The organism is Enterobacter cloacae complex sp. P13B, from assembly GCF_014895915.1.
Taxonomy (GTDB): Bacteria; Pseudomonadota; Gammaproteobacteria; order Enterobacterales; family Enterobacteriaceae; genus Enterobacter; species Enterobacter bugandensis.
The window spans coordinates 55,598-162,671 of sequence record NZ_JADBQN010000016.1; the positions used below are offsets into that span (position 1 = coordinate 55,598).

Annotated in this window: 97 protein-coding genes, 1 tRNA gene and 1 riboswitch (1 of these 99 only partly in view); of the genes, 53 read left to right on the top strand and 45 right to left on the bottom strand. The window is 57.1% G+C overall.

Annotated elements, in window-relative coordinates; genetic code table 11:
- Both IM273_RS08710 and plsY read right to left on the bottom strand, forming a co-directional pair.
- Nucleotides 1-1,317: the 5' portion of an MFS transporter gene (locus IM273_RS08710; protein ID WP_059358372.1), read on the bottom strand. The gene continues 150 nt to the left of window position 1, outside the view; only the first 1,317 of its 1,467 coding nucleotides appear in the window; its start codon is at nucleotides 1,315-1,317; the stop codon falls past the left edge of the window.
- 92 nt (nucleotides 1,318-1,409) lie between these two features.
- Nucleotides 1,410-2,024 (bottom strand): glycerol-3-phosphate 1-O-acyltransferase PlsY, encoded by a 615-nt coding sequence (gene plsY, locus IM273_RS08715; RefSeq protein ID WP_014833311.1) that lies wholly within the window; start codon nucleotides 2,022-2,024, stop codon nucleotides 1,410-1,412.
- Nucleotides 2,025-2,131: 107 nt separating this feature from the next.
- Here plsY and folB point away from each other — a divergent pair, with 107 nt between their 5' ends.
- Together folB and bacA are read left to right on the top strand one after the other, a co-directional pair.
- Nucleotides 2,132-2,500, top strand: a complete 369-nt coding sequence (folB, locus tag IM273_RS08720; protein ID WP_028014460.1) for a bifunctional dihydroneopterin aldolase/7,8-dihydroneopterin epimerase — start codon at nucleotides 2,132-2,134, stop codon at nucleotides 2,498-2,500.
- A gap of 108 nt (nucleotides 2,501-2,608) precedes the next feature.
- Complete coding sequence (gene bacA, locus IM273_RS08725) at nucleotides 2,609-3,430, top strand: undecaprenyl-diphosphate phosphatase (RefSeq protein ID WP_028014459.1); 822 nt, start codon at nucleotides 2,609-2,611, stop codon at nucleotides 3,428-3,430.
- 13 nt (nucleotides 3,431-3,443) lie between these two features.
- Here the strand turns inward: bacA and IM273_RS08730 are convergent, their stop codons facing one another.
- Together IM273_RS08730 and IM273_RS08735 are read right to left on the bottom strand one after the other, a co-directional pair.
- Nucleotides 3,444-4,685, bottom strand: a complete 1,242-nt coding sequence (locus IM273_RS08730; RefSeq protein WP_047364610.1) for a multifunctional CCA addition/repair protein — start codon at nucleotides 4,683-4,685, stop codon at nucleotides 3,444-3,446.
- A gap of 60 nt (nucleotides 4,686-4,745) precedes the next feature.
- Entirely contained in the window at nucleotides 4,746-5,366 is a 621-nt protein-coding gene (locus IM273_RS08735) for a TIGR04211 family SH3 domain-containing protein (RefSeq protein WP_028014457.1), read from the bottom strand.
- Between the two features lie 229 nt (nucleotides 5,367-5,595).
- Here IM273_RS08735 and IM273_RS08740 point away from each other — a divergent pair, with 229 nt between their 5' ends.
- Genes IM273_RS08740 through hldE form a run of 3 tightly spaced genes read left to right on the top strand, consistent with a single transcriptional unit; the run spans nucleotide 5,596 to nucleotide 11,245 of the window.
- On the top strand, nucleotides 5,596-6,897 hold the full coding sequence (locus IM273_RS08740) for an inorganic triphosphatase (RefSeq protein ID WP_193050836.1): 1,302 nt from the start codon (nucleotides 5,596-5,598) through the stop codon (nucleotides 6,895-6,897).
- A gap of 21 nt (nucleotides 6,898-6,918) precedes the next feature.
- On the top strand, nucleotides 6,919-9,774 hold the full coding sequence (gene glnE / locus IM273_RS08745) for a bifunctional [glutamate--ammonia ligase]-adenylyl-L-tyrosine phosphorylase/[glutamate--ammonia-ligase] adenylyltransferase (RefSeq protein WP_193050834.1): 2,856 nt from the start codon (nucleotides 6,919-6,921) through the stop codon (nucleotides 9,772-9,774).
- 40 nt (nucleotides 9,775-9,814) lie between these two features.
- Nucleotides 9,815-11,245 carry a bifunctional D-glycero-beta-D-manno-heptose-7-phosphate kinase/D-glycero-beta-D-manno-heptose 1-phosphate adenylyltransferase HldE gene (gene hldE / locus IM273_RS08750; RefSeq protein ID WP_193050832.1) on the top strand — a complete coding sequence of 477 codons (1,431 nt, stop codon included), beginning with the start codon at nucleotides 9,815-9,817 and terminating at the stop codon, nucleotides 11,243-11,245.
- 63 nt (nucleotides 11,246-11,308) lie between these two features.
- Here the strand turns inward: hldE and ubiK are convergent, their stop codons facing one another.
- On the bottom strand, nucleotides 11,309-11,605 hold the full coding sequence (gene ubiK, locus IM273_RS08755; protein WP_014071796.1) for a ubiquinone biosynthesis accessory factor UbiK: 297 nt from the start codon (nucleotides 11,603-11,605) through the stop codon (nucleotides 11,309-11,311).
- A gap of 121 nt (nucleotides 11,606-11,726) precedes the next feature.
- Nucleotides 11,727-11,877: riboswitch (FMN riboswitch) on the top strand.
- 106 nt (nucleotides 11,878-11,983) lie between these two features.
- Between ubiK and ribB the strand changes: the two genes are divergently transcribed.
- A complete protein-coding gene (ribB, locus tag IM273_RS08760; RefSeq protein WP_028017147.1) occupies nucleotides 11,984-12,637 on the top strand; it encodes a 3,4-dihydroxy-2-butanone-4-phosphate synthase in 654 nt (217 codons plus the stop codon).
- A 45-nt stretch (nucleotides 12,638-12,682) separates the two neighbouring features.
- On the opposite strand, the gene IM273_RS08765 is transcribed toward ribB, so the two are convergent.
- The 5 genes from IM273_RS08765 to zupT all read right to left on the bottom strand — a co-directional run bounded on the left by IM273_RS08765 (nucleotide 12,683) and on the right by zupT (nucleotide 18,678).
- A complete protein-coding gene (locus IM273_RS08765; RefSeq protein WP_193050830.1) occupies nucleotides 12,683-13,744 on the bottom strand; it encodes a fimbrial protein in 1,062 nt (353 codons plus the stop codon).
- Nucleotides 13,728-14,489 (bottom strand): molecular chaperone, encoded by a 762-nt coding sequence (locus IM273_RS08770; protein WP_048959459.1) that lies wholly within the window; start codon nucleotides 14,487-14,489, stop codon nucleotides 13,728-13,730. Before IM273_RS08770 ends, IM273_RS08765 begins: the two co-directional genes overlap by 17 nt.
- A 9-nt stretch (nucleotides 14,490-14,498) precedes the next feature.
- A complete protein-coding gene (locus IM273_RS08775; RefSeq protein WP_192971924.1) occupies nucleotides 14,499-16,937 on the bottom strand; it encodes a fimbria/pilus outer membrane usher protein in 2,439 nt (812 codons plus the stop codon).
- Nucleotides 16,938-17,010: 73 nt separating this feature from the next.
- Entirely contained in the window at nucleotides 17,011-17,571 is a 561-nt protein-coding gene (locus IM273_RS08780; protein WP_045261131.1) for a fimbrial protein, read from the bottom strand.
- 333 nt (nucleotides 17,572-17,904) lie between these two features.
- Nucleotides 17,905-18,678 carry a zinc transporter ZupT gene (gene zupT, locus IM273_RS08785; RefSeq protein WP_028014448.1) on the bottom strand — a complete coding sequence of 258 codons (774 nt, stop codon included), beginning with the start codon at nucleotides 18,676-18,678 and terminating at the stop codon, nucleotides 17,905-17,907.
- A gap of 130 nt (nucleotides 18,679-18,808) precedes the next feature.
- On the opposite strand from zupT, the gene ygiD reads away from it, so the two are divergent.
- Complete coding sequence (gene ygiD, locus IM273_RS08790; RefSeq protein WP_193050829.1) at nucleotides 18,809-19,597, top strand: 4,5-DOPA dioxygenase extradiol; 789 nt, start codon at nucleotides 18,809-18,811, stop codon at nucleotides 19,595-19,597.
- A gap of 38 nt (nucleotides 19,598-19,635) precedes the next feature.
- Here the strand turns inward: ygiD and IM273_RS08795 are convergent, their stop codons facing one another.
- The 3 genes from IM273_RS08795 to tolC form a co-directional block, all read right to left on the bottom strand.
- Entirely contained in the window at nucleotides 19,636-20,796 is a 1,161-nt protein-coding gene (locus tag IM273_RS08795; protein WP_193050828.1) for a glutathionylspermidine synthase family protein, read from the bottom strand.
- A gap of 2 nt (nucleotides 20,797-20,798) precedes the next feature.
- The gene (locus IM273_RS08800; RefSeq protein ID WP_049000611.1) at nucleotides 20,799-21,464 is read right to left on the bottom strand and encodes a DUF1190 family protein; all 666 of its coding nucleotides are present in this window, start codon (nucleotides 21,462-21,464) and stop codon (nucleotides 20,799-20,801) included.
- 161 nt (nucleotides 21,465-21,625) lie between these two features.
- Entirely contained in the window at nucleotides 21,626-23,104 is a 1,479-nt protein-coding gene (tolC, locus tag IM273_RS08805; RefSeq protein ID WP_028014444.1) for an outer membrane channel protein TolC, read from the bottom strand.
- Between the two features lie 204 nt (nucleotides 23,105-23,308).
- On the opposite strand from tolC, the gene nudF reads away from it, so the two are divergent.
- The 5 genes from nudF to parE are packed head-to-tail and all read left to right on the top strand — an operon-like array spanning nucleotide 23,309 to nucleotide 27,717.
- On the top strand, nucleotides 23,309-23,941 hold the full coding sequence (gene nudF, locus IM273_RS08810; protein ID WP_193050827.1) for an ADP-ribose diphosphatase: 633 nt from the start codon (nucleotides 23,309-23,311) through the stop codon (nucleotides 23,939-23,941).
- On the top strand, nucleotides 23,938-24,360 hold the full coding sequence (locus tag IM273_RS08815; protein WP_003862516.1) for a DUF1249 family protein: 423 nt from the start codon (nucleotides 23,938-23,940) through the stop codon (nucleotides 24,358-24,360). The genes nudF and IM273_RS08815 overlap by 4 nt, the downstream gene beginning before the upstream one ends.
- Nucleotides 24,361-24,387: 27 nt before the next feature.
- Entirely contained in the window at nucleotides 24,388-25,215 is an 828-nt protein-coding gene (gene cpdA / locus IM273_RS08820; RefSeq protein ID WP_028014441.1) for a 3',5'-cyclic-AMP phosphodiesterase, read from the top strand.
- A complete protein-coding gene (yqiA, locus tag IM273_RS08825) occupies nucleotides 25,215-25,796 on the top strand; it encodes an esterase YqiA (RefSeq protein ID WP_041908103.1) in 582 nt (193 codons plus the stop codon). Before cpdA ends, yqiA begins: the two co-directional genes overlap by 1 nt.
- A gap of 28 nt (nucleotides 25,797-25,824) precedes the next feature.
- Entirely contained in the window at nucleotides 25,825-27,717 is a 1,893-nt protein-coding gene (gene parE / locus IM273_RS08830) for a DNA topoisomerase IV subunit B (protein WP_028014439.1), read from the top strand.
- Nucleotides 27,718-27,800: 83 nt separating this feature from the next.
- Here parE and IM273_RS08835 read toward each other — a convergent pair whose 3' ends face one another.
- Nucleotides 27,801-29,939, bottom strand: coding sequence for a TonB-dependent siderophore receptor (locus IM273_RS08835; RefSeq protein WP_047367385.1), 2,139 nt, complete (start codon nucleotides 29,937-29,939; stop codon nucleotides 27,801-27,803).
- Nucleotides 29,940-30,323: 384 nt separating this feature from the next.
- Between IM273_RS08835 and IM273_RS08840 the strand changes: the two genes are divergently transcribed.
- The 5 genes from IM273_RS08840 to IM273_RS08860 are packed head-to-tail and all read left to right on the top strand — an operon-like array spanning nucleotide 30,324 to nucleotide 34,985.
- Nucleotides 30,324-31,130 carry an ABC transporter ATP-binding protein gene (locus IM273_RS08840; protein WP_193050826.1) on the top strand — a complete coding sequence of 269 codons (807 nt, stop codon included), beginning with the start codon at nucleotides 30,324-30,326 and terminating at the stop codon, nucleotides 31,128-31,130.
- Between the two features lie 2 nt (nucleotides 31,131-31,132).
- Nucleotides 31,133-32,116: an iron ABC transporter permease gene (locus tag IM273_RS08845; protein ID WP_048959956.1), complete on the top strand. Its 984-nt coding sequence runs from the start codon at nucleotides 31,133-31,135 to the stop codon at nucleotides 32,114-32,116.
- Nucleotides 32,113-33,153: an iron ABC transporter permease gene (locus IM273_RS08850; RefSeq protein WP_193050825.1), complete on the top strand. Its 1,041-nt coding sequence runs from the start codon at nucleotides 32,113-32,115 to the stop codon at nucleotides 33,151-33,153. Before IM273_RS08845 ends, IM273_RS08850 begins: the two co-directional genes overlap by 4 nt.
- A gap of 9 nt (nucleotides 33,154-33,162) precedes the next feature.
- On the top strand, nucleotides 33,163-34,113 hold the full coding sequence (locus tag IM273_RS08855; protein ID WP_048959954.1) for an iron-siderophore ABC transporter substrate-binding protein: 951 nt from the start codon (nucleotides 33,163-33,165) through the stop codon (nucleotides 34,111-34,113).
- Complete coding sequence (locus IM273_RS08860) at nucleotides 34,110-34,985, top strand: MurR/RpiR family transcriptional regulator (protein WP_028014433.1); 876 nt, start codon at nucleotides 34,110-34,112, stop codon at nucleotides 34,983-34,985. Before IM273_RS08855 ends, IM273_RS08860 begins: the two co-directional genes overlap by 4 nt.
- A 40-nt stretch (nucleotides 34,986-35,025) precedes the next feature.
- Here IM273_RS08860 and IM273_RS08865 read toward each other — a convergent pair whose 3' ends face one another.
- Complete coding sequence (locus IM273_RS08865; RefSeq protein ID WP_193050823.1) at nucleotides 35,026-35,865, bottom strand: AraC family transcriptional regulator; 840 nt, start codon at nucleotides 35,863-35,865, stop codon at nucleotides 35,026-35,028.
- A gap of 166 nt (nucleotides 35,866-36,031) precedes the next feature.
- Here IM273_RS08865 and IM273_RS08870 point away from each other — a divergent pair, with 166 nt between their 5' ends.
- The 3 genes from IM273_RS08870 to IM273_RS08880 are packed head-to-tail and all read left to right on the top strand — an operon-like array spanning nucleotide 36,032 to nucleotide 40,349.
- Complete coding sequence (locus IM273_RS08870) at nucleotides 36,032-37,846, top strand: DUF2264 domain-containing protein (protein ID WP_193050821.1); 1,815 nt, start codon at nucleotides 36,032-36,034, stop codon at nucleotides 37,844-37,846.
- A gap of 32 nt (nucleotides 37,847-37,878) precedes the next feature.
- On the top strand, nucleotides 37,879-39,144 hold the full coding sequence (locus tag IM273_RS08875) for an oligosaccharide MFS transporter (protein WP_048959951.1): 1,266 nt from the start codon (nucleotides 37,879-37,881) through the stop codon (nucleotides 39,142-39,144).
- A 17-nt stretch (nucleotides 39,145-39,161) separates the two neighbouring features.
- Nucleotides 39,162-40,349 carry a glycoside hydrolase family 88 protein gene (locus tag IM273_RS08880; RefSeq protein ID WP_193050819.1) on the top strand — a complete coding sequence of 396 codons (1,188 nt, stop codon included), beginning with the start codon at nucleotides 39,162-39,164 and terminating at the stop codon, nucleotides 40,347-40,349.
- 32 nt (nucleotides 40,350-40,381) lie between these two features.
- Here the strand turns inward: IM273_RS08880 and lysM are convergent, their stop codons facing one another.
- The 5 genes from lysM to qseB form a co-directional block, all read right to left on the bottom strand.
- Nucleotides 40,382-40,822: a peptidoglycan-binding protein LysM gene (gene lysM / locus IM273_RS08885; RefSeq protein WP_028014428.1), complete on the bottom strand. Its 441-nt coding sequence runs from the start codon at nucleotides 40,820-40,822 to the stop codon at nucleotides 40,382-40,384.
- 85 nt (nucleotides 40,823-40,907) lie between these two features.
- Nucleotides 40,908-41,222, bottom strand: coding sequence for a putative quinol monooxygenase (locus tag IM273_RS08890; RefSeq protein WP_008502984.1), 315 nt, complete (start codon nucleotides 41,220-41,222; stop codon nucleotides 40,908-40,910).
- Between the two features lie 31 nt (nucleotides 41,223-41,253).
- Nucleotides 41,254-41,835 (bottom strand): NAD(P)H-dependent oxidoreductase, encoded by a 582-nt coding sequence (locus IM273_RS08895; protein ID WP_024906501.1) that lies wholly within the window; start codon nucleotides 41,833-41,835, stop codon nucleotides 41,254-41,256.
- 105 nt (nucleotides 41,836-41,940) lie between these two features.
- Nucleotides 41,941-43,278 (bottom strand): quorum sensing histidine kinase QseC, encoded by a 1,338-nt coding sequence (qseC, locus tag IM273_RS08900; protein WP_041908123.1) that lies wholly within the window; start codon nucleotides 43,276-43,278, stop codon nucleotides 41,941-41,943.
- Nucleotides 43,275-43,934 carry a quorum sensing response regulator transcription factor QseB gene (gene qseB, locus IM273_RS08905; RefSeq protein ID WP_047364588.1) on the bottom strand — a complete coding sequence of 220 codons (660 nt, stop codon included), beginning with the start codon at nucleotides 43,932-43,934 and terminating at the stop codon, nucleotides 43,275-43,277. The genes qseC and qseB overlap by 4 nt, the downstream gene beginning before the upstream one ends.
- A gap of 139 nt (nucleotides 43,935-44,073) precedes the next feature.
- Here qseB and IM273_RS08910 point away from each other — a divergent pair, with 139 nt between their 5' ends.
- The 5 genes from IM273_RS08910 to IM273_RS08930 all read left to right on the top strand — a co-directional run bounded on the left by IM273_RS08910 (nucleotide 44,074) and on the right by IM273_RS08930 (nucleotide 51,527).
- Nucleotides 44,074-44,475 (top strand): YgiW/YdeI family stress tolerance OB fold protein, encoded by a 402-nt coding sequence (locus IM273_RS08910; RefSeq protein WP_023309189.1) that lies wholly within the window; start codon nucleotides 44,074-44,076, stop codon nucleotides 44,473-44,475.
- 118 nt (nucleotides 44,476-44,593) lie between these two features.
- On the top strand, nucleotides 44,594-46,852 hold the full coding sequence (gene parC / locus IM273_RS08915) for a DNA topoisomerase IV subunit A (protein ID WP_193050817.1): 2,259 nt from the start codon (nucleotides 44,594-44,596) through the stop codon (nucleotides 46,850-46,852).
- Nucleotides 46,853-47,015: 163 nt separating this feature from the next.
- The gene (gene plsC, locus IM273_RS08920) at nucleotides 47,016-47,753 is read left to right on the top strand and encodes a 1-acylglycerol-3-phosphate O-acyltransferase (protein ID WP_028014424.1); all 738 of its coding nucleotides are present in this window, start codon (nucleotides 47,016-47,018) and stop codon (nucleotides 47,751-47,753) included.
- 58 nt (nucleotides 47,754-47,811) lie between these two features.
- Nucleotides 47,812-49,224 carry a cell division protein FtsP gene (ftsP, locus tag IM273_RS08925; RefSeq protein ID WP_028014423.1) on the top strand — a complete coding sequence of 471 codons (1,413 nt, stop codon included), beginning with the start codon at nucleotides 47,812-47,814 and terminating at the stop codon, nucleotides 49,222-49,224.
- A 131-nt stretch (nucleotides 49,225-49,355) separates the two neighbouring features.
- Nucleotides 49,356-51,527 carry a YgiQ family radical SAM protein gene (locus IM273_RS08930; RefSeq protein ID WP_048959528.1) on the top strand — a complete coding sequence of 724 codons (2,172 nt, stop codon included), beginning with the start codon at nucleotides 49,356-49,358 and terminating at the stop codon, nucleotides 51,525-51,527.
- A 73-nt stretch (nucleotides 51,528-51,600) separates the two neighbouring features.
- Here the strand turns inward: IM273_RS08930 and dkgA are convergent, their stop codons facing one another.
- Nucleotides 51,601-52,428 (bottom strand): 2,5-didehydrogluconate reductase DkgA, encoded by an 828-nt coding sequence (gene dkgA / locus IM273_RS08935; RefSeq protein ID WP_021242117.1) that lies wholly within the window; start codon nucleotides 52,426-52,428, stop codon nucleotides 51,601-51,603.
- 105 nt (nucleotides 52,429-52,533) lie between these two features.
- Nucleotides 52,534-53,697, bottom strand: a complete 1,164-nt coding sequence (gene yqhD / locus IM273_RS08940; RefSeq protein ID WP_041908132.1) for an alcohol dehydrogenase — start codon at nucleotides 53,695-53,697, stop codon at nucleotides 52,534-52,536.
- A gap of 195 nt (nucleotides 53,698-53,892) precedes the next feature.
- On the opposite strand from yqhD, the gene IM273_RS08945 reads away from it, so the two are divergent.
- A complete protein-coding gene (locus IM273_RS08945) occupies nucleotides 53,893-54,792 on the top strand; it encodes an AraC family transcriptional regulator (protein ID WP_059358334.1) in 900 nt (299 codons plus the stop codon).
- 45 nt (nucleotides 54,793-54,837) lie between these two features.
- Here IM273_RS08945 and yghB read toward each other — a convergent pair whose 3' ends face one another.
- Complete coding sequence (gene yghB, locus IM273_RS08950) at nucleotides 54,838-55,497, bottom strand: DedA family general envelope maintenance protein YghB (protein ID WP_028014419.1); 660 nt, start codon at nucleotides 55,495-55,497, stop codon at nucleotides 54,838-54,840.
- Between the two features lie 143 nt (nucleotides 55,498-55,640).
- Complete coding sequence (gene metC / locus IM273_RS08955; protein ID WP_193050816.1) at nucleotides 55,641-56,828, bottom strand: cystathionine beta-lyase; 1,188 nt, start codon at nucleotides 56,826-56,828, stop codon at nucleotides 55,641-55,643.
- A gap of 251 nt (nucleotides 56,829-57,079) precedes the next feature.
- On the opposite strand from metC, the gene exbB reads away from it, so the two are divergent.
- Nucleotides 57,080-57,811, top strand: a complete 732-nt coding sequence (exbB, locus tag IM273_RS08960; RefSeq protein WP_028014417.1) for a tol-pal system-associated acyl-CoA thioesterase — start codon at nucleotides 57,080-57,082, stop codon at nucleotides 57,809-57,811.
- Nucleotides 57,812-57,815: 4 nt separating this feature from the next.
- Nucleotides 57,816-58,241: a TonB system transport protein ExbD gene (gene exbD, locus IM273_RS08965; protein ID WP_032643392.1), complete on the top strand. Its 426-nt coding sequence runs from the start codon at nucleotides 57,816-57,818 to the stop codon at nucleotides 58,239-58,241.
- A gap of 42 nt (nucleotides 58,242-58,283) precedes the next feature.
- Here exbD and IM273_RS08970 read toward each other — a convergent pair whose 3' ends face one another.
- Together IM273_RS08970 and IM273_RS08975 are read right to left on the bottom strand one after the other, a co-directional pair.
- Nucleotides 58,284-58,748: a cytoplasmic protein gene (locus IM273_RS08970; RefSeq protein WP_370551841.1), complete on the bottom strand. Its 465-nt coding sequence runs from the start codon at nucleotides 58,746-58,748 to the stop codon at nucleotides 58,284-58,286.
- A complete protein-coding gene (locus tag IM273_RS08975) occupies nucleotides 58,744-59,148 on the bottom strand; it encodes a hypothetical protein (RefSeq protein ID WP_193050812.1) in 405 nt (134 codons plus the stop codon). Before IM273_RS08975 ends, IM273_RS08970 begins: the two co-directional genes overlap by 5 nt.
- Nucleotides 59,149-59,251: 103 nt before the next feature.
- On the opposite strand from IM273_RS08975, the gene IM273_RS08980 reads away from it, so the two are divergent.
- On the top strand, nucleotides 59,252-59,755 hold the full coding sequence (locus IM273_RS08980) for an ESA_00282 family adhesion-associated protein (protein WP_041908140.1): 504 nt from the start codon (nucleotides 59,252-59,254) through the stop codon (nucleotides 59,753-59,755).
- Between the two features lie 81 nt (nucleotides 59,756-59,836).
- The gene (locus IM273_RS08985; protein ID WP_003862473.1) at nucleotides 59,837-60,325 is read left to right on the top strand and encodes a TIGR00645 family protein; all 489 of its coding nucleotides are present in this window, start codon (nucleotides 59,837-59,839) and stop codon (nucleotides 60,323-60,325) included.
- Between the two features lie 76 nt (nucleotides 60,326-60,401).
- Here IM273_RS08985 and IM273_RS08990 read toward each other — a convergent pair whose 3' ends face one another.
- On the bottom strand, nucleotides 60,402-61,442 hold the full coding sequence (locus IM273_RS08990; protein WP_193050810.1) for an aldo/keto reductase: 1,041 nt from the start codon (nucleotides 61,440-61,442) through the stop codon (nucleotides 60,402-60,404).
- A 220-nt stretch (nucleotides 61,443-61,662) separates the two neighbouring features.
- On the opposite strand from IM273_RS08990, the gene IM273_RS08995 reads away from it, so the two are divergent.
- Nucleotides 61,663-63,210: a methyl-accepting chemotaxis protein gene (locus tag IM273_RS08995; protein ID WP_193050808.1), complete on the top strand. Its 1,548-nt coding sequence runs from the start codon at nucleotides 61,663-61,665 to the stop codon at nucleotides 63,208-63,210.
- A gap of 49 nt (nucleotides 63,211-63,259) precedes the next feature.
- Here IM273_RS08995 and IM273_RS09000 read toward each other — a convergent pair whose 3' ends face one another.
- Both IM273_RS09000 and yghU read right to left on the bottom strand, forming a co-directional pair.
- Entirely contained in the window at nucleotides 63,260-63,592 is a 333-nt protein-coding gene (locus IM273_RS09000) for a glycine zipper domain-containing protein (RefSeq protein ID WP_041908148.1), read from the bottom strand.
- A gap of 158 nt (nucleotides 63,593-63,750) precedes the next feature.
- Nucleotides 63,751-64,617: a glutathione-dependent disulfide-bond oxidoreductase gene (gene yghU / locus IM273_RS09005; RefSeq protein WP_028014407.1), complete on the bottom strand. Its 867-nt coding sequence runs from the start codon at nucleotides 64,615-64,617 to the stop codon at nucleotides 63,751-63,753.
- A 245-nt stretch (nucleotides 64,618-64,862) separates the two neighbouring features.
- Here yghU and IM273_RS09010 point away from each other — a divergent pair, with 245 nt between their 5' ends.
- The 6 genes from IM273_RS09010 (at nucleotide 64,863) to gss (ending at nucleotide 72,214) form a co-directional block, all read left to right on the top strand.
- Nucleotides 64,863-66,452 (top strand): ABC transporter substrate-binding protein, encoded by a 1,590-nt coding sequence (locus tag IM273_RS09010; RefSeq protein WP_193050806.1) that lies wholly within the window; start codon nucleotides 64,863-64,865, stop codon nucleotides 66,450-66,452.
- Between the two features lie 44 nt (nucleotides 66,453-66,496).
- Nucleotides 66,497-67,450 carry an ABC transporter permease gene (locus tag IM273_RS09015; RefSeq protein ID WP_028014405.1) on the top strand — a complete coding sequence of 318 codons (954 nt, stop codon included), beginning with the start codon at nucleotides 66,497-66,499 and terminating at the stop codon, nucleotides 67,448-67,450.
- A gap of 4 nt (nucleotides 67,451-67,454) precedes the next feature.
- Nucleotides 67,455-68,300 carry an ABC transporter permease gene (locus tag IM273_RS09020; protein WP_028014404.1) on the top strand — a complete coding sequence of 282 codons (846 nt, stop codon included), beginning with the start codon at nucleotides 67,455-67,457 and terminating at the stop codon, nucleotides 68,298-68,300.
- Nucleotides 68,293-69,267: an ABC transporter ATP-binding protein gene (locus IM273_RS09025; protein WP_047367402.1), complete on the top strand. Its 975-nt coding sequence runs from the start codon at nucleotides 68,293-68,295 to the stop codon at nucleotides 69,265-69,267. The genes IM273_RS09020 and IM273_RS09025 overlap by 8 nt, the downstream gene beginning before the upstream one ends.
- Nucleotides 69,264-70,235 (top strand): ABC transporter ATP-binding protein, encoded by a 972-nt coding sequence (locus IM273_RS09030; protein WP_193050804.1) that lies wholly within the window; start codon nucleotides 69,264-69,266, stop codon nucleotides 70,233-70,235. Before IM273_RS09025 ends, IM273_RS09030 begins: the two co-directional genes overlap by 4 nt.
- A 116-nt stretch (nucleotides 70,236-70,351) precedes the next feature.
- The gene (gene gss, locus IM273_RS09035) at nucleotides 70,352-72,214 is read left to right on the top strand and encodes a bifunctional glutathionylspermidine amidase/synthase (RefSeq protein ID WP_193050802.1); all 1,863 of its coding nucleotides are present in this window, start codon (nucleotides 70,352-70,354) and stop codon (nucleotides 72,212-72,214) included.
- Nucleotides 72,215-72,268: 54 nt separating this feature from the next.
- Here gss and pgaD read toward each other — a convergent pair whose 3' ends face one another.
- From pgaD to IM273_RS09060, 5 genes are all read right to left on the bottom strand, one after another.
- Nucleotides 72,269-72,703 (bottom strand): poly-beta-1,6-N-acetyl-D-glucosamine biosynthesis protein PgaD, encoded by a 435-nt coding sequence (gene pgaD, locus IM273_RS09040; protein ID WP_045260787.1) that lies wholly within the window; start codon nucleotides 72,701-72,703, stop codon nucleotides 72,269-72,271.
- On the bottom strand, nucleotides 72,700-74,031 hold the full coding sequence (gene pgaC, locus IM273_RS09045; RefSeq protein WP_028014399.1) for a poly-beta-1,6-N-acetyl-D-glucosamine synthase: 1,332 nt from the start codon (nucleotides 74,029-74,031) through the stop codon (nucleotides 72,700-72,702). Before pgaC ends, pgaD begins: the two co-directional genes overlap by 4 nt.
- Complete coding sequence (gene pgaB, locus IM273_RS09050) at nucleotides 74,024-75,961, bottom strand: poly-beta-1,6-N-acetyl-D-glucosamine N-deacetylase PgaB (RefSeq protein WP_193050800.1); 1,938 nt, start codon at nucleotides 75,959-75,961, stop codon at nucleotides 74,024-74,026. The genes pgaC and pgaB overlap by 8 nt, the downstream gene beginning before the upstream one ends.
- 8 nt (nucleotides 75,962-75,969) lie before the next feature.
- Entirely contained in the window at nucleotides 75,970-78,408 is a 2,439-nt protein-coding gene (pgaA, locus tag IM273_RS09055) for a poly-beta-1,6 N-acetyl-D-glucosamine export porin PgaA (protein ID WP_193050798.1), read from the bottom strand.
- 130 nt (nucleotides 78,409-78,538) lie between these two features.
- Nucleotides 78,539-78,802, bottom strand: coding sequence for a hypothetical protein (locus IM273_RS09060; protein ID WP_193050796.1), 264 nt, complete (start codon nucleotides 78,800-78,802; stop codon nucleotides 78,539-78,541).
- Nucleotides 78,803-79,081: 279 nt separating this feature from the next.
- On the opposite strand from IM273_RS09060, the gene IM273_RS09065 reads away from it, so the two are divergent.
- A complete protein-coding gene (locus tag IM273_RS09065) occupies nucleotides 79,082-79,609 on the top strand; it encodes a helix-turn-helix domain-containing protein (protein WP_045260784.1) in 528 nt (175 codons plus the stop codon).
- Nucleotides 79,610-79,670: 61 nt separating this feature from the next.
- Here IM273_RS09065 and IM273_RS09070 read toward each other — a convergent pair whose 3' ends face one another.
- Together IM273_RS09070 and IM273_RS09075 are read right to left on the bottom strand one after the other, a co-directional pair.
- Entirely contained in the window at nucleotides 79,671-82,688 is a 3,018-nt protein-coding gene (locus IM273_RS09070; RefSeq protein ID WP_193050794.1) for an autotransporter domain-containing protein, read from the bottom strand.
- A 114-nt stretch (nucleotides 82,689-82,802) separates the two neighbouring features.
- Nucleotides 82,803-83,117 (bottom strand): lipoprotein, encoded by a 315-nt coding sequence (locus IM273_RS09075; protein ID WP_028014394.1) that lies wholly within the window; start codon nucleotides 83,115-83,117, stop codon nucleotides 82,803-82,805.
- Between the two features lie 175 nt (nucleotides 83,118-83,292).
- On the opposite strand from IM273_RS09075, the gene IM273_RS09080 reads away from it, so the two are divergent.
- The 3 genes from IM273_RS09080 (at nucleotide 83,293) to IM273_RS09090 (ending at nucleotide 86,434) form a co-directional block, all read left to right on the top strand.
- The gene (locus IM273_RS09080; RefSeq protein WP_126326448.1) at nucleotides 83,293-83,925 is read left to right on the top strand and encodes a response regulator transcription factor; all 633 of its coding nucleotides are present in this window, start codon (nucleotides 83,293-83,295) and stop codon (nucleotides 83,923-83,925) included.
- A complete protein-coding gene (locus tag IM273_RS09085) occupies nucleotides 83,922-85,709 on the top strand; it encodes a hybrid sensor histidine kinase/response regulator (protein WP_126326447.1) in 1,788 nt (595 codons plus the stop codon). Before IM273_RS09080 ends, IM273_RS09085 begins: the two co-directional genes overlap by 4 nt.
- 398 nt (nucleotides 85,710-86,107) lie before the next feature.
- A complete protein-coding gene (locus tag IM273_RS09090) occupies nucleotides 86,108-86,434 on the top strand; it encodes a hypothetical protein (protein WP_045630641.1) in 327 nt (108 codons plus the stop codon).
- On the opposite strand, the gene IM273_RS09095 is transcribed toward IM273_RS09090, so the two are convergent.
- From IM273_RS09095 to IM273_RS09105, 3 genes are all read right to left on the bottom strand, one after another.
- Nucleotides 86,412-87,230: a DUF4225 domain-containing protein gene (locus IM273_RS09095; protein WP_155026355.1), complete on the bottom strand. Its 819-nt coding sequence runs from the start codon at nucleotides 87,228-87,230 to the stop codon at nucleotides 86,412-86,414. The two genes, IM273_RS09090 and IM273_RS09095, sit on opposite strands and share 23 nt — an antisense overlap.
- A 520-nt stretch (nucleotides 87,231-87,750) precedes the next feature.
- Nucleotides 87,751-87,826 (bottom strand) — tRNA-Phe (locus IM273_RS09100).
- Between the two features lie 95 nt (nucleotides 87,827-87,921).
- A complete protein-coding gene (locus IM273_RS09105; RefSeq protein WP_028014391.1) occupies nucleotides 87,922-88,635 on the bottom strand; it encodes a DUF554 domain-containing protein in 714 nt (237 codons plus the stop codon).
- Nucleotides 88,636-88,816: 181 nt separating this feature from the next.
- Here IM273_RS09105 and IM273_RS09110 point away from each other — a divergent pair, with 181 nt between their 5' ends.
- Entirely contained in the window at nucleotides 88,817-90,955 is a 2,139-nt protein-coding gene (locus IM273_RS09110) for an ornithine decarboxylase (RefSeq protein WP_193050792.1), read from the top strand.
- A gap of 44 nt (nucleotides 90,956-90,999) precedes the next feature.
- Here the strand turns inward: IM273_RS09110 and IM273_RS09115 are convergent, their stop codons facing one another.
- Nucleotides 91,000-91,692 carry a response regulator gene (locus IM273_RS09115; protein ID WP_047367414.1) on the bottom strand — a complete coding sequence of 231 codons (693 nt, stop codon included), beginning with the start codon at nucleotides 91,690-91,692 and terminating at the stop codon, nucleotides 91,000-91,002.
- Complete coding sequence (locus tag IM273_RS09120; protein WP_041908310.1) at nucleotides 91,682-93,307, bottom strand: sensor histidine kinase; 1,626 nt, start codon at nucleotides 93,305-93,307, stop codon at nucleotides 91,682-91,684. Before IM273_RS09120 ends, IM273_RS09115 begins: the two co-directional genes overlap by 11 nt.
- A gap of 345 nt (nucleotides 93,308-93,652) precedes the next feature.
- Between IM273_RS09120 and IM273_RS09125 the strand changes: the two genes are divergently transcribed.
- From IM273_RS09125 to citG, 8 genes are read left to right on the top strand one after another with little or no spacing between them, the layout of a single operon-like run.
- On the top strand, nucleotides 93,653-95,014 hold the full coding sequence (locus IM273_RS09125; protein ID WP_193050790.1) for a 2-hydroxycarboxylate transporter family protein: 1,362 nt from the start codon (nucleotides 93,653-93,655) through the stop codon (nucleotides 95,012-95,014).
- A 17-nt stretch (nucleotides 95,015-95,031) separates the two neighbouring features.
- A complete protein-coding gene (locus IM273_RS09130) occupies nucleotides 95,032-95,895 on the top strand; it encodes a fumarylacetoacetate hydrolase family protein (protein ID WP_045630636.1) in 864 nt (287 codons plus the stop codon).
- Between the two features lie 10 nt (nucleotides 95,896-95,905).
- Nucleotides 95,906-96,928 (top strand): [citrate (pro-3S)-lyase] ligase, encoded by a 1,023-nt coding sequence (gene citC / locus IM273_RS09135; RefSeq protein WP_028014385.1) that lies wholly within the window; start codon nucleotides 95,906-95,908, stop codon nucleotides 96,926-96,928.
- A 16-nt stretch (nucleotides 96,929-96,944) separates the two neighbouring features.
- Nucleotides 96,945-97,238: a citrate lyase acyl carrier protein gene (citD, locus tag IM273_RS09140; RefSeq protein WP_193050788.1), complete on the top strand. Its 294-nt coding sequence runs from the start codon at nucleotides 96,945-96,947 to the stop codon at nucleotides 97,236-97,238.
- Entirely contained in the window at nucleotides 97,235-98,110 is an 876-nt protein-coding gene (citE, locus tag IM273_RS09145) for a citrate (pro-3S)-lyase subunit beta (RefSeq protein WP_028014383.1), read from the top strand. The genes citD and citE overlap by 4 nt, the downstream gene beginning before the upstream one ends.
- A gap of 10 nt (nucleotides 98,111-98,120) precedes the next feature.
- On the top strand, nucleotides 98,121-99,644 hold the full coding sequence (gene citF / locus IM273_RS09150) for a citrate lyase subunit alpha (RefSeq protein WP_193050786.1): 1,524 nt from the start codon (nucleotides 98,121-98,123) through the stop codon (nucleotides 99,642-99,644).
- On the top strand, nucleotides 99,641-100,180 hold the full coding sequence (citX, locus tag IM273_RS09155) for a citrate lyase holo-[acyl-carrier protein] synthase (protein WP_193050784.1): 540 nt from the start codon (nucleotides 99,641-99,643) through the stop codon (nucleotides 100,178-100,180). The genes citF and citX overlap by 4 nt, the downstream gene beginning before the upstream one ends.
- Nucleotides 100,158-100,961 carry a triphosphoribosyl-dephospho-CoA synthase CitG gene (gene citG, locus IM273_RS09160; RefSeq protein ID WP_193050783.1) on the top strand — a complete coding sequence of 268 codons (804 nt, stop codon included), beginning with the start codon at nucleotides 100,158-100,160 and terminating at the stop codon, nucleotides 100,959-100,961. The genes citX and citG overlap by 23 nt, the downstream gene beginning before the upstream one ends.
- A 79-nt stretch (nucleotides 100,962-101,040) precedes the next feature.
- Here citG and IM273_RS09165 read toward each other — a convergent pair whose 3' ends face one another.
- The 4 genes from IM273_RS09165 to mutY form a co-directional block, all read right to left on the bottom strand.
- Nucleotides 101,041-102,297 (bottom strand): nucleoside permease, encoded by a 1,257-nt coding sequence (locus tag IM273_RS09165; protein ID WP_041908317.1) that lies wholly within the window; start codon nucleotides 102,295-102,297, stop codon nucleotides 101,041-101,043.
- A 268-nt stretch (nucleotides 102,298-102,565) separates the two neighbouring features.
- Entirely contained in the window at nucleotides 102,566-103,642 is a 1,077-nt protein-coding gene (mltC, locus tag IM273_RS09170) for a membrane-bound lytic murein transglycosylase MltC (protein ID WP_045260773.1), read from the bottom strand.
- A 56-nt stretch (nucleotides 103,643-103,698) separates the two neighbouring features.
- On the bottom strand, nucleotides 103,699-103,971 hold the full coding sequence (locus IM273_RS09175) for an oxidative damage protection protein (RefSeq protein WP_023309138.1): 273 nt from the start codon (nucleotides 103,969-103,971) through the stop codon (nucleotides 103,699-103,701).
- 26 nt (nucleotides 103,972-103,997) lie between these two features.
- Nucleotides 103,998-105,050, bottom strand: a complete 1,053-nt coding sequence (mutY, locus tag IM273_RS09180; protein ID WP_193050781.1) for an A/G-specific adenine glycosylase — start codon at nucleotides 105,048-105,050, stop codon at nucleotides 103,998-104,000.
- Nucleotides 105,051-105,194: 144 nt separating this feature from the next.
- Here mutY and trmB point away from each other — a divergent pair, with 144 nt between their 5' ends.
- From trmB to IM273_RS09195, 3 genes are read left to right on the top strand one after another with little or no spacing between them, the layout of a single operon-like run.
- Complete coding sequence (gene trmB / locus IM273_RS09185) at nucleotides 105,195-105,914, top strand: tRNA (guanosine(46)-N7)-methyltransferase TrmB (RefSeq protein ID WP_028014376.1); 720 nt, start codon at nucleotides 105,195-105,197, stop codon at nucleotides 105,912-105,914.
- Entirely contained in the window at nucleotides 105,914-106,240 is a 327-nt protein-coding gene (locus tag IM273_RS09190; RefSeq protein ID WP_028014375.1) for a YggL family protein, read from the top strand. Before trmB ends, IM273_RS09190 begins: the two co-directional genes overlap by 1 nt.
- A gap of 57 nt (nucleotides 106,241-106,297) precedes the next feature.
- Complete coding sequence (locus IM273_RS09195) at nucleotides 106,298-107,014, top strand: DUF2884 domain-containing protein (RefSeq protein ID WP_193050779.1); 717 nt, start codon at nucleotides 106,298-106,300, stop codon at nucleotides 107,012-107,014.
- Nucleotides 107,015-107,074 lie beyond the last annotated feature (60 nt).

The window sequence follows — 107,074 nt, forward strand, 5'->3', positions numbered from 1 at the left end:
CAGCGTGGAGCTGCTGCGCATCAGCGTCTGGTTGAGACCCACGCCCACGCCGCGCAGCGAGGTCGGGTAGCTCAGCGAGGCGAACGTCATGGTATGCGCGCCCGGGCCAAATCCCTGACCGAACAGGAAAAGCGCCAGCATCGCCACGGCAAGCACCCCTTCAGAGGCACCGTCCGGTCGACCAATCAGCGCCAGCCCCAGCAGCGCCACAAGCTGACAGGCGTAACCCGCCAGCGACATCCGCCACGCGCCGAAGCGCGGCACGTAGCGCACCGCTAGTAATCCGCCGATAAACGCAAACAGCAGGTTCAGCGCCAGCGAGATCACAATAGTGGTCAGCATAGACTGCACGAAGAAGCTTGAAATAATCACCGGCAGGCCAAAGGCCACGGCGTTATAGGCGAACGAGGAGACGACGGACAGCAGCGTGGCGAGCGTGGTACGCCGCAGATAGATGCCGCGGAACAGGTTCAGATAGTTCGACCATTTGGCTTTATTCACGACAGGCGCAGGCTGGCTGAGCGCATCCTGAGGGACGTGGGCGTTAATATTGTACGACTGCCGCAAAATGGACGCCGCCTCTTTCAGGTTGCCCTGATTCGCCGCCCAGACCGGCGATTCGCTCATATAGCGGCTGCGGATGGCGATGATCACCAGCGCGGGTACCGCGCCAAAGCCGAGAATCAAACGCCAGAGCCAGTCGCTGTGGCTTTCCGGGAGCACGGCGTAGAAAAAGAGAACCAGAAGGTAAGAGATGCTGATCGCCGCATACCAGGTAGGGCACCACATCGCGACGCTGGAGGCCTTATTGCCCGGCCCTTTCAGCCTGGCAAACTCGCTCAGGAACGCCATCGCCACGGGAAGGTCGATCCCCACGCCAAGGCCCATCACAAAGCGCGCGCCCGCCAGCACATATTCATTCGGGGCTAGCGCGCAGGCGATAGCGGCGACGACAAAGAATACCATGTCGGCCATAAAGACGCGGTAGCGCCCGATTTTATCCGTGAGGTAACCGCCGAGCAGCGCCCCGACAATGGCACCAAAGGTAATCGCCGAGGCCACCATGCCGGTACCGGCGGGCGTCAGGTTAAATTCGCGGGTAATGTCTTTAATGCCGAACGCCAGCGCGCCCAGATCGTAGGCATCGAGGAAAATCCCGCCCAGAGCGATACCTACCACGATCCGGGTGTTGGCCCGGCCCTGTGAGCCATCGTTAACGAGACGTGAAACGTCCGATGCACTGCGCACCCACTGAATGTCGCCATCAGGGGGAATTCCTGCCGTTGAAAGGGGAGTTGTGTCTGTGATTTCTGCCATTTTCTTTTTGTGTGGTTGTGTTGTGTCTCTAACAGTTACCACAGGCAGAAGGTGACAAAAATCACATTTGGTTATAAGGCATAACTAACCGCCTACTCGGGATCTTTTTTCTTTCGCTTGAGCTTCGTCCAGATCTTCGTTTCCTGGCGTCGCCACAAGCGCTGGATATTGTCGTGATGACGCAGCAGGATCAGGCAGGAGAGCATCGACACCGGGAAGGTGAATTGGGGTTTAAACCACCAGACGTAAAACGGGGCGATCAGCGCGCTGACGATGGCACCCAGCGACGAATAGCCGCTCAGCAGAATGGTCAGCAGCCAGGTCCCGGCCATGACGCCGGTTAAGTCCCATCCGATGGGCGCGATGGCACCAAAGGCGGTCGCCACCCCTTTGCCGCCTTTAAAGCCGAAGAATACGGGCCAGATATGGCCGACGCAGGCGGCGATGGCGATGAGCCCCAGCCAGAACGGCGTGACGCCCAGCGCATAGGCGCCCCAGACGGGTAGCATCCCCTTCAGAACATCAAAAATCAAAACCGCTACGGCTGCTCCCTTGCCGCCAATTCGAAGCACGTTGGTCGCTCCCGGATTCCCGGAACCACTTTCACGCGGGTCAGGTAACCCGGCAATGCGGCAGACCAGAATGGCGCTGGAGATTGAGCCGCAAAGATAGGCGAGGAGGATCATTCCAGGCGCGATTGCACTCATAACGCTGTTCCGTTTTGAAAATGTATCTGTATTCTCAGCATCTGTGGATAATACGCATAATTCGCCGGAAGTGGTATCCGGTTTAGCCAAAAAGCAGGCAGGTCGTGATGGATATTGTATTTATAGAGCAACTTTCGGTAATCACCACAATTGGTGTTTACGACTGGGAACAGACCATCGAGCAGAAACTGGTGTTCGATATCGAAATGGGATGGGATAACCGCAAATCGGCAAAAAGCGATGACGTGAATGACTGTCTGAGCTATGCCGACATCAGCGAAGCGGTGATCGGCCACGTGGAAGGACAGCGTTTTGCGCTGGTGGAACGGGTGGCGGAAGAGGTGGCGGATCTGCTGCTGACCAAATTCAATTCACCGTGGGTACGCATTAAGCTGAGCAAGCCGGGCGCGGTGGCGCGCGCCGCCAACGTGGGCGTGATCATTGAGCGTGGCACAAATCTGAAAGGAAAGATTTAACGTCATAATTGCTAAACCATTTTAGGTTATATCGGTCTTAAGGCTGTATCTTTCACGGTAGCCGTTAGGGGCGACCGTTTTTTTATATCTTTTTTTAGGGGTTTATAGATGAGCGATATGCACTCGCTGCTGGTGGCGGCAATTCTGGGTGTGGTCGAAGGATTGACGGAGTTTTTGCCGGTTTCCAGTACGGGCCATATGATTATCGTTGGCCATTTGCTGGGCTTCGAAGGCGATACCGCAAAGACGTTTGAGGTGGTAATTCAGCTGGGCTCGATTCTGGCGGTGGTGGTGATGTTCTGGCGTCGCCTGTTTGGCCTGATCGGCATCCACTTTGGCCGTCTGCCGCAGCGTGAAGGAGAGGGCAAAGGCCGCCTGACGCTGATTCACATCCTGCTCGGGATGATCCCGGCGGTGGTATTGGGGCTGGTATTCCACGACACCATTAAATCGCTGTTTAACCCGATTAACGTCATGTACGCGCTGGTGGTGGGCGGTTTCCTGCTGATTGCCGCGGAAGTGCTGAAGCCAAAAGTCCCGCGTGCGGAAGGCCTGGACGATATGACCTATCGTCAGGCGTTTATCATTGGCTGCTTCCAGTGTCTGGCGCTGTGGCCGGGCTTCTCCCGTTCAGGTGCGACCATTTCAGGCGGGATGCTGATGGGCGTGAGCCGCTACGCGGCGTCCGAGTTCTCGTTCCTGCTGGCGGTGCCGATGATGATGGGCGCCACCGCGCTGGACCTTTACAAAAGCATTGGCTTCCTGACCACAGGCGATATTCCGATGTTTGCCGTGGGCTTTATCACCGCCTTTATCGTGGCGCTGATTGCCATCAAAACCTTCCTGCAGCTGATTAAGCGTATCTCGTTTATTCCGTTCGCGATCTACCGCTTTATCGTCGCGGCTGCGGTGTACGTGGTCTTCTTCTGATAACCGATTGCCCTCACTCTTTCGGCTGAGGGCAACGCTTTTCCTTCCACGCGGTAACCGCGTCAATCCGCCGTTTGGTTAGCTCCTCGCGAATCTCCGGGCCTTTAAATCCTGCCTCAACCACGTCTTTCGTTGGCACCGCTTTTGCGACTTCCCACGCTTCGCGCAGCAAACGCCCCTGGGGATAATCGGACGCTTCAAACCCGGTGCGGCCGCGCACGTCCGCTTCGCTGGTGAGCGCAATCTGCTCCACGCGCTGCGGCTTGCGCCAGGCGTCGATATTATCGAACAGCTTCACGATGGTGGCGGGCTTCAGGATCGGGAAGGTATGGATCAGGTCGTGGAACTCGGCGACCAGCTTTGCCAGATCGCGGATGTCATTCGGCACGCGCAGACGCTGGCAGAGCCCGTCAACCAGCTTTACCCCCGCCGGACCGTGCCCGTGATGGCGCGGCCAGAACTCTTTCGGCGTTAAGCCTTTGCCGAGATCGTGGCACAAGGTGGAAAAACGTACGTCCACCTCAGGGCTGAGCATGGCGGCCATGCCCAGCGTCATCAGCGTGTGTACGCCGGTATCAATTTCGGGATGCCATTTCGCCGGTGCGGGCACGCCAAACAGCGCGTCGATTTCCGGGAACAGCACCTTCAGCGCGCCGCAGTCGCGCAGAACCTGGAAAAAGACCTGCGGGTTGCGGGTGGTGAGGGCATTTTCCGTCTCTTTCCAGACGCGCTCCGGCGTCAGGTGTTCCAGCTCGCCCGCCTCGGTCATGGCCGTCATCAACGCCATCGTCTCATCCGCAATACGGAAGCTCAGATGCGCGTAACGCGCGGCAAAACGCGCCACGCGCAGCACGCGGAGCGGATCTTCAGAAAATGCCGGGGAGACGTGACGCAAAAGACGATCGCGCAGGTCGTCCTGCCCGCCGTAGGCGTCGATGATATGGCCGTTTTCGTCCTGGGCCAGGGCGTTAATGGTGAGATCGCGGCGCAGCAGATCCTGCTCCAGCGTCACATCCGGCGCGGCGTAGCAGGTGAAGCCCGTATAACCGGAACCGGATTTCCGTTCGGTACGCGCCAGGGCGTACTCTTCCCGGCTTTTCGGATGCAGGAACACGGGAAAATCGCGGCCTACCTGCTGGTAGCCCGCGTCGAGCATCTCTTCCGGGGTGGCGCCCACCACCACCCAGTCTTTATCTTTGACCGGCAGACCTAATAACGCATCACGTACCGCACCACCGACCAGATAACTCTTCACGCCCAACTCTCCCGTTTTCTCTTTTCCAGAATGATACGTAAGTCTGGCAGAGAAGACGAATTAGTTCATCCAGCGATCTTTACGCTTACGGCTTGGGATCAGATGTGGCAGAACCAGACCCAGCACCAGACCAACGCCCAGCACGCCGCCGCCATACATAAACCACTGCATGATGATGGTGCGCTGTTTGTCATCAAGCTGCAGGTTCGCGGCGTTCACTTTTTTCTGCGCGACGATCAGCTCGTTTTTCAGCTTCTGGTTCTCTTCTTTCAGACCGTTGATCACGCCGTCGCTCTGCGCCACTTTCTGCTGCATTTCAGCGGTGCGCTGGTTCCAGGTCCCGTCGATGTTGTTCAGCTTGTCGGTCAGGGTCTTCACCTGATTTTCCAGATCCGGCACGCGGGTGCGCAGGCTTGGCACGGTGCTCAGCTCTTTCATTGGGATCCAGGAGGTACGGCCGGAACTGTCGCGAACCTGACCGTAATTGGTCTCCGCGTTGGTCTGCAACAGGGTGACTTCCTCGCCGGCATTCACCGTGCCCACGAGGCGATAATTATCTCCGGGGCCACTGCGCACCCAGGTGTTAAGTTCGTCAGAAACGTAACGCTTCTCTTCAGCGTGCACTGCGGTTGCGGCGCTAAAAGCGAGTAAAGTAAGTCCAATCAGGCGTAATTTAAGCATCATTAGTCGTTATTTTCATAAAAAGTGGAACGATAGTAGTGGCAACAGTGTCTCTACGCAAAGCATTCATCAGCAATCAGAATCATCTGTGTCACGACTCTACACATTTACGCCCGACAAATTGCTCATTGCATGGCAATTTGGCGCAAAATACTATGTACTGACAAATAAATGGCGAGGAAGTTCGCCCTCATTGACGCGTCTGTGACGCCCGCAAAAGTACAAGGCTATGGCTCAGGAAATCGAATTAAAATTTATCGTCGAAAAAGACAGCGTTGACGCGCTCCGTCAGCATCTGAATACGCTCTCCGGCGAGCACCATGAACCCGTACCGTTGCTCAACATCTACTACGAAACGCCGGACAACTGGCTGCGCAACCACGATATGGGGCTGCGCATCCGCGGCGCGAACGGACGCTACGAGATGACGATGAAAATCGCCGGCCGCGTGGTCGGCGGTTTGCATCAGCGCCCGGAATACAATATCGACATCAGTAAGCCAGAACTTGAGCTGGAACGTTTCCCGGCGGAAGTCTGGCCGGAAGGCGAACTGCCCACCACGCTGGCTGGGCAGGTGCAGCCGCTGTTCAGCACCGATTTCGCTCGCGAGAAATGGCTGGTGACGGAAGGCAAAAGCCGCATTGAAATCGCGCTGGATTTAGGCGAGGTGAAGGCGGGTGAGTTCCAGGAACCGATCTGCGAGCTGGAGCTGGAACTTCTGGAAGGGGATGCGAGCGACGTGCTGAAGCTGGCGCGCAAGCTGGTAAGCCAGCCGGGTTTACGTCAGGGCAGCTTGAGCAAAGCGGCGCGGGGCTACCACCTGGCTGCCGGAAATGCGCCACGCGTGCTGAGAGAGACTCCGATTTTGCGTGTCGTCCCGAAAGCCAGCATTGAGCAGGGCATGGAAGCGGCGCTGGAGCTGGCGCTCTCCCAATGGCAGTACCATGAAGAACTGTGGGCGCGTAACGTCAAAAATGCCAAAAAACAGGTGCTGGCCGCTATCGGACTGGTGCGTCATACCCTGACGCTGTTTGGCGGTATCGTACCGCGTAAAGCTAGCGCTCACTTACGCGATCTGCTGACCCAGACCGAAACGCTGCTGCTTTCCGACGTGTCGGCGCAAACCGCGCTTTATAGCCCGCAAAATGCCGCGGCAAAACTGGCGCTGACCGAGTTTCTGGTGACGCGCGGCTGGCGCGTCTTCCTCGATGCAAAAGCGCAGACCAAAATCGCGGACAACTTTAAACGCTTCGCGGATATCCATCTTTCCCGCCACGCCGCCGAGCTGAGAACCACCTTCGCGCATCCGCTGGGCGACCAGTATGCCGACCAGCTTCCCCGCCTGGCGCGTAATATCGACAGCATGTTGCTTCTGTCGGGAGCGTACGAGGGCGTGAAGGCGCAGGCCTGGCTGGAGAACTGGCAGGGGCTTAAGCATGCCATTGAGACCCGTCAGCAGATTGAGATCGAGCATTTCCGCAACGAAGCCATTTCGCAGGATCCATACTGGCTGCACAGCGGAAAACGTTAATTCTGGCAAGGAACCCCTGATATGCCGCTTTCTTCGCAGTTACAGCAGCACTGGCAAACCGTTTGCGAACGTCTGCCCGAGTCGTTACCCGCGTCATCGTTAAGCGAGCAGGCGAAAAGCGTGCTCACGTTCAGTGATTTTGTGCAGGAGAGCGTCAGCGCCAATCCTGACTGGCTGGCAGAGCTGGAAAGCGCGCCGCCGCAGGCTGACGAGTGGCGGCACTATGCTGGCTGGCTGCAAACCGCGCTGGCAGAGGTGGCGGATGAAGCCACGCTGATGCGCGTTCTGCGTCAGTTCCGCCGCCGGGTGATGGTGCGCATTGCCTGGGCGCAGGCGCTGGAGCTGGTGAGTGAAGAGAGCACCTTGCAGCAGTTGAGCGAGCTGGCGCAGACGCTGATTGTCGCCGCGCGGGACTGGCTCTACGCCGCCTGCTGTAAAGAGTGGGGCACGCCGTGCAGCGAAGAAGGGGTTCCGCAGCCGCTGTTGATTCTGGGGATGGGCAAGCTGGGCGGCTGCGAGCTGAACTTCTCCTCGGATATCGACCTGATCTTTGCCTGGCCGGAGAATGGCGCCACGCGAGGCGGTCGTCGCGAGCTGGATAACGCCCAGTTCTTTACCCGACTCGGGCAGCGTCTGATTAAGGCGCTGGACCAGCCTACGCAGGACGGCTTTGTTTACCGCGTGGACATGCGCCTGCGCCCGTTTGGCGACAGCGGCCCGCTGGTACTGAGCTTCGCCGCGCTGGAAGATTATTACCAAGAGCAGGGGCGCGACTGGGAGCGTTACGCGATGGTCAAAGCGCGGATCATGGGCGACAGCGACGACGCCTACGCCAACGAGTTGCGCGCCATGCTGCGCCCGTTCGTGTTCCGCCGTTACATCGACTTTAGCGTGATCCAGTCCCTGCGCAATATGAAAGGGATGATCGCCCGCGAGGTGCGCCGTCGCGGCCTGAAGGACAACATCAAGCTTGGCGCGGGCGGCATCCGCGAAATCGAATTTATCGTTCAGGTCTTCCAGCTGATCCGCGGCGGGCGCGAGCCGTCGCTGCAGTCCCGCTCGCTGCTGCCGACGCTGAGCGCCATTGAGCAACTGCATTTGCTGCCGGACGGCGACGCGCAAACCCTGCGCGAGGCCTATCTGTTCCTGCGCCGTCTGGAAAACCTGCTGCAAAGCATTAACGACGAACAGACCCAGACCCTGCCGGGGGATGACCTTAACCGGGCGCGCCTGGCCTGGGGCATGCGGGCGGAAGACTGGTCAACGTTGACCGAACGGCTGGATGCCCATATGGCAGGCGTTCGCCGCATCTTTAACGATCTTATTGGTGACGACGAAAGTGAATCGCCGGACGATGCGCTCTCCGAGCACTGGCGCGAGCTGTGGCAGGACGCGCTCCAGGAAGATGACACCACGCCGGTGCTGGCGCACTTAAGCGACGACGCCCGCCATCGCGTGGTGGCCTTGATTGCCGATTTTCGTCTCGAACTGAACAAGCGCGCCATTGGCCCGCGCGGTCGGCAGGTGCTGGATCATCTGATGCCGCATCTGCTGAGCGACGTCTGCTCCCGCGAGGATGCGCCGGTGCCGCTGTCGCGCATGATGCCGCTGCTGAGCGGGATTATCACGCGTACCACCTACCTGGAACTGCTGAGCGAGTTTCCCGGCGCGCTGAAGCACCTGATTTCCCTCTGCGCCGCCTCGCCGATGGTGGCCAACAAGCTGGCGCGATACCCACTGCTGCTGGACGAACTGCTCGACCCGAACACGCTCTATCAGCCGACGGCGATGGACGCCTACCGCGACGAGCTGCGCCAGTATCTGCTGCGCGTGCCGGAAGAGGACGAAGAGCAGCAGCTCGAGGCGCTGCGTCAGTTTAAGCAGGCGCAGATGCTGCGCGTGGCGGCAGCGGATATCGCCGGTACGCTGCCGGTAATGAAAGTGAGCGATCACTTAACCTGGCTGGCGGAGGCGATCATCGACGCGGTAGTCCACCAGGCGTGGGTGCAGATGGTGGCCCGCTACGGCCAGCCGAAGCATCTTGCTGACCGCGAGGGGCGAGGGTTTGCCGTGGTTGGTTACGGCAAGCTGGGCGGCTGGGAGCTGGGCTACAGCTCCGATCTGGATCTGATTTTCCTGCACGACTGCCCGGTTGACGTGATGACTGACGGCGAACGTGAGATTGACGGGCGGCAGTTCTACCTGCGCCTGGCCCAGCGCATCATGCACCTGTTCAGCACCCGCACTTCGTCGGGCATTCTGTACGAGGTGGACGCGCGTCTGCGCCCGTCCGGCGCGGCAGGCATGCTGGTCACCTCGACGGACGCTTTTGCTGACTATCAGAAGAACGAAGCCTGGACGTGGGAACATCAGGCGCTGTTGCGTGCCCGCGTGGTGTACGGCGATCCGCAGCTCAAAACGCAGTTCGATGCGATCCGCAAGTCAGTCATGACGACCCCGCGTGAGGGCAGCATCCTGCAAACTGAAGTGCGTGAAATGCGTGAGAAAATGCGCGCGCATTTGGGTAATAAACATCGCGATCGCTTTGATATCAAAGCCGATGAGGGCGGGATTACCGATATTGAGTTCATCACTCAGTACCTGGTGCTACTGCATGCCCACGACAAGCCGAAGTTAACCCGCTGGTCCGATAACGTGCGCATTCTGGAACTGCTTGCGCAAAACGACATCATGGACGAGCAGGAGGCGCAGGCCTTAACCCGCGCCTACACCACGCTGCGCGATGAGCTTCATCACCTGGCATTGCAGGAACAGCCGGGCCATGTGGCGCTGGACTGTTTTACCGCAGAGCGCGCCCAGGTGACGGCAAGCTGGCAGAAATGGCTGGTGGAGCCGTGCGTAACAAAACAAGTGTGATATTATCGCGCGCAAATTGTGAATCTTTCTGGAGTCAGGAATGAAAGTAACACTGCCAGAGTTTGAACGTGCTGGAGTAATGGTTGTCGGGGATGTGATGCTGGATCGCTACTGGTATGGGCCGACCAGCCGCATCTCTCCTGAAGCGCCGGTACCGGTGGTTAAGGTCGACACCATTGAAGAGCGTCCCGGCGGCGCGGCAAACGTGGCGATGAACATAGCCTCGCTGGGCGCGCACTCGCGTCTGGTGGGCCTGACCGGTATCGACGATGCGGCGCGTGCGCTGAGCAAGTCGCTGGCGGACGTGAACGTGAAGTGCGACTTCGTTTCTGTTCCGACACACCCAACCATCACCAAGCTGCGCGTGCTGTCGCGTAACCAGCAGCTGATCCGCCTCGATTTTGAAGAAGGGTTCGAAGGCGTTGATCCTGAGCCGCTGCACGAGCGCATTAACCAGGCGCTGGGCAACATCGGCGCGCTGGTGCTGTCTGACTACGCCAAAGGCGCGCTGGCGAGCGTGCAAACGATGATTCAACTGGCGCGTAAAGCCAGCGTACCGGTGCTGATCGACCCGAAAGGCACCGATTTTGAGCGCTATCGCGGCGCAACCCTGCTGACGCCAAACCTTTCTGAGTTCGAAGCGGTGGCGGGCAAGTGCAAAACGGAAGAAGAACTGGTTGAGCGCGGCATGAAGATCATTGCTGACTTCGAGCTGTCCGCGCTGCTGGTCACCCGCTCCGAGCAGGGGATGACGCTGCTGCAGCCGGGCAAGGCGCCGCTGCATATGCCAACCCAGGCGCAGGAAGTGTACGACGTGACCGGTGCCGGTGATACGGTGATCGGCGTGCTGGCGGCAACGCTGGCGGCGGGTAACTCCCTGGAAGAGGCGTGCTACTTCGCGAACGCCGCGGCGGGCGTGGTCGTCGGTAAATTGGGTACTTCAACCGTTTCGCCCATCGAGCTGGAAAACGCGGTGCGCGGGCGTGCGGATACCGGTTTTGGCGTGATGACCGAAGACGAGCTGAAGGTGGCCGTTGCCGCCGCGCGCAAACGTGGTGAAAAAGTGGTGATGACCAACGGCGTGTTTGACATCCTGCACGCGGGCCACGTGTCGTATCTGGCGAATGCGCGCAAGCTGGGCGATCGCCTCATTGTGGCAGTGAACAGCGATGCGTCGACCAAACGCCTAAAGGGCGAAACGCGCCCGGTGAACCCGCTCGAGCAACGTATGATTGTGCTGGGCGCGCTGGAAGCGGTGGATTGGGTGGTGTCGTTTGAAGAAGATACCCCGCAGCGCCTGATTGCCGGGATCCTGCCAGACCTGCTGGTGAAGGGCGGCGATTACAAGCCAGAGCAAATCGCAGGTAGCGAAGAGGTCTGGGCCAACGGCGGTGAGGTGATGGTGCTCAATTTTGAGGACGGGTGTTCAACCACCAACATCATCAAGAAGATCCAGAAAGACAATCAGTAAAAAAACGGGCCAGTTGGCCCGTTTTTTCACCCTCTACCTGTGGGAGAGGGCATCAGGCCGCACTTATTCCTGGTCGTCCACCGGTGGAATGGCCGGTGCCGGCTTCACTTCTTCCGGCGCATTGCGGTTTTCCAGCTCGGTCAAACGCTGTTCCAGCAGCGCCAGCTTCTCGCGGGTGCGCAGCAGAACCTGAGTCTGCACGTCAAACTCTTCGCGGCTGACTAAATCAAGGCGAACCAACTGCGCCTGCAGCGTCTGGCGGATTTTCTTCTCAACGTCATCACCAAATTCACGAATGCCCTTTGGCATGGACTCATGAACCTGACGCGCGATCTGCTCAATTTTTTTCGGGTCAATCATAATGGCTTCCCTTGATAAGTCGGTGTTGATGAACATTGTAGCGCGTCATGACCCAGGATAAAGCAGATTTGTTTGAAGCTTATGCATTGCCCAGGTTAATCAATAGCGTTATAGTTATCTCGCTTATTCTCAGGGCGGGGCGAAATTCCCCACCGGCGGTAAATCAGCTTAACGCTGAAAGCCCGCGAGCGCTTTGGGTGAATTCTCAAAGGTCAGCAGATCCGGTGTAATTCCGGGGCCGACGGTTAGAGTCCGGATGGGAGAGAGTAACGATCCAGTCGGGCATGGGCCCGCTCACGTTATCTTTTTGCCGCTTATACGGCGCTCCTAAGACTGCCCTGATTCTGGTAACCATAATGTTAATGAGGTTTTTTTACCATGAATCAGACGCTACTTTCCTCTTTTGGCACTTCAACTCAACGTGTTGAACATGCACTGGATGCACTGCGCGAAGGCCGCGGTGTGATGGTGCTTGACGATGAAAACCGTGAAAACGAAGGCGACATGATTTTTGCCGCCGAAAACATGACCGTTGAACAGATGGCGCTGACCATCCGTCACGGCAGCGGCATCGTATGCCTGTGTATTACCGAAGATCGTCGTAAGCAGCTTGAGCTGCCGATGATGGTTGAGAACAACACCAGCGCCTTTGGTACCGGCTTTACCGTGACCATTGAAGCGGCACATGGCGTGACTACCGGTGTATCGGCGGCTGACCGCCTGACCACCGTGCGTGCCGCCATTGCTGATGATGCGAAACCCTCCGATCTGCATCGTCCAGGCCACGTCTTCCCGCTGCGCGCGCAGGCGGGCGGCGTGCTGACCCGTGGCGGTCACACCGAAGCAACGATCGACCTGGTGACCCTGGCGGGCTTCAAGCCTGCGGGCGTGCTGTGTGAACTGACCAACGATGACGGCACCATGGCCCGCGCGCCAGAGTGCATCACCTTTGCGCGTCTGCACAACATGCCGGTTGTCACAATTGAAGATCTGGTTGAGTACCGCCAGGCGCACGAGCGCAAAGCCAGCTGAGACAGCTGATGTGAAAAAGCCGGGGAAACCCGGCTTTTTTGTTTTTTAGTGGTAGTTGATTTTAAACAGCACCACGGTTTCAAACGGTCCGGACTGGATCGCTTTTCCCTCATCCCAAGACAGCTCTGCCGTGTACTTTTGCTCATACTGCAACGTACTTCCGGTGAAGTCGGCATACTCCTGGTAGTGGTTGAAGGTAAACGGATCCGTACCGTTCAGAATACGCAGCTTTAGCCCATTCCCAATCAACAGCGCCGTATCGTCAGTGCTGAGTTTTTCGGTCGTGTAGAATGACGAGTCCATTTTGAATCCATCAGAGCACTGCGCGTCCTGCACCTTGGTGGTTTTGACCGTAAATTCGCGAACGCGCGTTTTCTGATTCACGATGTCGCGAGCGCTGAAGGTACCAAAATCGATCTCCTGGTTTTCAGGGTAAATGCTGAATGTTGCCCCGCAGTCCAGAACGGTAATGTTTTGCAAGCCGTTGATGTGATACTTCAGGTTTTTCGCGTCGGCCATCTGGTTGACCCCGCCTTTACCGTCAAACTGCACCACGATGTAATCCCCGAGCGAACTCACGTAGCCGTGAGGCGGAATCGCCTTAATTTTGACGAACAGGCGAAGTCGGGCAACAAAGGTGCGTGTCGTATGGATGTCATCCGGGTTACCGGAGCAGATCAGGTTTTCCCAGCCCATCTGCCGGATCTGGGCCGGGGTATAGATGAGGATGTTCTTGTTATCAAGACACTGGCGGGTGTCCACGCCATTCGGCTGGCCCGTGGCATCGTAATCCACCCCTTCGTAGGTTACGCCAAGCTCATAGTAAGGGTCCGTTGCGGCAGGATAAGGGTTAACCCAGGCGAATACGTCTTCCGGCTCAAAGCCGCCGGTGACGTTGTGATCGCAGGTAACCGGGATTTTAATGTCATCTGATTCCCAGATTTTCTGCCCCACCTGCGCGTTGCTGGGGATAGCAAAGGGCGAGATGGTTTTTGTCTCTTCAACCGGCCCGCCTGAAGCACCAAGATAGCAGTCCAGCGCCAGCGCTTCTCTTACGGGCAGAGCGGATATCAGCAGCAGGAACAGCAGATTAGCGAGCTTGCGCATCTTTATCGACCTTATGCTCGCTGAGCGTACATTTCGCCGTACCTGAACATTGCGCGTCGACCTTTTTCAGCGCACCGTAATCATCGATGTAGCCAATGCTGTAGTAGTTGCCGTGATAGTCACCGGTAGAGGTTGTCGCCGTCGCAAACGGGGCGATCATCAGGCTGTCAAAACCGGGCAGCATGGTTTTCGCATTTTTGCTCAGCCACGCCAGCGTGATGTAATAAGGTGTAGGGTTATGCACGGTGAGCCCTTTCGCGTTTGCGGTGACTTCCATACGCATTTCTGCCTGATCGCCTGCCTTTTTGGCGATCGCTTTGGGACGCCAGAACAGTTTGATCCTGCTCTGCATCGCGACCTGCATTACGCTGCGTTCCTCGCTCGCGCTGGAACTTTTCGGCGGCACCTCGCGCAGGTTGAAATAAAACAGTGATTCCCGGTCTTTCGGCAACCGGGCGGTCGCGGCTTGCTTCACAATCCGGACCTGAGACGAGGCGCCCGCTTCAAGACGTTGGATCGGCGGAAGCGCCATAAAATGGCTGTCCTCCTTGCGTCCGTTTTCATCTTCTATCCAGGAGAGCGCCAGATAAGGCAACGTTTTGCTCTGATTATCAATCTTGAGGCTGCTGGCCTTATCGCTTTCCGGAAACACAATGCGGGTGCGGTCCAGGTTAACGGCAGCGTGAGTGGTAAATGCGGTGCCGATTAACATCAGGCACAGGCTGGTAAAAGAGGTGAGTTTCATCATGGTTTCTTACTGACATGGCAGTATCAACTGCATACTGTTTTCAAGGTGTGAAGGCAGCGAGAAGCGACACTGCTGATTGTCACCCCACGTTACCCGGAATTGTTGTTCAGGCTCTACCGCACCCAGCCAGACGTGGCCTTCGTCGGCGACCATGCCGATTTGCTGGTCACTTTCCAGTAGATGAACAATCGCGCCCAGCGGCGGGGTGCCGGCTGGCGTACGTAGAATGCCGGCAATATCGTTGCCTGCGCGCGTCGCAATCTGGCGATAGCCAATCGCCCCCTCGGTCCAGGTGGTGGTCGTAATGCGGTTGTCCACATCGACGCCGTCAGGCAGGTTATCCAGATTGACCTGTACGCTGGCGGGAGAGTAACTGGAAACCGACGGTAAAACGCCGATACCAAAGCGGTTGGTTTCATCCCGTGACATGTTCAGCGGAATGTTGCCGACGCCGTCGGTACTGACCATCACGCGCGGTTCGTTTCCGTAGCTGCGACGGTGCAGCGCTGCGCCTTTGGCCGTTGAGGTAAACGAGCCATTCCAGCTGGCGCTCAGGGAGTTATATTCATCAGCTTTATAACTTCCGGAGATATTCAGATCGCCAAACGGTGAATAATGCTGATAGTTACCGCTCATCTGTGCGCCCGCGTCCGCGTGTTCACTCTCCGTCCCCGCGGAGACGCCCCAGGTATTATTGCGATCGGACGTGTCGTACCAGGAGACATTTTGGCTCAGGCTATCGCTGTTGTGCAGATCGTAGCTGAGACGATGATCCGGATCGATCGGTACGCTCAGGGAAAGATAAAACTGCGTATCGTCGTCTTCATCTTCGTAATGCGTTTTGCTCCAGGAGAGGGTGACGCCGAGGTTTTTCCAGCGTCCCAGATCAAAGTTATAGCCTGCGGTAATGCTTCCCGTCGTGGACGGGGCTTCATTCCACCAGGTCTGACGCAGTACGTTGACGTAGAGGTTGAGCGATAACGGGCTGATGTACTGGCTGGCCGTTACGCTCAACGTCTGCTTTTCTGTCTGACGATCGTTGTCGTCATAATCAAGGAAGCGGGCATAGCTCAGGAACTTCCGATCGGAGTAGCGGTAGCTGGCAAGCGTAAGCTGGCTGCCGGTGGTATCGAAACGCTTACTGTAGTTAAAACGATAGCTGTAACCCGTCTGGCTATCCTGGAAGGGGAGCTGGCTGGTGGCCTGCGTGACGTCAAAAGAGAGGGCACCCAGATGCGCCATATTTTGCCCGATCCCGGCGGCAACGGAACGGTAATGATCCCCGTCGGCAAGCGTCCCGCCATAGAGCGAGGTGTTTGACAGCATTCCCCATGAGAATTCACCGCTCATAAAACCGGTGTCTTCGACGTCATGAGAGGCGTCTTTACGCGCTTTACCCGCCGCCAGCTTGTAGCGAACCTGCCCTTTACGCGTTAAAAAAGGCACCGATTCCGCCGAGACCTGGAAGGTGCTGACGCGCCCGTCTTCCTCCGTCACTTTTACGTCCAGCGTCCCCTGAACGGACTGGTTAAGATCCTGAATAACAAAGGGGCCAGGCGGAACTTTGCTTTGATAAATTACGCGATCGGCCAGGCTGACGGTGACGGTCGCGTTGGTTTGCGCGATACCGGTAATTTGTGGCGCATAGCCACGCAGCGACCAGGGGAGCATGCGCTCATCGCTGATCAGGGAGGCGCCGGTATAGGTAAAAGCGTCAAAGATTGAGGACTGGAAGTCCGTTTCACCCAGCGTCAGCTTAGCACCAAGCGAAGGAAGAGGGCGGAACATGTAGACGCGCGAAAAGCGTCCGTCATGATCCGAACCTGCATCGGTATGCGTTTGGCTGTACTGATAATCACTGCGCAGGCGCCATGCGCCCATATTCGCGCCCGCCGTGCCATAGGTGTTGGCGTTGTTGGTGCTGCTGCCGTCGCTGGGCTGATAGTGGCTGGCGAACAGGTTGTAATCCAGAATCACGCCCGGTACGCCATTGTCCCACGTTGCGGGTGGCATCCAGTCGGCGGCGCGGTACTGCAACCATGCCTGGGGTACGGTGACCTTCAGCGTCTGGGTCGCTTGTTCAAAATTAAAGGTGATATCCGGTCTGGAGGAAAAGTCGACGCATCCCTCTTTTTCGGGTAAGGCGTCGCGGACTTCCTCTTTCAGGGCAAACGTATCCGCCAGTTCAGGAGGAATACACACCTGTACCGTGTTATTTACTTCTTTCCAGCTAAGCTGCCAGCCGTTAGCCAGCGGTGTGTCGTTAATTGATACGGTAACAAAATAGCTACCAGGGGTAACCGCTATTTCATTTTTAAAAAGGGAGAGGTCAACGCTGCTCCGCTGGTCTTTATCAATGGCATTGATATTAAACTCGGTGGCAGAGGCAATCTTCGTCATTAACAGGGACGCAATGATGATTTTAGATTGTAATTTATATGTCATCATCCTGTTACCAAAATAATATCACATACCGGCTGGCAAATAATGCCAGCCGGTTTTATCGTGATGCATTGCCTTATTTGTACATCAGCACATAGTTGGCAGTCGCTTCAACCTGACCCGCTGTGGCAGTTTTACCCTGAGCAACTTCCATTAATGCTTTGAAGTGCAGAGTCTGAGTGGTGGAACCCGCCAGCAGATCGACCGTTTGAGCCGAACCCAGGGTGATGTTGGCTTCGTTGTTGTCCAGCAGACGAACACCGACGTTCTGAGCACCGCTTGCATAGGTGTTGCTCATCAGGCTGGTGTCAGTAGCGTCAGTTGCTGCGCTGGTGAAGGTCACGTCAACTTTGGTTACTGGCGTATCCGTTTCGTCCGCCGGATCGTCAAGCTGGCAGTTCTCCAGATTGATATCAACCGGAACAGCGGTAGACTTTTTGTTGGCATTGATAACGGCAGTGGTGACTTCACCCAAGTCCACTTCTTTATCAACGCTGTCTGGTGCAATGCTGCACGGTGCATCAATGACCACACCTTTGAATTTGATTTTGCCGGAACCCTGGTCATCAGCAAAAGCAGAACCCGAAACGATGGCAGCCATCGCAACCGCTAACAATACTTTTTTACCCATATACATGAAAATATCCTTTTTCAATTGAATTCATAATCTGAATATTAATTTTCAGAATACTCGCAAAGTATAACGGGTTGAGGGGGGCTTTTACGATTAATGAGGCTTAAAGATATTTTTAGAGGAGGTTAATATATAATTTATTACTATCGTAACCGGTTAATATTTCATGCAGTAGCGGTTTTTTAAGCGCAATTTAATTGGGAAATATTGCGCTTAAAAATATCCATAAAAACTCTTGATTTTCCAATTGTAAATACAGAGCCGCAGACAGTGTAAAATGCAACGGCTGCGCTGGGGCGCATCAAAGAATTGCCCTCATCGATGAGGGCATCCGTGTCAGCCTATACCTGCCGTTTGCAGCAGCACCAGGCTTAACCCCATCACCGACATGCCGCATAGCACGCCGTAGCTGGGATTATTGTTAGGATCGATCTCTTTCGCCAGCGGCATCAGCTCATCTACGGAGAGCGCAACCATAATCCCGGCCACGGCAGCCATAATCGCCGCCATCACGACAGGGGAGACGAGGCTTCCAAGGATCAGCCACGCCAGCACGCCGCCGAGAATTTCGGCCATCCCGGAAATCCCCGCCCAGAAGACGGCAGTACGTTTTGAACCCGTTGCGGCATAAACCGGCCCGGCCACGGCAAGTCCTTCAGGAATATTGTGTAAGGCTACCGCCAGCGCGACACCAAATCCCATTTCCAGATTGCTGCTGGCCGTGACATACGTGGCGACACCTTCCGGGAAGTTGTGCAGGCTGATACCCAGCGTCAGCAGGATCGCCGTGCGCTTGATGTTGCCGGGGATTGGAGTAACGCTTTTTTGCATCAAATCCTGAGGGTGGGCATGGGGCAGCATACGGTCGAGCGCAAAATAGCCCAGCAGACCAACGATGAACATGCCGTAGCCCAGAACCGGAGACATTCCCTCGGTGTGAAGGGCTGCTGGCAGCATCTCCATCAGCGAGATAAGCAGCATGATCCCAGCGGCGAAGCCCAGCGAGAACGCCAGAAGACGATTAGACGGTTTTTGCCCGAGCACGCCGAGGAACGCACCGATAAAGGTCGCGGCACCCGCAAGCACGGTCAAAATTAAGGGTACTGACATGCACTCTCCTTAAGCGATATCTTACGTTCAAATTTCCTGATGATGATCTTCACGGTTATCTGCGTTTATCTTCACCTGAATGCGCGTAATGTAGAACCATCAAATTGACACCTTCTCTAAGGATACCACCATGTCTTCTTCTCGTATGCCTGCACTGTTTTTAGGCCACGGCAGCCCAATGAACGTTCTGGAAGACAACGTTTATACCCGCGCCTGGCGTCATCTGGGGGAGACATTGCCGCGTCCGAAGGCGATTGTGGTGGTGTCTGCGCACTGGTTTACCCGTGGTACCGGCGTGACGGCCATGGAAACGCCTAAAACCATTCATGATTTCGGCGGCTTCCCGCAGGCGCTGTATGATACGCATTATCCGGCTCCCGGCTCGCCTGCGCTGGCACAGCGGCTGGTAGAGTTGCTCGCACCTGTTCCAGTGGCGCTGGATAAAGAAGCCTGGGGCTTTGACCACGGCTCGTGGGGCGTGCTGATTAAGATGTACCCTGATGCAGATATTCCGATGGTGCAGTTAAGCATCGACAGCACTAAACCGGCGGCCTGGCATCTGGAAATGGGCCGCAAACTGGCGACCCTGCGTGATGAGGGCATCATGCTGGTGGCAAGCGGCAACGTGGTGCATAACCTGCGTACGGCGCGCTGGCACGGTGAGAACACGCCATACCCGTGGGCGAGCGCTTTTAACGCCTACGTCAAAGCGAACCTGACCTGGCAAGGCCCGGTTGAGAAGCATCCGTTAGTGAACTATCTGGATCACGAAGGCGGTTCGCTCTCTAACCCGACGCCGGAGCACTTCCTGCCGCTGCTGTATGTGTTAGGTGCATGGGACGGTCAGGAGCCGGTTACCATTCCGGTTGACGGCATTGAAATGGGCAGTTTGAGTATGCTGTCGGTGCAGGTGGGGTAAAAAACATGCCCGGTAAGCGTAGCGCCACCGGGCAAGTTTTATTCAATAAAAATATGCGGATAGAACCGTGACAGATCCTGCGTAATCAACGCGCGATCTTCGCGGATGCCGATCCCGGCAGGTTGATCGTTAATAAGCCAGCTGCCGATCAGCGTATAGCTGTCGCCAAATTTCGGCAGTTGATAAAACTCCTGGACGATCATCCCTTCTTCACCGTATGGACCTTCAACCGCTTCCAGCGTTTTACCGTTTTCGATAATGGAGACGTTCGCGCCTTCGCGGGAAAAGATAGGCTTAACGACGTATTTCTCCATCGGTGGGAACTCATCTTCGGCAAAGTAAGCTGGCAACAGGTTAGGGTGGTTCGGGAACATCTCCCACAGCATCGGCAGCAGGGCTTTATTGGAGATAATGCTCTTCCACGCCGGTTCCAGCCAGCGCACGCCCGCGTCTTCCAGCTTGGTGGAGAACATTTCACGCAGCATGTATTCCCACGGATAGAGCTTGAACAGGTTGCTGATCACCTGATCCTGCATATCCGTAAACTGACCTTTTTCCCCCAGGCCGATATCCTCGATATAGAGGAATTCAGTCGCCACTTCCGCTTCGGCCGCGCAGTCCTGCAGATACTGAACCGTGCCCCTGTCTTCTTCCGTGTCGCGACAGCAGGCAAGATGCAGCAGATTGAAGCCAAACTGCTCCCGCAGTTCGGCGAAACGCTCAATCAGCTTTTCCTGCAGGCTGTTGAACTGGTCGCTACCTTCCGGCAGGTTTCCGGCGTTCATCTGATCTTCCAGCCAAATCCACTGGAAGAATGCCGCTTCGTAAAGAGAGGTCGGCGTATCCGCGTTGTTTTCTAAAAGCTTCGGCTCACCTACGCCATCCCACGCCAGATCGAGGCGAGAGTAAAGCGAAGGCTGATTCGTTTTCCACGACTGACGGACGAAACTCCAGGTATGCTTCGGAATACGGAATTTAGTCATCAGCTCGTCGCTGTCGATGACTTTATCCACCACCTTCAGGCACATCTGGTGCAGCTCGGCCGTCACCTCTTCCAGTTTTTCCACCTGGTCGAGCGTCAGTTTGTAGTAAGCATCTTCACACCAGTACGGCTCGCCGTACATGGTGTGGAAGTTAAAACCGTATTCAGTAGCTTTTTCGCGCCAGTCCGGGCGCTCGGTAATACCGACTCGTTCCATGATCAGCCGCCCATTGAGCGAGTGGAAGTGCCTGTTGCACTACGCTGCATGCTGGTCTGTTTCGCCACAGACTCACCGAACCCACCGCGGGTGATGGTGCTGGTGGTCGCAGGCTTCGGCGCCATCGCGGTTTTCGGGACGGTCACGGTGCGGCCCGGGGTCGCTGCGCCATAGCCTTTGCCGCTGGCATCGGTATATTGACCATAAGCCGGGCTGGCCGGGTTTTTCGAGCTAAACAGCGGTTGCTGCTGATAGCCCGCACCGCCGCCCATCAGGCGGCCCATCATGTAACCTGCCATTAATGGCATCCAGAAGCTGCCGCTGGACTGCGCCTGCGCCTGATTTTCCGGCGCAGTACCTGCCTGAGCTGGCGTCTGCTGACACTGTCCTTCACCAAATTCCGCCACGCAGTCTTCGCGTGAGGCGTATTTCGGCGCGGTGCGTTCCGCTTCTTTCAGGGCGTTGGTGTAGGCGGTTTTACATTCTGCTGTCTGGCCGGTTGCGGCGGAGCAATCGTCCGCGTTTTGATACAGCGAAACCGTTTCGTCGTTTTTCTCACAGCCTGCCAGCATAAAGACCGCGGTTACTGCCAGCGCAACAGGGGTGAGATGGCGTGCGTTCCAGCTTTTGCGGAACGACGCGTGGTTAATCGTTTTTGTCCGTTTCATGTTTGTCTTCCAGGACCCAGTGGTAATAACGCTCAGGATAGTGGATGAGTGGTTGAAAATGAAGCGAAGAGGGGCGGAATCAGGGGGATCTTTACGTTGGCTTACGTTCGGGTGTGATTCAGCTGCGCCCTCTCCCGGTGAGAGAGGGCGTGATAACACTCTTAGTTACGGAACGGGTTAGAACCGCTGCTTGCTGGTGCCGTGCTACGCGCGGCCGCTGGCTGTGCGGCAGGGGCGCTGCCGTTAGCGTTGAAGTTATCAACGGCGGCAACCTGCTCCGGGTTTTCCGGCGCAACGCTGTCCGGAGAGGTAGAGACCGGTTTGCCCAGCGCGCTGTTCAGCATCTGCAGGTCTTGCTCGTTCAGCGTACCCAGAGCCTGCTTAATGTTCAGCTGGTTGATCAGGTACTGATAACGCGCGCTGGAGAGCTGCTGTTTCGCGTTGTACAGCGTGGTGGTCGCGTCCAGCACGTCAACGATGGTGCGGGTACCAACGGAGTAACCCGCTTCCATCGCGTCCAGGGAGCTCTGTGCAGACACCACGGCCTGTTTATAGGCGTTGATGCTACTGATAGACGCGTTCACGTTGTTGAAGGACGAACGCACGGTCTGCACCACGTTGCGGTGCGCGCTTTCCAGCTGCTCGCTCGCGCCAACAAAGTTGTACTGCGCCTGTTTCACCTGAGAGTTTACCTGACCGCCCTGGTACAGCGGCAGGGAGAAGCTCAGGCCCACTTTGTTCTGACCCATATTGCTGTCGTCATACTGGGCAGAATTGGTTTTAGAGCCGCTGTAGGTCGTGTCAGAAACGCCGGTGGACGCGCTCAGGCTCAGGGTTGGCAGATGGCCGTCCTGCGCCTGACGAATTTGCTCGCGGGCTAGGTCCTGGCTCAGACGCGCCTGCAGCAACGTCAGGTTGCGGTTTTCCGCCTCTTTCAGCAGGGCGTTAACGGCCTGCGGCTTATCCGTTTTGAAGCTGTCGACGTTCAGGGAAGCCAGCTCAGGATAGTAATTCCCGGTCACCTGGCGCAGGGATTCCAGCGCGTTGTCGAGGTTATTACGCGCGGTTACTTCGTTGGCCAGCACGGTGTCGTACTGTGAACGGGCGTTCTGCACGTCGGTGATCGCCACCAGACCCACATTGAAGCGCTGGGTGGTTTGATCTAACTGGCGGTAGATCGCCTGTTTCTGCGCTTCGGTGTAGGAGAGCGCGTCAATGGCGCTCAGCACGTTGAAGTACGCGGTGGCAGTATTCAGGATCAGCGTTTGCTGGTCGGTCTGATAGGTCACATCCTGGATGCCCGCGCTCTTTTCCTGCAGGGTCAGGGCGCGCCATTTGGACATATCAAACAGCGTCTGTGTTAATTGCAGTGAGGCGCTGGTAGCATTGGAGTTAACGCCGTTAGCGTCGCGGAAACCGTTGCTGTAGGTATAATCTGCACCTAAACCTAACTGCGGCAGCAGTGGGCTACGCGCTTCGTTAATCTTTTCAAACGCAGCATCACGATCGGCCGCTGATTTACGTAAATCAGGGTTGCCCAGACGTGCCTGCTGGTAGACCTGTAACAGGTTTTCCGCCTGGCTCATTGCACTGAAGCCCGTCAGGCTCAGGCCGATAAGGATGGGGAGCAATTTCTTCATTTGCATTCCTTGTTGTGAAGCAGTATTAGCGCTGATCTAATTAAAAAATAATTGCCGATTCTAACAGAATCATCCACACCAAAAGGTTGGCGTTACGTGCCATCTGGCGGTAATTTGCACCAATCTACCATATAGCCTTACAAACGGCAGCCAAACAGCCTTGAAATTCATAATTTCATCACCATTGCTACCAGGACTCGACTCATGCAAAAACCAGAAAAGTTGCCCGTGACATTCGCCAAAAACGATGTAGAAATTATTGCACGAGAAACGCTTTATAGCGGTTTTTTTTCGATGGATCTTTACCGTTTCAGGCATCGCCTGTTCAACGGTGAAATGAGCGGCGAAATCAGACGTGAAATTTTTGAGCGCGGGCATGCGGCTGTCTTGCTACCCTTTGACCCAGTGCGTGACGAAGTCGTGCTGGTGGAGCAGATCCGCATTGCCGCGTATGACACCAGTGAAAGCCCGTGGTTGCTGGAGATGGTGGCAGGGATGATCGAAGAGGGCGAGTCGGTTGAAGACGTCGCCCGTCGCGAGGCGCTGGAAGAGGCCGGGCTGGTGGTAGGCCGCACAAAACCGGTGTTGAGCTATCTGGCGAGTCCGGGTGGCACCAGCGAACGCTTATCCATTTTGGTGGGCGAAGTGGACGCCACGACCGCAGAAGGTATTCACGGTCTGGCTGATGAAAACGAAGATATTCGGGTTCATGTGGTGAGCCGGGAACAGGCTTATCAGTGGGTAGAAGAGGGGAAAATCGACAACGCAGCGTCTGTCATCGCCCTGCAATGGCTGCAGCTGCATTATCAGACATTACGAAACGAGTGGAAAAAATGAAGCGCTATACGCCTGACTTCCCAGAAATGATGCGCCTGTGCGAAACCAATTTCGCACAGCTGCGCCGCCTGCTGCCGAGAAACGACGCACCCGGCGAAACGGTAAGCTATCAGGTGAGCAACGCGCAGTATCGGTTAACGATAACAGAATCAACGCGCTACACTACGCTGGTGGAAATAGAACAAACAGCGCCCAGCATCAGCTACTGGAGCCTGCCGTCGATGACGGTGCGTCTCTATCATGACGCGATGGTCGCTGAAGTGTGTTCAAGTCAGCAGATCTTTCGCTTCAAGGCGCGGTATGATTATCCGAATAAAAAGTTGCATCAACGCGACGAAAAGCATCAAATTAACCAGTTTTTAGCCGACTGGCTAAGATATTGTTTAGCACATGGAGCAATGGCGATTCCGGTTTGTTAGCGTCATAAACCTACCTAAGGACACCATTTGGAAAGCCTGTTGAACCTGACTGTTGCTGGTGGGGCGCCAGTCAGGATATTACAAATCACCGATACCCACCTTTTTGCCGAAAAGCATGAAACTTTGCTGGGGGTTAATACCTGGGAGAGTTATCAGGCGGTACTGAGCGCCATTCACGCTGAACATCGCGACTGCGACCTGATTGTCGCAACGGGCGATCTGGCGCAGGACCAGTCCTCCGCGGCCTACCAGCATTTTGCTGAAGGCATCGCGAGCTTTAGCGTGCCTTGCGTCTGGCTGCCCGGAAACCACGATTTCCAGCCCGCAATGTACAGCTCCCTTCAGGATGCGGGGATTTCTCCGGCGAAGTGCGTATTTGCGGGTGAACAGTGGCAGATCCTGCTGCTGGACAGCCAGGTATTTGGCGTCCCGCACGGTGAATTAAGCGAGTTTCAACTCGACTGGCTGGAGACCAAACTGGCTGCCGAACCTGAACGTCATACGCTGCTGTTGCTCCATCATCATCCGCTGCCGGCGGGCTGCAGCTGGCTGGATCAGCACAGCCTGCGTAACTCCGCGGCGCTGGATAGCGTGCTGGCGAAATACCCGCGCGTGAAACACCTGCTGTGCGGACACATCCATCAGGAACAGGATCTCGACTGGAACGGACGCCGCATGCTGGCGACGCCGTCAACCTGTGTGCAGTTTAAGCCGCACTGCGCCAACTTTACGCTGGATACCATCGCGCCAGGCTGGCGCTGGCTGGAACTGCATGCCGACGGCACGCTGACCACGGAAGTCTGCCGTCTGGCAGGCGCAGAGTTCCGCCCGGATACCGCTTCAGAAGGCTACTGATGTCTACGCTCCTTTATCTGCACGGATTCAACAGCTCGCCGCGCTCCGCAAAAGCGACGCAGTTTCGCCAGTGGCTGAGCGAGCATCACCCCCACGTTGAGATGATTATCCCGCAGCTGCCGCCGTACCCGGCGGAGGCGGCGGAAATGCTCGAATCGATCGTGCTTGAACACGGCGGTGAATCCTTTGGCGTAGTCGGCTCATCGCTGGGCGGGTACTATGCCACCTGGCTCTCACAATGCTTTATGCTGCCCGCCGTTGTGGTTAATCCGGCGGTACGGCCATTTGAGCTGCTGAGGGACTTTCTTGGCGAAAACGAGAACCCCTACACCGGGCAGCAATATGTGCTAGAGTCACGCCATATTTACGATCTCAAAGTTATGCAGGTCGACCCGCTTGAAGCGCCGGATCTCATCTGGCTGCTGCAGCAGACGGGTGATGAAGTGCTGGATTACCGCCAGGCAGTGGCGTATTACGCCTCCTGCCGCCAGACTATAGAAGAGGGCGGAAACCATGCTTTCACGGGCTTTGAGGATCATTTCACCCAGATTGTCGATTTTCTTGGACTGCACAGCCACTGACAATCAATGCGAATTGCTAGTTTAAATCATGACGCAAACCTATAACGCTGATGCCATTGAGGTACTCACCGGGCTTGAGCCGGTTCGCCGCCGCCCGGGGATGTATACCGATACGACGCGCCCGAACCATCTGGGCCAGGAAGTTATTGATAACAGTGTGGACGAAGCGCTGGCGGGCCATGCCAAACGCGTTGACGTCATCCTGCACGCCGATCAGTCGCTGGAGGTCATCGACGACGGTCGCGGCATGCCGGTGGACATCCACCCGGAAGAGGGCGTGCCTGCCGTTGAGCTGATTCTCTGCCGTCTGCACGCGGGCGGTAAGTTCTCCAACAAGAACTATCAGTTCTCCGGTGGTCTGCACGGCGTGGGGATTTCCGTGGTGAACGCCCTGTCCAAACGCGTGGAAGTGAACGTCCGTCGCGACGGTCAGGTGTACAACATCGCGTTTGAAAACGGTGAGAAGGTGCAGGATCTGCAGGTTGTCGGCACGTGCGCTAAACGCAACACCGGCACGAGCGTCCACTTCTGGCCTGACGAAAGCTTCTTCGACAGCCCGCGCTTTTCCGTTTCTCGCCTGACGCACCTGCTGAAAGCCAAAGCGGTACTGTGCCCGGGCGTGGAAATTACCTTTAAAGATCACGTCAACAACACCGAGCAGACCTGGTGCTACGCCGATGGCCTGAACGACTACCTGTGCGAAGCGGTAAACGGCCTGCCAACGCTGCCGGAAAAACCGTTTGTCGGTAACTTTAGCGGTGATACCGAAGCGGTGGACTGGGCGTTGCTGTGGCTGCCGGAAGGCGGCGAGCTGCTGACCGAAAGCTACGTCAACCTGATCCCAACCATGCTCGGCGGTACCCACGTCAACGGCCTGCGTCAGGGACTGCTGGACGCGATGCGTGAGTTCTGCGAATACCGCAACATTCTGCCGCGCGGCGTGAAGCTCTCGGCGGAAGATATCTGGGACCGCTGCGCCTACGTGCTCTCCGTGAAGATGCAGGATCCGCAGTTTGCCGGTCAGACTAAAGAACGTCTGTCATCGCGCCAGTGCGCGGCGTTCGTCTCCGGCGTGGTGAAAGATGCGTTTACCCTGTGGCTGAACCAGAACGTTCAGGCGGCTGAGATGCTGGCTGAAATGGCGATCTCCAGCGCCCAGCGTCGTCTGCGTGCCGCGAAGAAAGTGGTGCGTAAAAAGCTGACCAGCGGCCCTGCGCTGCCGGGCAAGCTGGCGGACTGCACCGCGCAGGATCTCAACCGCACCGAGCTGTTCCTCGTGGAAGGGGATTCGGCGGGTGGGTCGGCCAAACAGGCGCGCGATCGTGAATATCAGGCGATCATGCCACTCAAGGGTAAGATCCTGAACACCTGGGAAGTCTCTTCAGACGAAGTGCTGGCCTCGCAGGAAGTGCACGACATCTCCGTTGCGATCGGCATCGATCCGGACAGCGAGGATCTGAGCCAGCTGCGCTACGGCAAGATCTGCATTCTCGCGGATGCGGACTCCGATGGTCTGCACATCGCCACGCTGCTGTGCGCGCTGTTTGTGAAGCACTTCCGCACGCTGGTGAAAAACGGTCACGTCCACGTGGCGCTGCCGCCGCTCTACCGTATCGACCTCGGCAAAGAGGTGTACTACGCGCTGACGGAAGAAGAGAAGGCGGGCGTGCTGGAGCAGCTTAAGCGTAAGAAGGGCAAACCAAATGTGCAGCGCTTTAAAGGGCTGGGCGAAATGAACCCGATGCAGCTGCGCGAAACGACGCTGGATCCGAACACGCGCCGCCTGGTGCAGCTGACGATCAGCGACGAAGACGAACAGCAAACCAACGCCGTGATGGATATGCTCCTCGCCAAGAAACGTTCGGAAGACCGACGTAACTGGCTGCAGGAGAAAGGGGATATGGCGGATATTGAGGCCTGATGCCCTCACCCTAACCCTCTCCCACAGGGAGAGGGAATGGATCGTAGGCCCGGTAAGCATTAGCGCCACCGGGCTTTTTTACATCAAAACTCCATCTTCACCGTAAACTGCACTTCGCGCGGGTCGCCAATCTGGTTGCCCAGGTTGTTGGTCGCAATCGACGACGTGTAGTAGGTCTTATCAAACAGGTTCTTCACGTTCACCTGCAGCGTCACCGGATACTGCAGCTTCATCTTATACGCCGCAAACGCATCAGCCACGAAATAGCCCGGCAGATAATAATCCGCACCGTTGGTCGCCGAGCGGCGGCTTACGCCGTGCCCACCGCCGCCGAGCGTCAGGGTATTCCCGGCAAACGCATTGTGAATGTCGTACGTCAGGAAGAGTGAGCCGGTGTGGCGCGGCACGTTCGGCAGCGGTTTACCCGCGTAATCCGGGTCTTCAAGCACCTTCGCGTCGGTATAGCCGTAGCTGGCGATAATATTGGTGTTCTCGGTCAGTGACCCGGCAAGATCCACCTCCACGCCCTGAGAGCGCACGCGGCCCGCGGTTTTGGCGATGGTTTCGCCCCCAATGCTTTCGGTGTACAGCACGTTGCGCTTGTGAATATCAAACAGCGCGATATTGGCGGTAATGCCGTCGAATAGATCGAACTTTGCCCCTACTTCGTACGCGTTTGAGGTTTCCGGCGGCAGGTCGCCAATGTAGCTCGCAATGGACGACTGCGGCATAAACGTCTGCGAATAGTTGGCAAACAGCGAGACTGCTGGCGTCAGTTTGTAAACCAGCCCCAGCTTCGGCGTCCACTGCTCGTCGCGGCTGTCGGTATTGACGTTAAACGGACGACCTTTGCCCGCGTACTGGGTGTAATACTGGTAGCGCAGCCCGGCGACGGCGATCCATTTATCCGTCAGGTACAGGGCATCCTGGGCGTAGGCCGAGTAGCTCTCCTGCTTGAGCGTCTGGTCGCTGTCAGCGGCGGAGACGGTTGTACACTCGTCGAGTTTGCCATAAACCGGATTATAGATATTGAAACCTTTGACGTTCTTACAGCGCATCATGTCCGTGCGCAGCAGATCGTAATTTTCATACGACACGCCGGTGAGGATCTCATTATAAAAGCCCGCGATATCCACGTTGCCCTGCAGATCCGCACGGGTGCTGTGCATGCGCTGGGTCGAGCCCTGGGTTGCATCCACCCGGCGGGTCAGGGTGCCGGTTTTTGAATCGTAGGCCATGACGCGGGCCTGGTTGTCACTGTATTTATCCTGGCTGTAGCTGTAGTCGAACTTCGCGGTCCACTGGCTGTTGAGGCGGTATTCCGCGTTAAGCTGAGCGAGATCGGACTGCCCGTCGGTCACGTTAAACGGCTCGTCAAAGCGGGTTTTGCGATCGACGTCGACGGCCTTTTTAGTGTTGAGATCGAAGATCGTTCCGCGATCGAACGGCGTCTTATAGTCGCGATGCGAATAGAGCACGGTCACGGTGGCATCATCGCCGAACCAGGTCAGCGACGGGGCGATAAAGGTGCTGCGTTCGTTGCCGAAGTTGCGCCAGTAATCCTCGTCCTGATACTCGCCCGTGAGGCGATACGCCAGGCGCGTGCCCTCAATCGGACCGGTGACATCGACCTGTCCGGTGCCGCCGCCAAAGCTGGAAGAGGTGGCAGAAATCGAGCCACCGAAGATTTTCTCCGGGCGCTTCGTGACGACGTTAATCAGGCCGCCCGGATCGAGAATGCCGTACAGCGTTGAGGCCGGGCCTTTCAGCACCTCCACGCGTTCGGTTGCGGCGTTAAAGCTGCGCGGCAGCACGGTGCGCAGGCCGTTGGTCATGATCGAGCCGTCGCGGTTTGCGCCAAACCCGCGGCGTACGAAGGCATCCTGCGTACCGCCCAGGGTGTTGGTCTGCACCACGTTGCTGACGTTATAGAGCGCTTCATCCAGCGTGGTGGCGTGCTGATCCGCCAGCACCTTATCGCTGACGGTATTCACCACCTGCGGGATATCCAGCATCGGCATGTTGGTCAACGTGGCGGTGGAGGTATTCAGCGGCTGGTAGCCGTTGGTGGCCTCCGCCGTAGCATTTGGATCGGCGGTGACGGTAAGCGTTTCGCCGTCTTTAGCCGTGGTGTCTGCTGCCTGCGACAGCGGCGCCATAAACAGCAGTGAAAAGAGCGCGCGCCCTTTTATCCCAGAGAGTGAAGGTGTGAACGTAGCCATTACAACTGTTATCCCAAAATATCCGTGAAGCACCTTCACGGAAGAACCTGTGAGTCATTGCCCTTTATGGTCTGCCCGTTAGCCAGAACTGGCATCGAACATGTAATTGAGAATCATTCAATCATGCGGAAATGTAGTAGTAAATGAAAAAAGCTAAAAATCGGCTACATCTCTGAAACGTAACGGAAAAGCACAGGGGTAATCAATTAATCAATTGAAAATTAAGTCTTTATTGTTTCACCGGCCAGTGTAATAGCACACCGTTACCCCTGGTTTTTTCAGGGTGTTTCTTCACTTGACTACTACATGGCGCGGCCTCAAACTCTCAAAAGAGAATGATTTTTATTTATATTTGTTTCCCTTTTTTATTACGTTGGCATGCACGTGGCTCACAACACGACAAAACCGGGTCTGGTTCTGGAGAATCTTTCTGCCGGTTATCAGAAAAAAATCATCGTTGATGATATTTCCCTTGCGATCCCCCAGCAGAAAATCACCGTTCTGGTGGGGGCGAACGGCTGCGGAAAATCCACGCTGCTGAGTACCATCGCGCGTTTGCTTCAGCCGCTTGGTGGCGCGGCGGTTCTCGACGGCAAGGCGATCCACGCGCAGCCGACGAAAGCCGTCGCCCGCCAGCTTGGCATCCTGCCGCAGTCTCCGCTGCTGCCGGAAGGGTTAACCGTCTTTGAGCTGGTCTCGCGCGGGCGTTTTCCCTGGCAGAACGTTATGCGCCAGTGGAGCGACGAGGACGAGCAGGCGGTGGAGGAGGCCCTGCGCCTGACCGGCACGGCCGAGTTTGCCCACATGCCCGTCGAAAGCCTGTCCGGCGGCCAGCGTCAGCGCTGCTGGATCGCCATGGCGCTGGCGCAGCAAACGCCCTATATCCTGCTGGATGAACCCACCACGTTCCTCGATCTCCGCTACCAGGTGGAGATCCTCGAACTGCTGCATACGCTGACGCGCGAGCACGGACGTACCGTGGTGGTGGTGCTGCACGATCTCAACTTCGCCGTGAGCTACGGCGATTCGCTGGTCTTTTTACGCCAGGGAAAAGTCGAGGGCGTACTGCATGAAGGGGACGCCTGCACGCCGGAGCTGATTAAAGCGGTGTTTGATGTCGACGTGCATATGTCCATCAATCCGCTGACCGGTAAACCGTTCTTTATGCCGTTTCGCCAGGTCGCAAAATAGCCATGATGCGCACCTCTCTGGCTTTCCTGATGTTCGCCCTGCTGCTGGCAACGGGTGCGATTGCCCATCTGGGGATCGGCGCCCGCTTTATCGCTCCGCAAACGGTGGTGGAGGCCATCCTCCACTTCGATCCGCGCAATTTCGACCATAACATCATCATCAAGCTCAGACTGCTGCGCCTCTGCGCCGCGATGGTGGCGGGGGCCGCGCTCGGCGTGGCGGGCGTGCTGCTGCAATCCACGATCCGCAACCCGCTCGGCGAACCGCATATTCTGGGGCTCAACGCCGGGGCGGCGCTCGCGGTGGTGCTGACGAGCGCGCTGGGGATGACGCTGCCGTTTGGGCGCCCGCTGATTGCCGCCGCCGGAGCCGCGGCGCTGTTTCTGCTGGTGCTCACGTTCTCCTCGTCCGGACGCACCGGGCTTACGCCGATGAAGGTCACGCTGTGCGGCGTGGCGATGTCGGCGTTTGCCTCGTCGATTACCGCCACGGTGCTCATCCTCGATGAACAGACGCTGCTCGCCATGCGCACCTGGCTGGCGGGGGATTTAGCGGGGGTCAGCGGTGAAACGATTGCCGCTGCCCTGTGGGTGGCTGGCGTGGGCTTTGCGCTGGCGCTCTGGCTGTCGCCCTCGCTCAACATGCTGGCGCTGGGCGACAGAATGGCGCAGGGGCTTGGCGTATCGCTGCTGAAAACGCGACTGCTTGCCCTGATGGCTATCGCGCTGCTCTGCGGTGCGGCAGTCTCCCTCGCCGGGCCGATCGGTTTTATCGGGCTCGTGGTGCCTCAGCTCGTTCGCCGTCTGGTGTCGGTCGATCTGCGCGTGATGGTGCCGCTGTCCGCCCTGTGCGGGGCGCTGGTTCTGCTGCTGGCGGATATCGCTGCCCGCACGCTGTTTTCGCCCTGGGAGCTGGCAACCGGCATCATGACCGCGCTGGTTGGCGCCCCGGTCTTTATCTTCATGGCCTCGAGGATGTTTAAATGAACCGCGCCGGACTGCGTGCGCTACGCGTTGGCGCCTTCTCGGCGCTGGTCCGCCCAAAGGCGCTGGTATGTCTGGTCATCCTGACGCTGGCCGCCTGCCTGCTGACGGGGTTAGGCCTGACGCACGGCTCTCTGCCCATCCCCACTTCCGCCATCGGGCGCGCGCTGTTTTATCCAGAAACCCTGACGTCAGAGACGCGCTACATCGTGATGGATATCCGCCTGCCGCGCCTGCTGATGGCGGCGCTGTGCGGTGGGATGCTCGGCATGGCGGGGGCGGCAATGCAGTCCATTACCCGCAATGGCCTGGCCGATCCGGGGCTTATCGGGGTGAAAGAGGGCTGTAGCGCGGCGGTACTGCTGCTGATATTTCAGTTCCCGGCGCTGGGCCTGGCCTGGCGGCCGCTGGTTGGCATGGCCGGGGGGCTGCTCACCGCGCTGCTGGTGGTGGCCCTGGCGCGCGATATCTCACGTCCGCGATTCATCCTGATCGGCATCGGCGTGTCGTGGGTCTTTGCCGCCGCAATGGGCGTCTTTATGACCACGGCGGACGTGCGCGACGTGCAGACGGCGATGCTGTGGCTGGCGGGCAGCATCCACGCGGCAAACTGGACGCTGGTCTGCATTGCCGCTGCCTGGGCGCTTCCGGCGTTTGCGCTGCTGCTGTTTACCGCCCGCGCTGCGGACGTGGCGCTGCTTGGTAACCACACCGCAGCGGGCCTTGGCGTGCGCACAAACCGGCTGGCGCTTCTAAGGGTTCTCGCCCCGGTAGTGCTGACGGCGGCCTGCGTCTCCTGCGTGGGCAGCATTGGTTTTGTCGGGCTGATTGCGCCGCACATGGCGCGCCTGCTGCTCCGCGGCGGGCAAACGGCGCTCCTGACGGGTAGCGCCGTGCTGGGGGCGCTGCTGGTGCTACTGGCGGATAACGTCGGGCGGCTGGCATTCCTCCCTCTGCAGCTACCGGCGGGAATTGTGATTTCACTGATTGGCGGACCGTTTTTCCTGCTGCTGCTCTGGCAGCGTCGGGACAGATTTTAGGGGATTAACATGCGCATACTGTTTTCATTGCTGTTGCTGGTGGGGTTTGCGGCGAGCGCGACCGAGCCGACGCAGACGTTTACTGACGATCTGAACCGTAAGGTGGTGGTGCCGGTGCATCCGAAACGGATCGTCTCGCTACACGACCTGGACATTACTATTCCGCTGATTGAGCTTGGCGTACCGCCGGTGGCGAGCCATGGCCGCACCCGGCCGGACGGCAGCCATTTTCTGCGCTCCAGCGGCATGTTGACCGGCGTCGATTTCGATAATTCCGACATCAAGTTTATCGGCACTGCGGATATCGACATTGAAGCCATCGCCGCCGCAAAGCCTGACCTGATCATTACCGAGCCGACGCGAAATACCCCGGTGGAACAGCTGGAGAAAATTGCCCCGACGGTGAGTATCGATCATCTCGACGGCGGCGCACCGGAGATCTACCGCAAGCTGGCGCAGCTGACGGGCACGCAGGCGCGGCTCAAGGTTCTGGAGCGGCGCTATCAGGAGCAAATTAAGGCGCTGAAAGCGACTATTGATACCCGCAAAGTGAGCGTGTCGGTGATTCAGGCCAATCAGGGGAAAATCAACGCCATGCACAGCTATCACTCGCTGGGCCGCGTGCTGCGTGATGCCGGGTTTACCTTCCCGCCGCTGATTGAGTCCATCCCGGAAGGGGGACGCATTGACGTCAGCGCCGAGCGGCTGCCGGAGCTGGATGCGGATTTCGTTTTCGCCACCTGGCGCGGGGATACGGGCGGCAAACCGCAGGATGAGCTGGCGGCGATGGATGCGGTGATGCCGGGCTGGTGTCAGTTCCTGAATGCCTGTCGGACCGGACATTATGTTCTGATCTCGCGTGAAGAGGCCATCTCGAACTCGTTCGCCTCGTTAGGGCTGATGGCCGCGCAGGTCCAGTCGCAGATTGCCGGACGTCCGCTGCCGGAGGCGTCACGATGAGCCGTAAAGTTGATCTCTTCGGCGACCGCCTCCGCTCCCGGTCGCACCAGCTCACGCCGCGCCTGCTGCAGGTGGCGCGCTATATCAATGAAAATCGTGAAGCGGTGATGGAGCAGACGGCAATGGAGATCGCGACGCTGCTGAAAACGTCGGACGCTACCGTCGTTCGCGCCATCCAGGCGCTGGGTTTCGCCGGGCTGCGCGATCTCAAGCAGACGCTGGAGCAGTGGTTTGGCCCGGTCGTGACCTCCAGCGAAAAGATCTCCACCACGGTGAATACGCTGACCAGCGACGTCAATGCGAGCATTGATTTCGTGCTGGAGGGGCATCAGCACACCTGTGAGGTGTTGTCTGAACCCCACAACCGCTTCGCGATGGCGCAGGCGGTCTCGCTGCTGGCGCAGGCGAGGCAGGTTGCCATATTTGGGATTGGCGCATCCGGGATTTTGGCCGACTACACCGCCAGGCTGTTCAGCCGGATGGGGCTACCCGCCACGCCGCTTAACCGCACCGGAATAGGGCTGGCCGAGCAGCTGATAGGTCTCCAGCGCGGGGATGTGCTGATCATGATGGCGCAAAAATCCGCGCATCGGGAAGGACAGACCACGCTGCGCGAAGCGAAACGGCTGGGGATCCCCACCATTTTGCTCACCAATGCCACCGACTCCCGATTCAGCAAAGAGGCCAGCGTGGTGATCCACGTTCCGCGCGGCGGCGAGAAGGGCAAAATCCCGCTCCACGGCACGGTGCTGCTGTGCCTGGAGATGATTGTTTTATCCGTCGCCTCCACCGAGCCGCAGCGCACCATCAAGTCGATGAAGCGCATCAACGAGCTTCACCGTGGGCTAAAGCCGGGCAAGAAAAGCAGTTGATTGTCTCCCTCTTCCCGCGGGAGAGGGGCGGGTGAGGGTGTCATACCGCACGATGGTTCTTCCGGTACTGCAGCGGCGTCTCACCAATCCCCTTCTTAAACGCGCTGATAAACCAGGTCACGTCAGAAAATCCCACCCGCGCGGCAATCTCCCGCACGCTCGCGTCACTGTGCAGCAGGCATTCGCACGCCTTACGCAGGCGGAGCGTGTTCAGGTAGTGGTGGATTTTCTCCCCCGTCTCCGCATGAAATTTTCGCGACACGTAGCTGCGCGATCTGCCCAGTTCCGCTGCCAGTGCGTCGAGGCGGAATTTCTCCTGATAATGCTCGTCCAGCCAGAACATCACCTGGCTGGCGATCCCCGAGCTGCTGCCCGGTGCGCCGGTACGATCGTCAGGCAACATAGCAAACAGGCTAATCAGCAGCCCGGCGATGCTTTCGCTGCTCATCGGCGGCGGATAACAGCTGAACAGATGATCGACATGGCTATGGCAGTGTGCCAGGTCAACCACCCACGCCTCTGAGCCGCGACGCGAGAGTTTTTCCAGCCGCTGCTGCGTGTGCGGAAAATCACGCAGACACTTCAGCACCGCATGGTGGTCGAGGTGAATAATCGTGCGCCGGTAAATCGCTTCCGCCTGTTCGTCCACCCTGACTTTATGCAGGGTGAACGGCGGAAAGAAAAACAGGCGTCCGGGGCGCATGGTGTAGTGACGGTTATCGACAATCGCGACGCCAAACCCTTCTTCCACATAGAGAATTTCAAGACACTGATGCCAGTGGTGGTAACGCACCGTGTTAGCAAACAGGCGGCTGAACGACGCTACGGTGTCGTTTAAGGTAATGAGCTCAAGACGATCGTTTATGGGCGCGTCATGCATAGTGCAATAAAACTCAACTTTTCCCCGTCAGAAGAGATTTATAAACCACCTTTTTAAATTTTATCAACCGCAGGTTTATCGAACGTTCTCACCTGTGACGTGGCTAACATTTCTCCACCTTAAGCATTCACTATGCTTGGCCGCAGTTGATGACGAGGGTGGAACTATGCGGGCGGAAAGCGAAGAAAAATCAAATCTGTTGTCTTCACGCCAGGACGTCGTGGCGTCTCTGAATACCTTACTTGGCGCGCTGGATAAGCAGTTTCCGGTAAATCATTCGCGGTTCTCGCTGGGTGATACCTGCGCGCACTACGCGACGGATATCGCGCAGATGGAGGGGCTCTCCCGCGCGCTATGGGGGCTGTTTCCGCTGTTGGCTTCGGGCGATGCTTCGCCGTTTAGCGAGAAGTACATGCAGGCCATCAGGATCGGCACCGATCCGCAAAGCCCGGGCTACTGGGGCGAAACCGATCCGTACGATCAGCGTCTGGTCGAGATGGCATCCTACGGTCTGGGGCTTTCCCTGCTGGGGAATAAACTCACCGATTGCTTCAGCGAGCGCGAGGTGATGAACCTGCACGCGTGGCTGAATCAGATTGCCGACGCGCAGATGCCCGACAGCAACTGGAACTACTTTGCCATTATGGTCCAGCTGGGCTTCAAACGCGCCGGGCTGCCGTACGACCAGGCCGCCATCGACCATCGGTTTGCGCTGATGGAGGCCTATTACCTGGGTGACGGCTGGTATTCCGACGGCGCGGGTTGCCCGAAAGATTACTACATCTCCATGGCGTTCCACTTCTACGGCCTGATTTACGCCACTTTAAGCGGCGATGAGGCGAGGGCAGAAGTGCTGCGCGAGCGCTCGCGTCTGTTTGCGGAGGACTTTATCTACTGGTCCGCCGCGGACGGCGCGTCGGTACCGTTTGGCCGCAGCCTGACCTACCGCTTTGCGATGGTCGCCTTCTGGAGCGCGGTTGCCTTCTCTGAACTTGACGTGTTCACGCCGGGTATTGTGAAAGGCATTATTCTGCGCCATCTCCGCTGGTGGCAGCAGCGGACAATTACCGACCGGGACGGCATTCTGACCCTCGGTTTTGCCTGTCCGAACCTCGCCATGTGTGAGGACTATAACTCTCCCGGCTCGCCCTACTGGGCGCTAAAAAGCTACCTGATTCTGGCGCTGCCGGAGACGCATCCGTTCTGGCAGGCAGAAGAACTGCCGCTGCCCACGCTGGCGGAGAAGCACGTCATATCGCACGCGCAGCAGATCCTGATGCATTCGACGAACTCTCAGCACGTCACCATGCTCACCGCCGGTCAGCTGGAGCTGAACAACTACGTCAACACCGAAGCGAAATACACCAAATTTGCCTACTCCAGCCGCTTTGGCTTCACCATTGAGCGCGGGCGCTTTGACCTGAAGCATGCGGCCTGTGATTCCATGCTGCTGCTGGCGGACGGGGATAACTATTTCCGCGGACGTCGCGAGTGCGACGCGGTGCGGGTGGATGAAAACTTTATCTATTCACGCTGGTCGCCGTGGCACGACGTGCACATCGAGACCTGGCAAATCCCCTTCGGCGAGTGGCATTTGCGCCTGCACCGCATCAACAGCGCGCGCACGCTGCAAACGGCGGAGGGCGGTTTCGCCGTGATGAAAACGGAGCACCAAATCCGCGCGCGCGGCAGCTATCTGGCGGCAGAGAACGGCAGCAGTGCGATTGTCGATCTGTCGCCTTTCATTGAACGCACCCCGGACAGCATCGTCACGCCGCCGAACAGCAGCATCATGTTCCCGGAGTGCGCCTCCATTCCGCTGTTAAAAACCGATCTCCAACCGGGAGAGCGCTGGCTCTGCTGCGCCGTCATTGCCAGTGAAAAACAGAACGTTGCGGCCGCGCCGCAGCTGGATATGAACCATAACCGGGTCGTAATCCGCGACCCTGGAGGCGAACGTCTGCTGTCGTTCACGTTATAAAAATTCTGACCCTACACCTCGGCGAGGATGGTATGAAAAATACATCGACAACCAACAGAACCGAATATTACAAAATCAGCAGCTTTATTTTTCTCTATTTCTTTACCTGGTCCGCGAGTATTGGCCTACTGGCGATCTGGCTGGGTCAAAAAGCGAATCTCAGCGGGACGGTAATTGGAACCGTGTTCGCGGTGAACGGAATATTTTCCGTTATTCTCAAACCCATCTACGGCTATATTCTCGATAAAATCGGCATGAGCAAATACCTGCTCTATTTTGTGGTCGCCATGTCGGCCCTGATGGCGCCGTTTTTTATTTACGTCTATCAGCCGCTGTTAATGTCCAGCACCTTGCTGGGGATTATTATCGGCGCGCTCTATTTAAGCTTTGCCTGGTATGCGGGCGTGGCGGCGTGTGAATCTTATTCCGACCGCTTCAGCCGCTTAAACGGCATGGAGTTCGGGCAAATTCGTATGTGGGGCTCGCTCGGCTGGGCGGTGGCATCGTCCTTCTCCGGCCTGCTGTTCAACCTCTCACCGACCTATAACTTCATTATGGGCAGCGTGACGTCGATCGTGATGCTGGTTGTCCTGCTCAGCCTGAAAGTGAACACTAACTCCGTTCATGCCGATGCGGTACTGACCAAAGAGAAAATCGCCCCGGCAGATGTGTACGCCCTGCTGCGTAACCGTAAATTCTGGGCTTTTTGCCTGTACGTGGCGGGCGTGGCGTGGATGATGTTTATCGCCGAGCAGCAGTTCTCGCGCTATTTCGTTACCTTCTTTGACGATATTCATGAGGGCAACGCGGTATTTGGCTATCTCGGTACCGTGCAGTCGGGCATAGAATTCGTCATGTATATGGTTGTCCCGCTGTTCGTTAACTTTATTGGCGCCAGGCGCGGGCTATTAATTGTCGGGCTGATCGTCGGGGCGCGTTTGATTATTTCCGGGATGTGCGACTCGCATCTGTTAATTTCCGTGCTCAAGCCGCTATACGGTATAGAAATTTGCCTGCTGCTGGTGTCGGTCTTTAAATATATTGCGGAGCATTTCGACAAGCGCGTGAACGCCACCATGTATTTACTGGGCTATCAGGCGATGCTGTACGTGGGGAACGTGGTGGTTTCCTCGCCTGCCGGATATATGTATGACCGCATCGGCTTTGAACAGACCTATATCATCATGGGGGCGACGGCGCTGATCTTTACCTTTATTTCTGCCTTTACGTTATCCGCCTGCCAGAGTAAATGGCGCGGCCCCCGCCCGCTGAACGTAGCAGAACCTTCATCACGCTGACCACAAGGAACCGAAATATGTTAAGTCGTATCAGAGAGGAACGCCTGTCTACCATTCCTGCTCCCGTAGACTCGCGCCTGTTTAGCGATGAACTGATTTCTGCGCGTAGCCACGTCCTCGAGTTGATTAGCCGTCATTTAACGGCATTCGGAGAGCAGTTCCCGGCGGAAACCTGCCGGAACGGTTATTACCCGCTGACCGACAACGTAGAGTGGACAACCAGCTTCTGGACCGGCCAGCTGTGGCTGGCGTGGGAGATGAGCGGCGAGGAGAAATTCCGCTCGATGGCGGAAAAACACGTGCGCTCCTTCGGCCTGCGCATCGCCGGGCGCAGCGACACCAACACTCACGATCTGGGCTTCCTGTACACGCTCTCCTGTGTGGCGGCCTGGAGACTTACCGGCAGCCGCGAGGCGCGCGGTTTCTCCCTGCTGGCGGCTGAAGCCCTGCTGGAGCGCTTTCATGAGAAGGCGAAAATCATTCAGGCGTGGGGCGATCTTTCAGACCCGGAGCAGGCCGGACGGATGATCATCGACTGCAACATGAACCTGCCGCTGCTCTACTGGGCGACGGAGCAGACGGGGGATCCGCGCTTTGCTGACGCCGCAAAAGCGCACGTCATGCAGGCGGCAAACTATCTCATCCGCGACGATGCCTCCACGTTCCACACCTATTATATGGACGTGGTAACCGGCGCGCCGCGCTACGGCAATACCCAGCAGGGCTATGCCGATGACTCCTGCTGGTCGCGCGGGCAGGCGTGGGGGATTTACGGCTTCCTGCTGAGCTATATCTATACCGGCGACGAGACGATGATCGCCCTGTCGAAGCGGCTGGCGAACTACTTCCTCAACCGCCTCCCGGAAGACTACGTCTGCCACTGGGATCTGGCGCTGGTGGGGACCGACGCGCTGCGCGATTCGTCCTCGGCGGCGATTGCGGTGTGCGGGCTGCTGGAACTGGTGAAGCACCTGCCCGTGACGGATCCGGACCGGGAGCGTTATCTGGAGTGGGCCAAAGGCATTATGTCGTCACTGACGAAGCACTACCTGAGGGGCAAAGAGGAGAAGGGTACCGGGCTGCTGAAGCACTCGGTCTATCACCTGGCGAGCAACAAAGGGGTGGACGAGTGTGCGAGCTGGGGGGATTACTTCTATGTTGAGGCGCTGGTGCGCTTTACGCAGAGCTGGAAACTGTACTGGTAAAAACGGTCGGGGGGCGACCCCCGACTCGCGGATCACGCTTTAGGAATACGCAGCGTCTGGCCGGGGTAGATTTTATCCGGGCTGGAGAGCATCGGGCGGTTAGCCTCAAAAATCTTATTGTACTGGTTGGCATCGCCGTACACGGTTTTGGAGATAGCGCTCAGGGTGTCGCCGGATTTTACCGTGTAGTAGGTGGCTTCATCTTTGGCATCGGTCGTGGTGATGTTGTTCTCCACCTCGCTGACGCCCGCGATGTTGCCGACGGCGACCTGGATTTTTTCTTTCTGCTCCTGGGTCAGCCCGTCACCCGTCACGCTGGCCTTGCCGTCGGTAACGTTAACCTGAACTTTGTCTGAACCGGGAATGTTGAGTTTCTTGAGGTGCTCGGTGATTTTGTCGCTCTGACCTTTGTGGTCGGTCAGGTTATCCCATAGCTTTTCGCCTGCTTCTTTCACGAAGTTAAAAAGACCCATTCCATCCTCCTGTTAATCATGAAGTCAGAATAAGCATAGCAGGTCAGAGAGAATTCCCTCCCCGGAAGGAGAGGGAAGGCAGGTTTTAAACCCCTTGCTCCAGAATACGGATGTGGGTCTCCAGCACGTCACCCTTCACCGCATCGCTCCACGCTTTCATGTGCGCGGTCTGCAGGTGCGCTTCAAGGTGCGCGACGGTTTCCCACTGCTCAACCATGATAATGGAGTCTGGCGCAGTGGCCTGGAAGCTTGCGTCGGTAGCGGCGTCCACCATCGGCGCGTAGCCGTGGCAGCCTTCTTCTTTCAGTACGGTTGGGATGATTTTCGCGAACTGATCCAGCACCGCCTGGCGGTGATGTTGACCTGGACGAGTACGGATTTCTGCGATTACTGTAAGCATGGTTACTACTCCTTTAATTCCAGGCTACCAGTTAAGCAAAAATTTTCGCGAGATGCTTGCGATATTCTGCGATATAGCTCGGGACGTCAGGCATTTTAATCACGTCGTTGACGATAAAGGTCGGCAGCGGATCCATCCCCAGGAACTGGTTCGCCTTGTGGAACGGCAGATACGCGCCGTCTACGCCCACGCCTTCGAAGAACTGATCTTTTTCGGTGAAGGCCTCCAGAGGGGCGTTCCAGGTCAGGGAGAGCATATATTTTTTGCCCTGAATCAGACCGCCGGAGCCGTATTTTTTAGAGGCGTCTGAGCGGGTGCGTCCGTCGCTGGCATACAGCGAACCGTGACCTTCGGTGAAGACGTCGTCCATGTATTTTTTCACGGTCCACGGCGCGCCCATCCACCAGCCCGGCATCTGCCAGATAACCACATCGGCCCACAGGAAGTTCTGCACTTCGGCCTTCACGTCATAGTTGCTGTCCGCGCGCACGACCTTAACATCATGCCCGGCGTCGCGCAGGAAACCGTCCGCGACCTCGGTCAGGGTGTCATTCAGCTGGCCTTTAGAGTGCGCGAACTCTTTCGCGCCGTTGATAATCAGAATATTGCTCATTATTTGTCCTCGGTGATGAGAGTATGCCGGGTATTCTACGCGCGAGGACGGAGCGGAAAAATAAGCAAAATGTGCAAAGTCTTTTGCGCTAAATGCAATAATCCCTTACCAGTTAACCTTCACTTCAAAGCCGCCTTCTGGCGCATTGCCCAGCGAGACGCGCATGCCGTGCAGCGCGGCAATGCGTTTCACAATGGATAGCCCCAGCCCGCTGCCCGTGGCGTCCTGACCCGGTGGACGATAAAAGCGCTCGCCGAGACGCGCCAGCGCATCGGGCGAAATGCCCGGGCCATTGTCGCGCACGGTAACGCTACGGGTGTTCAGCGTCACGTCTACCACGCTGCCGCGCGGGCTGTAGCGGGTGGCGTTATCCAGCAGGTTACGCGCCAGCAGGCTCAGAAGCAGCTGCTGACCCGTGCGGGTCACCTCCGGCGCGTTGATGTGCAGGCGTATATCAATACCCGCCTGCTGTGCAGAAGGATAAATATCCATTACCGCAGACTGCAGCAGGTCGGCCATCGCTATCTGTTCTACGCCGTCCAGGCTGTCCAGCGAGTCCAGGCGCGACAGGGTGAGGAGCTGATCCACCAGCCGGGAGGCGCGGTCGATACCCGCGTGCAGCTGCGCCAGCGCTTTTTCCTGCGCCTGCGGATCGTCCTGAGAAAGCTGCGCCACGTCGGTTTGCACCTTCAGCGCCGCCAGCGGGCTGCGCAGCTCGTGGGCGGCGTCGGAGGTAAAGCGGCGCTCGCGGGTCATCATCTCCTGGGTACGGGTAAAAAGATGGTTCAGCGAGTCGAGCAGGGGGCGCACTTCCGCCGGCACGCCCTGAGTGGGCAGGGCGTCGGTGGCGTCCGGCGAGCGGGAACGCAGGGTCTGGGCCAGCTTTTTAAGGGGCTTCAGCTCCCGGCTCAGCAGGACAATAAGCAACAGCAGCATCACCGGCAGCGCCACCAGCCACGGCGTCAGCTGCGAGCTGACCACGTCCAGCGCCATATCCTGCCGGTACTCCCACTCCTGGCCGACAACGACACGGTATTTTCCGTCTGGCGACGTCAGCCATAAAAAGCGCCATTCATCGTTGTCATCCTGAAGCCGTCCGTCATCAAAGCCGTCACGACGATAGTGATACGGGATATCGCGCCCGTTTTCGCCGTCGTTAAGGATCATCGTGCCGTCTGAAGCGTAAATAGCGAAGGCCAGCGCGTCATCGTCCAGATGCCCGTGTTTGGCCTTTTTCGGCACCTCGCGCATGCGCTCCGGCGCGCGGATCTCGTCCAGATCCATAGTCAGCAGCCGTTTGGCAAACAGCATCTGCTGGGTGTCGAACAGCTTATCGAGCTTGTGGGTGGTCTGCTGCCACGCCACCAGGCTGGCGGCAAACCAGGCCGTCAGAGACAGCGCTAAAAAGAGGAGCGTCAGGCGCAGCTTCAGGCTCAGCTTCATGCGTCACCCAGGGTGTAGCCGATGCCGTGCACGGTGCGGATAAACTCGCTCCCGAGCTTGCGGCGTAAATGATGGACATGGACTTCGACGGCGTTGCTGGAGACGTCATCGTCCCAGGTATAAAGCTTTTCCTCGATCAGCTTGCGCGGCAGCACCCGGCCCGCGTTGCGCATCAGCAGCTCCAGCAGGGCGAACTCTTTCGGTTTAAGCGTCAGCGTTTCGCCCTCCAGCGTGGCGACGAGGCTTGCCGGATCGAGCGTCACCTTGCCGTGACGCAGCTCGCTGCGGGTCTGACCGTGGCTGCGGCGCACCAGCGCTTCCAGACGGGCGGCCACTTCTATCAGCGCGAACGGCTTACAGAGATAATCGTCCGCACCGAGGCGCAGCCCTTCAACGCGCTGGTTCAGCGCATCCCGCGCGGTCAGGATCAGTACCGGCTCGCTGCGCCCGCTTTCGCGCCAGGCGCGCAGGATCTCCAGACCGTCAATTCCCGGTAGGGTCAGGTCAAGCACCACGGCATCATAGGGCGCAGAGGCAAGCGCGGCCTGCCCGGTTTTCCCGTCGGTAAACCAGTCCACGCTAAAGCCCAGTTTGCTTAAGCCTGCTTTGATGCCATCGCCGATTAACCTGTCGTCTTCTACCAGTAAAATGCGCATGTTCCCTCCTTGATGCCGTCAGTAAACCCTCTGCAAGCGCCTGCTGTACAGTAAAAATAAATAAATTTTCCCCTTAAGAAGTTGTTAAGGTTTACCCTGTTTAATGGACTGCGAAACGACATTAAAGGGAGAGATGAAGATGAAAAAATTCGCTGCAATTGCTGCCATCATGATGATGACCACCGCGCCGGTCTTTGCTGCACAGGGCGGTTTTACTGGCCCATCTGCGACACAGACCCAGACGCAAACCCAGCAGGGCGGTTTTGTCGATAACAACGCCAACCTCACCACCGCGGCTAAAGTGAAAGATCTGAAGGACGATGCCTGGGTGAAGCTGCGCGGGAACATTACCGAGCGCCTGTCCGATGACCGCTACACCTTCCGCGACGAGTCCGGCACGGTGGTGGTTGAGATTGACCACAAGCGCTGGAACGGCGTGACCGTCACCCCGCAGGATAAAGTAGAGCTGCAGGGTAAAGTCGACAAAGACTGGAACGAGTTTGAAATCGACGTGAAGCAGGTTATCAAGCTGAACAAATAACCCGAAAAGGGCCGCTTATGCGGCCCTTTTTCTTTGTGACTCAATTCGTCAGATGAGGTAGTATCTGCGGCAATATTGCCTGAAACCCTTCGGTTTCTGAGTTGAGGAATCACACGTAATGAGCGATATGGCAGAGCGCCTCGCGCTACATGAATTCACGGAAAACGCCTACCTGAACTACTCCATGTACGTCATCATGGACAGGGCGTTGCCGTTTATCGGGGATGGCCTGAAGCCCGTTCAGCGCCGCATCGTCTATGCGATGTCCGAACTGGGGCTGAACGCCACCGCCAAGTTCAAGAAATCCGCCCGTACCGTCGGTGACGTACTGGGTAAATACCATCCGCACGGCGACAGCGCCTGCTATGAAGCGATGGTGCTGATGGCCCAGCCGTTCTCTTACCGATATCCGCTGGTGGACGGGCAGGGGAACTGGGGTGCGCCGGACGATCCGAAATCCTTCGCAGCGATGCGTTATACCGAATCCCGCCTGTCCAAATACGCCGAAGTGCTGCTGGGCGAGCTGGGTCAGGGAACCGTTGACTGGGTGCCAAACTTCGACGGTACGCTGCAGGAGCCGAAGATGCTGCCTGCGCGTCTGCCGAACATCCTGCTGAACGGCACCACCGGTATCGCCGTGGGCATGGCGACGGACATTCCGCCGCACAACCTGCGTGAAGTGGCGAAAGCCGCCATCACCCTGATCGAGCAGCCAAAAACCTCGCTGGAGGAGCTGCTGGATATCGTGCAGGGGCCGGATTACCCGACCGAAGCCGAGATCATCACCTCGCGTGCAGAAATCCGCAAAATCTACCAGAACGGTCGCGGTTCCGTGCGCATGCGCGCGGTGTGGAATAAAGAGGACGGCGCCGTGGTGATCACCGCGCTGCCGCACCAGGTGTCCGGTGCGAAGGTGCTGGAGCAGATCGCCGCCCAGATGCGCAATAAAAAGCTGCCGATGGTGGACGATCTGCGCGACGAATCCGACCACGAGAACCCGACTCGTCTGGTGATCGTGCCGCGCTCTAACCGCGTGGACATGGAGCAGGTGATGAACCACCTGTTCGCCACTACCGATCTGGAAAAAAGCTACCGCATCAACCTGAATATGATTGGCCTCGACGGTCGTCCGGCGGTGAAAAACCTGCTGGAGATCCTCAGCGAGTGGCTGACGTTCCGCCGCGATACGGTGCGCCGTCGTCTGAACCATCGTCTGGAGAAAGTGCTTAAGCGCCTGCATATCCTCGAAGGTTTGCTGGTGGCGTTCCTCAATATCGATGAAGTGATTGAGATCATCCGTACCGAGGACGAGCCGAAGCCTGCGCTGATGTCGCGCTTCGGCATCAGCGAAACCCAGGCCGAAGCGATCCTCGAACTGAAGCTGCGCCATCTCGCTAAGCTGGAAGAGATGAAGATCCGCGGCGAGCAAAGCGAGCTGGAAAAAGAGCGCGATCAGCTGCAGGCGATCCTCGCCTCCGAACGCAAGATGAACACCCTGCTGAAGAAAGAGCTGCAGGCGGATGCCGATGCCTTCGGCGACGACCGTCGTTCTCCGCTGCACGAGCGCGAAGAAGCGAAGGCGATGAACGAGCACGACATGCAGCCGTCCGAGCCGGTGACCATTGTACTGTCGCAGAGCGGCTGGGTGCGCAGCGCCAAAGGCCACGATATCGACGCGCCGGGTCTGAGCTATAAAGCGGGCGATAGCTTTAAAGCGGCGGTGAAAGGCAAGAGCAACCAGCCGGTGGCGTTTATCGACTCCACGGGCCGCAGCTACGCTATCGACCCGATCACGCTACCTTCCGCGCGCGGCCAGGGCGAACCGCTCACCGGTAAGCTGACGCTGCCGCCGGGCGCAACGGTTGACCACATGCTGATGGAGGCCGACGACCAGAAGCTGCTGATGGCGTCCGATGCGGGCTACGGCTTTATCTGTACCTTTAACGACCTCGTGTCGCGTAACCGTGCCGGTAAAGCGCTGATCAGCCTGCCGGACAATGCCCGCGTGATGACGCCGCTGGTGATTGAGAACGAGAGCGACATGCTGCTGGCGATCACCTCTGCCGGACGCATGCTGATGTTCCCGGTCAGCGACCTGCCGGAGCTGTCGAAAGGTAAGGGCAACAAGATCATCAACATCCCGTCGGCGGAAGCCGCGAAAGGTGAAGATGGCCTGGCGCACCTCTTCCTGCTGCCGCCGCAGAGCACGCTGACCATCCACGTCGGCAAGCGTAAAATCAAGCTTCGCCCGGAAGAGCTGCAGAAAGTGGTGGGCGAGCGCGGTCGCCGCGGTTCGCTGATGCGCGGCCTGCAGCGTATCGACCGCGTGGAGATTGATTCGCCTGCGCGCAGCAGCGCGGGCGACAGCGAAGAGTAATGTCATGACACCCCCCTCTGTCCGGAGGGGGTATTTCAATAAAATTTCCCGTAAAATCGTTGTTAATTCGTGCGTTGCGATTAACAATACGCGCTCGTAATAAAGTCCTTACCTGGCCACAGGTGAAGTATAATTGTCAGCTGTCAGGGCTTCAGAGGTCGCTATGCTATACATTGTTCGTCTCATTCTTACCGTTATTTACTGCATTCTGGTCTGTATTTTCGGCTCTATTTACTGCCTGTTCAGCCCGCGTAATCCGAAGCATGTTGCCACCTTTGGCCATATGTTCGGTCGCCTTGCGCCGCTGTTTGGTCTGAAGGTTGAAAAACGCCTGCCTGAAGGAGCGGAGAACTTCGGTAACGCCATCTATATCGCCAACCATCAGAACAACTACGATATGGTGACGGCCTCCAATATTGTTCTGCCTCCGACCGTGACGGTGGGGAAAAAAAGCCTGCTGTGGATCCCGTTTTTTGGCCAGCTGTACTGGCTGACCGGTAACCTGCTGATCGACCGTAACAACCGTGCAAAAGCGCACGGCACGATTGCAGAAGTGGTGAATCATTTTAAAAAGCGCCGGATCTCAATCTGGATGTTCCCGGAAGGGACGCGTAGCCGCGGGCGCGGCCTGCTGCCGTTTAAAACCGGCGCGTTTCATGCCGCAATTGCGGCAGGTGTTCCAATTATTCCCGTGTGCGTTTCCAATACTTCTAATAAGATTAATCTTAACCGCCTGAATAATGGTCTGGTGATTGTCGAAATGCTGCCACCCGTCGATACCAGCAAATACGGTAAAGACCAGGTGCGCGAACTGGCAGCACACTGCCGCGAGCTAATGGCTCAGCATATTGCGCTGCTGGATAAAGAAGTCGCAGAAAGAGAAGCCGCCGGTAAAGTTTAATTCGGCGTTAAAGGGAAAAAGAATTCCCGCGTTGTTAGTCGTTTCAGATGGAGCTTATATGTCACTCAGTCGGCGTCAGTTTATTCAGGCTTCGGGGATTGCCCTTTGTGCGGGTGCGATGCCGCTGACAGCCAGCGCCGCCGGGCAGCAGCAGCCGCTGCCCATTCCGCCGTTGATTGAATCCCGTCGCGGGCAGCCGCTTTTCCTTACGCTTCAGCGCAGCCACTGGTCCTTTACCCAGGGCACGCGCGCGCCGGTGTGGGGCATTAACGGGCGCTACCTCGGGCCGACCATCCGGGTGTGGAACGGCGATGACGTTAAGCTCATTTACAGCAACCGTACGGCGGAAAATGTCGCCATGACCATCAGCGGCTTACAGGTTCCTGGCCCTTTGATTGGCGGCGCGGCGCGAATGATGTCCCCCAACGCCGACTGGGCGCCCGTCCTGCCGATTCGCCAGAGCGCGGCAACCCTGTGGTATCACGCCAATACCCCTAACCGTACGGCGCAGCAGGTCTATAACGGTCTGGCCGGCATGTGGCTGGTGGAAGATGAGGTCAGTAAATCTCTGCCGATCCCGAACCACTACGGCGTGGACGATTTCCCGGTCATTATTCAGGACAAACGTCTGGATAACTTCGGTACGCCGGAGTACAGCGAGCCGGGCAGCGGTGGCTTTGTCGGCGATACCTTGCTGGTTAACGGCGCGCAGAGCCCGTACGTGGAAGTGTCCCGCGGCTGGGTGCGCCTGCGCCTGCTCAACGCCTCTAACTCGCGTCGCTATCAGCTGCAGATGAGCGATGGCCGCCCGCTGCACGTGATCTCCGGTGACCAGGGCTTTTTACCCGCGCCGGTCTCCGTTAAACAGCTGGCGCTGGCGCCGGGTGAACGTCGTGAAATTCTGGTGGATATGACCAACGGGGACGAAGTCTCCGTCACCTGTGGTGAAGCCGCGAGCATCGTTGACCGTATTCGCGGGTTCTTTGAGCCGTCGAGCATTCTGGTCTCCACGCTGGTGCTTACTCTGCGTCCAACCGGCCTGCTGCCGCTGGTCACCGATAGCCTGCCGATGCGCCTGCTGCCGCAGGAGATCATGAGCGGCTCGCCGGTGCGCAGCCGTGATATCAGCCTGGGCGACGATCCGGGCATTAACGGCGCGCTGTGGGATGTAAATCGCATTGATATCACCGCTCAGCAGGGAACGTGGGAGCGCTGGACGGTCCGGTCAGACATGCCGCAGTCGTTCCATATTGAAGGTGTGTCATTCCTGATCCGCAACGTTAATGGCGCGATGCCGTTCCCGGAAGATCGCGGCTGGAAAGATACCGTGTGGGTGGACGGCCAGGTTGAACTGCTCGTCTACTACGGTCAGCCTTCGTGGCCGCACTTCCCGTTCCTGTTCCACAGCCAGACGCTGGAGATGATGGACAGGGGTTCCGTGGGGCAGATGCTGGTGAATCCGGCGCCGTAACGTGCTTTTCTCCCTCTCCCTGTGGGAGAGGGTTGGGGTGAGGGCAACAGCCCGCATAATACCCCTTCATTTCCCACAATGTTCCAGCGTATAATCCCCGCCCTTTTGTCTATTTTTTCTTCGGAAGCACTATGAGCGCAATTTCCCTGATCCAGCCGGATCGTGACCTCTTCTCCTGGCCCCAGTACTGGGCGGCCTGCTTTGGACCGGCGCCGTTCCTGCCGATGTCCCGGGAAGAGATGGACCAACTGGGCTGGGACAGCTGCGACATCATTCTGGTCACGGGCGATGCCTACGTTGACCACCCGAGCTTCGGCATGGCCATCTGTGGCCGTATGCTCGAAGCGCAGGGCTTCCGCGTGGGGATCATCTCCCAGCCTGACTGGAACAGCAAAGACGACTTCATGCGTCTGGGAAAACCAAACCTGTTCTTCGGCGTGACCGCCGGCAACATGGACTCGATGATCAACCGCTATACCGCCGACCGTAAGCTGCGCCATGACGATGCCTACACGCCGGATAACGTGGCGGGCAAACGTCCGGACCGCGCGACCCTGGTTTATACCCAGCGCTGCAAAGAAGCCTGGAAAGACGTGCCGGTGATCCTCGGCGGCATCGAGGCGAGCCTGCGCCGCACCGCGCACTACGACTACTGGTCAGATACCGTGCGCCGCTCGGTGCTGGTGGACTCCAAGGCCGACATGCTGATTTACGGTAACGGCGAGCGTCCGCTGGTGGAAGTGGCGCACCGTCTGTCGCAGGGCGAGCCGGTGAGCAGCATCCGCGACGTGCGCAATACTGCGATCATGGTGAAAGAGGCGCTGCCGGGCTGGAGCGGAGTGGATTCACGCATTATTGATATGCCGGGCAAAATCGACCCGATCCCGCACCCGTACGGTGAAGATCTGCCGTGTGCCGATAACAAGCCGGTTGAGCCGAAGAAAGCGGAAGCGAAGGCTATCGTTGTGCAGCCGCCGCGCCCGAAGCCGTGGGAAAAGACCTACGTGCTGCTTCCGTCCTACGAGAAGGTGAAAGCCGACAAGGTGCTCTACGCGCACGCGTCCCGTATTCTGCACCATGAAACCAACCCGGGCTGCGCCCGCGCGCTAATGCAGAAGCACGGCGAGCGCTTCATCTGGATCAACCCGCCGGCGATCCCGCTCTCCACCGAAGAGATGGATAGCGTCTTTGCGCTGCCGTACAAGCGCGTGCCACACCCGGCGTACGGCAACGCCCGTATCCCGGCGTATGAGATGATCCGCTTCTCGATCAACATCATGCGCGGCTGCTTCGGCGGCTGCTCCTTCTGCTCCATTACCGAACACGAAGGCCGTATTATCCAGAGCCGCTCTGAGGATTCGATCATCAATGAGATCGAAGCCATTCGCGACACGGTGCCGGGCTTTACCGGCGTGATCTCCGATCTCGGCGGCCCAACCGCGAACATGTATATGCTGCGCTGCAAGTCGCCGCGCGCGGAGCAGACCTGCCGTCGTCTCTCCTGCGTCTACCCGAGCATTTGCGAGCACATGGATACTAACCACGAGCCGACGATCAACCTCTACCGCCGCGCGCGCGACCTGAAGGGCATCAAAAAGATCCTCATCGCCTCCGGGGTGCGTTACGACATCGCCGTGGAAGATCCGCGCTATATCAAAGAGCTGGCGACGCACCACGTCGGCGGTTATCTGAAGATTGCGCCGGAGCACACCGAAGAAGGCCCGCTGTCGAAGATGATGAAGCCGGGCATGGGCAGCTACGATCGCTTTAAGCAGCTGTTCGACACCTACTCGAAGCAGGCGGGCAAAGAGCAGTATCTGATCCCGTACTTCATCTCCGCGCACCCTGGCACGCGCGATGAAGACATGGTGAACCTGGCGCTGTGGCTGAAGCAGCGTCGCTTCCGTCTGGATCAGGTGCAGAACTTCTATCCTTCACCACTCGCCAACTCGACGACCATGTATTACACCGGCAAAAACCCGCTGAGTAAGATTGGCTACAAGAGTGAAGAGGTGGTGGTGCCGAAAGGGGATAAACAGCGTCGTCTGCATAAGGCGCTGCTGCGTTACCACGACCCGAAAAACTGGCCGCTGATCCGCCAGGCGCTGGAAGAGATGGGTAAAAAACACCTCATTGGCTCGCGCCGCGACTGCCTGGTTCCGGCTCCTACGCTGGATGAGATGCGCGAAGCGCGTCGCCAGAACCGCAATACGCGCCCGGCGCTGACCAAACATACGCCGATTGTGCATCAGCGTTCGAACGGTAATTCCAGTGTGAAGAAACCTGTGAAGCGTAAAGCGTAAAAGAAAACCCCGGCTTGCCGGGGTTTTTTGTAGGTCGGGTAAGGCGAAGCCGCCACCCGGCGTTTTAACGCGATTAACCGCCAAACTGATCCGGGTCCGGCCCAAGCCGCTTACCTTTATCCAGCTTCGCAATTTCACCCAGCTCGTCTTTGTCCAGTCGGAAATCCCAGACGTCGAAGTTCTCGGCAATGCGCGACGGCGTGACCGATTTCGGGATCACCACCAGGCCGTTGTCCAGATGCCAGCGAATGACGATCTGCGCCGGGGTTTTGCCGTATTTATCCGCCAGGTCGCGGATAATTTTCTGGTCGAACACGCCTTCACCGCCCTGCGCCAGCGGGCTCCAGGACTCGGTCTGGATCTTGTGGGTGGCGTTCCAGGCGTGAAGCTGGCGCTGCTGCAGCAGCGGGTGCAGCTCGATCTGGTTAATCACCGGAGCGACGCCCGTTTCGTCAATCAGGCGCTGCAGGTGATGCACCTGGAAGTTACAGACGCCGATGCTTTTCACCAGCCCCTCTTTCTGCAGTTCAATCATCCCTTTCCAGGCGTCAACGTAATGGTCGATGGCCGGAACCGGCCAGTGCATCAGGTACAGATCGACGAAATCAAGCTGGAGTTTCTCCAGGCTCTCCTGCAATGCTTCGCGGGGGCGCTTTTGATCGTCGTTCCACAGTTTAGTGGTGATGAACAGCTCATCGCGGGGGACGCCGGCGCTGGCCAGCGCGGTCCCCACGCCGTCCTCGTTTTTGTACGCGGCGGCGGTATCAATCGACCGATAGCCGACTTCGAGTGCTTTATGAATGGCGGAGACGACCTCGTCGTTACCGGCTTTCCATACACCTAGCCCCAGCTGGGGCATCACGTTGCCGTCCTGCAGCTTGATTACGGTTTGGTTTGCCATTTTTCCTCCTTCAGGTGCGCATCGCCGGAGGGGGACTCCGGCGATGGGGTGTGCATTAAGTCTGGACGAAATGTCAAAAAACGAAAGTCAGGATGCCAAAAACGCTTAGCGTGCCGCTTCGTAGATCCGACGGCTGACGTCCAGCGTAATGTCGCCGTGCTCGCCCAGTTGGGTCATGCCGTGCTCTTCAAGTTTTGCCAGCAGGGCAGGGATGGAGCTGCCATCCAGACCGTAGCCGGACAGACGCGTTGGCACGCCCAGGCTTTCAAAGAAGTTACGGGTCGCTGCAATGGCGGCATCAATACGCGCATCGTCAGAACCCTCGGTGATGTTCCACACGCGCTCGGCGTACTGCAGCAGCTTGGCACGCTTGGTATCCCGTTTTTCGTTCCACAGCGCAGGCAGCACAACGGCCAGCGTCTGGGCGTGGTCCAGGCCGTGCATCGCCGTCAGCTCGTGGCCCAGCATATGGGTTGCCCAGTCCTGAGGCACGCCAGCGCCGATCAGGCCGTTCAGCGCCTGCGTCGCGGCCCACATGACGTTGGCACGCACGTCGTAGTTTTCCGGCTCTTTCAGCGCTTTCGGGCCGTCTTCAATCAGCGTCAGCAGAATGCCTTCCGCGAAGCGATCCTGAATTTTGGCATTAACAGGGTAGGTCACGTACTGCTCGACGGTGTGTACAAAGGCATCGACCACGCCGTTCGCCACCTGACGCGCGGGCAGGGTGTAGGTGTAAACCGGATCCAGAATGGCAAAGACAGGCTGAACGTGTTCGTTCATAAAGGCCTGCTTGTCGCCGGTGGTTTTGCGGGAGATCACCGCGCCCTTGTTGGATTCAGAACCCGTCGCTGGCAGGGTCAGCACGGAGCCCATCGGGATCGCGCTTTTAATGTCGCTGCCGCGGGTTTCCAGGATGTGCCACGGATCGATGCCATCAGCGTAGTGCGCTGCCGCCGCGATGAATTTAGTGCCGTCCAGCACGGAGCCGCCGCCGACCGCCAGCAGGAAGGTGATGTTTTCTTCGCGGGCGATTTTCACCGCGTTCATCAGCGTTTCGTAAGACGGGTTTGGCTCAATGCCGCCGAACTCACGCACGTCCAGTCCGTCCAGAGCGCTGTAAACTTGATCCAGCACGCCGGTTTTTTTCACGCTGCCGCCACCGTAAGTGATCAGCACGCGGGCGTCAGCAGGGATCTGCGCGCGCAGGTCGGCGATAGCGTCTTTACCAAACAGAATGCGGGTTGGGGTGTGAAGATTAAAGTTGTTCATTGCTCGTTCCCTTTAGTGGGTGAAAAACCGTGGTGGCGCTGACGGCTACCTGATGCTGCTCATTGTGGCCGTCCGGGGCCAGGCTCTCAATGCACATTCCTGCCGATGTCTTGCCCATTTCTACAGAACGCTGGAGAAACTTCGTAAAAATGCGCAGACTGTGAGGGTCGGAAACCGTACCCGGAGTAACGTAAAATGAACCGTGAAGCGATCTGCCTTCAGCTTACCTCGCAGATTAAACGCATGATAGATAAGCAAAATAATGTTTACGATCTGCTGCCGGATATTCGCCTGCTCTACGGCACGCAGCCCGGGACGCGCACGCCGGTGATGTACCAGCCGGGCATCGTTTTTCTCTTTTCGGGCCATAAGATTGGCTATATCAATGAGCGGGTGTTCCGCTACGACACCAATGAATATCTGCTCCTGACGGTACCTTTACCCTTCGAATGTGAAACCTTCGCGACAGAGGCGGTCCCGCTGGCGGGTATTCGCGTCAACGTCGATATTCTTCAGCTGCAGGAGCTGCTGATGGAGATTGGCGAAGACGAGCTTTTCCAGCCGTCGATGGCCTCCAGCGGGATTAACTCGGCGACGCTGTCGGAAGAGATCCTCTGCGCCATTGAGCGCCTGCTGGACGTCATGGAAAGGCCGCTGGACGCGCGTATCCTCGGCAAGCAGATTATCCGCGAAATTCTTTATCACGTGCTGCTGGGGCCGGGCGGCGGGGCGTTACTTGCGCTGGTGAGCCGACAGACCCACTTCAGCCTGATCAGCCGCGTGCTCAAGCGTATTGAAAGCCAGTACACGGAGAACCTCAGCGTTGACCAGCTGGCGGCGGAAGCGAACATGAGCGTTTCGGCGTTTCACCACAACTTTAAGTCGGTGACCAGCACCTCGCCGCTGCAGTACCTCAAAACCTACCGTTTGCATAAGGCACGGATGTTGATGATCCACGACGGCATGAAGGCCAGCGCGGCGGCCATGCGCGTCGGCTACGAAAGTGCGTCGCAGTTCAGTCGGGAGTTTAAGCGCTATTTCGGCGTCACGCCGGGAGAAGATGCGTCACGTATAAGAACGATGCAGGGCGCCTGAGGGGAAACGTAGGCCGGGAAAGCGGTAGCGCCACCCGGCTTTTGTTTATGCACTGCAATACTTTTTCTTAATCACCACCGCAATGGTACCCACCAGCCCAGCAACCAGCAGGAATATCGGCAGGATCATCAGGAAGGTCATCACCTGATCTTCATGGTGCTTCACAAAGGGGATCATGTTCAGCGCGTAGCCGAGGGTGGTTACCACGCCAACCCACAGCAGGGCGCTCAGCCAGTTGAAGAACTGGAAGCGGCGGTTAGACAGCCCGGAAATACCCGCCATGGTGGGCAGAAGGGTGCGCACAAACGCCAGGAAACGCCCGGCGAGCAGCGCCAGCAGGCCGTGGCGGTCAAACATGCAGGTCGCACGCTGGTGGTATTTATGCGGCAACTGCGCCAGCCAGCCCTTCACCACGCGCGTGTTCCCCAGCCAGCGGCCCTGCAGATAGCTCAGCCAGCAGCCCAGGCTCGCGGCGGAGGTAAGGATAACCATCGTTGGCGTAAAGTCCATGACGCCTTTGCCGATCAACGCCCCGGCAAGCAAAAGCAAACTGTCACCGGGTAAAAACGAGGCTGGCAGTAATCCATTTTCCAGAAACAGCGTCGCGAACATCACGAAATAGACGACGCCTACAACGTGGGGATCCGCCAGGGCGGCAAAATCATGTTGCCAGAGCGCCGCGATAATATCTTGAATAACAGCCATGGACTTTCCTGTGGAACAGCAGAGATAACGCTATTGTACTCCCAATTTCACCTGTCGGGATTGATCGCAGGCGCAACTCATGCAGACTTTTCTGCTTGCAGTGTTCACAAATGCGTCCGGGGAGTACATTTTCAGCCCGCACTCTACACGATACGTTCAAAGCCTGCAGATAAATCCGCAATTAAATCGTCCACATTTTCTAAACCGATATGCAATCTAATGAGGGTGCCGCTGAAGTCCACTTCACCACCGGGGCGCAGGGCCGCGATCTGCTCCGGCTGATTCGGCAGGATCAGAGATTCAAAACCGCCCCAGGAGTAGGCCATGCTGAAGAGGGTAAAATTATCCAGATAGCTGGCCAGCTCGTCATGACTCAGCCGTTTTTTAAGCACAAACGAGAACAGCCCGCTGCTGCCCGTAAAGTCACGTTGCCAGAACTCATGGCCTTTACAACCCGGCAGCGCCGGATGGTTCACGCGCTCAACCTGCGGATGCTGCGCCAGCCATTCAGCGATTTTCAGGCTACTTTCATGATGCTGACGCAGGCGCACGCCGAGCGTACGAATGCCCCGGCTGGTCATGTATGCCGTGTCTGCATCCACCATCTGGCCCATCAGGTAGGCATTTTCCCGCAGCTGGTCCCAGCAGCGCGCGTTGGAAACCGCGGTGCCAATCATCCCGTCAGAGTGTCCAATCAGGTATTTCGTTGCCGCCTGAATCGAGATATCAATATCGAATTCCAGCGCCTTAAACAGCACGCCTGCCGCCCAGGTGTTGTCGATCATGATAATCGCCTCTGGCGCTTTGCTGCGCACCGCCTTCACGATAGCCGGAACGTCGTGCACTTCCATGGTGATGGAGCCGGGAGATTCCAGGAACACAATGCGCGTGTTTGGCTGGATAAGTTCAGCAATGCCTTCACCAATCAGCGGGTCAAACCAGCTGGTGGTCACGCCGAGCTTGCTGAGAATTTTGGTGCAGAAATCCTGGCTGGGTTCATAGGCGGTGTTGGTCATCAGGATATGGTCGCCCTGTTCCACAAACGCCAGAATGGTGTTGGCAACCGCCGCCGCACCGCACGGGAACAGTGCGCAGCCCGCGCCCCCCTCCAGCTCGCACATCGCTTCCTGCAGCGAAAAATGGGTTAGCGTGCCGCGGCGACCGTAGAACAGCCCACCTTTCGCGCGGTTACGCGTGGCGATTTTTTTCTCCTCAACGGTATCAAACACCAGCGAGGAGGCGCGTTGAATCACGCTGTTGACCGATCCCTGAGTGTATTTCTTGCTGCGTCCCGCCTGCACCAGCGTGGTATCAAGATGCTTCTTCGTCATGTTCGGTAACCCTGTTTTTATACGTCTGGACGTCCAGACTACCACGATTGTAAAAAACTGCACCCGCATGCTTATCGAATAAGCAGAAAATAGTAGCAAAAAAGCGCATAAGAAATTTTTACTGCGTAAGCGCAAGGAAACTGAGCGAAAATTACGGCACCATGTAAATACTAATGAGAACGACTATCAATTCGACGGCTTTTTGATATTATTACGTTCAGATTTTGTGATTTGCGTCCTGGAGATACAGAGTGGGTAATAATTTGATGCAGACGGATCTCTCCGTTTGGGGCATGTATCATCATGCTGACATCGTGGTTAAGATTGTGATGATCGGCCTGATTCTGGCGTCCGTTGTCACCTGGGCTATCTTCTTCAGCAAAAGCGCCGAGCTGCTTTCGCAGAAGCGTCGCCTCAAGCGGGAACAGCAGCAGCTGGCAGAAGCCCGCTCTCTGGATCAGGCTTCTGAGATGACCTCATCCTTCCACCCGAAAAGCCTGACCACCCTGTTAGTGAATGAAGCTCAGAACGAGCTGGAACTCTCCGCCGGCAGTGAAGATAACGAAGGTATTAAAGAGCGTACCGGTTTCCGTCTGGAGCGTCGCGTGGCGGCCGTTGGCCGACACATGGGACGCGGCAATGGGTATCTGGCGACCATCGGCGCGATTTCACCGTTCATCGGTCTTTTCGGTACGGTCTGGGGCATCATGAACAGCTTTATCGGCATTGCTCAGACCCAAACCACCAACCTGGCGGTAGTGGCCCCGGGTATCGCGGAAGCGCTGCTGGCGACGGCAATCGGTCTGGTTGCGGCAATTCCGGCGGTGGTTATCTACAACATTTTCGCGCGTATGATCGGCAACTACAAAGCCACGCTCGGCGACGTTGCCGCTCAGGTTCTGCTGCTGCAAAGCCGCGATCTCGACCTGAATGCCAGCGCCGTGAAGCCGGTGCATGCGGCGTCTAAACTGCGCGTAGGTTGATTGTATGGCAATGCGTCTAAACGAAAATCTGGACGATAACGGCGAAATGCACGAAATCAACGTGACGCCGTTTATCGACGTCATGCTGGTGCTGCTGATTATCTTCATGGTGGCAGCCCCCCTGGCGACGGTGGACGTGAAGGTGAATCTTCCTGCCTCCTCCAGCCAGCCGCAGCCGCGTCCGGAAAAGCCAATTTATTTGTCGGTGAAAGCGGATAAATCCATGTTCCTGGGGAACGACCCTGTGACGGATGCCTCCGTTATTCCGGCGCTGGACCAGCTGACCGGCGGCAAGAAAGACACCACCGTCTTCTTCCGGGCGGACAAAACCGTCGACTACGAAACCATGATGAAGGTAATGGACACGCTGCATCAGGCGGGTTATCTGAAGATTGGGCTGGTCGGGGAAGAGAAAGCGGCCTCGAAGTGATAAAGAAGCTGGCGAAAGCCGGCTTTTTTTATGCCTGTTGGTTTATGCGTTTTTGTTGTCCGTCGGTGCGGTAGAGGGGGGGGTGGTCAGCGCGTCCTCATCGAGCGCAACGCAGGTGACGTTTGACGTACGGTACTCACCGGCTGACAGTTTGCGCGTCAGGCGCAGGGTGGCGATTTCTCTGGCAAGCAGATACTGGTAGTTGGCCTCAAGACGTCCCAGCAGTTTCTCTTTCAGTTCTGGAAGCTGTTCGATGATGGCGTTCATCACGGCGCCGTAAATTTCTTCTTTGACCTGTAACGGATAAATCTCGCGGCGATTCTGCCATTTCAGACGCACCAGCGTTGCCGGGATCGATACCAGGTCTTGTGTAATACGCGTCATCTCGGCATTTTTTGCATTTCTTAGCGCCTCAATATTTTGCTTTAAGATAAATTCATCACTTTTTTTATCATCTAAAGTCAAATAAACGTTATTGTCTTTAACTTTAACTTCTTTCACGTTAATCTTCCCCCAGGGTATAAAAAATAGGGTTGTTTGTTTCTCGCGTAATTAGATTAAGCCAAATTTCATTGCCGGCCTCATTTATTTCTTTCGTTTTTTCAGCCATTATTTTACTTAGTTTTTGGGCATCTATTTCGCCTTCTGCCTGCAGGTCATTCAGCAGGTGGACGAAGGCTTCAATTTTTATAGCGCGAAATAAGCGGTCTTTTATATGGCGATCGTGCTCTTCCAGCAGCATATTACGGGATTTGCCAGTGTGAGAAACGCCAATTAATATATCAGGCTCGAAATCAGAGAGCTTTCTTTTCCCCTGAGTGAAACTGGCCTTTTTTTCTTCTTCCGTCGGTTGCTGTTCCACAGGCGTAATGTGGTACTTAGCCGGGACGAGATAGTCGGGCAGCATTTTTAATTTCCTTTAATTTCAACAGGGTGGGGTTGGTAAAGGCGTGAGATTCGTTGACAATATCATGAGGCAATTTTAAAATCAAAAAAAATGGAGCCAACCCATGAACAGCATCTTTTTTACGGTCATCACATTACTATTACTGACCGCTGGTGTGCTTTTATTGATGCAGGAGTTCAATAAAACGAAAGTGTCGAAAGACACCAGTGAACCGCCACAACCTGAACTGATGACAAAAGAGGAAGGAGAAGATCATTTCTCTGTTTTGATGAACTCCGTTACGCCTGTCTGGTACTGGCGGGTGAATCATGAATATATCGACTTCTTACACGCGACAATTAAGCGCATGAAAATGTCGGAAATTAATGACACGCCCGGTCTGTTTGAGGCGCAGCGTCGCTGTAGCGATCTGAATTCAGCGGTTTATAAATATTACGACAACATCAAAAAGCGCTGTCTTAACGGTGAGAAGGTCTCGTATTCAGACCTGGACGTATTAAACCTTCGCCAGTGTTTTCGCGAGTTTAGCCTGGAAGCCTACCCGGAGCTGGTGGTGCTGGTCTGGCCGGAGTATGCGCGTCCTGAGGTTAACCCGGACGACGTCTGAGTGGCGTACTGGTTAGTTCTTGCAAACAGTCAGCGCCGTTGAGATATACTGAGCGCTGGTTTCGTTTGCAGACAGGATTTTATGGAACGCTTCTTTGAAAACGCAATGTATGCCTCTCGCTGGCTGCTCGCACCCGTCTATTTCGGTCTTTCCCTGGCGCTGGTCGCCCTGACGATCAAGTTCTTCCAGGAGATTTTCCACGTATTGCCTAACATTTTCTCCGTGGCGGAAGCTGATTTAATTCTGGTTCTGCTGTCGCTGGTGGATATGACGCTGGTGGGCGGCTTACTGGTGATGGTGATGTTCTCCGGTTATGAGAACTTCGTCTCTCAGCTTGATATCGCCGAGCATAAAGAAAAGCTCAGCTGGCTGGGGAAAATGGACGCCTCGTCGCTGAAGAATAAAGTTGCGGCATCTATAGTGGCAATCTCCTCTATCCACCTGTTACGCGTGTTTATGGACGCGAAAAACGTCCCGGATAATAAGCTGATGTGGTATGTGATTATCCACCTGACGTTTGTGCTGTCGGCGTTTGTGATGGGGTATCTGGATAAGATCAGTAAGAAATAAGGTACACATTTCTCCCCTCACCCTAACCCTTCCGCCGGGAGAGGCTTAGGGTGAGGGGAGAAAGCAACGAACCACACTATTTATCCGACGACGCCTGCCACAAATTCAGTTCCCCGTCCGCCACGTGCTGGTCAATCTGCGTCAGTTCATCTTCCGTAAAGCGCAGATTACCCAGCGCCTGAACGTTCTCCTCCAGCTGTTCCGGGCGGCTCGCGCCAATCAGCACTGACGTCACGCGAGCATCTTTCAGCAGCCAGCTCAACGCCATCTGCGCCATCGTCTGCCCGCGCGCCTGCGCCATCTCATTAAGCAGACGAAGACTGTTCAGGTTAGCTTCCGTCAGCATTTTCTGCGTCAGGCCGCGCACTTTGTTCCCCTCGCGCTGCATGCGAGAACCTTCCGGAATACCGTTCAGGTATTTTCCGGTCAGCAGACCCTGCGCCAGCGGGGTAAAGGCAATACACCCCGTGCCGTTTGCTTCCAGCGTATCCAGCAAGCCGGTCTTATCGACCCAGCGGTTAAGCAGGTTATAGGACGGCTGGTGGATCAGCAGCGGGATCTTCCACTCGTGCAGCAGCGCGGCCATTTTTTGTGTGCGCTCGGTAGAGTAGGAGGAAATGCCCACGTACAGCGCTTTCCCACTCTGAACAGCATGAGCCAGCGCGGAGGCCGTCTCTTCCATTGGCGTATTTTCATCCACGCGGTGGGAATAGAAAATATCCACGTATTCGACGCCCATACGTTTCAGGCTCTGGTCGAGGCTGGCGAGCAGATACTTGCGTGAGCCGCCTGAACCGTACGGGCCTGGCCACATGTCGTAACCGGCTTTAGTGGAGATAATCAGCTCGTCGCGATACCGGGCAAAGTCCTCACGCAGCAGGCGGCCAAAGTTCTCTTCCGCGCTTCCCGCAGGCGGGCCGTAGTTGTTGGCAAGATCGAAATGGGTAATCCCGAGGTCGAAGGCTTTACGCAGCAGCGCGCGCTGGGAATCAAGGGGCTGAACGTGGCCGAAGCTATGCCACAGGCCCAGCGACAGCGCGGGCAGGCGCAGGCCGCTCTTGCCACAGTAGCGGTACTGCATATTCTCGTAGCGGGTAGCGTCAGGGTACCAGGACATGATGTCTCCTTTTCTTATAGATGATTTTTTTGAAACGTCGTTTTCATTCTGAACTTATCACATCATGTCGTGCGAAGATAAGGGTTAACGGTGGCTGTGCGACCTGTGAAGCCACGCTAACTAAAAATAATCACAAAAGGTTATAATTTCCCTGCACCCTGCCGATAACGAGAGTAGCACTCGCCTCTGGGCGAATTCACCCTCACGGCAAGGAAGACTTATGAATATGCTCCGTAATTTCACGATCCGTTTCGTCATGCTGACGATCCTCGGGATTTTTTGTTTAATGTGGGCGGGCGTCGGGCTGTACAGCACCTGGTCCCTGTCACGGGTATCAGACGGCAATGAAGTCGATCGCCAGCTGGTCAAACAGATGATGGTGCTCAGCCAGGGCAACGATCAGTATTTCCGCTTTGTCACTCGTCTGAGCCGCGCCATGGAGGTCAAAGCCGCTGGCGGCACGCCGGATTTGTCCTCTGCCCAACAGGCGCTGGACAACATGGGTAAGAAACTGGCCGAAATGAAGGCGATCTCGCCTGGCCCAATGGATGAGCAGGTCTCTGCGCAGGTGATCGGTGCCTGGCAGGCGCTGCTTGAACAGGGCGTGACGCCGCAAATGGAGCAGGCGAAGCAGGCGACCCTGGACGGCTACCGCCAGCAGGCCAACAACGTTACGCCGCCGCTGAGCCGTGCGTTCGGTGCCGCTGCCGAGAAGTTCAATAATGCCGCCGCGAAGACGCTCGACAGCACCCGCATGGTGGTCGACGGCCTGACCAGCATGACCCGCACGGTTATTATCGTCGCCACCATTATCGGCCTGCTGATCCTACTCTTTACCGACCGCTACCTGGTGGCGATGCTGGTCAAACCGCTGGAGCGTATTCGCCAGCAGTTTCGCCAGATTGCCCAGGGCGATCTCAGCCAGCCCATTGCGCCTTTCGGCCGCAACTGCGTGGGACAGCTGGTGCCGCTGCTGAGCGCCATGCAGGACAGCCTGCGTGAAGCGGTCAGCACCATTCGCTCCGGCAGTGAGAATATCTGGCGCGGCGCGACGGAGATCTCCAGCGGCAACAACGATCTCTCTTCCCGTACCGAAGAGCAGGCTGCCGCGCTGGAAGAGACAGCGGCCAGCATGGAACAGCTGACCGCTACCGTGAAGCTGAACGCCGAAAGCGCGCGTCAGGCCAGCCAGCTTGCCGATGTGGCCTCAACCACCGCCAGCCGCGGCGGCTCGCTGGTGGAAGAGGTGGTCACCACCATGAGCGGTATTTCGGAAAGCTCGAAGAAAATTGCTGAAATCACCAACGTCATCAACAGCATTGCCTTCCAGACCAATATTCTGGCGCTCAATGCGGCCGTAGAAGCGGCGCGCGCGGGCGAGCAGGGGCGTGGATTCGCCGTAGTGGCGGGTGAAGTCCGCAACCTGGCAAGCCGAAGCGCCAATGCGGCAAAAGAAATTGAGGGTCTGATTACCGATTCCGTGACCCGCGTCGAGCAGGGTGCGCAGCTGGTGAGCGACACCGGCACCACCATGGATGCGATTTTGCGCGACGTGACGGAGGTGACGACCATTATGAAGCAAATCGCGTCGGCTTCTGAGGAGCAAAGTAAGGGCATTTCGCAGGTCGGGATTCCCATTACGCAGATGGACGGCGTCACCCAGCAGAACGCCTCGCTGGTCGAAGAGGTTTCCGCGGCTGCCGCGGCGCTGGAACGCCAGACCGAAGAGCTTCAGCGTTCGGTGCAGAAGTTCCGCCTGACGGCATAACACAACAGGCCGCCTGATGCGGCCTTACTTCTTTCGTTTCCCGATGCTGTTAGTGCGTCGCTTCACCAATCAGCGCGCCCGTGCCGGCACCCACGGCCGCGCCTTTCAGCACGCTATTGCCCGTCACCGCAGCCGCGCCCGCGCCAACGACGGCACCCACGGCACCGCCCTTACGTGCGTCTTTGCCTTTTTCGCCGTTTTTGAACATTGCACCCGTGCCTGCGCCAACCACGGCACCGCCCACGGTTGATTTCAGATCTTTGCCCGTGGCTGCGCCAATAGCAGCACCTGCTACCGCGCCGGCGGCGGTTTTGTCGATGGCCATTCCCGAGGTGGAAAAAATGAGGGCGCTGATAACCAGCGTTGTTTTAATAAGTTTCATAACAGATCCTTTGTGACTGCTGTCAGTTGATACGGCGTTTCTCATTCTGAGGTGAGAAAAACGTCCAGATAGTGCCAGCAATAGCCACTCAACCTTTAGGCTAATCATGCCCTGGGCAAGGATCGCGGCTGCCGGGCGGGGAGCCGCCCGGCGGAACGTTACGCCTGACGCTTGTCTTCCGTATTGGTATCGAAGTCGCTCGCCGCGTGGCGTTCGTGGAGCTGCTCGTTCAGCTCGCCGCTGGTGCGGTTAACGATGCGACCGCGCTTAACCGCATGGCGGTTCGCCACGTCCTTCGCCCAGCGCTGGACGTTAGTGTACTTCTCCGCGTCCAGGAACTCGGCGGCGTTGTACACGCTGCCCAGCGCCACGCAGCCGAACCATGGCCAAATCGCCATATCCGCGATGGTGTACTCCTCACCTGCCACGTAGCGACCGCGCGCCAGCTGTTTATCCAGCACGTCGAACAGGCGCTTAGCTTCCATGGTGAAGCGGTCAATCGCGTACTCGATTTTTACCGGCGCATAGTTGTAGAAGTGGCCAAAGCCGCCGCCGAGGAACGGTGCCGCGCCCTGGAGCCAAAACAGCCAGTTCAGCGTCTCGGTGCGTCCCGCCGGATCTTTCGGCAGGAAGTGGCCGAATTTCTCCGCCAGATAGAGCAGGATATTGCCGGATTCAAATACGCGCGTTGGCGGGTTCGTGGAGTGGTCACGCAGCGCCGGTATTTTCGAGTTCGGGTTCACGTCTACAAACCCGCTGGAGAACTGGTCGCCCTCGCCGATGCGGATCAACCACGCATCGTATTCCGCGCCCGTCACGCCCAGCGCCAGCAGCTCTTCGAGCATGATCGTCACCTTCTGGCCGTTCGGTGTGCCCAGCGAGTAGAGCTGCAGCGGGTGAGAGCCTACGGGCAAATCCTTCTCATGCGTTGCGCCGGAAATTGGACGGTTGATGTTGGCGAACGCGCCGCCGCCGTTCTTTTTCCATTCCCATACTTTTGGTGGCTGATACGTGTTGTCTGACATGTTGGCCTGCCTTTTTAGTGATGTGTTGAGGCAGTGTAGCAGGAGATTTGTGAAGCGTTTAACGTTGTGAGCGCAAGCAATTAACCGCTATTCCTTCTGCTGCTTATATATATCAAATCCGGCATAAGCTTAATCGAAAATCGCATTTTCATAATTAATGCGTAAACCGCTAAAGCTGAATATGATGCTTCAACATAAATAAAAGATGCAGTAATAAACACTTTATAAGGCAAGGAGTTAGTGAGATGCGCAAGCTTCTGTTATCGGCAGTGGTCGTTTCGCTCGCGTTAGGCCTGGCGGGCTGTGATGATGCGAAAAATAAAGAGACAAATTCGGCCGCGGCGGCAAAAAGCGACGCGCCAAAAGAGGGCGGTTCGCTCATTATCGGGATTACCTCCGGCGACCCGTTAGCCGTTAATCCGCTCTACGCCAGCGACCGCACAACGTTAACCATCATGCAGGCGCTTTATGCCCCGCTGTACAGCTTTAATAACGGCAACATTGAGTGGGGCCTGGCGGAAAGCCTGACGCCTTCTGCCGACAACCTGAGCTATACCCTGACGCTAAAACCCAACCTAAAATGGCAGGACGGCCAGCCGCTGACGGCGGACGACGTGGTTTTCACCTTCAATAAGCTGCTGGATGCCAAACAGCACAGCTTCTTCCGCAGCATGTTTACCTACGGCGGCAAGCCTGTTGAAGTGAGCAAGGTTGATGAGCGCACCGTTAAGTTCACCTTACCGCAGGTCAGCGCGGCCTTTACCGGCACCCTGGTGCAGATCTACCCGATCCCGCAGCACGTGTTCGCCGGTGAAGGCGACCTGGAAAAGAGCACCAAAAACGATGCGCCGGTCGGTTCCGGGCCGTTCAAATTTAAAGAGTATCGCGCCGGTCAGTATTACGCCCTTACGCGCTTCGACGATTACTGGAACGGCAAACCGAAGCTCGATTCCGTCACCTACCGTTTCGCCAAAGACAGCAACGCCGCCAACCTGGCGCTGCAAAACGGTGAAATCAACCTCAAGATGGTTGACCCGCAGGATGTGAACCGCCTGAAAAATACCGGGAAATTTGACTTCGTGGTCTATCCGGAAGGCCGTCTGGCCTATATGACGTTCAACCAGAACGTGGCGGTGATGAAGAGCAAAGCGCTGCGTCAGGCCATCGCGTACGCCATCAACAAAGACGAGCTAACCCAGACCGCGTTTACCTCGCTGGACTACGCTAAACCGGCAACCTCGTTCCTGACGCCAGATACGCTTTACAAGACGGATGACATTGAACAGTACAAATTCGATCTGCAAAAAGCCAAAGACCTGCTGAAGACGTCCGGCGCGCCGGATAATCTCAAGCTACGCCTGGCGTATGTGAACACCAACAAAACCCAGGAGAGCATGGCGCTCTACATTCAGCAGGCGCTGAAGGGCATTGGGGTGAACGTGGAGCTGATGCCGCTGGACTCCAATGCCATGTCTCAGCGCAGTCTTGATATGAACAACACCGCGTGGGAACTGAACCTGGGCGGCTACATTATGGGAGCAGAGCCGGACGGTTACAAATCGCTATTCATGAGCAACGAAGCCTATAACTACGCGCACTACAAAAATCCGCAGTTTGATGCCCTGTGGGATAAAGGTGCCGTGGAAACCGACGCCGCGAAACGTGCCGATATCTACAAGCAAATTCAGCAGACCGTGGCGAACGAGATGACCTACTACCCGATCGCCTACACCAATGCGACCGTCGCCGTGGATAAACGCTTCGGCGGCACGAAGGAAGCGGAGCCGAAGCCGGTTTATCTGTTCCAGGATCTGTCAAAAATTTATCAAAAATAGGCTGTTGCCCCGGTCGTAAGATCGGGGCCTTTTAAGGGCACGTCGTGAACACACTCCTCACGCGTCGGCTGCTGCAGCTGCTGCCGATGCTTTTCTTTATTTCGCTGGTGGCGTTTTTGCTGGTCAAGCTCGCGCCCGGCGACCCCGTGGCCGCGTACATCACGCCGCGTATGGCGCCGGAAGATATTGAGCGAATTCGCCAGAGCCTGGGGCTGGATAAGCCGCTGGTCACGCAGTACGTCTTGTGGCTGAAAAGCGTCCTGCAGGGCGATCTCGGCTATTCGTTGATTTACCACCGCCCGGTGCTGGAGATGATCGGCGAACGCATTCCGGCCACGCTGGGGCTGATGGGGGCGTCGCTGCTGATGGCTATCGTGCTGGCGATCCCGCTGGGGCTGCTGGCGGGGGCATTTAAGCACCGCTGGCTGGATCACCTGTTGAACCTGTTTGCCTATATCGGCATCTCGGTACCGATTTTCTGGTTCGGCATTTTGCTCATCACCGTTTTTGCCGTGCAGCTTAACTGGTTCCCCAGCATGGGGATGCGCACCATCGGCATGGAAGATAATGCGCTGGATCTGCTGCGCCACGGCGTGCTGCCGTGTATTGCTCTCACGTTTTATAATCTTTCCAGCTACGTACGCTACATCCGCTCCAACACCATCTCGCAGCTCTCGGCCGACTACGTGCAGACCCAGCTGGCCTACGGCGCCACGCGTTCCAGTATTCTGTTCCGCCACGTGCTGAAAAACGTGCTGCTGCCGGTGATCACCCTGTTCGGATTGTCGTTCGGTGAGCTGATTGTGGGGGCCTATGTGACGGAAAGCGTCTTCTCCTGGCCGGGGATGGGGCTGCTCGGGATCCAGTCGATCGCCTCGCTGGACTACCCGCTGATTATGGCGATCATCATGCTCTCGTCGATAATGCTGATCGTCGGTAACCTGATCGCCGACGTGCTTTATCGCTTCGCCGATCCCCGCATTCGTACGCTGAGGTAACCGGATGAGCAGACGCTGGCAGCAGGTTCGTCACCAGCTGCGCCGCAACCGTCCGGCGCAGTTCTCCCTGTTTGTGCTTTTTATTTTCGTTGTCGCCGCGCTCTGTGCGGGGTTAAGTCCGTACGATCCAGATCGGATGGCGCTCGGCGCGCGCACGTTGCCGCCGGATGCCGCGCACTGGTTCGGCACCGACGAATACGGGCGCGACTACTTTACCCGCGCGCTGTACGGCGGCCAGATCTCCCTGATGGTCGGTTTTCTTGCCATGCTCTTTTCCACGCTTATCGGCACGGTGGTAGGAACGGTGAGCGGCTATTTTGGCGGCTGGCTGGATAACCTGATGATGCGCGCCGTGGATATCCTGATGGCCATTCCGGCCTTCTTCCTGCTGCTGGTGGTGAATGCTTACCTCAAGCCGGGCGTGGATAACATCATTCTGATTATCAGCCTGCTGACGTGGATGAACATGTCGCGTCTGGTGCGTGCTGAAACCCTATCGGTGAAAGAGCGCGAGTACGTGCTTTATGCCCGCGCGTCGGGAGCGCATCCGCTGCGTATTATCGTGCGCCACATCATTCCCGGCGTGCTGCCGACCATTATCGTGGCGGCCACGCTGAATATCGCCTCGGCCATTCTGATGGAGTCAACGCTCAGCTTCTTAGGGCTGGGCGTGCAGGCACCGGCGGCATCATGGGGAAGCATGCTTAACAACGCCCAGTCTTATATTGGCGAAGCGTCGTGGCTGGCGATGTTCCCCGGCATTCTGATCCTGCTGACGGTGTTCAGCTTTAACGTGCTGGGCGATGTGTTCCGTACCGCCTTTGAGCCGGGAGCAAATCGCGATGAGTAACTTATTAGCGCTTGAGAACCTGCAAACCACGTTCCGCACCCGCGAGGGCGAGGTTCACGCGGTGCGTGGCGTGAGCTTTCAGGTTCAGCCGGGGGAACTCGTCGGTATCGTCGGCGAGTCGGGCTGCGGGAAAAGCGTCACCTGTAAGTCGATTATCCAGCTTCTGGGGAGCAACGGACGGATAACCGGCGGCAGCATTCGCTTCCAGAATGAGGACCTGGCGCAGAAAACGCCCGCGCAGATGCGTGCCATTCGCGGCAACGAGATCGCGATGATTTTTCAGGATCCGATGACCGCCCTGAACCCGGTGCTCACTATCGGCAAGCAGATGTCTGAGATCCTGGTGCGAAATAAAAAACTGTCGAAAAAAGCGGCCAAAGCGGCAGCAATAGCCATGCTGGATCAGGTGGGCATTGCTGAAGCGGAACGCCGATACGACCAGTATCCCCACGAGTTCAGCGGCGGGATGCGCCAGCGGGTGATGATCGCTATTGCGCTCTCCTGTAATCCGAAGCTTCTTATTGCCGATGAGCCGACCACCGCGCTGGACGTGACCATTCAGGCGCAGATCCTGCGCCTGCTGAAAAGTCTGCAACAGCAGACCCGGACCGCGATTTTGCTGATCACCCACGATCTCGGCGTGGTGGCGCAGGTCTGCAGCCGCGTGGTGGTGATGTACGGCGGCCTGGTGATGGAGGAGGGGAGCGTGGAGGACATTTTTTATCGCCCTGCGCATCCTTACACCCAGGGTCTGCTGGCCTCGCTGCCGCGCCCGGATGAGGTGAATCAACGTTTATCGCCCATTGAAGGTTCGCCGCCTGGCCTGCTTAACCCGCCGCCGGGCTGTCCATTTGCGGAACGCTGCCCGAAGCGCATGCCCCAGTGTGAACGGCAACCCGCATTTTACACCGCCGGAGAGGGCCATCGCGCCGCCTGCTGGCTATGGGCCGAGGAGATTCAGGCATGAGTGAACAACAGGCGCCATTAGTGAGCGTGCGCGATCTGCGCAAGCACTATCCGCTCAACGGCGGTTTGCTGCGTAAAGGCGTGGCCGTGAAGGCGGTTGATGGCGTGAGCTTTGATATCCAGCCCGGCGAGACGTTTGGCCTGGTGGGTGAGTCCGGCTGCGGAAAATCCACCCTCGGGCGCGCCATACTGCGCCTTTTCGATATTACCTCTGGCGAGATCCACTTTGCCGGACAGGCAATCGCCCACGCCCGCGAAAGAGAGCTCAAGCCGCTGCGTAAGCGGATGCAGGCAATTTTTCAGGATCCTTACTCCTCGCTCAACCCCGGTATGACGGTGCGACAGCTGGTGGCCGAACCGATGCAGATCCACGGCTACAGCCGCGAAGAACAGCGAGAACGTACGGAAACGCTGCTCTACAAAGTGGGGCTGAAGCACGAACACCTTGAACGGTTCCCGCATGAGTTCAGCGGCGGGCAGCGTCAGCGCATCAGTATTGCCCGCGCGTTGTCCGTGCATCCTGAATTTGTGCTGTGTGATGAGCCGCTCTCGGCGCTGGACGTATCGGTGCAGGCGCAGGTGGTGAATATTTTGCAGGACCTGCAGCAGGAGTTGGGGCTAACCTATCTGTTTATCGCCCACGATCTCTCCATGGTGCGCCATATCTCCAGCCGCATTGGGGTGATGTATCTCGGCAAACTGGTAGAGGTGGCCCCGGCGAATGAACTGTATCAGCGCCCGGCACACCCTTACACCCGCGCGCTGCTGGTGGCGGTTCCCCAGCCCGATCCGCGCATCCGCAATCTCGAAGACGCCACCCTGCGCGGCGACATTCCAGGCCCCACGTCCGCGCTGCCAGGCTGTAAGTTCTGCAGCCGCTGCCCGCACGCCATGCCGGTTTGCCAGACGCAGGAGCCTGCGATGCAGGAGATTGCGCCAGGGCATTTCGCGGCATGCTGGTTGTTTTAAATGTTATTCACGCGTCGCGCAGGTGTATGATAAACGCTCCTCTGTCAGGTTAATTACAACGTGCAGACGACGACAACCCATAAAAAATTGCCGCCTGCCTGTTTTAGGTTGGATACATGCGTAAAGGAAAGTTAAGCAGTGATGCGCCATTCGGGACATTGTTAGGTTATGCGCCGGGTGGCGTGGCGATTTACTCATCGAATTACGGCAGTCTGGATCCGCGAAAATACCCGGAAGACGCGGATTTCCGCAGCTATATCGGCAATGAATACATGGGCCACAAGTGGCAGTGCGTTGAGTTTGCCCGCCGTTTCCTGTTCCTCAACTATGGCTTCGTGTTTACCGACGTCGGCATGGCGTGGGAAATCTTCTCCCTGCGCTTTTTACGCCAGGTGGTGAACGATAACATTCTGCCCCTTCAGGCTTTTGCCAACGGCTCGAAGCGCGCACCGCGCGCCGGGGCACTGCTGATCTGGCAAAAAGGCGGCGAGTTTCACGAGACCGGCCACGTGGCGGTGATCACCCAGCTTCTGGGCGATAAGGTGCGTATTGCGGAGCAGAACGTGATTCACTCGCCGCTGCCGCTCGGACAGCAGTGGACGCGCGAGCTGCGCATGACCGTGGAGAACGGCTGCTATACCCTTCATGACACCTTCAGCGATACCGAAATTCTCGGCTGGATGATCCAGACGGACGACACGGAGCACAGCATTACCCAGCCTGAACCGGACGGTGAACTGCTGAAAATCCGCGGCGCGCGGCTGAAAAACAAACGTCAGTTCGACGGAAAATGGCTGAACAAAAATGACGCGCTGCAGCAGGCATATATCCGCGCCAACGGCCATGTGATCAACAAAGATCCCTGCCAGTACTTCACCATCACCGAAAGCGCCGAGCAGGAGCTGATCAAGGCCACCAACGAACTGCACCTGATGTACCTGCACGCGACGGACAAGGTGCTGAAAGACGACAATCTGCTGGCGCTGTTCGACATCCCGAAAATCCTCTGGCCGCGCCTGCGCCTTTCCTGGCAGTGGCGCCGCCACCATATGATCACCGGTCGTATGGATTTCTGCATGGATGAGCGCGGGATTAAGGTCTACGAGTACAATGCCGACTCCGCGTCTTGTCACACAGAAGGCGGGTTGATCCTCGAAGAGTGGGTCAAAAACGGCTATCGCGGCAGCGGGCACAACCCGGCGGAAGGGCTGCTGGAAGAGCTGACCGGCGCATGGAAGCACAGCCACGCGCGGCCGTTCGTTCACATCATGCAGGACAACGATGTCGAAGAGGACTATCACGCGCTCTTTATCCAGCGCTCGCTGATGCAGGCCGGGTTTGAAACCAAAATTCTGCACGGGCTTGGCGCCCTGAGCTGGGATGCTGCCGGGCAGCTTATTGACGACGAAGGTCGCCACGTCAACTGCGTGTGGAAAACCTGGGCGTGGGAGACGGCGATAGAGCAGATCCGCGAGGTGAGCGAAACCGAATACGCCGCCGTGCCGATCCGCACCGGGCATCCTGAGGGCGAAGTGCGCCTGATTGATGTTCTGCTGCGCCCGGAAGTGCTGGTCTTTGAACCGCTGTGGACCGTTATTCCCGGCAACAAGGCGATTCTTCCGGTACTGTGGCAGCTGTTCCCGAACCACCGTTACCTGCTCGACACCGATTTTGAGGTGAACGACCTGCTGAAGCAGACCGGATACGCCGTCAAGCCGATTGCCGGACGCTGCGGCAGCAATATCGATCTCATCAGCGCCCAGGACGAGCTGCTGGATAAATCCAGCGGCAAGTTTGTTGACCGCAAAAATATCTACCAGCAGCTGTGGTGCCTGCCAAACGTGGACGGCAAGTACATTCAGGTCTGTACCTTTACCGTGGGCGGAAACTACGGCGGGACCTGCCTGCGCGGCGATGACTCGCTGGTGGTGAAAAAAGAGAGCGATATCGAGCCGCTGATTGTACTCAAGGATAAGTAACGAGCATCTGCGCTAAAAAAGCCCCCGCAGGGTATTCTCTGTGGGGGCTTTTTGTTACTGCGCTTCCTCGTCCTGCTGCGCGCTGGTTTTCAATTCGATGATGCGTCCAATCTGGTCATGATAAACCGTCAGCAGGTTGTGCTGGCTCATCTCCGAGATGAGCTGCGGTGAGACGTTAAAGCTGCGGGCAAGTTCGTCATGATGCAACAAGCCCGGCTGACGTCGTCTTACGTTCGCGCGGCGGCGGTTGTACTGATACCACAAAATCAGCAGCCAGCCGTTGAGCGCGGCGAACAGCAAATAGATCAACACCGTATTAAAGGAGGCAATAATCACGCTCCACCGGTGGTCGCTCTCCTCGGTTAACTGCATCCACAGCCTGGCATACAGGAAGAACAGAAACCCGCCCCACGCCACCACGGTTAACGCGGCATCAAAAAGTCGTGGCAGCAACCGATGTTCAGTCAAAATTAAGGTATTTTCGTTCATTGAAGGCTTCCTTTTCCCCTGTCCGGACTGATCCAGCGCGCGCGGGCGCGCTGACGTTTAAGCATGACTTTTGGAAATGCGACGAGGGTGGTGAACAGACCAATCATCCAGTAGACCATCGGGAACCAAATCACCCAGAAAAGCGAGCTGGCCACCTTGCGCTCATAGCGCCGCTCGATGTACAAGCTGACCAGGAACTGCAGCAGGCACATCACGCCCAGCAGCAGCCCGGTAAACGCCGGGGGAAACAGGGTTTCAACGGTCAGCCTGGCGGGAATGGGCGCGACGTGGCTGATGATGTACAGCAGCACCGTTATCGCATACGCGAAGGCCCACAGCGTTGACAGCGCGTACTCCAGAAACAGGGGCCACATGCGGTGATGCTCCCAGCGCACCATCTTGCGTAGGTTCACCAGAAATACCTCCGCGCCGCCCTGTGCCCAGCGCAGACGCTGCTTCCACAGGCCCTTCAGCGTCTCCGGCATCAGGATCCAGCACAGCGCCCGCGGCTCGAAAAAGATATCCCAGTGGCGCAGCTGGAGCTTCCAGCTGATGTCGATGTCTTCGGTGATCATGTCCGGGCTCCAGTACCCGACGTCCGCCAGCGCCTGTCGGCGAAAGGCGGCGATGACGCCGGAGACGGTAAAGACCCGGCCATAGATCCGCTGCGTCCGCTTGATGAGCCCAATGATGGACGAAAACTCGCCAACCTGAATGCGGCCAATCAGCGTGGAGCGCGTGCGAATGCGCGGGTTCCCGGTAACCGCCCCGACGTGGGGATACTGAATCAGCGGCGCGACCAGATAGGCCGCGGTGTCGCGGTCGAGCAGGGCGTCGCCGTCAATGCAGACCAGCAGATCGCCCCGGGCCGCCGCCGCCCCGGCTTTGAGCGCCACGGCTTTTCCCTGGTTCTCCGCGAGGTTAATCACCCGCAGGCGCGGCTGCTCCAGCGCCAGCTGCTGCAGCACCTGCGCGGTGTTATCAGACGAGCCGTCGTTGATGGCGATCACTTCAATATTCTCGTATCGCTGAGCCAGCGCGGCGCTGATGGTCTCTCTGGCGTTTCTTTCCTCATTGAAGCAGGGGATCAGAATTGAGATGAGCGGCTCGCCGGCGAGCGTCGGGGCGGGCGTGTCTTTATCCCACGACCATCGGCGTTCAAGCTGAAACCAGAAATAGAGGCCGCCGGTGACCCAGAGCACGGACATAAACAGCGGCCAGAAGAAGACAAAATCCAGAATCAGCTCGCCGGTAAAGAGGGCGGCCACCCCTAACGGCAGCCCGAATACCAGACACAAAATTGAAAAGGCGATTATGCGATCAGTCATTGTCAGGGTACCAGTAGGAAGAAAAGACGGGCCTGATGCGCGAGATATCAGGCTGGTTATTGATGAAATCGTCAGGGTAGTAGCCGTAGTTTTTGATGCCGTTCAGCTGGAGGGCGCGCATCCACGCCGCAAGCTGACTGTCGGAGACGGCGCGCTGAGGCTTCTGCTCCCAGTCTCTGGCCTGCAGCTCGAAAATGGTTTTATCCAGCGCGCCGGGCCGCGCGGCGACGGCCTTGATCAAACGCGTCAGCCAGGCATTGCTCTCGTTCGCCGGAACGGACTCCATCAGCGGCATTGCCATGGGCACCGTCCAGTCATAGGCCGCCAGAAAATCATCGAGATTCTGCGCAAACCACGCTTCGCTTTCGGGCTGCAGAATGGGAAGGACGAACATATTGCGCGCGGTTTTTATCTGCGGGCCGCGGATGTGCTTCACCGCCTGGCTCAGAGCGCGGGTAAATCCGATAAGCCTCCGGCTTTTCTGGCGCGTCGTGTCCTGCCCGGCAGCGTCAACGTCCGTCAGTACCGCATCGTCATGGAACAGGATCCCGTTGAAGCTGGCATGGCGGGCCAGATCTTCATAGATTTCCGTCACCTGCAGGCGAACCTGCGGGTCCCACGGTGAAAGCCTGATGTAGGGCTCATTGGCCTCGCGCAGCTGGCCGGTTCGATCGTCCCGGCGCTGCACGCGCGGCAGGGCAGGATCGAGATCGAACGAGAGCACCGGCATCCACGCGTAGACCTTCACCCCCGCGCGGGTTTGCAGCTGCCAGGATACGAAGTTAAAGAGATCGGCCCGGACCGGAAGCCGGCGGTTGGGGAAATAGAGCGCCCTGATCCTGCCGTCGCCCTGCGGGTCGGCAAACGCCTGCAGGAAGACGTGGCTGATTTTCATGTCGTAGACCCGCTGGATCAGCCTGTTGATGTTTTGGGTCTGCTGAGCCGGATCGGGATCGTAAACGTAGTCGAGATCGACGTGCATCACGCGCACGGGATCGTGCTCCTGAACCCGGCTGACCGAACTGGCAAACGCTTTGAGCGAGGGGTTGCCGGCGATCAGCAAACGGGGAATGCTACCGAGATTGCGCACGTCACCCAGCCCGTCCTCCAGGGTAAAGGCCAGCCGGTAGCCCTGCTGCCTGGCGATGGCGAGCGACGTACCGCTGGCGGCACCGTAAGGCCAAACCCAGGCGCGCGGCGCTTTGCCCGTCACCTGCGCGATTTTCTCCGTCACCTTGCGGACGTCATCGCCGATCCGCTGGCTGAACTGCTGGTCAGTTTCATAGCGCCCCGTCGCTTTATCATAAAAGCGGTTGGCGATGGCCGGTTCCCGGCTGCCCTGCGGGTTGGCGACGATGCCGTAATGCGAGGCCCAGGTATGCGATCCGATCTCAACCAGCGGAGACCGGCTGAGCTCGCGCACCATGTCCCAGGTCGCGAAGCGATCCCGGGGCGTCATCAGGCCGCCAAAGTTCACCTTCTGGTTTGCTGGCGTATCCACCCAGCTGCCCACCGGCGCCCAGAGCGCAGGCACGTTCCAGGCCTTAAGCAGCGGCCAGACGCGGGTGTAGAAGCTGCTGTAGCCGTCGTCAAAGCTGAGCAGAACGGCTTTCGGCGGCAGCGATTTTTTGCCGTCATGCGCGTCCAGAATGTCCTGCACGCTGATGGCGTGATAGCCGTTGTGCAGAAGCCAGCTAATCTGCTCGTTTAGCGCGCTGGTGCGCACGGAGAGGTAGCGCTGATCGGCGGCATCGTCTTCGACGTCGTGGTAGGCCAGCACCAGAAACTGGTTCTGCGGCCAGGGTTTGCTCGCCTCCGGCTGCGGCCGCTCGCTGGGCGCAACGAACGTGATCGCCTGCGCCCAGACGCTCGCGCTGAGGCAGAGCCAGCCGATGAGGATCAGGCTCACGGAAAAACGTGTGTTCAGCATATTCATCCTTAGAAGCGTAAAGTCGCGTCAAGCGTGACGGAGAGGTTGCTCTCGCGTTTGCCGTCGTAAGGGCGTTTATCCCAGTTCAGCATCACGCCGGTATCAATGACGTTATTCCACTGGACGCGTTGCCCGTAGCCCAGCAGGGCGATGGCGCCAACGGACTGGTTTTTCTGCCAGTAGCTGCCGCCTCCCGCCACCAACTGCTGGCTCCAGAGGGTGTCGTAATGGCGGTACATCTCATGGTCCACGGACAGGGCGGCCGTCACGGACAGATCCCGCGCCGGGTTGTAATAGAGCGTGTCCCGCAGGCTGTTTTTACTGGCGGCGATCCCCGGTTCAAGATCCAGCGTCAGGGTCGGGGTCTGCCAGAGACGCTCCTTACCCGTAAGGGTGTATTCCTGTCGGCGATTATGGTCTGATAAGCGGCTGACGGCGGCGCTGAACTGGTACTCACGGCGCTCGTTTTGATACCAGCGGATCCCGCCTTCACCCCGGTTGGCGCTAATCCCGTTGCGTAATGCCCGTAGCGGCGCGGTGCGGGATAAGCGTTCAAGGCTGCCGCTGACCTGCCAGTTATCATTGAAAAAGTACGTGGCTGAGAGGCGAGCACCTGGCTTGTTTTCACCGTGATAGCGGTTGCTGGATACCTCGGCTTCGAGCTGAAGGTCGCGAGGACGCCACTCGACGCCGCCCAGGAGGTGACGGCTGGTGCCTTTGCCTTCATCGAAATTACCTTGCGCATAGCGGGTACCCGCAAACAGCCGCCAGCTATCCGCTACCGGTGGACCATAGAGCGTGGCATCCCCGTTCAGGTCGTGCGTCCCGCTGATGGGGTTATCGGAGTGCAAGCCCTTGCTCGCGTTAAGGCGCAGCTCGGACATGTGATGCACCGTTCTGAGCCTGTCCAGACGCCTGGCGCTGCGAGCAACGGGTGCGCGGGCAAGCACGTCGTCGGCCAGTAAATCCATCTGGCGCCACTCCTGCAAATCCATGGCGACGTAAGCCTGCTGCTGTTCCAGCTCCAGATTAGATGGCTCCAGCGCCTCCGCCCTTTTTAACGTTTGCTCGGCCGCGCGCGGCTGGCCCCGCGCCTGAAGCAGGGTGGCATAGTCAATCTGCAGCCCCTGATTGCCCGGCGCCATTGTGGCCAGACGGTGCGCCAGCTTATCCGCATCCGGCAGGGCGTTGGTTGAGAGCAAATAGTTAAATTTGAGCGACTGCCCGGTAAGCCACCGATCGTTGGGCTGCGGAGTGGGCGAGCCGAAATCGTAGCGGATCCACGGAACGCTGCGGGTCTGGCGCTCTACGTACTGGCGAGCGGCCTGATACTGCCCCGTGTCCAGCCAGGCGTAGAAAAGCGCATGCTCCTCGTCCTGCGGATCGGCGGCGTATTGCGGATAGCGTTGCAGCAGCGAGAAGGCGGCAGTGGCGTTTTTCTCCTGCAGATACGCGGAGATCGCCCAGCCGATGGCCCAGCCCGGCACCGAATGCTGCGCCTCCGTCAGCGCCTGATATTCACGGATGACCTGCGGGTAATCGCCATGCGCGTACAGCGCACCCAGCCTGTCGATACGGGCGAGGATGATGTCTTCCGCTGCCTGCGGTTCGTGTTGCCAGCGTGAGAGCAGGGCGTCGTAACGATTCAGTGCCGTTTGCGCCAGCTGCAGGCGCTCCTTTTCCGTTCTGCCAGGCACGTCGGCAAGGCGAACCCATTCTGCGGCGGCATTAAGCTCCAGACGGCGGCGCTGCGCGGGGGTCAGCGTTACCCTTTGTGACAGCATCAGCGCGGGAGTACTCACCCGGTTATCCGTTAGCGCGTCAATCAACTCGCTAAGGAGCGCGTTATTCTCCGGCGCGAGGGTCAGCGCGCGCGTGTCCGCTAAAAGCCGATCCCAGCTTTTTCCCTGGCGTAACCAGACGTACGAGAGCGTCTGAAGATGCGCCGGAGAGGGATCCTCCATCACCAGCTGGCGGGCTTCCTGAAGAGCGAGCGTATCCATGCGGGCATCGGCCAGAGTTTTGATATAGCCGATACGATAATCGTCATTATGTGGCGCAAGGCTAAGCGCCTCTTTCCACAGTGATAAGGCAGGCTGCCACGCTTTTTGATCTCTTCTGGCCTGCGCGACAGCCGCAACGCCGCGAGCGGGCAGCGGCATATAAATGCCATAGCGCTGCCAGAGCTGAATCACCTCGTCATTACGACCTGCCCACGCAGCCACCTGTAACCAGTCCGCCACTTGCTCGGGCGTCAGAGCATGCTGTTGCTGATACCGCTGAAGATAATTGAGAAACGGCGTGTAATTACCGTTACGTGCCTGTTGAATCTGTTGCTCATAAACGGATTCCGTTGCCTGAACGAGAACAGGAAACAGAAATAGCAGAAACAATAATCCTGGGGCGCGATAAAAGAATAACGTATTGAAGCGAAGCGATCTTTCCATATCTATTTGCCATTTGTTTATCATGAATCCATTGCATAACACGGCCGCCTTTTAACTCTGCGTTAAAGGCCATAAATGAGAACATTAAATCTGAATGCAGTAACGTTATGGGGTACTTACTTTAAGGTAATTATGGAACCTCCTCTTTGGGAACTGGGTGGAAGGTAATGTACACCTGATATGTTGCCGGATAAATATGGGGAAAAGCAGAGGGGTAGTTTTGGGATAATTCTGGAATGAGATGTCTTTTGTGATTATTTTGAATTGGGTGTGTATTTGTAACTATTTGATATTTATGTGTTTTATTTATGTCTTTTTGAGTTAGTTTATATTCCTGGCGAGGTTTTATTGTAGCAATTAAAGTACTTTCTGGTGCATGTTTGGGAAGTTTCATGACAAAAAGTCTTAATGTTCAGTGAAGTGACTTTTCTGCGATTGTTTTTTATTTATAATTAACGCCAGCCATTGAATGAAAGTCTACAGGAAGTCTTACTCATCAATGTCTGTATTGAGGGATGTTCAACGCCAGAATACATATTGTCGTTAATATTACAGCGCTATAAAACGAAGGCGGCCTTCTTTCTGAAGGTGCGTTCTTGCTTTAATCTAAAAGGGATGGTTAGTGGCAACTTCAATAGTGTTAGTGACCCAGGATCGCTATCTTGTCAGGGGGATGAGGCTATTTTTCCCGGATATTATCCTGCTCGACTCGATTGACAGAAACATATTTGATAACGGTGCAGATGAATATTCTGTGTTGATTGATAGCCGTTCTCCGCTCCGTTTATATGATTACCTGATACGCCATCCGGCCAGAACAAAAAAAACGATCTGCTGCGTTATGCTGGATATGCGACATCGCGAGGAGAATCTACTCAGTATGAAGTTGTTTATGAACACGTCGCTTACGGCGCCGGATATGGCATCGTTATTTAACCTGGTGCTCAATATGAAGGGCAGGCGTCTGACCACTAAATGGCTGCTTAACTTACGGCTTGGCACGCACGAAGCGATCATGCTGCGGTTGTTGAGGGCAGGGATGTCGATGGAAGCGATTGCCGATGAACTGAACACGTCGGTGAAGAGCCTCTATCGCAAACGGACAGCGCTGTCGGAACGCCTGGGGGCGGAGAACTTCAACGAGGCGTGTTTGTTTATCTTTAAAAACAAACTGCTGGATGCGGTTGGGAACGATCCCTGAATTCCTGAGAGCCTAAAAGCAAAAACCCGCCACAAGGGCGGGTTCTTTTACTGGAAATAATTCAGAACGACCAGCGCAGATTAGCGTTAACCGAGTTGACGCGGGTATCCGCACCATATTGCCCCTGATAACCCACATCCAGCGTCGCAGCACGCGACAGCTGTACGCTCACGCCGATATCACCCACCATCACGTCCTCATCCACGGCCTGCCCCTGAGTAATGAACGCGTCGCTGCCCGCAAACGCCATGCGCGAAGAGGTATTCTTATCGCCATAGGCGTGCTGCCAGCCCAACGAACCGTAGAGGTTCACGTTCTTCGGCAGCTCGGTCACACCGCGCACCCCGAGGGTGGAGTAGAAGGTGTTCATCGTTTCGTTACTTACGCTCAGCGCGGCGGCACCGCCGTCTTCCCTGAAGCTGTCGGTATGCAGTCGAATGTACGATAAATTTACGAACGGCTCGATATTCATATCAGGCTGGCCGAAGCGGTAACCCGCTTCGGTGAACGCCAGCAGCGAGTTGGCGTCGTAATCCGACTTCAGCCGATCCGAGAAGCCGCTGAAATCAACGCTGCGCTCGCCTTCGATCTTGTGCCAGGTGTAACCCAGCGCGCCGCGAAGGGAGAACGCATCCTGTTGACCCGCCGCATACAGGCCAAGGTGGTAGTTATCGGTATCCGTTGAGGAACGACGGCTGTCGACGTCGTAATCACCGCGGCTGTAGCCGAAGTAGCCGCCGACACGCACGTTATGATCCGCCAGCTTGCGATCTGCCCCCAGCAGGAAGCCGGTGGTGTTGCCGTCCAGCTTGCCCACGTTACCGTCGCCGTCGTTTCGGCTCCAGGAGCTGAAGGTCTGGCCCCAGACGCCATTGTTTTGCGGCTCCGGCTGCTGCACCAGCGACATCGCTAACGGTGGTATCGGCAGGCTGTCGTTATCAAACGCGCGCTGCATACGCTGGTTTAAGACGTTAAACACCTGCGTGCTGCCGGCGATCAGGTTGGACTGCATTGACGGATAAACTTCACCGGACAGCTGGTTGAACGCCTCGCGCGCTTCCGGCGCGCTGAGTACCAGCAGCGAGTTATACAGCGCCAGCGACGGGCCGCTTTGCGTCAGGGTGGAGAGCGCGCCAGCGGTATTCCACTGGTTGCTGCTTTTGGCGACGGTCTGGAAAATCCCCGGCTTGCCGCTGCCCGGATTCTCACCGCCAGGGTTTTCTCCCCCCGGGTTCTCACCGCCAGGGTTTCCTCCTCCTGGGTTTCCTCCTCCTGGATTTTCACCTCCCGGGTTTTCGCCTCCCGGATTCTCGCCGCCGGTCTCTTTCTGCGCGATAGTCAGATCGACGGCGTTGGTGCTCTGGTTGAGCGCCACGTCCAGGAAGGCGGATTTAGACACCGCCCCCGCGAACTGACCGTCAATTCCCCCGTCGGAGGTTAAAATGCGGTAGCTTTGGCCCGTTTTGTAGCTGGTTTGCGGATCCAGCGCAGTGACCTGTACCTGAGCCCGGTCACTGATGGTCGTTTTGCCTGCGACCAGCAGCTGGTCGCTGCGGCCATTACCGGCGATATCGACATCATAGAAAGAGTCACCCACAAAATTCAGATAACGTTTCAGCGTCAGCGTGCCGATATCGCCATCCCCGGGCGAGATATGCCCGCCGGAAAGGATCTCGGTCTGGCCCAGCGTGCCGTTCCCTCCCAGCGTTCCGCCGGCCTTGATTGACGCGGCGCTGCTGTAGCCCAGCCCGTCGCTAACGTCGGATCCCGCCGTCGCGTTGAGGATCAGCGTCCCGCCGTTCTCGGCGCTAAGGGTCTGAATATCAAAAATATCGTCTTCTGGCTGGGTGTTGATGTTGCTGGCGATAATGACTTTGCCACCGCGCGCGGTCACGTTCGCCTGAAGGGCTGAAAGATCGCCATTCAGCGTTGTCTGCCCGGAAGTATTGATCACCTCACCTTCGCCGCTCATCTTGTTGCTGAAGACGTAATTTTCGTCGGTATGGTTGAAGTAGACATAGCTGCCGAACAGCCCGCCGCGCAGGCTGATTGCCGTATTCGCATCGAGAGTACCCGCGCCGCCCGCTGTGCCAAGCGTTGGCTCAGTTAAACCCGTTCCGGTGTCCATATTGCCGCGGCTGCCGACAATGAGCGCACCCCGGTTCGAGCCGGAACCCGAGGTCCCCACGATCAGCGTATTGCTGCCAGCGGAAAATGAACCGCCGTCAATCACCGACAGCACGCCATTGCCATAATCGCCCACGCTCACGCTGCTGCCGCTGGTAAAGCGCGAGTCTTTGCCCGCAATAACCAGCTCGGCGGTTTTACCTGCCCCGGAGACGCCCGCCACCTGCACGCCGCCAACGTTAACCGCACCGCCGTTCAGCACGTCCAGGTCGCCATAAAGCGTCAACGTACGGCCAACGTTCCACTGTGAGCCGCTCCCCGTGACGGTGGCTTTCGGGCTTAGCGTGTCGGTTTCACCCGGCCCGGTACCGTTGCCGATGCGCGCATCGTAGGCGGTGCTGAGCGCCGCGCCGTCTTCAATCGCCAGCGTGGAGCGTGCCCCCAGATCGGTACCTACGCTGAGAAAATTACTGGTCACGCGAGAGCCGGCGCCAGTGGCGATAAGGTGGCTGTCGTAGCCGCGGGTGGTGCCGACAACAATTTCTTTTGCGCTGGCCAGCGCGCCTTCTTCGACTCGCAGGGTGCCGAGGCCAAGATTCAAATCGCCGCGCAGGACGTACTGATCGTTCACTGCGTTAAGCTCAGCGTTTGGCCCACGGACCGTGACCACGCTTTCATAAATTTGGCCGTCGAACAGCCGACCGATGTTGATGTTATAGGCGGTGATTTTGCCATTATCGATCAGCAGGTTTCCGGGTTGATTACGTCCAACGTAAACATCTCCGGTGTAACCCAGCGTTTCGGTTATACGTGCCTCGCCATCAAAAATGGCATCGGCTGCACGCGCGAAATCGGCAGGTGAAAGTAGTAACAGCGGCGCGGAAAATAGAGCGAGGTAAAGTCTGGAAAGCGGCGTCTTAACCGCTAAAGCATGCGATGTAGAGTTATTCACGGGCTATCTCCGTACTCATTAGCGTGATGTCTGGAAAATCGTTTTTATGAAAACTCAGATACGTCAGAAAATATAAAAGGCGTTATTTATGTACGCCTTTTCATTTGCCGTTAATTATTTATGCGTGACAACAGGGGTACAGGTTGGTGCGCTGAGCGTCGGGGCGGATCCTAAAATCCCCGGCATCATCATTGATGAGCAATCGAAAATACGCCCTTTTTCCGTCGTAGCGCGATAAGACAGTTTTTGCCCTCCCAGTGCGTCCGGCTGGGCGCCATTAACATTGGTCACGGTTATTTCATCCGATGAGCCCAACCCCAGCATTTTAGCGGTCTCCGCCTGCAGGAGTGGAATAGCCTGATCGGTTTTTAGCGTGGAACAACCGGCGAGCATCAACGTAACGCTTAAAAAGATGAGTGGTTTTTTCATAAATTATCCTTGATATCCAATCAGTTAATTTCACTGATTGTATTTATGTTTTCAATTACCCAAATCAGCGAATAATATATTTCCCTTTCCTAATCGAAAAAACCCTCCTAAAGTAGGGTGGGTAGATAATAATTCATCTGTACACTCAGATATGCGAAGGTAAAAGGAGGATCCTTTGGGGCAGAATTATGCGTTGGTCGTTGATGACCATCCATTGGTAGCAAGCGGCATCGCTAATTTTCTGATTTCACATTGCCAGTTTAAGCAGGCGAGCGTGGTGACGAATGAGGAAGATTGCTACCGTCAAATTAGGGATAATGGCCCGCCGCGTTTGCTGGTAATCGATTTTTGGCTTTCGTCCGGCACGGCACTGAAATTACTCAAAGAAGTAAAACAACATTACCCACAGGTACGGTTCCTGGTGGTCAGCGGGGACGACAATAATGACATCTGGCAGAAAGTTCACGCCGCCGGGGGACACGGTTTTGTATTGAAAAGCGAACCGCCTGAAATGTTCTCACGGGCCGTTTGTGCACTCCTTGATAATCTGACCTGGTTTCCTGAGAGAAACAATTTTCCCGTTGAATCGAATAATGAGAAGTTAAGTAAATTTAACTTAACGCCGCGACAAGTAGACGTTTTAAATATGATTATGCGCGGCCTGCCAAATAAACGAATCGCCGCGCAGCTTTCAATTTCTGAGCCCACGGTCAAAGAACACATCAGCAATATATTGAAAAAGATAGGCGTTAACAGCCGGGTCGAAGCCATCACGCTTCTGCATGGCAAGCGGGAATCATCAGAATGAGATTTTTCCAGAGCTTACAGAAGGATGGTATCTCATCTCCCGCGCAGATCCGTTTGCTAAACAACACTTTTTTGCGGCTGGTGTTCAGCTTTAGCGCGGTGCCATTTGTCGGTATTCCTTTTGCCATTTGGATCTATTTGCTGGGCGATGAACTTGGCCCAACCATTATCTGGATAATTATTTACCTGCTATGTGCCGTGGCAATCCGCATATTGCACCGACGCTACCAGCGCGAAGTGAAAGAGCATGATGAAGAGGACGTCCTGCGCAGCTGGCTTCCGCGCATAAATAAGATCGCTTTTATTCACGGGCTGGGGATTTCATCTCTCTATTTAATTACTCCGCAGACGCAGAACTTTGACTTTTTCCTGCTCCTTAATATCAGTATTGCCGCCATCGTCGCCGCCAATGCGACGCATCTGACGCCGGTCATCAGCACTTTTACGTGCTTTTTCTTCGCCTCCTGGGGAGTATTGAATATCGGCATCATCTGGCGGCTGGACGAGCTGATATTCATTGTGCTGATGCTGAACCTGCTGTACGGCTTCGCCATTTACCGCCATGCGTTAACGTCGCACGCGTACTTTATTCAGCAAGCGCTGCTTGAGGAAAAAAGCTCACGCCTGGCAGAACAGTTTCGCCAGGCCAAAGAGGAAGCGGAGCAGGCGCTGCTGGATAAAAATCAGTTCCTGACGACAGCCAGCCACGACCTGCGTCAGCCGGTACACGCCATGGGTTTTTTGATTGAAGCGATTATCCACCGAAATCGGGACGACAGCCTGACGCCTCAGCTGCTTGACCTGCAGCAGAGCGTTCGCTCGGTGCATTTGATGTTCAATTCTCTGCTCGACCTCAGCAAGATTGAATCCGGAAAAGTGCTCACTGCCCCTACCAAAGTGGACATCGGCGCTCTGCTCGACTCGGTGATCACGCTGTTTCGCGAAGAGGCCAACAGCCGTGCACTTAGGCTGTCCACCCGTCGACCCAAACGCCGCATCCACGTGATGGGCGACCCGCTGCTGGTGCGACAATCGCTGATTAACCTGATTCAAAACGCCCTTCGCTACACGCAGCAGGGCGGCGTGCTGGTTGCCATCCGACCGCGCGGTGACGAGTGCCTGGTGGAAGTGTGGGACACGGGTGTCGGTATCGCTGATGACGAGAAAGGTAAAATCTTCTCCCCTTATTACCGCCCCGAACTGGCCTGGAAGATCGACAGCGCCGGACACGGGCTGGGCCTCGCCGTGGTTGCCCGCTGTGCCAGGCTGATGAAGGTGAAGTACGGGATGCAATCCATAGAAGGTAAAGGCTCACGCTTCTGGATGCGCTTCACTCAATATGCTGGCGAAGAGATCGCGACGGACATCCCGCCCGCCGATAACAACGCCTCTGCGCCGGTACGCTATGCGCCGCTGCGCGGTTCTTGCCTGGTCGTCGATGACGACCCGCTGGTGACGTCAGCCTGGGAGAGCCTGATGAGCGTTTGGGGAATCAACGTGCGCTGCGCGGCCTCCGCTGAAGAAGCGTTCGCCATCATCGACGATGGCTTCACCCCGTTCGCCGTGCTGTGCGACCAGCGCCTGCGATCCGGCGAAAGCGGCTTCGACATCCTGAAAGCGCTTTTTGAACGTCTGCCGGACATGAGCGGCGCGATGGTCAGTGGCGAATTTAATTCGCCTGTTCTGCTGGAGGCGGAGCAGGAAGGGTATCTGGTGCTGCGCAAACCTCTGGAGCCGGCTAAACTGCATGCGCTGCTGACGCAGTGGTCAGGATGTCGTGGATAGGGGAATAGATAATAGCAGCATTGCGCTTCACTGTAGGGCCAGATAGTACGCGGTGTCCTGCTGTGATGCCAATGTGTCGGTATGGTTGAGCAGCTGATGGAGGATTTCGCGGGCCTGATTAATGATTTCATCGTGCATGATGCCTCCTGTGGTGATCTGCATGTTGCTTCTACCGGGCAGGGCGGGAGATGTTGGAAACGGCCCCGAAGGAGTCATTAGAGTTGCTACCAGCGAAGTTCCGCAGTGGGCAATAATGTCAGTTTTCGAGCGTATACTCTAAGATACCTTCAACTCGTTGATATATATAAATTTGATGAATATCGCCAGGTAGCGATTTATCCGCCAAATTAAGTTAAACTTCGTCACAGGTTTCAGTGAGTTATGGGACGGATAACAGAATGACCAGCGAAGAGGCACTTTTAAAATCAGGTTTTAGCAAACGAGATATTCAAAAGCTAAAAAACAATATTGAAAATTACGGTGGTTCGTTTGATAGCGTAACTCATGATCTGGCCAATCGTTTTAAGGCTATGAAGTGGATAACTATTATTGCCTTCATCATACTGGCTTTAACTCTTTTACTTGCATCCAAGGATACAAGCCTGACACTTGCACTCACGTTATTGATTGTACTACCTTTCATCTGGTATATAACGCCAGCAAAACTTGGCTACAAATCCTGGCGTTATCGTAAAATGCTGACTAATTCTGGGACGGGTCGCTGACGGACAACAGATCAAAAATAATCTTAGCTTTCACGCCATAACCCGCTATTTTCATTGTAAGCTGCGGGCGGCTCAGTGTGCTCACCTTTCGGTAATAGTCAGCAGGGAGATAACGAAACAATCGCCAGGTACCAGGTCGCCGTAACAAGCCAAAAATGGTGTACGCATTAGCGGCCAGTGAAATTGATTTGTAGACACCTAACCCATTCTCACGACTAAAGCCCATAAACTCAGCTGTAGACATCGCGGCATTCGCGACCAGCCCTTCACTGGTAGTGTTGTTAGTTGCGTAGCGAGCCACTTCTTTACTGATGCTGTTTGCCCCGTCAGTAACCAGAATCGCACCAGCAAGAACCCCGAGAGGGGTCATAGTGCCTATGAGGGTAAATCCTGCGGCTATTTCAGCACCGGCCAGGACAACACTAACAGCCGAGATCACATACCCAACAATTTTGTTATTCTCTCGGATAAACTCGACTTTAGCGTAAAGCTTCGCTGCCTTCGTTCTTAATAAACGCGCTTGTTCCAGCAGGTTACTGTTTTCTTCTCTGAGAGTTTTAACGCATTCCATGCATTCTTCATCTGATTTAGCCCGACGAGCTAACGTAAATTGTTCTTCTATGAGGTCCCGAATTTCCTGAACAAACTTCATTCGAGTCAAACTATCGCTGAGATGAAAAGCCGACAGAGTGTTGGCTGTATTTACCAGTTTCCTGGCTTCCATATTCACCATCGTTTCCGCCCAGGCTTTATTTCTTCCACCTGAGCGCATCATGTTAAGTAATGCTGCATCCATTGTAGTTCCTCTCAATTGCTTTACCGGCCTCTGCTTAGACTGATAAACGCCCCCCTGACAGCCATGCGTGCCAACGCACACACAATATAGTAGCAATGTGGTTACGGTGTCTGAAGTAGAAGTCGCTTTTTACAGCTTCGTTCCTCGGCCTACTTTACTGCGGTTAGCCTGGGCCTGTTCCAGCAGTGTACGGAACGCCGACAGGTCACTTTTCAGGATGTCCCGGATGGATTTACCACCAATCAATCTAATAAAACAGTTAGCCGATGGGGTGTAATCACGGATACGTGATGCCGCTCTGTCGGGCTCTGTCCAATTGATATGTGCATTTGTAATGCTCAAATAGATTGGTGAAGGTCAGGTTTTTCTGCTTCTGTGTGGAGGTAAAGGCGGTAAACACGCCAGTTGTACCACCGGGAAGCGGGGTCGGAGGAAAGATAAGGGTGGTAACTACTGTTCAAACAACGAGTTGCTGACTCAGAAAGCAAAAACCCCCGCCGAAGCGAGGGTTATAAATAAGTGGTGCCCGGACTCGGAATCGAACCAAGGACACGGGGATTTTCAATCCCCTGCTCTACCGACTGAGCTATCCGGGCAACGGGGCGCATTAAACCCGATCTGCCCGTTGCCGTCAACGAAAAATGTTGTTTTCGTTACAGACTGCGCAATCTCTCGCCATTTCGCCGCAATCTTAAGCGAAAAAGTGTGTCCAGAGCGCAGAGAGCGGCATGGCGAGCAGTAATGCGGGCAGCATATTCACCACGGCAAACATTTTGATCCCGCAAATACGCAGGCCCGTCGCCAGCAGCAGCAGGCCGCCGACGGCGGTGAAGTCCGCCATCATCGCTGGCGTGGTCAGCGGGAGAATCAAGGTGGCGCAGGTGGCAAGCGCGAGTTGAATCAGCAGCATCGGCACGCAAATCGCCGCAACGGCAACGCCGAGCGTGGTGGCGAAAATGGTGGCGGTGAAGAAATCGAGAAACGCTTTTGCAATCAATATGCTTGGGTCGCCCGTCATTCCTTCCTGCATCGAGCCGAAAATCCCGGTGCCGCTTGCGCAAAACAGAATAATGATGGCGACGTAGTTCTGAATAAACGACTCGTGCGTGCCGTGTTTCGCCTTGCCCGGTCGGGCAATCAGGTTTTTGGCTTTGCCCACCGCGCTATTGATGCCTTTTTCCAGATAGCAAAATTCGCCAATCAGTGCGCCGAGCAGTGTAGCCAGCACCATGACGGGCAGGTTGGCGCATTTGATCACTAAAAGGATGCCGATGCCTAAGGATGCCAGGCCGAATATAGAGGGCATGGATGAACGGATACGCTCCGGCAGCCGCTGACTCAACACTGCGCCCAGTACGCCGCCCAGCAATACGGCTCCGGCGTTAATAAATGGCCCGATAACCACGGTTAACTCCTGTTATTTACTCATTGATATTGCATTATTATGGCACGTCAGGGCTGCGCGAGCCTTAGCTTTGGGTGGTTTCGTGCATACTGATTCCTTCTTGCGCGTGAAAATAAAAAGTGACATGATTGCGCGAATTTTCTCCTCCCTGTCTCACCGCTCGGTGAGGGTATTTGCGCTTATGAAAACCATGAAAATTGCCGTCAGCCATGAGCTGGTATCCAAAGTTTCTACGCACCGTGAAAAGGTGACGCTGGATAACACCGATTTCACCGATGTGGCGGCAGTCGTCATTAGCGTTGTTGAAAGCTACAGCGGCATTCTCGCGTTGCTGAAGCGTACGGGCTTTCAGCTACCGGTGTTTATGTTCTCGCAAGAGCCTGGAGAGGTGCCTGATGGCGTCACGGCGATTATCTCGGGTAAAGCTCAGGAGTTCCTGGAACTGGAGAGCGCCGCCTGCCGTTACGAAGAGGAATTGCTGCCGCCTTTTTTCGATACCCTGAGCCAGTATGTAGAGATGGGCAACAGCACCTTCGCCTGTCCGGGCCACCAGCACGGGGCTTTTTTCAAAAAACACCCGGCAGGGCGACAGTTCTATGATTTCTTCGGTGAGAACGTATTTCGCGCCGACATGTGCAACGCCGACGTTAAGCTGGGCGATCTGCTGATCCACGAAGGCTCCGCCAAGCACGCGCAAAAGTTCGCGGCGAAAGTATTCAACGCGGACAAAACCTACTTTGTGCTGAACGGCACGTCGGCGGCCAACAAGGTGGTGACCAACGCGCTGCTGACCCGCGGCGACCTGGTGCTGTTCGACCGCAACAACCATAAATCTAACCACCACGGCGCACTGATCCAGGCGGGCGCTACGCCGGTGTATCTTGAGGCGGCGCGCAATCCGTTTGGCTTTATCGGCGGGATCGACGAGCACTGCTTTGATGACACGTATCTGCGGGATCTGATCCGCGAGGCGGCGCCGGAAAAGGCCGACGAGGCCCGCCCGTTCCGCCTGGCGATCATTCAGCTTGGCACCTATGACGGGACGATCTACAACGCCCGCCAGGTGATCGACAAGATCGGCCATCTTTGTGACTACATCCTTTTTGACTCCGCGTGGGTGGGCTACGAGCAGTTTATTCCGATGATGGCGGAAACGTCCCCGCTCTTGCTGGAGCTTAACGAGAACGATCCGGGTATTTTCGTGACCCAGTCGGTGCACAAGCAGCAGGCCGGGTTCTCGCAAACGTCGCAGATCCATAAAAAGGATAACCACATCCGCGGTCAGGCGCGCTTCTGTCCGCACAAGCGGCTGAACAACGCGTTTATGCTGCACGCCTCCACCAGCCCGTTTTATCCGCTGTTTGCGGCGCTGGACGTGAACGCCAAAATTCACGAGGGCGAGAGCGGGCGCAGGCTGTGGGCGGAGTGCGTCGAGCTGGGCATTGAGGCGCGCAAGGCCATCATCGCCAACTGCCATATGATCAAACCGTTTATTCCGCCTGTGGTGGCGGGGCGGCCATGGCAGGATCACCCCACGCAGGTCATCGCGAGCGAGCGTCGCTTCTTTAGCTTCGAGCCGGGGGCCAAATGGCACGGGTTTGAGGGCTATGCGAGCGAGCAGTATTTCGTCGACCCGTGCAAGCTGCTGCTGACCACGCCGGGCATTGATGCAGAAACAGGTCACTATACCGATTTCGGCATTCCGGCGACCATTCTCGCCCACTACCTGCGCGAAAACGGCATCGTGCCGGAGAAGTGCGACCTCAACTCGATCCTGTTCCTGCTGACGCCTGCCGAAAGCAGCGAGAAGCTGGCGCAGCTGGTGGCGATGCTGGGGCAGTTTGAGCAGCATATTGAAGACGACACGCCGCTCTCCGACGTGCTGCCGACCATCTACCAAAAATACCCGGTGCGTTACCGCGACTACACGATCCGTCAACTGTGCCAGGAGATGCACGATCTCTACGTCAGCTTTAACGTGAAGGATCTACAGAAGGCGATGTTCCGCCGGGAGAGCCTGCCCGCCGTAGTGATGAACCCGCAGGATGCCAACCAGGAGTACATTCGTGGGAACGTGGAGCTGGTGCGTATTCGTGACGCTGAAGGGCGCATTGCCGCCGAAGGCGCGCTGCCGTACCCGCCAGGCGTGCTGTGCGTGGTGCCGGGAGAAGTCTGGGGCGGGGCGGTACAGCGTTACTTCCTGGCGCTGGAAGAGGGCATTAATATGCTGCCGGGCTTCTCGCCGGAGTTGCAGGGCGTTTACAGCGAGAAGGATGCGGACGGGATTAAGCGGCTGTATGGGTACGTATTGAATGTCTGAACGTAGGCCCGGTGGCGCAAGCTTACCGGGCCTATAATACTTCGTCAGGCTTCTGCACGGCGGTACATCCTCCTCGGATGCCCAATTTTCCCGTACAGCATCTCCACCGTCAGAAAACCCACCTCCACGCAGTGTTCCAGATAGCGTCGGGTGGTGGTTTTACTCAGCCCCGTCTCGCTCACCACCTCATCCACCGTAAAGCAGTGCGCCGCCTTACTGTTAAACAGCGTTTGCACCCGCGCCAGCGTGTTCTCCTCTATTCCCTTGCTGCCGTTGTCCAGACGATAGTTTTTCGCCTGTAACTGATAGAGTGAATCCACGTTCTGCTGGTCGACAATCTTCCAGACCCGCTGCTGTTCTGCAAACTGCACAAAACGCTCCAGCGACTGGCTGAGCCGCTTCCAGGAGACCGGCTTAAGGATATAGTCAAACGCGCCGTTTCGAATGGCCTGGCTACAGGTGTCCATATCGCTGGCGGCGGTGATGAAAATCACCGAGCAGTTGGCGCGGGCCAGCATCGGGTTGCTGATAAGGGTGATGCCTTTGCCGTCCGGCAGGTAGTTATCCAGCAGCATCAGCTTCGGCTGTTTGCTCTCCAGCTGTCGCTGCGCGTCGGCCAACGACGCGGCAATCCCCACCAGCCTCAGGCGCGGATGTTTACCGATAAGCTCCGCGTGCAGCTGTGCCAGTTCGTTCTCGTCTTCAACAATCAGTACGTCGATAAGTTCATGTTGCATAGTCGGTATCTTCCAGTTGCCGGACGGTTCCCGAGGCCGGGATAAACAGTGAGAAAATGGTCCCGTGCGGCATGTTATCGGCAACTTCTATTGTGCCGCCAGCCTGCGTGACGTAGCTTTCGATCAGATACAGGCCAATCCCGTGATCGCCCCGCGTTTTGGTGGTGATGCCGCGTTCAAATATCCGGTCACGGATCGCCGGGGTAATGCCAACGCCCTGGTCGGCCACTTCAATAATCAGCTCCTGCTCGCTGAGCTTTATCAGCACTTCCACTGGCGCATGCGGGAGCGGCGATCGCTGCGTCGCTTCGATGGCGTTATCCAGCAGGTTGCCAATAATCGAAATCAGCTCTTGCTCTCCCAGCGGCAGGAACGGTTTGTCCAGCCGACAGGCCGGGTCGAAACTCAGCTCGACGCCTTTCTCACGCGCGCGGGCGGCTTTTCCCAGCAGCAGCCCGCAAAGTGTCGGGGAACTAAAGCGGGAGGAGATAAAGTCCAGCAGCTCCTGAGCATGCTCCGACTGCGCCTGAATGTAGCGAATGGCCTCTTCATAGCGGCCCATATGCAGCAGGCCGGAGAGGGTGGTCATCCGGTTCAGCTGCTCATGACGCATAATGCGCAGGTTATCGACGTAGCGTTTTACCTGGCTGAGCTGGCTGCTGAGAGAGTCGATCTCGTTGCGATCGCGGAAGGTGATCACCCAGCCCTGCAGCGACCCCTCAAGCATGATGTGTACCCGGCTGGCAATCACCGTGAGATCGTTAAAGCGGCAAATCTCGTCATGGGTATCTTTCGCCAGCATCGTCTGCGTGTCGAAGAACGGGACCGGATCGATCACCTGGCTTATCAGCTGCCCGCGCAGTTCCCGGGCCGGCTGGCTCAGGCCCAGCAGCTTGCGCGCCGCCTGGTTGATCACCTCTATGCGCCGTTCGTTATCAATGGCAATCACGCCTTCGTAGATGGACTCCATCATCGCCTTTTGCTGGCGCACCAGCAGGCCGATCTCTCGTGGCTCCAGGGAGAAGATCTGCTTCTTAATACTACGGGTAAAGAACCAGGAGAAGACAAAGAGGGCGATCAGCAGCAGCACGGCGGCAATCAGGATATTGACCACTTTACTGACGGTAATGGTGTCCAGGTAGCTGGTGAGATAGCCAACTGAAACAATGCCGACCACCTGCCCGGCGTCGTTGAAAATGGGCGCTTTACTGCGCAGTGAAATGCCCAACCCGCCTTTACGTATGGTTGTCGTGCTTTTCCCCTGCAATACGGCTTCATTGTCGCCGCCGACCAGCGTCGTGCCCACCCTGTCGGCAAAGACGGAGTGAAAAAGATGCCGTCCCGTATTATCGCCAATGACAATAAAGCTGGCGTCGCTGTGCGCGGCCATTTTCTGCATGAAATCATGAATGGCATTGATATCTTTTTGTTCAACTTCAGTACGCAATGACGGAATAAGCGCAATCTCTTCCGCCTGTATTTTAGCGCGCGCACTCATTTCCTGATAAAGCTGTTTTCCGACATCGGCATAATAATATCCGCCCAGCAGCACAAAAAGCACTGAGAAAAAGGCAACGAGCGAAATAAAAAGCTTAATCTGGAAAGAGACTTTCATAACTATCACGCAAAGTAGCGGCAAAGATCGTCAATATATCATCTTTTTTCATGCGGATGTCCGCTTTGCGGGAAACTTGTGATCCCTTGCACAGCAAGGGCTGTAAATGATTTATCCAGAAGGCTTATGATCTTCATGCTGCTAAGTTAAATGTTATTTGGTCGTTCAATTCAGAAAAGAAACCATAAAAACCACGATAATAAATAAGGCATAAATCACATTAAATAAAAGAAACCATAAAAACCATAGCTGCCATTAAAACTTCGCTTTTAATATGCCATTCCTCACATAAAGTAGGGCTTTGTGACTCTAAGCTGAACGCACAAAATAACTAAGGGGCTTATTATGAGCACAACTGACGATTCTTTCTGTGTTACCCACGACCCGATTGAAATTCAGCGGCCATCCCTCAAGGAGCGGTGGTGGCATATTATGGATACCTGGAAAATCGGGATTATTCCTCTGCCGCTGTTCGTTCTGGCGGGCGCGCTGATCGCGATTGATTGCCTGGGCGGAAAACTGCCGAGCGATATCGTGGTGATGGTGGCGACGCTGGCCTTCTTCGGCTTTGCCTGTGGTGAGTTCGGCAAACGCCTGCCGATTGTCGGCAAGCTTGGCGCGGCGGCGATTTGCGCCACCTTTATCCCTTCCGCACTGGTCTACTACGGTTTGCTGCCGGACGTGGTGGTGGAATCCACGACCAAATTCTACAAATCCACCAACATTCTCTACCTCTATATCTGCTGCATTATCGTCGGCAGCATCATGAGCATGAACCGCACGGTGCTGATTCAGGGCTTCCTGCGCATCTTCTTCCCGATGCTGTGCGGTGAAATCGTCGGCATGATTGTTGGCATGGGCGTGGGGCTGGCGCTGGGCCTGGAGCCGTTCCAGATCTTCTTCTTTATCATTCTGCCGATCATGGCGGGCGGCGTCGGGGAAGGGGCGATTCCGCTTTCCATCGGCTATGCCACCCTGCTGCATATGGACCAGGGCGTAGCGCTCGGCCGCGTGCTGCCGATGGTCATGCTCGGCGGGCTGACGGCAATCATCATCTCCGGCTGCCTGAACCAGCTCGGTAAACGCTACCCGCACCTGACCGGTGAAGGCCAGCTGATGCCTAACCGCGCGAATGCCGATGCCACCGCCTCTCAGCCTGCGTTCTCCGGTAAAGCGGACGTGACGACTATCGCCTCCGGCGCGCTGCTGGCGGTGCTGCTCTATATGCTGGGCATGCTCGGCCACAAGCTGATTGGCCTGCCTGCGCCCGTTGGCATGCTGTTTATGGCGGTGCTGGTGAAGCTCTGCAACGGCGCTTCTCCGCGCCTGCTGGAGGGTTCGCAGGTGGTGTACAAATTCTTCCAGACTTCCGTGACCTACCCAATCCTGTTCGCCGTTGGCGTGGCCATCACCCCGTGGCACGAGCTGGTCGCGGCGTTCACCGTCAGCAACCTGCTGGTGATTATCAGCACCGTTTCTGCGCTGGTGGCGACCGGGTTCTTCGTCGGTAAAAAGATTGGTATGCACCCGATTGATGTCGCCATCGTCTCCTGCTGTCAGAGCGGACAGGGCGGTACCGGCGACGTGGCGATACTGACCGCAGGCAACCGCATGAGCCTGATGCCGTTCGCCCAGATTGCTACCCGTATCGGCGGGGCGATTAACGTCTCTGTCTCACTGCTGATTCTGGGCAACTTCCTCGTCTAAGTATTCAGGAAAAAACAATGAAACTCGCAAGCTTTTTATACCAGGGAAAACGCAGCTACGGCATCGTTCAGGCCGAGGGCGTGATTGATTTAGGCCGCCGTCTCGGCGACCGCTATGGCGACCTTAAAGCGCTGCTGCAGGGCAACGGGCTGGCGTTGGCCACCCGTTACCTGAACGACGCGGTGGATGTACCGCTGAGCGCCATCACCTTCTTACCGGTGATCGTGCAGCCGGAAAAAATCCTCTGCGTGGGCATGAACTACGCCGACAAGCGCAAGGAGTTTGACCAGCACAACCCGGCCCCGACGCTGTTTGTCCGCTTCCCGGACTCACAGACCGGCCACAACGAGCCGGTACTGAAGCCGCGCCACTCCAGCGAATTCGACTACGAAGGCGAGCTGGCGGTGATCATCGGTAAGGGCGGGGAGAACATCAGCCGTGATGACGCCCTGCGCCACGTGGCGGGCTACAGCTGCTACATGGACGGCTCCGCCCGCGACTGGCAGCACACCTGGTTCACCGCCGGTAAAAACTGGCGTCAGACCGGGGCGTTTGGCCCCTGGATGGCGACGGCGGATGAGATCCCGGACCCGCACAGCCTGGCGATCCGCACCTGGCTTAACGGCCGCATGGTGCAGGAGGACAACACCAGCAGCATGATCCACAAGGTCGCGGAGCTCATCGAGTACATCAGCACCTTTACCCGCTTAAGCCCGGGCGACGTGATCATCACCGGCTCCCCGGGCGGTGTGGGTAAAAAGCGTAACCCGCCGCTGTTTATGAAAGAGGGGGATCGCATTGAGGTGGAGATCGAGCATATCGGTCATCTAAGCAACGTGATTGTTGAAGCGCCAGCCGTCGGGCTTGCGGCGGCACACTGAGAAAGGCGGCATGAACAGTCAACCCATCGATTTTCGCCAGACGCTGGTGGCGAAACACCCGGAACGCTTAAGCCAGATCCGCTACCTGCTGGCAGACAGCGGCCTTGGCCTGGACAACGACATCACGCTGTTTGTCGAAGCCTGGTCCGGCGCGCAGCTGGTGGGTTGCGCAGGACTTGCCGGCAACGTCATCAAATGCGTGGCGGTCAACGAGCAGCTTCGTGGGGAAAACCTCAGCGCGCGGCTGCTGGCAGAGGTGGAAAATGCGGCGCTGGAGCGCGGCCATTTTCACCTCTTCCTCTGCACCCGTCCGTGCAACCGGGAGCGCTTTGCCCGCAGCGGCTTCTGGCCAATTGCCCAGAGCGGGAACAACGCGGTGCTGATGGAGAACACCCCGCAGGGGATCGCGCGCTACTGCCGTACCTTAAGCCGGATGCGAAAGGGCGGGGAGAAAACTGGCGCGATAGTGATGAACGCCAATCCGTTCACCCTCGGCCACCGCCATCTGGTGGAGCAGGCGGCGCAGCGGTGCGATGCCCTGCATCTGTTCGTGGTGCGTGAAGACGCCTCGTTCTTCCCGTTCAGCGCGCGTCTCGAGATGGTGCGCGCGGGCGTAGCCCATCTGCCGAACGTGGTGGTGCATGAAGGCTCGCAGTACATCATCTCCCGCGCCACCTTCCCGGCCTACTTCCTGAAGGAGACCGGAAAAGTGCAGCAGGCGTGGAGCGAGATCGACGTGCTGATCTTCCGGGACTTCATCGCCCCGGCGCTCGGCATCACGCACCGCTTTATCGGCTCGGAGCCTTTTTGCGACATCACCCGCCAGTACAACCAGACGCTGCATGACCTGCTGGCCTCGCATATCGAGGTGGTGGAAATGCCGCGCATCAAGGCCACCGGCAACGCCATTTCGGCGTCCGAAGTGCGCCGTTTACTCAAGACACAGCAGTTTTCCCGGATCCGGGAGATCGTCCCGGACTCCACCTTCGCGCATCTCGAAACACACTATCGTGCGAGTGCGGAAGTCGCATAACTATCAGGAATTTATCATGAATATTGTAAGGGAGGCGCTGGCCGGAACGCAGGAGTCCAGCGACCTGATGGTGAAAATCGCCCCCGTTCACGGAGAGCTGGAGATTGTCATCCACAGTGAAGTGATTAAGCAGTTTGGCGAGCACATTCGCCAGGTGGTCAACGACACGCTGCGCGCCATGAACGTGCGCCAGGGGCTCATCATTATTGAAGACAAAGGGGCGCTGGACTGTGTTATTCGCGCCCGCCTGCAAAGCGCGCTGATGCGTGCCGTCGATGAACGGGCCATCAACTGGGAGGCGCTGAAATGAGCAAACTCCGCCGCAGTATGCTGTTCCTGCCGGGCGCCAACGCCGCCATGCTTTCCACCGCGTTTATCTACCGCCCCGACTCCATCATGTTTGACCTTGAGGACGCCGTCGCCCTGCGTGAGAAGGACACCGCGCGCATGCTGGTATTCCACGCGCTACAGCACCCGATGTATCAGGATATCGAAACCGTGGTGCGCATTAACCCGCTCAGCACGCCGTTTGGCCTGCTGGATCTGGAAGCCGCCGTGCGCGCGGGCGTGGACGTGATCCGCCTGCCAAAAACCGACACCCCAGACGACGTCTATGAGTTAGAGGGCCATCTTGAGCGCATTGAACGCGAGTGCGGCCGCGAGGTCGGCTCCACCCGCGTGATGGCGGCGATTGAGTCGGCCATTGGCGTCATCAATGCCGTGGCGATTGCCCGCAGCTCCCCGCGCCTCATCGGCATCGCGCTGGCCGCCTTTGACTACGTGATGGACATGCAGACCGAGCGCGGCGACGGCACCGAGCTGTTCTACGCCCGCTGCGCCGTGCTGCACGCCGCCCGTGCGGCAGGCATCGACGCCTTCGATGTGGTGTGGTCAGACGTTAACGACGAGGCCGGGTTCCTGCGCGAGGTCGATCTGATCCGCAAGATGGGCTTCAACGGCAAATCGCTGATTAACCCGCGCCAGATTGACCTGCTGCACAACGCTTATGCACCGACTCAGGAAGAGGTGGATCACGCAAAAAGGGTGATTGAAGCGGCAGAAGAGGGCGAGCGTAACGGCCTGGGCGTGGTGTCGCTCAACGGCAAAATGGTGGATGCACCAATTATTAACCACGCGCAGGTGGTGCTGGAGCGCGCGGCGGCTTCCGGCGTGCGTCGGTAAGGATGACAAAATGAATCAAACAGAACTTCTCCACGTAAACTTCCCCCATCTGCGGGACCTGAAACCCTTTGATACTGCCCACAGCGCGACGCCGTGGCTGGCGGACAGTGACGCGAAGCACAACCGCAAGCTATGTGCCTCCCTTGAAGAAGCCGTAGCGCGCAGCGGCCTGCAGGACGGGATGACCATCTCCTTCCACCATGCCTTTCGCGAAGGCGACCGGGTGATCAACACTGTTGTGGCGCTGCTGGCGCGGATGGGCTTCAAAAACCTGACGCTGGCCTCCAGCTCGCTGATGACCTGCAACGACGCTCTGATCGAGCATATTGAAAGCGGCGTCATCACCCGGATTTACACCTCGGGCATGCGCGGCAGGCTGGCGGACGCCATCTCCCACGGGCTGATGGACGAGCCGGTACACATTCACTCCCACGGTGGGCGAGTGAAGCTGCTCCAGGACGGCGAGCTGAATATCGACGTGGCGTTTCTCGGCGTGCCGTGCAGCGATGCGTTTGGCAACGCTAACGGCACGCACGGTAAATCGTGCTGCGGCTCGCTGGGCTACGCGATGGTGGACGCGCACTTTGCCCGCAAGGTGGTGCTGCTGACCGAAGAGCTGGTGCCGTTCCCGAATATGCCCGCCAGCCTGGTGCAGGACCAGGTGGACTACATCGTGCAGGTCGAGAGCGTGGGCGACCCGGCGAAAATCAGCGTCGGCGCGGCGCGCGTCACCAGCAACCCGCGCGAGCTGATGATCGCCCGCTATGCGGCGGACGTGATTGAACACTCCGGCTATTTCAAACCGGGCTTCTCGATGCAGACCGGCTCCGGCGCGGCGGCCACCGCCTGCACCCGCTTTATGGAAGAAAAGATGGAGCGCAGCGGCGTAAAGGCGCGCTTTGCGCTCGGCGGCATCACCGGCAGCCTGGTGGATCTGCACGAGAAGGGGCTTATCGAAAAGCTGCTCGACACCCAGTGCTTTGACGGCCAGGCGGCGGCTTCGCTGGCGCGCAACCCGAACCACGTAGAGATCTCCACCAACGTCTACGCCAACCCCGGCAGCAAGGCGGCAAGCTGCGACCAGCTCGACGTGGTGATCCTCAGCGCCCTGGAAATTGACGTTGATTTCAACGTCAACGTCATCACCGGCTCCGACGGCGTGATGCGCGGCGCGTCCGGCGGGCACTGCGACGTGGCGGCGGCAGCCAACCTGACCATCGTCGTCGCGCCGCTGCTGCGCAGCCGCATTCCGACGGTGGTCAAGCGCGTCACCACGCGCCTCACGCCGGGCGAAAGCATCGATGTGCTGGTTACCGATCACGGCATCGCAGTCAACCCGGCGCGCCCGGAGATCCGCGAGCGGCTGCTGGAGGCCGGGCTGAAGGTAGTGGACATCAGCGCGCTCTATGAGCGGGCGATTTCCCTGACCGGCATACCGAAACCGATTGAATTTACCGACAAAATCGTCGGGGTGATCCGCTACCGCGACGGCAGCGTGATCGACACCGTACGACAGGTGAAGGAGTCAGTATGATTTTAGCGACACCCGTGCGGGCGGGTGTCAGCCTGGAGGAACTGCTGGCGGCGAAAGAGCGTCGCGCAGCCCGTCAGGCTGACTGGCTTACGCACTATAAACAGCCGGTGATCTCCCTCACGCTGGTCACGCCAGGGGAAATCAAGGACAGCCTGCGCTATCGCAACACCATGGGCGTGGCGCTCCAGATGTGCGACCAGCTGCTGTGGGAGAACCGCTGGCAGGTGCTGGACCGCCAGGTGCTGTGGCTGCCCACCGGACCGGAAGCCTTGTGGTGCGTCGCCCATGCGGCGGCGGAAATCAAAGCGCACTGCGCGGAACTGGAGCAGACGCACCCGCTCGGCAGGCTGTGGGATCTGGACGTGATCTGCCCTCAGCACGGCCACGTCGGGCGTCAGTCGCTGGGAGAGAATCTCAGGCGCTGCCTGATCTGCGACGAGCCCGCGCATGCCTGCTCCCGTTCGCGCAATCATCCCGTTGAGCAAGTTGTTTCCCGCGTGGAGAAGACGATCGATGACTGGTTTGCTCGCGACTAAACCGCGCCCGGTTGACGTGCCCGCGCTTGCCGAAGCGGCGCTGTGGCAGGAGCTGGAGCTGACGCCCAAGCCGGGGCTGGTGGACAAGCTCAACAACGGTTCCCATCGCGATATGGACCACGCGCTGTTTGTCCGCAGCATTGCGGCGATTGCACCGTGGTTTTCGCGCTTTGCTGAACTCGGTAACGTGCATGCGGATAAACCCGCTGACGCACAGCTGCGGATTATCCGCCCGATGGGGATGGCCTGCGAGCAGGCGATGTACGCTGCGACGAACGGCGTGAACACGCATAAGGGCGGAATTTTTGCTCTCGGCCTGCTGTGCTTCGCTGCCGGGCGTGTGAAAAATGTCTCTGCGGACAGCCTCTGTTGTGAGGTGAGTAACATCTGCAGCGGGCTGGTGTCGCGGGAGCTGGCAGCGCGCAGCGGGCAGGCGACGGCGGGCGAGCGGCAGTTTCAGCAGTACGGCTTAACCGGGGCGCGAGGCGAGGCGGAGAGCGGCTTTGCGACGGTGCGTAAGGCGCTGGGGCAGTGGAACGGACAGTCGCTTCACGGCCTGCTGTTGCGCCTGATGGCGGTCAATCAGGACAGTAATCTCGTGTCACGCGGCGGCATTCAGGGGCTGCGCTACGTTCAGGGCTATGCGCGGGAACTGCTGGCTAACGGCTGGGATCGCGAGGCGTTGCTTAAGATGGATAAGGCACTGATTGAACGAAACCTGAGTCCGGGCGGCAGCGCGGATTTGCTGTCGGTGGGGTGGGTGCTCTCTGCAATAAAATAGCCGGGTGGCGGCTACGCCTTACCCGGCCTACGGTCTGGTTTTGTAGGCCCGGTAAGCGAAGCGCCACCGGGCACAACAATTAATGCGCAATCGGCTGTGTACCGTGCGCTGTGCGAACGTGCTTGTACTTGAACAGCGCGAGGAACGCGAAGAACAGCACCAGCGAATACGCCGCGAAGATCAGCCACACGGGCTGCCAGTCGGTGATACCGTTGGTGGTGTACATCTCAACCACTTTACCGCTCACCACGCCGCCCAGAATACAGCCGAAGCCGTTGGTCATCATCAGGAACATGCCCTGCGCGCTGGCGCGGATTTCAGGCTTCACCTCTTTTTCCACAAACACCGAACCGGAGATGTTGAAGAAGTCGAAGGCGCAGCCGTAAACAATCATCGACAGCACCAGCAGCACGGTGCCGAACGCGCTCGGGTCGCCGTAGGCGAACAGGCCGAAGCGCAGCATCCACGCGGCGATACTGATCAGCATGACGTTTTTGATGCCGTAGCGACTCAGGAAGAACGGGATGGTCAGGATGAACAGCGTCTCGGAGATCTGCGAGATGGACATCATTACCGACGCGTGCTCAACGATAAAGCTCCCGGCAAACAGCGGATCGTTATCGAAGCTGTGCAGGAAGGTGTTGCCGAACATGTTGGTGATTTGCAGCTCCGCGCCCAGCAGCATGGAGAAGATAAAGAAGATCGCCATGCGCTTGTTTTTGAACAGCGCGAAGGCATCCAGGCCAAGCATGGTGCTCCAGCTCTGGTTTTTCTGCTGGTTAGATACCGGAATGGTTGGCAGCGTCAGGGTGAACAGCGCCAGCAGTACGGAGAGCGCAGCACCAATATACAGCTGCATGTGGCTCAGCTCGAAGCCCGCGAAGCTCACGCCCCACATCGCCATGATAAAGCCGATGGTGCCCCAGATACGGATTGGCGGGAAGTCGGTGACGATATCCAGGCCGGCAGATTTCAGGCGGTAGTAGGAGATGGAGTTGATCAGCCCAAGCGTTGGCATATACGCCAGCGAGTTAAGCAGGATCACCATAAACATCGCCCCCGGCGTGGTCACTTCGGCCGCCATAAACAGCGTCCCCGCACCCACCAGATGGCAAAGCATATACAGCCATTTCGCACTTAACCATTTATCCGCCACGATACCGAGCAGCGTTGGCATGAAAACAGCCGCAATACCCAGCGAGCTGTAGACGGCACCGATTGACGCACCATCAAACTTGAGCGTCACAAACATATAGGAGCCGAGTGTAGTCAGCCAGCTACCCCACAGGCAGAACTGCAGAAACGACAAGATTTTAAGCTGCAGCTTAAGGTTCATGTTACTTTCCTCACAAGTGAGCGGGAGATATGTTGTTATAGGAACATTCAGGGTTGTTATTTGATGCAATTCTATCAGTTGGCAACGATATGTTTTGTTACCTCCCGCAAAAAAATGCAATCCACATTAATTTGCAGTTTGGATTGTGATGCAAATAACATTTTCGTATGGGTGGAGGATAGGTGCGGACTGATGCCCTCACCCTGACCCTCTCCCACAGGGAGAGGGGAAGCAGAACCCCTTCTCCCTGTGGGAGAAGGAGGGCCGATCACCGACGACGATAGTTTTTCTGCGCCGTATTCACCTTATACAGGTATCGGCGGGATTCCGCAGACGGGTGGCGGGTGGTGAGGGTGGAGTAAACATCCCCCGGCGCCATGCTGTTGATGATGTTCGCAGCCTGCACTTTGTCATTCGAGAAGACGCGCAGCACGCTGCCCGCGCCGCCGTTATAGGCGGTGATCACCGCATAGCGACGCGACGTCGGGTTATCAATTCCGCCGAGATAGACATTGTTCAGCATCGCCAGATAGGCCGTGCCGGTATCAATGTTGCTTTGCGGATCGAACAGATAGCTGCGGCTCGGCGTGCCGGATTTCCCCTGCGAGCGGAAAACGTCTTTACCGGCGCTGTGCTGGACAACCTGCATCAGCCCCAGCGCGTCGGAACGGCTCACCGCGTACGGGTTGAACGAGGATTCGGTCTGCATAATCGCCAGGATCAGCGACTCGTCCACGCCATACTTACGCGACGCCTGACGCACCATGCCCAGATACTTATGCGCACGCTTGTCGAGGTGGTTCGGGACAAGGTTAATGGTAACGCTGTAGATAATCTTCAGGCCGTTAGAGCGGCTCTTCAGGCGCGTCTGCAGCAGGTAGTCGGCAAATTTCGTGGCGCGACCTTCCCAGCGGATCGGCTGTCCGGTCTGGTCGACAACCTGACCGTACAGGAACGGCTCTTTCGAAATGGTGATGTCGTCCGCATCGGAGTAGAGATCGATAGATCCCGGATCGTCACCCATCAGCAGGGTTTTGACGATCGCCTGACGCAGCCGTGCCGCAGGGTCGGTGCCTGCGATGGTCTCAATGGTGATCGTACCCTCATCAAAGTTGATGTGGCTACGGGTCAGATAGGCGTCGGTGTACTTAACGTAGTCCTTAGGTCCGGCAATAAGAACTTCGTTAAATCCCCATATGTTCTCGATGTTATGGGCAAACTGCCCCATCAAAATGTCAAAACCGTTGGTGTCCTTGACCCAGGCTTCATTGTAATCATCGCCTTTTTTGGACGAGCACGAGACCAGCAACGGCGCAACAAGGGCTAGCGCTAAAAGTTTTTTCATCATTCCGGGAGTGCGTGTTGTGTTTGCTTTAACGGCGGGGTTTCACCCGCACGCTGTTATTTTTCCGGCGGCGTATAGCCTTCGATGTGGACGTCTTTGCCCTCGAACAGGAAGCTCACCATCTCCTGCTCCAGCAGCTTGCGGTGCTCCGGGTTCATCATGCTGAGCTTTTTCTCGTTGATCAGCATAGTCTGTTTTTTCTGCCACTGTCCCCAGGCTTCTTTGGAGATCTCGTTATAGATGCGCTTGCCCAGGTCGCCCGGGTAGAGCTGGAAATCCTGGCCTTCAGCGTCGCGCTGCAGGAAAGTACAAAAAATGGTTCTGGCCATACGTATTCCTCTTTGTGTTGCCGATGCTAAACCATTGCACCGGCACGTAATTGCTGTAACAGGCGCTCCACGGGAGCCGCCAGCCCGACTGATGGCGGTTGCGCTAAGTTATACCAGAGAGCGGTGCCTTCATCCATGCAGGAGGTGAATGAGGACACGGGAAGCCACATCGGTACTATATCCAGATGGAAATGGCTGAAGGTGTGGCGAAACGCGGTCAGCTGCGTCAGGGTATCTGCCGCAATGCCGCGCTGTTTAAGCCATTCACGCAGCAAGTTTTCATCTTCAAACTGTGGGAAGCAGTATAGACCACCCCACAGACCGCTCGGCGGACGCTGGGCGAGGAAGACGTCGTCACCGTGCTGCATCAGCAGCATGTAGCCGGTGCGCTCCGGCAGCGTCTGTTTAGGTTTCTTAGCCGGATACTGCGCCCATGACTGGTTGGCATACGCCACGCAGAGGTTGTTCACCGGGCAGAGTTCGCACTTCGGTTTTGAGCGCGTGCAGACCATCGCGCCGAGATCCATCATCGCCTGGTTAAAACGCTCTACGCCCTTCGCCGGGGTGACCGCTTCAGCGATCTCCCACAGGCGTTTTTCAACGTCTTTCTTACCCGGCCAGCCGTCAACGGCGTAGCAGCGTGCGAGCACGCGCTTCACGTTGCCGTCGAGGATCGGGAAATGCTTGCCTAATGAAAGGGAGAGGATCGCGCCTGCGGTTGAACGTCCTACGCCGGGTAAATCGGCCACCTCGTCGAAGGTTTCCGGGAATTTACCGTTATGGCGGGTGGCGACCTGCTGCGCGGCCTTGTGCAGGTTGCGCGCGCGGGCGTAATAGCCCAGCCCGGTCCACAGGTGCAGCACTTCGTCCAGCGGCGCGTTTGCCAGGTCGGTGACCGTCGGGAAGCGTGCCATAAAACGCTCGAAGTAAGGGATCACGGTGGCGACCTGCGTTTGTTGCAACATCACCTCGGAGAGCCATACTTTGTAGGGCGTTTTTTCAATTTGCCAGGGCAGGGTTTTACGCCCGTATTTGTCGTACCAGTCCAGCACCTGGGCTGAAAATTGAGAGGCTTGCATGGTCATCGATTCGCATAATCAGGGACGCAGATTGCAGCACAGCGTCCATCTGCTGTAAACCGGATCTTTCCCATGCTTGCATAGAAGCCTTAACTTTGGATAATGCCCGTTTCCCGAACATTCTCACAAGCAGACAACTCTTTTATGAAAAACGACGTCATTTCACCGGAATTTGATGAAAACGGTCGCCCGCTGCGCCGTATTCGCAGCTTTGTCCGCCGTCAGGGCCGCCTGACCAAAGGGCAGCAACACGCGCTGGACAACTACTGGCCGGTGATGGGCGTTGAGTTCAGCGAGCAGCCGCTCGACTTTACCGAGCTGTTTGGCCGCGACGCGCCCGTCACGCTGGAGATCGGGTTTGGTATGGGCACCTCGCTGGTCACTATGGCGAAAGCGCGCCCTGAGCAGAACTTCCTCGGCATTGAAGTACACTCCCCGGGCGTCGGTGCGTGCCTGGCAACGGCCCACGAAGAGGGCGTTGAGAACCTGCGCGTGATGTGTCACGACGCGGTGGAAGTGCTGCACAAAATGATTCCTGACAATTCTTTGAACATGGTTCAGCTCTTTTTCCCTGACCCATGGCACAAAGCGCGTCATAATAAACGCCGTATCGTTCAGGCACCGTTTGCCGAGCTGGTGAAAAGCAAGCTCAAGCTGGGCGGCGTTTTCCACATGGCGACCGACTGGGAACCTTATGCGGAACACATGCTGGAAGTAATGTCGTCGCTGGACGGGTACAAAAATCAGTCCGAGAGCAACGACTACGTACCGCGTCCGGAATCGCGTCCGGTGACAAAATTTGAACAGCGTGGCCATCGTCTTGGTCACGGCGTATGGGACTTAATGTTCGAGAGGGTGAAATAATGGCAAAGAATCGTAGCCGTCGTCTGCGTAAAAAGATGCACATCGAAGAATTCCAGGAAGTGGGCTTCTCCGTTGCCTGGCGTTTCCCGGAAGGCACCAGCGTTGAGCAGATCGACCAGGACGTTGATGCGTTCATCAACGAGGTGATCGAGCCTAACAAGCTGGCCTTCGACGGTAGCGGCTACCTGGCATGGGAAGGTCTGATCTGCACCCAGGAAGTGGGCAAATGCACCGAAGAACATCAGGCCCTGGTTCGCAAATGGCTCGAAGAGCACAAGCTGGAAGATGTCCGCGTGAGCGAACTTTTCGACGTTTGGTGGGACTAATAAAGCAGTAAGCGGGCCAGCATTAGCTGGCCCATTTTGTCTGAGGGAGTGTTTAAGATGCGCAAAACGTTGCTGGCTGTTGCTTTGATGGCAACCGGATTCACCGCCCATGCGGATTATCAATGTGGCGTCACCCCGCGTGATGACGTGGTGTTAAGCCCGCAAACCGTGCAGGTCAAAGGCGAGAACGGCAATCTGGTGATTACGCCGGAAGGGAACGTCACCTTTAACGGCAAACAGTACAACCTGACTGCCGCACAGCGTGAGCTGGCGAAAGATTATCAGGCCGATTTGCGTACCGCGCTGCCATGGATTAATGAAGGCGCCCTGACGCGCGTCGAAAAGAGCCGCGTCGCGCTGGACAAAATCATCACTAAAGAGGTGGGGGAGAGCAGTAATATGCGCTCCCGCCTTACGAAGCTCGACAAGCAGCTCAAAGAGCAGATGAACCGCATTATCGAGACGCGCTCTGATGGCCTGACGTTCCACTATAAGGCGATCGATCAGGTCCGCGCTGACGGCCAGCAGCTGGTGAACCAGGCGATGGGCGGCATCCTGCAGGACAGCATCAACGAGATGGGCGCCAAAGCCGTGCTGAAAGGCGGCGGTAACCCGCTGCAGGGTGTGCTGGGCAGCCTTGGCGGCTTGCAGACTTCCATTCAGAACGAGTGGAAGAACCAGGAAGATGATTTCCAGCAGTTCGGCAAAGACGTGTGTAAACGCGTGGTGTCGCTGGAAGACAGCCGGAAGGCGCTGGTGGGGACGCTGAAGTAAGTTCTCTGCGCGCTGGGCCCCTCACCCCAGCCCTCTCCCCTGTACGGTCCGGGGACATAG

Excerpts from the sequence above, each read along its gene's own strand:
- folB (WP_028014460.1), top strand. The coding sequence starts at position 2,132 with ATGGATATTGTATTTATAGAGCAACTTTCGGTAATCACCACAATTGGT.
- IM273_RS09125 (WP_193050790.1), top strand. The coding sequence starts at position 93,653 with ATGAGCACAACTGACGATTCTTTCTGTGTTACCCACGACCCGATTGAA.
- metC (WP_193050816.1), bottom strand. The coding sequence starts at position 56,828 with ATGACGAAGAAGCATCTTGATACCACGCTGGTGCAGGCGGGACGCAGC.
- IM273_RS09130 (WP_045630636.1), top strand. The coding sequence starts at position 95,032 with ATGAAACTCGCAAGCTTTTTATACCAGGGAAAACGCAGCTACGGCATC.
- IM273_RS08860 (WP_028014433.1), top strand. The coding sequence starts at position 34,110 with ATGAGCCGTAAAGTTGATCTCTTCGGCGACCGCCTCCGCTCCCGGTCG.
- IM273_RS08980 (WP_041908140.1), top strand. The coding sequence starts at position 59,252 with ATGAACAGCATCTTTTTTACGGTCATCACATTACTATTACTGACCGCT.
- IM273_RS09075 (WP_028014394.1), bottom strand. The coding sequence starts at position 83,117 with ATGAAAAAACCACTCATCTTTTTAAGCGTTACGTTGATGCTCGCCGGT.
- IM273_RS08775 (WP_192971924.1), bottom strand. The coding sequence starts at position 16,937 with ATGACATATAAATTACAATCTAAAATCATCATTGCGTCCCTGTTAATG.
- IM273_RS08985 (WP_003862473.1), top strand. The coding sequence starts at position 59,837 with ATGGAACGCTTCTTTGAAAACGCAATGTATGCCTCTCGCTGGCTGCTC.
- IM273_RS08880 (WP_193050819.1), top strand. The coding sequence starts at position 39,162 with ATGTTAAGTCGTATCAGAGAGGAACGCCTGTCTACCATTCCTGCTCCC.
- IM273_RS09120 (WP_041908310.1), bottom strand. The coding sequence starts at position 93,307 with ATGAAAGTCTCTTTCCAGATTAAGCTTTTTATTTCGCTCGTTGCCTTT.
- IM273_RS09090 (WP_045630641.1), top strand. The coding sequence starts at position 86,108 with ATGACCAGCGAAGAGGCACTTTTAAAATCAGGTTTTAGCAAACGAGAT.
- lysM (WP_028014428.1), bottom strand. The coding sequence starts at position 40,822 with ATGGGTCTTTTTAACTTCGTGAAAGAAGCAGGCGAAAAGCTATGGGAT.
- IM273_RS09085 (WP_126326447.1), top strand. The coding sequence starts at position 83,922 with ATGAGATTTTTCCAGAGCTTACAGAAGGATGGTATCTCATCTCCCGCG.
- pgaA (WP_193050798.1), bottom strand. The coding sequence starts at position 78,408 with ATGGAAAGATCGCTTCGCTTCAATACGTTATTCTTTTATCGCGCCCCA.
- citF (WP_193050786.1), top strand. The coding sequence starts at position 98,121 with ATGAATCAAACAGAACTTCTCCACGTAAACTTCCCCCATCTGCGGGAC.
- IM273_RS08770 (WP_048959459.1), bottom strand. The coding sequence starts at position 14,489 with ATGAAACTCACCTCTTTTACCAGCCTGTGCCTGATGTTAATCGGCACC.
- qseC (WP_041908123.1), bottom strand. The coding sequence starts at position 43,278 with ATGAAGCTGAGCCTGAAGCTGCGCCTGACGCTCCTCTTTTTAGCGCTG.
- IM273_RS08945 (WP_059358334.1), top strand. The coding sequence starts at position 53,893 with ATGAACCGTGAAGCGATCTGCCTTCAGCTTACCTCGCAGATTAAACGC.
- IM273_RS08765 (WP_193050830.1), bottom strand. The coding sequence starts at position 13,744 with ATGCGCAAGCTCGCTAATCTGCTGTTCCTGCTGCTGATATCCGCTCTG.
- IM273_RS09115 (WP_047367414.1), bottom strand. The coding sequence starts at position 91,692 with ATGCAACATGAACTTATCGACGTACTGATTGTTGAAGACGAGAACGAA.
- yqhD (WP_041908132.1), bottom strand. The coding sequence starts at position 53,697 with ATGAACAACTTTAATCTTCACACCCCAACCCGCATTCTGTTTGGTAAA.
- hldE (WP_193050832.1), top strand. The coding sequence starts at position 9,815 with ATGAAAGTAACACTGCCAGAGTTTGAACGTGCTGGAGTAATGGTTGTC.
- parC (WP_193050817.1), top strand. The coding sequence starts at position 44,594 with ATGAGCGATATGGCAGAGCGCCTCGCGCTACATGAATTCACGGAAAAC.
- yqiA (WP_041908103.1), top strand. The coding sequence starts at position 25,215 with ATGTCTACGCTCCTTTATCTGCACGGATTCAACAGCTCGCCGCGCTCC.
- IM273_RS09165 (WP_041908317.1), bottom strand. The coding sequence starts at position 102,297 with ATGAACCTTAAGCTGCAGCTTAAAATCTTGTCGTTTCTGCAGTTCTGC.
- ubiK (WP_014071796.1), bottom strand. The coding sequence starts at position 11,605 with ATGATTGACCCGAAAAAAATTGAGCAGATCGCGCGTCAGGTTCATGAG.
- citG (WP_193050783.1), top strand. The coding sequence starts at position 100,158 with ATGACTGGTTTGCTCGCGACTAAACCGCGCCCGGTTGACGTGCCCGCG.
- IM273_RS09065 (WP_045260784.1), top strand. The coding sequence starts at position 79,082 with ATGAGGCTATTTTTCCCGGATATTATCCTGCTCGACTCGATTGACAGA.
- nudF (WP_193050827.1), top strand. The coding sequence starts at position 23,309 with ATGCAAAAACCAGAAAAGTTGCCCGTGACATTCGCCAAAAACGATGTA.
- ygiD (WP_193050829.1), top strand. The coding sequence starts at position 18,809 with ATGTCTTCTTCTCGTATGCCTGCACTGTTTTTAGGCCACGGCAGCCCA.
- IM273_RS09095 (WP_155026355.1), bottom strand. The coding sequence starts at position 87,230 with ATGGATGCAGCATTACTTAACATGATGCGCTCAGGTGGAAGAAATAAA.
- IM273_RS09000 (WP_041908148.1), bottom strand. The coding sequence starts at position 63,592 with ATGAAACTTATTAAAACAACGCTGGTTATCAGCGCCCTCATTTTTTCC.
- glnE (WP_193050834.1), top strand. The coding sequence starts at position 6,919 with ATGCCGCTTTCTTCGCAGTTACAGCAGCACTGGCAAACCGTTTGCGAA.
- qseB (WP_047364588.1), bottom strand. The coding sequence starts at position 43,934 with ATGCGCATTTTACTGGTAGAAGACGACAGGTTAATCGGCGATGGCATC.
- IM273_RS09110 (WP_193050792.1), top strand. The coding sequence starts at position 88,817 with ATGAAAACCATGAAAATTGCCGTCAGCCATGAGCTGGTATCCAAAGTT.
- zupT (WP_028014448.1), bottom strand. The coding sequence starts at position 18,678 with ATGTCAGTACCCTTAATTTTGACCGTGCTTGCGGGTGCCGCGACCTTT.
- citC (WP_028014385.1), top strand. The coding sequence starts at position 95,906 with ATGAACAGTCAACCCATCGATTTTCGCCAGACGCTGGTGGCGAAACAC.
- parE (WP_028014439.1), top strand. The coding sequence starts at position 25,825 with ATGACGCAAACCTATAACGCTGATGCCATTGAGGTACTCACCGGGCTT.
- yghU (WP_028014407.1), bottom strand. The coding sequence starts at position 64,617 with ATGTCAGACAACACGTATCAGCCACCAAAAGTATGGGAATGGAAAAAG.
- IM273_RS08780 (WP_045261131.1), bottom strand. The coding sequence starts at position 17,571 with ATGTATATGGGTAAAAAAGTATTGTTAGCGGTTGCGATGGCTGCCATC.
- plsY (WP_014833311.1), bottom strand. The coding sequence starts at position 2,024 with ATGAGTGCAATCGCGCCTGGAATGATCCTCCTCGCCTATCTTTGCGGC.
- trmB (WP_028014376.1), top strand. The coding sequence starts at position 105,195 with ATGAAAAACGACGTCATTTCACCGGAATTTGATGAAAACGGTCGCCCG.
- IM273_RS08800 (WP_049000611.1), bottom strand. The coding sequence starts at position 21,464 with ATGAAACGGACAAAAACGATTAACCACGCGTCGTTCCGCAAAAGCTGG.
- IM273_RS09030 (WP_193050804.1), top strand. The coding sequence starts at position 69,264 with ATGAGTGAACAACAGGCGCCATTAGTGAGCGTGCGCGATCTGCGCAAG.
- IM273_RS09175 (WP_023309138.1), bottom strand. The coding sequence starts at position 103,971 with ATGGCCAGAACCATTTTTTGTACTTTCCTGCAGCGCGACGCTGAAGGC.
- mltC (WP_045260773.1), bottom strand. The coding sequence starts at position 103,642 with ATGAAAAAACTTTTAGCGCTAGCCCTTGTTGCGCCGTTGCTGGTCTCG.
- IM273_RS08910 (WP_023309189.1), top strand. The coding sequence starts at position 44,074 with ATGAAAAAATTCGCTGCAATTGCTGCCATCATGATGATGACCACCGCG.
- IM273_RS08815 (WP_003862516.1), top strand. The coding sequence starts at position 23,938 with ATGAAGCGCTATACGCCTGACTTCCCAGAAATGATGCGCCTGTGCGAA.
- IM273_RS09020 (WP_028014404.1), top strand. The coding sequence starts at position 67,455 with ATGAGCAGACGCTGGCAGCAGGTTCGTCACCAGCTGCGCCGCAACCGT.
- IM273_RS08930 (WP_048959528.1), top strand. The coding sequence starts at position 49,356 with ATGAGCGCAATTTCCCTGATCCAGCCGGATCGTGACCTCTTCTCCTGG.
- IM273_RS08735 (WP_028014457.1), bottom strand. The coding sequence starts at position 5,366 with ATGCTTAAATTACGCCTGATTGGACTTACTTTACTCGCTTTTAGCGCC.
- IM273_RS09025 (WP_047367402.1), top strand. The coding sequence starts at position 68,293 with ATGAGTAACTTATTAGCGCTTGAGAACCTGCAAACCACGTTCCGCACC.
- mutY (WP_193050781.1), bottom strand. The coding sequence starts at position 105,050 with ATGCAAGCCTCTCAATTTTCAGCCCAGGTGCTGGACTGGTACGACAAA.
- IM273_RS08875 (WP_048959951.1), top strand. The coding sequence starts at position 37,879 with ATGAAAAATACATCGACAACCAACAGAACCGAATATTACAAAATCAGC.
- bacA (WP_028014459.1), top strand. The coding sequence starts at position 2,609 with ATGAGCGATATGCACTCGCTGCTGGTGGCGGCAATTCTGGGTGTGGTC.
- IM273_RS08990 (WP_193050810.1), bottom strand. The coding sequence starts at position 61,442 with ATGTCCTGGTACCCTGACGCTACCCGCTACGAGAATATGCAGTACCGC.
- plsC (WP_028014424.1), top strand. The coding sequence starts at position 47,016 with ATGCTATACATTGTTCGTCTCATTCTTACCGTTATTTACTGCATTCTG.
- citX (WP_193050784.1), top strand. The coding sequence starts at position 99,641 with ATGATTTTAGCGACACCCGTGCGGGCGGGTGTCAGCCTGGAGGAACTG.
- IM273_RS08835 (WP_047367385.1), bottom strand. The coding sequence starts at position 29,939 with ATGGCTACGTTCACACCTTCACTCTCTGGGATAAAAGGGCGCGCGCTC.
- IM273_RS08795 (WP_193050828.1), bottom strand. The coding sequence starts at position 20,796 with ATGGAACGAGTCGGTATTACCGAGCGCCCGGACTGGCGCGAAAAAGCT.
- IM273_RS09195 (WP_193050779.1), top strand. The coding sequence starts at position 106,298 with ATGCGCAAAACGTTGCTGGCTGTTGCTTTGATGGCAACCGGATTCACC.
- IM273_RS09010 (WP_193050806.1), top strand. The coding sequence starts at position 64,863 with ATGCGCAAGCTTCTGTTATCGGCAGTGGTCGTTTCGCTCGCGTTAGGC.
- pgaD (WP_045260787.1), bottom strand. The coding sequence starts at position 72,703 with ATGAACGAAAATACCTTAATTTTGACTGAACATCGGTTGCTGCCACGA.
- IM273_RS08845 (WP_048959956.1), top strand. The coding sequence starts at position 31,133 with ATGATGCGCACCTCTCTGGCTTTCCTGATGTTCGCCCTGCTGCTGGCA.
- exbD (WP_032643392.1), top strand. The coding sequence starts at position 57,816 with ATGGCAATGCGTCTAAACGAAAATCTGGACGATAACGGCGAAATGCAC.
- IM273_RS09190 (WP_028014375.1), top strand. The coding sequence starts at position 105,914 with ATGGCAAAGAATCGTAGCCGTCGTCTGCGTAAAAAGATGCACATCGAA.
- IM273_RS08890 (WP_008502984.1), bottom strand. The coding sequence starts at position 41,222 with ATGCTTACAGTAATCGCAGAAATCCGTACTCGTCCAGGTCAACATCAC.
- IM273_RS09060 (WP_193050796.1), bottom strand. The coding sequence starts at position 78,802 with ATGAAACTTCCCAAACATGCACCAGAAAGTACTTTAATTGCTACAATA.
- citE (WP_028014383.1), top strand. The coding sequence starts at position 97,235 with ATGAGCAAACTCCGCCGCAGTATGCTGTTCCTGCCGGGCGCCAACGCC.
- yghB (WP_028014419.1), bottom strand. The coding sequence starts at position 55,497 with ATGGCTGTTATTCAAGATATTATCGCGGCGCTCTGGCAACATGATTTT.
- ribB (WP_028017147.1), top strand. The coding sequence starts at position 11,984 with ATGAATCAGACGCTACTTTCCTCTTTTGGCACTTCAACTCAACGTGTT.
- IM273_RS08855 (WP_048959954.1), top strand. The coding sequence starts at position 33,163 with ATGCGCATACTGTTTTCATTGCTGTTGCTGGTGGGGTTTGCGGCGAGC.
- IM273_RS08865 (WP_193050823.1), bottom strand. The coding sequence starts at position 35,865 with ATGCATGACGCGCCCATAAACGATCGTCTTGAGCTCATTACCTTAAAC.
- IM273_RS08975 (WP_193050812.1), bottom strand. The coding sequence starts at position 59,148 with ATGCTGCCCGACTATCTCGTCCCGGCTAAGTACCACATTACGCCTGTG.
- IM273_RS08995 (WP_193050808.1), top strand. The coding sequence starts at position 61,663 with ATGAATATGCTCCGTAATTTCACGATCCGTTTCGTCATGCTGACGATC.
- ftsP (WP_028014423.1), top strand. The coding sequence starts at position 47,812 with ATGTCACTCAGTCGGCGTCAGTTTATTCAGGCTTCGGGGATTGCCCTT.
- tolC (WP_028014444.1), bottom strand. The coding sequence starts at position 23,104 with ATGAAGAAATTGCTCCCCATCCTTATCGGCCTGAGCCTGACGGGCTTC.
- IM273_RS08870 (WP_193050821.1), top strand. The coding sequence starts at position 36,032 with ATGCGGGCGGAAAGCGAAGAAAAATCAAATCTGTTGTCTTCACGCCAG.
- IM273_RS08850 (WP_193050825.1), top strand. The coding sequence starts at position 32,113 with ATGAACCGCGCCGGACTGCGTGCGCTACGCGTTGGCGCCTTCTCGGCG.
- gss (WP_193050802.1), top strand. The coding sequence starts at position 70,352 with ATGCGTAAAGGAAAGTTAAGCAGTGATGCGCCATTCGGGACATTGTTA.
- pgaB (WP_193050800.1), bottom strand. The coding sequence starts at position 75,961 with ATGCTGAACACACGTTTTTCCGTGAGCCTGATCCTCATCGGCTGGCTC.
- pgaC (WP_028014399.1), bottom strand. The coding sequence starts at position 74,031 with ATGACTGATCGCATAATCGCCTTTTCAATTTTGTGTCTGGTATTCGGG.
- dkgA (WP_021242117.1), bottom strand. The coding sequence starts at position 52,428 with ATGGCAAACCAAACCGTAATCAAGCTGCAGGACGGCAACGTGATGCCC.
- IM273_RS08895 (WP_024906501.1), bottom strand. The coding sequence starts at position 41,835 with ATGAGCAATATTCTGATTATCAACGGCGCGAAAGAGTTCGCGCACTCT.
- IM273_RS08740 (WP_193050836.1), top strand. The coding sequence starts at position 5,596 with ATGGCTCAGGAAATCGAATTAAAATTTATCGTCGAAAAAGACAGCGTT.
- citD (WP_193050788.1), top strand. The coding sequence starts at position 96,945 with ATGAATATTGTAAGGGAGGCGCTGGCCGGAACGCAGGAGTCCAGCGAC.